The sequence below is a fragment of the Saccharicrinis sp. 156 genome, from assembly GCF_050589685.1.
Classification (GTDB): domain Bacteria; phylum Bacteroidota; class Bacteroidia; order Bacteroidales; family Marinilabiliaceae; genus Saccharicrinis.
This window is the reverse complement of record NZ_JBNGOS010000007.1, coordinates 1-115,343: the sequence shown is the minus strand read 5'-3', so window position 1 is coordinate 115,343 and position 115,343 is coordinate 1. Positions and strand designations below refer to the sequence as shown.

The following is a 115,343-nucleotide window of genomic DNA, read 5'->3' as shown; positions in this document are numbered from 1 at the left end:
TGACGATCGTTGGGTCGGTTTCCTCTATTGAGGACTTAAAGCAAGCCAATGTAGCGGCCTGCGATTTGTTTATTGCCGTTCCTCCATACGAGGAGTTAAGCATATTGTCGGCAATACTGGCAAAAAAACTGGGTGCCAAGGTTACTATTGCCCGCATTAACAACTACGAATATTTATTACCCGAAAACAAGGAATTTTTTAATCAGTTAGGGGTGGACGAACTGATTTATCCGGAGCAATTGGCCGCCAAGGAAATTGCTACCTCTTTAAAAAGAGTGGGTATCCGACAGCAAATTGATTTTTCTGATGGTAAACTGATTTTATATGCGATTAAGATTAGAGCCAATGCACCCATTGTAAATAAAACCTTGGCCGAGGTAGCAGAAATGCACGAGACCAAATTATATAATACGGTCGCCATCAACAGGGACGGGCAAACTATTATTCCTCGCGGTAATGAATCGTTCAGACACAATGACCTAGCTTACATTTTAACAACTCCCGAAGGAACCCTAAAGGTAATGGAGGACGCAGGGAAAGAGCATTTTGATGTCAGGAATGTGATGATTCTCGGTGGTAGCCGAATAGGTAAAAAAGTGGCGCAACGTTTAGAAGACGACTATAACGTGAAACTGATTGAAATTGACCGCGATAAAAGCACCAAGCTGGCAGATACCCTGGAGAATACCTTGGTGATTAGCGGGGATGGCCGAAACCTTGAGTTGTTAAAAGATGAAGGTATTAAAAAGATGGATGCCTTTGTTGCAGTAACCTCAAACTCAGAAGTAAACATTTTGGCATGTCAGTTGGCCAAAAAAATGGGTATCCGAAAAACAGTGGCCGAGGTGGAGAACATGGATTACATCGATTTGGCCGAGAATATTGGTATAGGAACGTTGATCAATAAAAAACTGATTGCCGCAAGTTATATTTATCGCTATACCGTTAGAGCTCGTGTTTCGCACGTAAAATGCCTGATCGCCTCAGAAGCAGAAGTGCTGGAATTGGTAGCCACGCAAGATTCCAAAATTATTAAAGGCCGATTAAGTGATCTGAAGTTGCCGAAAGATGTAAATGTGGGAGGAATCATCCGAAACGGAACTGCCATCATTGCAACAGGTAACACGCAAATTATTCCGAACGATAAGGTGGTGGTTTTTGCCATGCCTTCGGGTATCCGAAAGATTGAAAAGATGTTTCTTTAATCAAACATTTTTTGCATATCTAAAATAGCGGAGTAAATTTGTGCCTTTCATTATTGGTTTCGAAAAGATAAACTATCCTTTGGTATGTTAAATGGTAGAATAGTCCTGCTTATTATGGGGCTTCTTCTGGTAGTAGAAGGTGCATTTATGTTACTTTCTTCAGTGGTTGCCGCAATTTACGGTGAGTACGACTTGCCTTATTTCCTTTGGTCTGCGTTAATATGTATTTCTATCGGTGGGATACTATTTGCCACCAATCATAAGGCAGAGAAAAATATAGGAAAGCGTGAGGGATATATCATAGTTTCTATGGTATGGATTGTTTTCTCGTTTTTCGGTCTGCTTCCATTTTATTTGAGCGGAGCCATTCCTTCCTTTACAGATGCCTTCTTCGAAACCATGTCGGGTTTTACTACCACAGGTTCCTCCATATTAAACGATATTGAAGCTTTGCCTCATGGGATATTGTTTTGGCGAAGCATTATCCAATGGCTGGGAGGAATGGGGATCATCGTGTTTTCATTGGCTATTTTGCCTTTGCTAGGCGTGGGGGGGATGCAGCTATTTGTGGCGGAGGTTCCGGGGCCTGTAGCCGAAAAATTAAGCCCGCGTATTGCAGACACGGCCAAACGTCTTTGGGGAATATACGTGCTGTTTACGGTGGTTGAAACTATCTTGTTGTGGGCTGGCGGGATGACTTATTTCGATGCGATCTGTCATTCGTTTACCACTATGGCCACAGGAGGCTATTCTACCAAACAGGCCAGTGTGGCCTTTTACGATTCCGCTTACATTCAGTATGTGATTATCCTTTTTATGTTTATTGCTGGTGCCAACTTTTCATTGTCATATGCCGGTTTACATGGTAAGATAAAAAAGGTGTTTAAAGATGAGGAATTTCAGTATTATTTAGGTTTTGTACTACTGGTTTCCGTGCTGGTAGCTGCGGTACTGTTTGTTTCGGGTGATGTAACAAATGTAGAAAAAGCTTTTAGGGATGCCTTATTCCAGGTGGTTTCCTTAATTACAACAACGGGTTATGCTACGGCCGATTACCTCGTATGGTTTCCAACCCTAAGTATCATCATGTTTATGTTAATGTTTGTTGGAGGTAGTGCAGGTTCTACCGGGGGTGGGATTAAAGTGGTACGTATTGTTTTGCTATTGAAAAATGCTTATTTCGAATTAAAGAGACTGATCCACCCAAATGCAGTTATTCCTGTCAGATTTAACTCCAAAGCCGTATCTCCTACCATTATTACAAACGTATTAGCCTTTATCGTTATATACATGTTGATAGTAGGTATCAGTATGATAATCATGTCCTTTATGGGATATGATTTGAATACGTCAATAGGTGCAGTTGCAACCTGTATTGGTAATATTGGACCCGGACTTGGAGAGGTAGGGCCGGCAGCCAACTTTGCCCATATCCCGAACCTTGGTAAGTGGTTCTTGAGTTTTTTGATGCTGATAGGGCGATTGGAGATTTTTACGGTGGTGCTCCTTTTTTCCCCGCATTTTTGGAAGAATTAATTATTTTTTGAATAACCGTTCGTCAAAATAAAATTTCTCTGTTTTGATAATTTTAACTTCATTAAAATCAGGGTGAAGAGGATTGATTAAAATGTTAAAGTCGCCCTGTACTGCTGCAGATGGCACTTTGATATAAAGATGTTTGTGGTTATTAACGAAGGTATTTCCAAATTCTTGTGTTGCTCTTAAATCCGGATTATGTATTGGAGGTTCGTCATGAGCATTGCAAGTACAATAAAACAAAGCCTTACCGAAACGAGGCATCACTTGTCCCGATTACTTTCGGGAGCATCGTTCTGGTGAGTTGAAGTTGATGCAACGAAGTGTCTTGATTTAAAGTAATTTCAATGTGTAATAGAATTTCTAATGCATATTGCGGGTTAAATAAGGAAACAGCCTCCAGTCTTTGGGTAGAGACTCAATTTTTATTTTTGCGATATCTGAATAATCCGGTATTTCTATAGTAGTTAAATAGTAGTTTTTGGGCATAATCCCAATAGGTGTATGAACTGCTACTTCAGCCATGCACAGGGCTCTTGAATCCGAAGTGTAAAGCAGTTTTATTCCTTTGAAATTCCATCTTCCGCCAGTTATTTCCGTACCGGTATCTGATAGATCTTGTGAGTACTTCTTATTAGCAAGTCGGTAAACTATCATGCTAAAATTCCATGTTCTATTCTTATTAACTCATCTTTTACCAGGTTTATGCCAAACGAATTATCTAATAAATCAATTGGTCTGATATTTCCTAAAGCTATACTTTTGGAATATAGCCAAGATAGAAAATTCTTTTTTTCTCCAAAAACTTCAAAACCTTTTGAAAACAAAAGCATGGTCAAAAGAAGTTTTTCCGAATGAACTGAATCAAACTTTTTCTTTTCTATATCGCTGCATTGTTCTTTCCGACATGTTTAATATTCTTGACCAATCCGAAGAGCTTAAGGGATAAGACAATGAAAATTCTTCAAAAGTACTATAGTTTACTCCTTCTCTTGTGGTATCAATAAGTTTAAAGACGCCTTTGTTATCAAGTGAATCATATGTTATGTCAGCTACTTTCATGATTTTACTTTTTGTAAAGTACGACAAATTACGAATAATTGCCGACAGTTGACTTGGTTCGAGTAGGTGTGTCTTTTGATGTCATTGATTCAACTTCAATTATTTGCCTCACAAAAAGGCTTGAGTATAGGGTATAGCTTTTTGTGGGGGCCAGAATCGAATTCAAAAGCATCCGATTTTAAAAGTTGTAATAGAGGAGCTTGATTCTCTTCACTGTGGTTTGCGGATTCTACTATCAAAACAGAAAACAATGTGGGGTCAAGTTGATTAGTTCTGGCCAATGAATCAAAATAACTGTAGGCATAATTTCGTTTAATGGTATTTTCAAAAATATTGCACATAAATTAGTGTCATGTCAACTCACAACTCATCACTCACTTCTTTCCCCTCTTCCTAACTTATCCAACATATTATACTTGGCCTGTCTGTTTTTCCATCTTTGGCGAGCGTATTCCTGCATGTTGGTTACCATATCCGTTTCATCAACAATCTCCAGGCCTAACAGGGTTTCAATAATATCTTCCATAGTCACGATGCCATCCAGGCCACCGTATTCGTCAACAATCAATGCGATATGTTCTTTCCTCTCCAGCAGCTTTTCCCATAAAGAAAAAAGTACAATGGAGTTAGGGACAATAAGGATATCCCTTTTGATATCCTTTAACTTCATGTTGTGTTCGTCAACCGCCAGCTTTTCGAATACGGTTTGCCGAAACACATAACCTGTTATGTGTTCGTCATTTTCGGCATATACCGGTATGCGGGAAAACTTAACAAAATCCTTGCGCATTAAAAAATCTCCCAAACTAAGATTCTCGTCCGCCACAGCCACTACCACTCTTGGCGTCATAATTTTAGTTACCTTAATGTCTTTTAATTTTAATACGTTCTGAATGATCTTTTGCTCTTTCTCCGAAAAAACTCCTTCATCTGCTCCTATGCTGGCTAAAACGCCAATTTCCTCCCTGCTGACGGTTTTTTCTTTCCTGTCATTTATAAATAAATTGGAAATGAACGATGACATCAATACCAAAGGGTAAGTAATAAATATCATCACCCTGATGGTGAAAAAGGTAAATTTGGCCAGCTTTCGCCAATATAAGGCACCCATGGTTTTTGGGATAATTTCGGTCACTATGAGTATCAGAATGGTCAATATGGCCGACACAATCCCAAAAGAAGCCTCTCCGAATACCTTTATGGCCTGCGCACCAACACCCGCAGCCCCAACCGTATGTGCCACTGTATTCAAAGAAAGAATAGCTGAAAAAGGTCTGTCAATATTATTTTTAAGTTCGAGGAAAGAACTTGACCATTCGTTACCCTTCTCCCGGTTGGTGATTAAAAAAGATTGCGGTGTTGAAAGTAGTACAGATTCCATGATGGAACATAAAAACGAAACAAACAAAGCAAGAAACAAATAAGTAAAAAGAAGTATCATGTTTTTCTAATAAAGATACAATTTTACCTATACCTTAACAATCGCCCATATTTTATCACCATTAAATATTAAAACCGGATCAAGCAGTATTTTTATTGCCAACTCTTAGTATGTTGTAACCTGTAGTAAATTAGAGGATAAAGGTGCTTTTGTGCAAGACTAGGTGGCTGATAAAAAAAATGAATGGATAAAACACTTGATAAAGTAAGGAATCCTTACTAAATTGGTCTTGATATTTTTTTTGTAACTGTTAAAACAATCGTAATCATGGAAAAATCAATTTTTTATCATGCCGGTTGTCCGGTTTGTGTTAGTGCCGAACAGGAAATCGTTGGGCTTATTGGTGAGTCAAACGTTGACATCGTTCATCTTGGTGAGAACAAATCCAGAATTCCGGAAGCAGAGTCGGCAGGGGTAAGGTCTGTACCTGCATTGTTAACTCCAACAGGGAACGTGCTACATTTAAATTTTGGCGCTTCAATTGAAGATGTAAAAGCTTAATTTTTTTTCCGACAGGTAGTTAGGAGTCCTTATGTGAATCTTAACTACCTATTTATTTTAATCAGATTTTAATAGAATATAAACTGAAAATATATCCAATTGATCGTGATCCATTTTATCTTTTGTTTGATTAAGTGAGGATTGCTAACTTTGTTTGGTTACGCAAATTTATACTACACATGAGTGAGGATTTGAATAAAAAGATAGTAGATGGACTAGAACGTATTTCAGAGGTCTTTAAAACTTTATATTGGAATAAAGCGAAGTTATATGGGGTAAGCCCCATTCAAATTCAGATATTATTATTTGTCGCAACTCACAAAACGGATTTGTGTACCGTAAGCCAGTTAGCTCTTGAGTTTAATTTGAGCAAACCAACTATAAGCGATGCGGTTAGGGTGTTGATCAATAAAGGACTCGTTAAGAAGGCTTATTTTTTATCGGATAGTAGAAGCTACTCCTTAATTATTTCTGAAAAAGGTAAGGAGTTGGTTCTTGAATTAAAAGGTTTCGCAAAACCGTTATTGCCGGTTCTTCAAACAATGAGTGAACATAACGCGAGCGAATTCTATCAAACCATTACGCAAATTATTTACCACTTAAACCAATCTGGAATTATCAGTGTACAAAGAACTTGCTATGCTTGTCGGTTTTATTCCAATCAATCAGGAAAGCATTACTGTAACTTAATGGAAAAACCATTGTTGGGTTATGAGATTAGGCTCGATTGTGATGAGTTTGAAACGAATAGGAGCTGAATACATTGCATACCTAAATAAAAGCCTATTAAATATACTTAAACAGTAGGATAATGTAGGTGTCGACCAATAACTTTTCAGGAATGTCGTTGTTTAGTGTTCAAATTTATTATAATCAATAATACATGATATACTATTTTACCTTACCGGGATTAGGAAATTCGGATGAAAACCATTGGCAAAGTCATTTTGAGAAGATATTACCCAATTGCAAGCGAATAGAACAAGCTAATTGGGATAGTCCCAATCGCGATGCGTGGGTAGCTTCCATCGAGGAGGCTACTATTGGGCTGGATTTGTCCCAGGTTGTTTTTATAACCCACAGTCTGGGTGGCATAACCTTATCTCATTGGGTGCATAAATATCAAAAGAAGATAAAAGCTGCTTTTATTGTAGCTCCTCCAAATGTGGAAAGTGTGCCGCCGGAATATGGGTTGGATTCTTTTTTGCCCGTTCCCAAGTCCAAAATTCCATTCCCAACCATTTTGGTGGCCAGCATCAACGACCAATGGTCAAGCATTGAGGAATCAGAAAAATTGGCTCAGGATTGGGGAAGTGAATTTGTTTCTGTTGGCAAAGCCGGGCATATTAATTCCGACTCTAACATCGGGGAATGGGCCGAAGGTCAAAAGTTACTCGAAAATTTGGTTAATACGGCTTAATTAATGAAGTCGATGTGGACCCTAATCTTCGATGTTTTGTCTGACTTCGGAAAGAAAGGATTTCATCTTGTCCATATCCTTGTGTTCGATAATAGCCAATAGTTCTTTCAGTTTTAACCTGATTTTTTCCACCTGTCCGCTCGTGAACGGATTAAATAGTATTTCGGAAAGCAGATAGTCGTCTTCGCCCAACAAGCCTTTAGCAATATCGAGATGCTTATGGAATGTGGTTCCCGGGGCGTCTTGTTTTTTCATGCAAGCGGCAAAAACAAGGGTAGAGGAGAAAGGAATGGACAGCGAATATGCAATAGTTTCATCATGCTGGATAAAGGTATATTCGTGGATATTCAACCCCAGCGTTCCGAAGAAATCTTTAAAAAACGCTTTCCCCAAATGGTCGCCTTCAGATATGATGATGGCATGATGTTCCCTCAACGATTTTAAATTTCCGAACGTAGGGCCGAACATTGGGTGAGTAGAAACATAGCGCATGCCCGTTTCTTCGTAATATTCCTGAAAACCTGTTTTTACCGAAGAAATATCTGAAATAATGCAACCCTTTGGCAAATACGGTACCACCTCTTTAAAGGCAGCAATGGTGTATTTCAGCGTCACTGCATTTATCAACAGTTCTGGCTCAAATGTTATAATTTCTTCAAGTTTGGTTAAACGTTGTGTGTTGAAAATATACTTTAGTTTTTCGAGGTTGGGGTCGTAAATGGCCACTTCATGGTCGAGGCAAAGTGCATCGGTAAGCCACGTGCCCATTTTTCCGGCACCCAATATACAGATCTTCATAATTAAGTCTACAGATTACAGCTTTCAGTCTGCAGTCTACAGCTGGCAGTTTTTTACATCACTGCATACTGAAGACTGCGGACTCTCGGCTGAATTATTGATTCATTATTTTGTTTTGACGAGTTACGGACTCTTCGTGAATGCTCTCGAAAAGTTTGGTTAGGAACTCATCTGACAGACCAAGTTTGGAACCTCGTTCTTTACGGTTGTTCATAATTTCATCGTAACGTCGGGTTTGTAAAATGGTAATGTTATTCTCTTTTTTATAAGTACCGATTGCTTCGGAAATCTCCATACGCCTTTTAAGTGTATCCAGGACTGCGTTGTCTAACTTATCAATTTCCTGGCGTAGCTCATCCAAAGTAACTCTGGGTTTTTCACCGATTTTAGGCTCTCGAAGTACTATTTTATCCGTAATTTTTTTCAGTTCCACTGGCGTCACCTGTTGTTTGGCATCACTCCATGCTTTTTCCGGGCAACGATGCGATTCTACCAATAGCCCATCAAAACCCAAGTCCATGGCCTCCTGAGAAATCTCGTAAATCAACTCAGCCTTGCCGCTAATATGGGAGGGGTCGCAAATAATAGGTAACTCCGGACAACGACGTTTCAACTCGATAGGTATTTGCCACTGTGGATGATTACGGTATTTGGTTTTATCGTATGTAGAGAATCCGCGGTGAATCGCAGCTAATTTTTTGATACCTGCCTGATTTATTCTCTCCAAAGCACCAATCCAAAGCTCCAAATCAGGATTTACAGGATTCTTTACTAATACCGGAATATCAACACCTTTAAGTGCATCTGCAATTTCTTGCACGGCAAAAGGGTTAGCAGTTGTTCTTGCACCTATCCAAAGAATATCGATTCCGTGTTTGATAGCTTCGAAAACATGGTGTGCATTGGCAACTTCTGTTCCCACGTAAAGTCCTAACTCTTCTTTTACCCTTTTTAGCCAGGGCAAACCGATGGTTCCCACACCTTCAAAAGCACCCGGACGAGTTCTTGGTTTCCAGATTCCAGCTCTAAAAATTTTAAAGCCATTTGTTGATAATTGTGTAGCAGTTTCCATTACCTGCTCTTCGGTTTCGGCACTGCAAGGGCCGGCGATTACCCAAGGACGCTCAAGGTCAAGTCCTGGAAGGCTAATTTTTTCAAGGTCTAATTTTACCATCTTATTGTATTTTTTGTTCTCTCTAAAAAGTGACGACATCAAGTGACAGGTTATACCACTCTGTATCGAAATTATTTTAATAGTAAGTTCTGTTTTATTTTTTCAATTGATTCTTTTAATACATCTTGTGTTGAGCAAAGGGATATACGGATATATCGTTGTCCTTTTTGTCCAAAAATACTTCCCGGAGTAATAAATACATGTGCATCTTTTAAAATCTGGTCAGATAATCTTTCAGCGGATTCAGTTTGCTCAGGTATTCTAGCCCAAATAAACATGCCCGATTGGTTTTTGTCGTATTTGCAATCCAGCATATCCATTATTTTCCATACCAATTCGCGACGCTGATAATACTCCTTATTTACTTCGTCGTACCAACTCTTTTTTAAGCCTAAAGCCTTTGCCGCTGCCAACTGTAGGGGCTTAAACATGCCACTGTCCATGTTGCTTTTTACCCTAAGAATATATTGGATAAATTCCGGATTGGACGCGACCATTCCCACACGCCATCCGGCCATGTTATGGGATTTGCTTAAAGAGTTAAGTTCGATACAAGTATCTTTGGCTCCTTCTATCCTGAAAATACTTAATGGATTATCGTTTAAGATAAAACTGTACGGATTGTCGTTACAAATAAGTATGTTGTGTTTTTTACCGAAGGCAACCAGCTTCTCAAATAACTCAAGGGTTGCGTTAGCGCCTGTAGGCATATTGGGATAATTCACCCACATTAATTTCACCTTCGACAAATCTAATTTTTCCAGTTTCTCAAAGTCAGGTTGCCAATTTAGTTCCTCCTCTAAATCATACGTCACCATTTCGGCTTCCACTAATTTAGAAACGGAAGCATAGGTTGGGTAGCCGGGATTAGGCACCAGCACCTTATCGTCTTTATTTAAAAAAGCCATGGAAATATGCATGATGCCCTCCTTGGAACCCATCAGTGGCAACACTTCTTTGGCAGGATCAAGCGCAACCTCAAAATACTGTCTATACCAAGAAGCAAAGGCATTTCTTAACTCCGGGATACCAATATAGCTCTGGTAGCCATGATTTCCTTTTTCTGACGAAGCCTTATTAAGTTCCTTCAGAACTTCAGGGTGCGGCGGGCGGTCGGGGTTTCCAATACCCAGGTTAATCACCTGTATGCCTTGTTGTCGCATTTCATCTATCTCCCTAAGTTTTTTGGAGAAATAATATTCTTTTACCTCGCTGATGCGATTGGCGGGTTGTATTGCCATGGCTTTAAAATGTTTTTTGTTCCGAAAGAGGTTTGTTGTCGTTACTTACTGCATCAAAAGATCTTTTACCTACGTGGTATTCGCCCAAGCTCTTCAAGTTTTTGGTCAAGGGACGTATAGCATCTAATGATTGCAGATATCGGTTGTAATCTTCAAATACTAAATCGATATAGAATAAATATTCCCATTCGCGACCTACAACCGGTAACGATTGTATTTTTGATAGGTTGATGTTATAAAAGGCCAAAATGGATAGCACTTTAGACAGACTTCCTTCAGAATGCGGGAGAGCAAAGACTAAAGAGGATTTATTTACCTTTTGCGTAATCAACAATTCTTCGACTTCAGTTTTTCCCTTATCAGAGATAATTAAAAAGCGGGTGAAGTTTCTTTTGTTGGTCTCTATATCCCTGGCGATAATATCTAACTTATATTTTTCTGCTGCCAATTCGGGAGCAATAGCTGCCATCCCTTTTAATTGATTATCCTGAATCCACTTACCGCTTAATGCTGTATCATCGCGTGAAATCATTTTAATATGAGGATACTTTTTAAAAAACTCACTACATTGTGCCAGGGCCATGGGGTGAGAGTGAACCTCTGTAATGTCTTCAATACTTTGTCCGGGTAAAGCAAGTAATTGATGTTTAATACGCAATTTGTATTCGCCGATTATCACCAGTCCGGAATCCTTTAATAAAGTATAGTTCTGCAGGATGCTACCCACCAACGTGTTTTCAATAGCAATAATGCCATAGATGGAATTATCCTTCTTTAATGTGGAAAAAAGTTCTTCAAAAGAGTCGCACTCAACCGTTTCAATGTCATTTGTTTCAAAATATGCCTTGGCTGCTATTTCATGGTTTGAACCTCCTCCTCCTTGAATTGCTACTTTCTTCATAATTGTTTTTTTACGATAAGGTTGTTACAGTATTGCAGCATCGTTGTTGCTCTATGGTGTCAACCTTTTTGTTAATAATGCTGTTGTTGCCAGCGCCAGAAAATAAAAAAGTCCCGCCTCATTGAGGCGGGACTTTAAATTTCTTTTGAAAATTTATATACTATTTACCCACCTCTTTTTGATTACAGAATCCAAAAAAGTAAAAATAAAAGCTGTAAAAAAATGCAAAATGGGTCATTTGTCTTTTGTTTATGCTGGCAAATGTAGTATAAAAAATTCGGAACAAAAATATTTGCTCTAAAAAATAACTATTTTTTACGTTTGCATGCTGATATATCGTAAGAGTTACGCCCCTTTTAACGATAGATTATTGTTTTCTGCCAGAATGTATATTTATTCATAAGTGAGCTGATCTTTGTCAATGGCGGTTTCAACATTATCCTTCAATCTCACTTAACTCCAGCCAACGCATTTCCTTTTCATCTAACAGATTTATAACTTCCGAAATTCGTTTTGATTTTTCGGTGAGCATCTCGGCGTCAAGCGTACCGGAATTTAATGCTTCCTCGATATCCGCTTTTTCATTATTCAACGTTTCCATATCCTGTTCCAGCTGCTCCATTTCCATTTTTTCTTTAAAGGATAGTTTCTTAGGTTTTTCCTTGGCTGGAGCAGGTTTGGAAGGTTCTTTTTTAATTTTCTCAACTTTTTTGCTTTCTTTTTCCAGTTCTATTTTGTGGTCGTGGTATATAGAGTAGTTGCCGGGGAAATCTTTGATAACCCCTTGCCCTTCAAATATAAATAGATGATCTACAATCTTATCCATAAAATATCTGTCGTGCGAAACGATGACCACACAGCCTTTAAAGTTTTGCAGATATTCTTCAAGCAGATTGAGTGTAAAGATATCCAAATCGTTGGTGGGCTCATCCAGAATCAGGAAGTTGGGGTTCGTCATCAATACGGTCATCAGGTATAAGCGTTTCTTCTCTCCGCCGCTGAGCTTGTCCACCAACACATGGTGCATCTCGTTACCGAACATAAAATGGCGAAGGAATTGGGCCGGACTCATGGAGTTGCCCGAACCCAAAGTGATGTGTTCCGATATATCCGAAATTACATCCAAAACTCTTTTTGTTGGGTCAATATTCATCCCGGACTGCCGGTAATAACCAACAACAACGGTTTCTCCGGTTTCCAGGTAACCCGAATCTGGTTCCAAAGCACCAGTAATAGTATTTAAAAAGGTTGTTTTTCCGGTTCCGTTTTTGCCAATGATGCCTACCTTTTCTCCTTGGGCAAACTTATAGTTAAAGTCGTCGAGAATTTTAAGATCGTCAAAAGCCTTACTCACATTATGACATTCAATAATTTTTTTGCCTAAACGTGCCGATTGGATATCTAAATTCATGGATTGCTCCTGCATTCCACTATGTGCTTTTTTCTTTAAATCGTGAAAAGCGTCAATGCGATATTTGGCTTTGGTGGCTCGGGCTTGTGGCATACGGTTCATCCACTCTTGCTCTGTTTTTAGCAGGTTTTTTGCTTTCTCTACCTGGGCATTGTGGGATTGGATACGTTCTTCTCTTTTTTCCAGAAAAAATGGATAGTTTCCTTTGTAAGTATAAAGGGTTTGATCGGCGAGCTCAATGATTTCGTTACACACTCTATCCAGGAAATAACGATCGTGGGTTACCATCATCAGTGTGCACTTTGACCGTTCCAAATAGGTTTCCAACCACTCAATCATTTCCAAATCAAGATGGTTGGTGGGTTCATCCAGAATTATAAACTGAGGTTCATTAATAAGCAGGTTGGCCAAGGCAACCCGCTTCTTCTGACCACCGGAAAGCTGGCTGATCTGTTGATCGAAATTTGTAATCTTAAGTTCGGTGAGAATTTGTTTGATGCGAGACTCAAAATCCCAGGCACCTAATTTGTCCAATTCCTCAATCAATTTCCCGAGCTCTTCATGGTTTTCATCAGCCAGCGCTTTTTCGTAGGCTTTAATGGCCAAAACTTGCGGATTGTCTGAGGCAAAGATTTCTTCGATAACTGAATGTCCGTCGTTTAAAACGGGAATCTGCGGTAAATATCCAACGGAAATTCCCTTTCTATATGTTACTTGACCGCTTTCGTTGGGTAACACATGCGCCAAAATATTAAGTAAGGTGGTTTTTCCAGTCCCGTTTCGGGCAATCAATCCTATTTTTTGTCCTTCCGAAACACCAAACGTTAAGTTGTCAAATAATCGTATATCGCCCCAATGATGGGTTAAATTCTCTACAGATAAATAATTCATATGATTGTGCTTATAGCTATTGGCCAATATAATGGCCTTTAGCTTAATATGGATTCATTATTTTTACAAGTGCGAAAATAGCGAATCCAATTGTATTTACTCTATCTCTTCGTATTTATAAAACCGATGACCTTTTAAAGGTCTTGCTACCGGAGTTGTTTATGTTGAAATAGTTTGTGTAGGGTAATTATCATTGGTGGTGTCATAGGTAAAATCTATAAATTACACAATTCTATATCGTTTGTCAAATTAACATGATTTGTTATAAGCAAGTTTGCAGTTTCTTATGTCTCCAAGGTGTAGAATTAAAACGTCATCAAATGATACATTATTAAGGCATTAATTGGATTTGACAAGGATCGGATGTCCTTGTTTCTGACATTGGAGTTCAATTTTTGTATCGAGTATGAAATTAAAATTACGGTTTGTCTTTTTATTAATTGCAACGTTTAACCCTAAATAATCTACGATAAGAAATTATGAATTGTATCTAACCTAATAATTGAGTATACTCGCAGATACCTAATTGTGAGTTACGAAATATGAAAGCAATTATAATTGATGATGAGCAAGATGCCATATCAGGTTTAATAAAACTAATTACAGATTTTGTTGATACTAACGTTATAGTTGTTGGTGCTGCCTACAATTTAGATGAAGGTATTGACTTAATAAAGGAAAAAAAACCTGACCTAGTGTTTCTCGACATTGAAATGCCGAAGAAAAATGGGCTTAAAATATATGATACCTTTTCGAATCCTGATTTCCATATAGTTTTCACGACTGCATACTCGGAATATGCTATTGATGCAATGAAGAAAAATGCAGCGGATTATTTGTTGAAACCTGTGAATTTTATGGAACTGTCAGAGGCAATTGAGAAGGTCAGGAAAAATATTGAAGAAAAACAAACAAGATTGAACCTCGAAAAACACCTAAATGCCGTTAGTCCGGCTTCGTACCATGGAAAAAATATCATGTTCCCAGTAAGTGATGGGTTCGAAATGGAGAATTCTCGTAATATAGAATACTGTTATGCTGAACAAGCATATTCGGTAGCGGTAATGTATTCTGGGAGGAAAATAACCATCAGCAAGCCATTAAAAGACCTTGAGTTGTTGCTGCCGGGAAATCAATTTTACAGGACTCACAAGTCTTACTTGATCAATATTCATTATATCCAGAAGTTTACCAAGGGTAAACAAAGTTATGTTATTTTAAGAAGCGGTGAGAAAATTCCGGTCGCTGTAAGGAATGTTTCTGCCTTCGCAAAGGATATTCAAAAGTTGATTAGCGGATGAGGTGGATATTTTTCTTCATAACAATTTCGTTGTCGATTTCTCTATTGGCACAATATAAGCCTTACCTTCGATTTACGGAAGCAGATGGGTTGGCGGACAACGCTGTTCAAGACCTCGTTATTGATAAGGAAGGATATTTGTGGATAGCGACCAATAATGGGGTATCTAAATATGATGGGGAAAAGTTTGTCAACTTTCAGAAAAGGAATGGGTTATTGGGCAATTATGCTTGGGCGTTGGCAGTTGATGATGATAACAATATGTGGGTAGGTTGTTATAAAGAGGGACTTAACTTGATTAGGAATGATTCTGTGGTTGCATCATATACCATGGAAATGGAAAAATACAATAACTCTATTCGAAAGCTTCATTATTCAACAAAGCATCAAACGCTATTTGTTGGGACAGATGACGGATTGTTCTTTTTTAAGGATTCTGTATTCAGACGAATTGACTCCCCTCGCACGGGCAATAGGAAATGTTCTGTCTTAGCTATTGAAGAAGAACATGCCAGATTGTTCTTTTCGGTTCATAACAGTGGGGGTGGTATGTATGAAGTGGTTAAAGATTCATGTAAGGAGTTTTTATATCACACTATACAGCAACTCAAATATTCAAAAATTGGCATTGAAATAATTGGTGACTCTATTTTTTGTAATGAACATACAAATATATATAAATGGCGCATTAATGATGTTCATTCAGATACAAGTGTTATAAATCCGTCATCAACTTTTTTAACATGGGATATGGCAAAAGACGATAATAACCTTTTGCTGGCGGGATGGGGAGAACATGATTTATATTCAGGAGGTATTAAAAAATACAACCTCAACACAGGAAGATTACAAGAATTGCCTTATGAGATTAAAGGTCATTCTTTTATGTCTATTTTACATGATAAGGTTACCAACATAACTTGGGCAGGAGGAGATGGTCTTTACGCTTTTCCCAGGAGTACCTTTAACTATCAGGAAATATCTCAACAGAGCAACGTAACCGATGTTTCCGAAATTGATGCAACCAAATACCTGATTTCTGATAATTACATTTACAAGGAATATAACAGTGGGTTTAAGGAAGAACATTCGATTGCTAAAATCGAGAAAATAATTTTGGAGAAGATAAATCAAATTAGGAAAACCAAAAATCTTGAAGAGTATTTTAGAATTATCAACCCTTCCTATAAACTAAAGTTTTTAAAGTTTATAGCAACGAATGATAAACACTACCTTATGACCAACAAAGGTTCGTTATCATTTCCCGATTTCAAAGAATATTTTCCTTTTGAATCTGGTAAATTTTCTATATTAAAAGATAAAGCTTATGCTATAGGAGATTATAAATCCATAAGGTGTTTTTTAAATTTTCAGGATTCTATTTGTTTCGCTGATTTAGAGGGTGTAGCAGCAAAAATAGGAGATGTGGTTAAGATAGTAGAAAAAGGAGATACCTTATTATTTCCATCACACTTCCATGGAATGTTTGCTTTGGTCAATAATCAAGGTTTCGAATTGAATAGCACCAATGGATTTGATGATATTATTACAGATATGGATATTTCACCTGATGGAGAAATATGGTCTACCTCTGTGGACGGTAACTTATTTAATGTTGGGTTTGAGGATTCGTTGTTTGTGAAGAGTAGGTTTAATAACCAGAATGGTTTGATGGGGACTAAGTTTAACTGGTTGAAGTTTCACAAAGATTATTTGTATTTAGGGACAAACAAGGGATTGAATATTGTTCCGGTACGACAGTTGAGTAACAATGGTGAGAGATTAATGCCATTCTTCTACAATAAGCACAATGGTTACAGTTATATTCTATCAAAGAAGCCACAGGTTGATTCAAAAGGTAATTTGTATGTGTTTGATGATGAGAGATTGATTTACATTGATGATCCCAAGAACATTTCAATAGAACCCTTAATAATCAGAACTGATATTCTTGTAAACGGAGATGGGGTAGCTTCTTTAAATGGAGCATCCTTGTCACATTCTCGGAACAACATTCGAGTTAGTTTTAAATGTATTAAGTTTCCTAGTACCAGGAATTTAAAGTATCAATATCGAATTAATGGTAATGAATGGCATAGAGGTAATGAAATTAGGTTGGAATCGTTGAAGTCTGGAAAATACGCTATTGACATAAAGGTGAATAATATGGAGGATGGCTCAATTACACAAGAGAGCATTCAGTTTAAGATAAGAAAGGCATTTTGGCAGCGATGGTGGTTTTATGTGTTGGTTATTCTAACTGTTGGTTTCGCTTTATATTATTTCATTAACAAGCGCATAAATTGTATAAAAAGAGATGCGGAGGAACGCCAAAACCTGAACCATCAACTAAATGAAATTCGGATTCGGAGTTTACAAGGGCAATTGAATCCCCATTTTATTTTTAATGCGTTAAACTCTGTTCAATATTTTATTTTGATGGAAAATGTTGAGGAAGCCTTAACTTATCTAGGCAATCTATCTGGGGTTATCAGGCAGAACTTAAGTAATTTAGGTGAGGAGTTCATTAAATTGGATGATGAGGTGAAATTTATTGGGCAATATCTGGAACTGGAGAAACTGCGCTTTAAAGATAGACTTACCTATCAAATCAGGAATAATTTCCAATCCGAAGGGATTAAAATTCCACCCATGCTAATTCAACCCTTTGTTGAAAATGCCATCAAACATGGTCTATTGCAAAAGGATGGAGTTGGCAAAGTTCAAATAGAAATTGATGAAAAGGACGCGAATATGCTCATCATAATTACGGATAACGGAATTGGAAGGGAAAAAGCGAGAGAAAATAATACAGGCCACAATGAGGGCAATGGCAAAGCCACTAATATTACCCAAAAACGATTAGAGCTCTTAAACCAGAAATTTAAAACGAATAATTTCTGTATGGAAATAACAGACCTGAAAGATGCAAGCAACAATCCGACAGGGACAAAGGTTATAATTACCCTGGATAAGGTTCTCAATTGATACGTTAATTCTTTTTTAAGAAACTCCAACACAATTTATTTTAACCCGCCATATGCATTAGAAATTCTATTACACATTAAAATTACTTTAAAACAAGACACTTCGTTACATCACTTCAACTCACCAGAACGATGCTCCCGAAAGTAATCGGGACAAGTTTATGCCTCGTTTCAGTAATGCTTTGTTTTATTGTACTTGCAATGCTCATGACGAACCTCCAGTACATAATCCGGGTTTAATGGGACTGAGTATGCTAACTTACGGGAGCCCGGTTCTAACTTAGGATGTCGCGACCCGTCAGGGTACATAGGTACACGTAAGGTGTGGACTGATGCAGATAATTATTTTATGGGCAAAATTGATGATATTAAAATCTACAACAGACCATTGTCTACAGATGAGATAAGTGAGTTGTATAGGAACTATGGTGTAACAACAGATAACACTAGTATTGGTGAAAATATAGAATTTACTGTTTATCCAAACCCAACTTCCGGGATAATAAACATAGACTTTGATGGATTGTCCCCGAAGATTGTAAAAGTTTATAATTTTATAGGAAACCTATTGTATTCTGAGGAGCATTCCGAATCAAGGACATTAAACTTGAATGATATCGGCGAATCCGGAATTTATTTAATTCAAGTAATTGATACTGTAACGAGTGCTTCACAGATTAATAAGGTTATTCTAAAATAGCCATTGGGAATCAGTTGTTAAAGCCAGTGGATTAATTTTCACTGGCTTGTTTTTTTAGAAGAAATTTTTGTTGTTGCACAAGCTCTTGTCTTGCCAGTCAGACGGCCATTTCAATGATTTTTTTTGATGCTAATTGATGCATTCAAAACTCATGGCTCTTCACTTGCGCATAACGCATCCTGCAAATGGTTTATTGCTCGCTGAGGACCAATTAAATGCATCCGCATACAAAACCATCAGCCAGGGAGTCAAGTGTTTCTTGTTCCTTGGCTTTTTCCAGGTCGGTACCCTTGCATTGATAACAAACGGGCAGGTTGGTTGCTTTGTTCTTGAACTCTACCTTTTCCAATTCTTTTCCGCAGACAAAACATTTCTTGGAGAAATCGCTCTTCATGGTGATATGCTGATAAATTGTTGCAAAAGTAATTAAACGTTTCGATATTCATATACGCTATGTTTGTTCAAAACATATTCTATAAAAATCTTAAAGAAAGATGTGCGATTGGCCATAAGAATTTTAACTTATGGTATTAAATTTGATACTTAATTAAGTAATTTAGTAATTAAATAGTTATGGTAAGGTTATTGAAAATATTATTGGTGATCGTACTGGTGGCTTGGACTACCATGTTATGGGGGCAAGGTGTCGATCGTAAAAAAACGGAAAAGCGATTGCAAAAGCTGGAAGCTTTTGAAGAATTGGTGGTTATGGTGAAAGAGAAGCCTATTGAGTTTGTGGCAGATTGGGCATATCCATTGGGCTATTCAAATGTTGACCTGATCACAAATCCCAATCACCTTCGGTTAAGAAACGATAGTGTTTATATGCATATGCCTTATTTTGGCAGAGCATTCCAGGTGACGCCGGGCGAAAGAGGTGGCTTTTATGCAGAAGAAAATATCCGGGATAAGAAGATGAAGGTCAACGAGCGGAAAAGAAGAATTAGAATTGAATTTATGGTCAATGGGGAAAACGACCGTTATCAATGTTTCATAGAAATAATGGGCAAGGAAAGTGCAACCTTAAGCATTTCGAGCAATAACCGCAGCAGTATTTCGTATAGCGGTGATATTCGGGAATGGAAAGAAAACGAGAATTGATATGGATTGAAATAAATGAAAACGGGTATTACTCTATCACCATCTTTTGAGTCAGCTCGTAGGCCACTTCCTTTCCCCTTAGCATACTAACAAGCTGTAAGGCAAACTTCATAGCGGCTCCAACCCCTTTGGCCGTTATAATATTGTCAGCAACTTCTAATGGTGAACCGGTATGTTTAGCTTCAATAAGTTGATTTTCAAAACCGGGATAGCAAGTTGCATTTTTACCTTTCAACAAGCCCTTCTCGCCTAAAACAAGGGGTGCTGCGCATATAGCACCAATCAATTTTCCCCGGTTGGAAAAATCAACCAATAATTCCTTTAAAGCTTCATGTTCGTTCAGATTTAAAGTTCCGGGCATTCCCCCTGGCAATACCAATAAATCGGCATCCGTAAAATTACTCTCGGTAAAGATCCGATCTGCAATAATTATTATATTATGTGCTCCTGTCACTTCTTTTTTGTCCGAGATGGAAACAGTGGTTACATCAATTTCAGCTCTTCGTAATACATCGATGGGTGTTATGGCCTCAATTTCTTCAAATCCTTCAGCTAGAAAAATATATACTTTCTTCATTTTTGTCTATTTAAAAGGAAATTAATCTAACATCAAAATTAAGCATAGAAGTTGAGAAGTTCAAAACAAAGCCAACGGAATTCAAACAATTCTCATTCCTAAGAGTTTAAACATAGGTATTCCATGGTTTCAATGTTAAGTTTTGCTTGTTCGTTTTAAAATATGATGGTGACATACGGAAAATGTATATATTTGACAGCTAATTAACGCATTAACATAATAACGGCAAGTGAATGGGTTTAGCCAGCATTGCATCATACATCTCATTTAACTATCGTCATGTATTTACATTCCGCTTAGGGAGATACCTTATAATTTTTTCACATAAGTGATATAATATGTTTTTACAACAGGGAGAGAAAACCGCTCTGGTAAAGTCTGGACGAACGGTTACATATAACGAGTTAGGGAAGAAGGTACAATTATATTCTTCCTTATATAGGGCAACGATAACCCATAAGGTAGGTATCTTCTCTGAGAATCGCGAAGGGTGGGTTTATAGTTTTTATTCGGCTTGGAACAATGACGCTATTGTGGTTCCGGTTGATTTTATGAGCACGGTTAATGAAGTGGCCTACATTTTAAATGATTGTAAACCGGAGGTGGTGTTTGTTTCGAAGGGAAAACTGGATGATTTGCAAGCCGCTACCAAGCAGTTGGATTATTCGCCCAAAGTGTTTGTAATTGATGATTATGAAGAATCCAATGCGGACGGTTTTTCCGAATTTCCAATCCTGGAATTTAAAGATGAAAAAACTGCGGTAATCATATATACTTCAGGTACCACAGGAACGCCTAAAGGGGTTATGCTTTCATACGCAAATCTCCTGGCTAATATGCAGGCAGTATCCAAAGATGTTAATATTTATCAGGCGGATGACAGGGTTCTGATGTTGCTGCCGTTGCATCATATTTTTGGACTTGTTGGAAATATGATATTACCCATGCACATGGGAGCGATGGCGGCAATTCCCCCATCCATGGCTTCTGAGGACATTATAAAAACATTACAAGACAATAGAATTACGCTTTTACTTGGGGTTCCTAGATTGTTTTCGGCTATACATAAGGGGATTAAAGATAAAATTAACAAGAGTAAAGTAGCCGGGACTTTGTTTGCATTAGCAGAGAAAATAAATTCGCGAGCGTTTTCTAAATTTGTTTTTGGTGCTGCCCATAAAAAGTTTGGGGGTTGTATTCGCTTTATGATTTGTGGAGGAGCTGCGCTTGATCAAGCCGTAGGGAAGGACTACAAAACATTAGGGTTTAACGTGCTCGAAGGATATGGTATGACAGAAGCATCGCCCATGATTACCTTTACCCGTCCGGGACATATTAAAGTAGGTTCTCCCGGTTTCGTTTTACCCAAATGTGAAGTGCAAATACGTGACGGAGAAATTGTGGCCAAAGGCGAAAACATAATGAAAGGATATTATAACCGACCGGAGGAAACAGCTGAGGTAATGAAAGATGGATGGCTGTATACCGGTGATTTAGGGCACTTTGACAAAGAAGGTTTTTTGCATATCACCGGCCGTAAAAAGGAGATCCTGATTCTATCGAACGGTAAAAACATTAATCCGGTTGAGATTGAAATGAAACTGGAACATTATGCTGCTTATGTTGAGGAATTAGGGGTGTACCAATCGGGCGATCAGTTTAAAGCCATTGTTGTGCCATCCAACGAATTAAAAACACGGTTTTCGGATGCGCATGAATTACACCAGCAGATTAAATGGAAGGTTTTTGATGAGTATAATAAGAGTTGTTCATCCTATAAAAAAGTAACAGATTTTACGGTTTTTGATGGAGAGTTACCCAGAACCCGATTGGGTAAAATCCGACGCTTCAAACTGGCTGATTTAGAAAAGGTAGAAGAAATAGAAGAAATAGCGGAAGTAAAGATAGAAAGCCGGGAGTTCAATATTATATCAGAATACCTGACTCAGGAAAAGGGTAAAAAGGTTCTTCCTCAACACCATCTGGAGATGGATTTAGGTTTAGACTCCTTGGATAAGGTGAGTTTGCAGGTATTCTTGAAATCATCATTTGGAGTAGATGTTGACCCAAGTGAGTTAGTAAGGTTTAAAAGTGTTTTGCATCTGAGCGAATTCATTCAGGAACACCGCAGTAAAATGGAGGTGGAGAAGATTGATTGGACCCATATTCTAAAAGAAAAGGTTCATCTCTCGCTTCCAAAAACGTGGTTTACAGGCAGGACACTGGTTAAGGTGTCCAAAGCATTCTTCAGTTTATATTTCCGTCTGAAAGGAAAGGGATTAAAGAATATTCCGGATGAGCCATGCATTATTGCACCGAATCATCAAAGTTATTTCGATGGTTTGTTCGTGGCCTCCTTTTTACGGAGCAAGGTTATTAAGAATACCTATTTTTATGCCAAGGAAAAACATGTGAGCAAACGTTGGCTCAAGTTTATTGCCAACCGCCATCATGTTATTGTAATGGATTTAAACAAAGATTTGAAAGAATCCATCCAAAAACTGGGTGAGGCCTTAAAGAAAAAAAAGAACCTGATTATTTTCCCTGAGGGAACACGTACCAAGACAGGTAAAATTGGTGACTTTAAGAAGACTTTTGCCATTTTGAGCCGGGAACTGAACGTTCCTATTGTGCCAGTATCCATAAAGGGTGCGTATGATGCCTTACCTAAAGGGAGTAAATTCCCCAGGCCATTTAAAAAGGTGATAGTCGAGTTCTTAGAGCCTGTTATGCCGGGTAAAGAAACTTATGAAACTATTTCCAATGCGGTACACAATAAAATTAGCAAGAAGCTGGCGGTGAATCCTGTTAATCTAGATGAGAGCGTTCGGTGATAGGGGAAGAAAATCGATTGTATTGAAGTGAAAAAAATAGTTATGTCAGAATAAGGGAGGGATTCATATGTGGACCCCTCCTTTGTTTTGAGTTTAAACCCGCAATATGCATTAGAAATCCTGTTACGCAATTAAACTACTTCAAAACAAGGCGTTTCACAGAGTTGCTTCAACTCACCAGAACGATGCTATGCCTCGTTTCAGCAACTCCTTGTTTTATCGTATTTTAAATACTTATTACGTACCTCTAATACATAATCCGGGTTAAATTCAATGCGGTAAGAAAGTGATTCCGTGTTTTCCACATATTTGTGCTACCTTTTCAAAATCAGGCTTCCCGGGTTCAAGATTTGCCAGCTCCTCGAACATTTTTTCTATTCCTGCGGGAAAAGCACTTGTAATCATTTGAGCCATTTCAGTCCCTACTACATTCCACGCATGTGGGATGTTTTTGGGGGCAAAGGCCATGTCTCCGGCATTTAACACACTTATTTCGCCATCGACCATTATTTCAACACTCCCTTTGATAACCCTGAATATTTCGTCTTCATTGGTATGGATATGAGGCGGAATCCCAACTCCAGGTCCAACATTGTCAACCCATTCAACAATCTGGTTGTTCGTGTCGCTCCCTAATAATTTATGTGTTTGAATATCACCAATCACATTGAGAACATCTCCTTCTTCTCCTCTGATAATTTTGGGATTTAACACTTTATCCATCTTGTTTTCAACTGTGGTCATTTGACTGCTTGCTAACATTGGTGCAACAGCCAATCCTAATCCCATTCCGGTTTTCTTTAAAAAAGTCTTTCTGTCCATATTTCAAGTTTTACTTAATTAGCAATTAGATCCTTCAAATATATCGCCTTGCCATTTTCCACGTTTATTTGGGAAATGTCAGTACCTAGGGTGCCTGATACACCCCATATAAATGGCCATTGAATATCTGTACCAGTTAATTGTTTTAGCTAAGATAGAAGGAACGCGGTTAGATGTAAATGTGATAATGGGGGTAAAACCTTAGAATTTGGAAACCTTTACACTTTTCTGTACTCGGAAGGCGAGTAGCCGATATGATTTTTGCAGAAAGAGCTGAAATAATCGGGTGAGGAAAAACCTAGTTCGTAGGCAATTTCTTTGGAGGGCTTGTCGGTAAATTTCAGTGCATGGCGGGTTCGCATGACAAGTTGTTCAATAATCAAACTTTTTGCATTTACCCCCAGTACTTCGCGTATGCATTCGTTTAAATAAGTGGATGATATATTCAGTATTTTGGCATATTCATTCACCTTTTGTATTTCGGTCACATGTTTGCTCAAGAGCCTCTTGAATTTATATACCAAAGTAGCTTTACTGTTGTGGTTGTCAATGGTCGATTTGATGTTGCACTGTCCATCACAATAGATAAAAAAAGTATTTATCAATGCCAGTATGGCATCTTCCTTATGATTCAGATTTGTAGTCAATAATTCATCCAACATTTCCAAAACAGCTTGTACCCTAATTTCGATACCCGGAGCCAATTGAGTTTTGTGTATGGTATCAGAATGCAAAATCCGGGCTTCATTTATTTTCAGTTTGTTCAGGAATGGCTCGTTCAGCACGTTATCTGACAGGTACATCACGTATCCTTTGGAAGAAATGTCGTCCCCTGTTAAAATTTTCCATTGATATTTGGGATTTAGAAAGAATAAGGTGTTTGAGATGTATTCATAGAAAACCCCATCAATCAATAATCCATCTATTGTTCCGGTTATCCAAATGATCGAATAGTAATTATTCTTTGGTTTGGATATTTCGTGTTGAACAATTTTTGATATTTTGATTTCGTTGTTTATCATCCAAGATTAAGTTTATCGATTTATTCATATGTTCCAACATATGTAAGCATTTGAAAACTTGAAAACGGCTCCGTTTGTTACAAGCAATTTTAATATATGTGTAATTAAAAGCTTTTATCCTAACAACTTAACATTTGTTGTAGTAAATTGTTTTGCATGTCGGTAAGTATGTCGCTACTAAGTGTTTTCCATCTTATTATAACTTATTACAATTATTTCCCGCAATAGCGTGAAGAATGCATGTTACGCTTTAATTTTGAAAAGTAGCGAAAGGAGGAATTATTAAGGCTTATTTTATGGGTTGAATACCTAACAGGATTTTTAAACCTGTTAGGTATGGGAATTATCATTATTGCTTAATAATTATTACTTAATAAATGCAGATTGTTTATTACGAAATAAATGTTTGTCCGGAGTTTTTGCTGATCAGTTATTGAGCATCATAACTTTATGACCTTGAAGGTTTTATTTATTTTTTTATCTGCCGTGTATACCCGAATGATGTAAATTCCACGGGCAATATCTTCACCGGAAGAGTAAGTACTATCAAAGGATAGATGATGATGTCCCACAGTATAATCAAGGTATTCCTTGTGGATTAATTTACCCATGATGTTGTAAACCTCAAGATGTAATCTGGAGTGTTGATCCAGATCATAGTCAATAAACAACTCTTTTTTGAATGGATTTGGATAAATTTTCACGAAGTTTGATGTTGATGTGTTGGAACCTGTGAAAGTGGGTATGTTATCACGATTGCTGCAAACCGAACTCCACATATCATATTTGTCCTTAAATTGGAACGATATATCGTGTTCTCCAAGTGTCGAAAATGGACATGAGATAGAGGCATCCAATACAAACGGGTTACTGGTGTTATCCGGAATAGAAAATTCCTGTACCAGGTTTGGGTCGTTGTCGAACACTACCCGGTAAGCCGTTATCACGTTATCCTCATAAGGAGCCTTTTCGGTAGGTAGCTTATAGAACAAATGGCTCATCACGCTGCTGTATTTGCCATGGTCGTCTTTATAGCAACAATTGAACGCATGCATCCCGTTCTCAATATTCGATAAATCGAAGTTGGAAAGGAATATGTGGGATTGAGCCGGTCCTATTGCTTGCGTTTGTTTGTTTACTATTTCATCATCGAACCAATACTCAAAGGTGGTCAGGTGACTTGGGGTAATCGGTTCCGGGGTATCCAGCTTATAAAAAAAGTGGGTATGGATACTGCTCCATAAACTGCTGTCGCTTCTAAAGCGTGCATTAAAACTGTGCATGCCTTTTGCAAGGGTATCCAGGTTTAATACCTCCGATAAGCTAAATGTTGGGGTGGATGATGATATGTTGGCCATTTGTTTTTCGTAATCATCGATCCAATACTCACTATAATTGATGTTTTGCGGAGCCAACGGTTTTTCCGCTTTCATCCGATAGAAGAAATGTGTCATCACGGGGCTCCACCGACCATGATTGTCGATGCTACGGAAACTTAACGAGTGCATCCCATACGATAAGGTATCCAGGTTAAAAACATCCGAAAATACGAGCATATCCGAAGCCGGAACGCTGTTGATGGTGGTGACTGCCCGGTTGTTTAGCCAGTATTGATAACCTGTAATGGTATGATTTTCGGCCTGGGGCAGTGCCGGAAGCTTATAAAAAGCATGAGACAGCACGGAACTCCATCTGCCAGAATCATCCTTACACCGGTAATTAAAAAAGTGCATCCCATCCGTTAGGGATGATCCATCCAGTGTTTCTGTAAAAATAAAAGTAGGTTCGGAGGCAGTGCCGGTTATGGCTTGTTCCATATCATCATCAAGCCAGTAGGTATAACCGGTGATGTTGGTTTGTCCTTTTGCTAAACCATATAACAAAAGTACGATTAAAAGTAGAAGTTGTCTCATAACAGCTTGGTTTAGCGGTCTTGTGCACGTACGTGAACTTCTACATCAAGTGTCCCATTTTCATTAAGAGTTGATTTTATCACTCTGTAAGAGATATGAGGGTTTTCAGGGACATGCTTAAAGGGGTAGGAAGTACCATAGATGCCAATGTCGGTTCCGTCAGAACCTGCACCTTTACCAGGGCTGGTGTCTTTTAGGTGGTAGTCGCGATTAAAAATATTACTTATGCCTGAAACATTGACAAAGGTATCAACTACTCTCTGCTCCATAATATTGTTGCCGTTGTTTATATTTCCCGAGCTTGGAAAATCTTGAGTGTAGCGAAATATATTATGGTTAAAAATAGAACTTGAAATGCCAGATAAACCAGATTGACAGATATAGTTGTTTTCAAAGACGCAACCTGTCATGGATGAAAAGTTGCCTAGAAATATGCTATTGGAGAAGTATGAGTCTTCGAAACGATAAACATTTGAATGAAAAATATTTTTCCGGATAACAACAGAAGGGCAATACCCGCCATTTAAGTTAACATCAAAGACACATTCTTCAATTATTAAACTTTGTGAAGTGTTTTTAACCTCTCCGTTGTATGATAGACTAACAACACTGTTAGAATTTCTCTTAAAAAAATAGCATCTGGATATGATTAAGTTATTTACTGTTTGATTTTCAGCATTTGTTCCAAATGTTAACCAGCCATGTAATCTAATTCCTGATAAGCTTCCTTTATCGGCGCCTGATACAATACGTAAATTACCATCTAAACGGGAAGCCGCTGTTGCTGCCACTGAGTCAGGGTGGTAACCCACCCCATAAATATGTAGGGATTTGTCGATAGTTACCTCGCCGATTTCGAATAACCCTCCCGGAATATAAACCGTGTCATTGTCCACGGCATTATCCAGTGTTTCCTGGAAGGTTTCGTAATAGTTGATATGGCCTTGGGAGTGCAGGGCAATATAGGGCTGTGCGTTTAGAGTAAAAGCTGCAACTAAGGTGATAAGTGTTAAGGGTAAAGTTTTCATCTCATTATAAATGATACTTTTCAATGTATTAGATGGAACTCGCTTATAATTACTATTCCGCAAAAAATACTCTTTAAATGCTCGTTTCATGATATTAAGTTTTAGGGATTTGTATTTACTCGGGGCGCGACTCGGAGTCGCATCCCGAGCGTAATTTATTTTACCTATCCTGGGCACTTACATGCACCTCTACATCCAGGGTGCCGTCTGCCTCAAGTTTTGATTTAATGTCTTTAAAGGAGATGTGCGGGTTCTCGGGTACATATTTAAAAGGAAGGGCAGTACCAAAGATGCCAATGTCGGTGCCATCAGTACCCGCATCTTTGCCTGGGCTTGTGTCTTTTAAGTGGTAATCGTAGCTATAATTTGGACTATTATTCGGTACGTTAACGAAAGTTCCTAATCCTATGTTTACGATATTGTATTCGTTGGCATCATTGCCATGTACCGGAAAAGTATATTTATACCGAAATATATTATTGTTTAGAGTAGAATTGGTTACGCCTCCTAGTGGATTATATCCATCGTAAATGTAGTTGTTCTCAAAAATACAATTTGAAACAGATCTAAAAGTACGATGATCCCAGCTTTGATTCCATAAAAAAATATTGTTAGAGAATAAAGAATTCTCAAAATTATTAACTCTTTCGTGTAATATATTGCGGCGGATAATACTTGAAGGACAATAACCTCCGGCGATTATTCCAACAACCAGACAATCTTCTATAATCGTACCAATTGAATTGTTTCTGATACTACCATTATAGGATAGAAATAAAACAGCGTTGTGAGATCCACTATGGAGATAACATCTTGAAATTAAGTAATTGTTTACAGTTTGATTGCTTTCGTCGGTTCCAAAAAATATTTGTCCAGAGAACCGGATGCCAGATAAACTCCCATTATCTGCTCCTGAAACGATGTATAAATTTCCTTCCAATATTGATTGTGCCGTAGCAGCAACTGAGTCAGGAAACCAACCCACCCCATATATATGCAATGTTTTATCAATGGTTGCATTACCAATATCAAAACCACCACCGGGGATATAAATGGTATCATTATCTAAAGCATTATCCAGTGTTTTCTGGAAGGTTTCGTAATAGTTGATATGGCCTTGTGAATGCAGGGCAATATAAGGCTGTGCGTTTATGGAAGTTGTAACAACTATTGTTACGCTAAAAAGAAGTAGTAAATTTTTCATCGGATAAAGTTTTAGGATAAACAATACACTTAATTTATTGCGGATTGGGGGTGGCTGTCAATAGGACCAAAAGCCAGTAAATGGCAAAATGGTCGTTTGGTGCCGTTGAACGGAAAAAATAGGTGAAATTTTGGGAAAACGAACAATTTACAATGCGTAAAGTGTAAGTATATAGAGGTTTGTGTATTAGTGAATCAATTGCGACTGACAGTAATCTCTAAATTCTTTGAGGCGTATTTTTGATATGGGGAGTTGAATTGAGCTACCGTTTTTGGTAAGTATGCAGTTTTTGTTTTTGGTTTCTACTTCGCGCAAATAAAATAGATTCATTATTGTGTTTCTGTCGGTTTGGAAAAAACAATGTTTGGCAAGTATGTTCTTCAATTGTTTTAAGGATATATATCCCGATAGTATTTCTTTATCTTCTGCATCAAAATATATATTGACCTTGTTGGCATTTGTACTGTCTTTTTTGATGTAAAGTATCTCGTTGATGACAATGTTCTTGTAGCCAGTGACAACCGGGACCATAAACCGGTTGCTGCCATTGTTGGAGAAAGGGCAGGAGGTAAAAAGCTGTTTTATTTCGTTCCTGGTTCTGTCCACATGAAATTGTTTGATAATATGATTTACCCTGGCATGGGTTAACGGTTTAGGGATATATAAAATAGTTTCGTTTGCCAGCTTTTCGCGCCAACTCTTTGTGTCGTTAGATAAAATAATCAATTGAGGAAAATTAAAATTGTTAGTCAGGCAAAGTTGAAACTTATTAATTTCCTCTTTGTTTAAGTTGTCAATGTCGATGAAAAGAAGATCGACTTTGTGGATAGCTAAAATAGCAAATACACATTCCAAGCTCTTTATTTTTTTAATGACAGCAATTTCAGAATGGTTTTGGATGGACTGTTCCAGTTTGAGTGACGACCTGCTGTAGATGATGATGGCATTGATGGGTTTCATTTTGACAGAGTTAGTGATTTGGTTTGAATATCATTTGTACAAAAAACATATGTTTGTGTATGTCAAAATTAAGATACTGCAGTTGTTTTGTCAACAGACATTTTTGGGTTTAGCTTTTGAAAAACTTTTTGGATAATTCCAAAATTGTCATTAGACTTCGCCTAAATGCCAATTCGATGATCAGAATCTAAACATTACTAAAACCCGCCATATGCTTTTCTATAAGGTTTGGGTGTATGTTTTCGGGTATTGGTTATGTGGATCACTTTTCGTTAAATTATGAAGTATAGCCATCCCCACTTGTTTTTGTTGTTCAATCAGATCTATATCGAATATAATTTTCTTGCTAAGCTTGCAATCATCACGAATCCTCTGATAGGCATTCAACAAGCATCCATCGGGATCCATCCATTCCAGGTGTCCGGGTTGTATTTTTCGCTATTGATATCTTTTTCAATGGTATATTCCGGGAGTGCGCCTTTTACCCAGATTAGTATGGTCATAGCCTATATTTAAAATCCTGGCTTCCGGGATCCAATCTTTTAAGATTTTAGAATGATAAAATCAGTCGTCCGTTCAAGTACCGTTTCCGAATCCACAACTTTATCTACAAATTTTTGGTGTTCAGCTTTGTGTTCAGCAAACACTTCAAAGCTATATTTCTGAAAGAAAGCTTCTTCGGTTTCAAAATAAACAACGGTATCTTTTTTCATTTCTTTAATGAGCATGGCCATAAGCACATAATTGGTTTTTTCGCAATCATAGCATTAAAACCATTGATCATATACACAAGTTTCCTGTGGTAATGAGCAATACTATCAATATTCAACTTTAGGTCGTTTGTCCACTTTATTAGTGACCTTTTTATAATTTATAAGATTGTTTATTTAAGGATCCTGTCACTACCACTTCCCTCCAAAAGTTTTCTGGTTAAACTTTATAGATCATAGGCACAAGAAAAGCTGAAGCTAATGAGATTAAAATTTAGTCGAATATTTTTGGGTTTATGTTTATGATGCCTCAAAAAACCAATGTAAAAGTAAATGTAAAATAATGGGAGCATCCTCCTACAGCTGATCAAGTTCACTTTTCACCAAACCTTCCACTTCTGCTGTTAATTCTTTTGAATCTCTTCCTTTGGGATCTATTGCGGGTAAGGCCGTAAAAGTTAGTTTTGTTCCAAAATTTAAAGGGAAATTTCCATATTTGGTCAATTCGCTGTTTCCGTCAATCACAAATGGAACGATCAAGGCCGATGGTGATGTTTTTACAAGCGCTGCAATTCCGGGATGCTGGAATTTTTTTAGCTTTCCGGTTTTACTTCTGGTTCCTTCCGGGAAAATGCTGGCGCTGTATTTTTCTTTCTCGATATGTTTGCCCAGTTTGGCAATTTCCATCATCGATTGTCTTCCGTTCTTTCGGTCGATTAATGCGGAGCCACTGTGTCTCAGGTTGTACGAGATGCTTGGTATTCCACTGCCCAATTCTTTTTTGGAAACAAACTTGGGATGGTGTTTTCTGAACCCCCACACGATAGGCGGAATATCGAAGGTGCTTTGATGATTGGATACGATGATGAGCGGACAATCTTGAGGTAAGTTTTCAAATCCCACAAACTTGATACGGGCACCTACTATTCGCAAGCCATACAACAACAGGAAATTGAGGATGTCCACCGACTTTTTTCTTAGTGGGTAGCCTCCTATAAAATTGCAACCAACCTGAATTACATGGAAGATAAGCAGTAATACACCAAAATAAATCCAATAAATAGTGGACAAGAAATAGGATAGGATTTTCATCATACAAGTATTCTTTAATAGGGCACAAAGGAACAATAAATAGAGTAATTAATTTCTATAATGATGAACAAAATTTTACATTGCAGCTTTTAATAATAATAAAATATACAAAAATATCCCAATTGATCAGGTTCAACAAGATAAGGGTACAGCTGCAATTGACAATGGGTTTGCTGATCGTATTCACAATTGGGGCCTTAGGGATTTTCCATTTTAATACGGTAAAAAGATCCTTGCTGAATGACTACCGCGAGAAACATTTTTATACCGTACTCGAGGCTTCCAAGAGTTCCTTTCAATCTATACTTCAAAAAGCTATCGAAACGTCGGAATTATTAGCTGAGGATCCTACCATTGTATCATGGTTTAAAGGTAAGGAGAAAGATGATGATCTTAAACAGCTGGCACTTCAGCGGCTGGATTATCTTTACAAGAATTATAAATACTCTACCGTATTTGCTGTGAGTAATCTAACAAATAACTATTGGAAGGAAGGGTTTGAATTAATGGATGTTATATCGGAAGAAGATAGTGATGATTGTTGGTTTTTTGAAGGTCTGGAAAATAAAATTAAAACCACATTAAACTTTGATTACAATCGCGAACTCAACAAAACGGTATTGTTTGTAAATGTATTGATGGGCGATTTGGAAGATCCTCTTGGTATAGCCGGGGTAGGAGTGAATCCATCTGTGTTGATTGATGAATTTAATAAGCATAAAATATCAGAAAACACTATTTTATGGCTCGCAGATGAAAAGGGGAAGGTTTTAATTTCGGAACGGGTTGATCAAATAAACAAGCCTTTGCAGGATTATTTGCCTGAACAGGTTGTTCATAATATAATTGAGAATGGTAATGCATCTGTAATTTCCGAGGCCGTGATCAATAATAAAAAAGTGGAAGTTGCTTTTATGCCAATTGCAACTACCCGGTACAAGCTGGTTGTTATGGTACCTGATGAAGAACTGGTTCCGGTTTTAAGGTTGATAGAGCAGCAAACCCTGATGTTTAGTGTGGTGTTTTTATTGATAACATTGGTTGTGGTGAGCATATTATCGCGCACTATAACCTTGCCCTTACTGCGACTGAAAGTTCAGAGTGAATCTCTTGCCGAGGGAAGGCTCGATTATGAGCCGGATCCGGCATTGATTAAGAGAGTGGATGAGATAGGCGTACTGGCCAAGACATTTGATGGTATGCGAAAACAATTGAGCGAGGATATCATCGAGATGAATAAACTCAATGAACGGCTGGTTAATGAGAAAAATCATCTAAAAGAGACGAATCAACAATTGAATAAGGCGCTGGCCAGCGCTTCTGAAAGCGAGCGACTCACACAGTCTTTTCTGGCTAATATCAGTCATGAGATTCGTACTCCCATGAACAGTATTATGGGATTTTCGGAGCTAATTGAGGTTACAGAAGTTGGATCAAACGATTATAAACAATATGCAAGTCTGGTTGTCAAGAGCGGACAACAGCTTTTGTCTATTTTAGATAGCATCATTAATTTATCAAAGATCGAATCGGGTGTTTTAAAACCTAGTTGGGGAAGGATTAATATTTCAGTATTGGTAAAGGAGACCTATGAAATTTACCACGTGTTGGCTAAGAACAGAGGGTTAAAAATGGTTCTGAGTCTTGAACGGAACGAAAAGGATTTGGAGATTCATACAGATGCTATTTTACTTCAACAAGTACTAAATAACCTTATTCAAAATGCAATAAAATACACTAATGCAGGATTTGTTAAAATTGGTTGTTACGAAAAAGAAGACCAATTGATTATATACGTTGAGGATACGGGCATAGGAATGTCATTAAAGGACATGGAGTATATTTTTGAGCCTTTCAGACAAATAGATAATATACACTCCAAAAAAACGGTGGGGGCTGGCCTTGGACTGGCTATTGTGGATAAAATTGCAAAAATATTAGGTGGAACAATTGAGGTTAGTTCCCAGCCTAAAAAAGGTTCGAGGTTTACCGTGAAACTACCAAGAAGTTGAACTAAAAATAAAATTGTATTCCAGCAGACAATACATGGTAGCTTTCATCCAAAAGTTTCGTGTCAATGTCAGCCTCTAGCATAAAAGTCATATTTCTTTTTAAATCAACTTCAAAGTTTATAGGAATCCAGAGTGGAGCCTTATTTTCGCCATCCATAAAAATAATATCCATATCTAAACCAGATGTTAACCGGGCTGATTGGTTTAAGGGAATAGTAAGCAAACCTGTGAGGTCAAGTCCAAGATCGTTGTTAAAGCTGTGAAACCCTGTAGCAACGGATAAATTCCTTTTTAACGCAAATTCCAGATCGGCTCCAAGGTATGTGTTTTCGCTAAATACATTAAACCTTAAGCCTAAATCTACCCCCGATGCCAGGCCATAACCGGCTTGTATAAACAGGAAATATTCTTGAGCTCCTTCATTTACAATAACCGCCGGCATAATTCCGACATTGAATTTCTTTGTGGAAAGTGTTTGTGCAGTGCCAAATATCTGGGCATTTATGGTTATAGCCAAAAATAGAATGGCTGAGGTCAATAATAATTTTTTCATGGTGTGTGTTGATGTTAGTTTGTGTATTATATTCTGAAAATAAATATTTACAGTTAGTCAATGAGGTTGATTTTATTTATTGATCGTATTCATGATAAAATTGGCAATTGATTTATCGGAAGAAAAGAGAACGCCATGCTGGTTCATAAAAGTAGATTCGTTCGAATTTAAATCAAGTGGTTGACCTTTGAAGTCACCTGCTATTAACCCTAGTTCAGTAAAAATACATGTAGTTGCGGCAAAGTCCCAAATACTGCCTCCTCCGACTTCTTTTTTGGGGAGCTTGAAGTAACAAGAGGGACTGTTTTCCATTACCCAAATAGAATTCATCGCTGCTCCACCGTGGTTGATACACTTGAATTCAACACAACCAATGGATTGGCTATATTGTTCTAATTTTGCTTTTATTTCATCAAATTTTTTGTGTTTGGTAAAACTCCTGTCTGTGATAAACGAAAAAATTCCTGAAGAATTGTTTAGAGCTAACTTTTGGTTGTTTTTGAATGCTCCGGTTCCTTTTGTGGCATGATAAAGATTCTTTTTAACGGGATCAAAAACAACACCGATGAGTGGGTCGCCATCTTTTGAAACCAGCGCTATGGAAACGGAATAACCATCCTTGCCTTCGGTAAAAGATAAGGTTCCATCCAAGGGATCGATACACCAGAATTGATCCTTCTCGAAACGGGACTTATCGTCGGTAGCTTCTTCCGTCAACAAGCCTAGGTTGTATTTTTTTATTGTAGGGGTAAGGTGTCTTAGGATAAGCTCCTGGCTTTTTATGTCCACCTCGGTAACCACCTGCGAAGCTAAACTTGTGCCGCCGGAAACTTTATGGAGGCCGGATTCAACAGGTTTCCGGTTTACTTTTACCTCTCTGTGGGCATACGTAGAAATCAACTCGCCGGCTTCTTTTGCCGCAAGGATAGCAGTATTGCAAAGTGTATTTAAGTCTTGCTCAGATAAATTCATTGCGCACTCGGTAATAATTATTAATAGGAGGTCATAGTCGGTTTAAACGGAATACTGATTACTACTTAGGACTAACTTCTCTTACTGTGAACTGTTGTCGTAATGCGACCTCTTTTTTCAGTTCTCATCGCTTGGTGCTTAGGCCTTCCAGCACTTCTCTGGTTATTCGTTCGCTGTAACCATTGATCTTCCAGTGCCCGGGGCTCCACCCTTTCAGGAAACGGTGAAAATCGGTCCAGGCGACAGGGTATAACGCACGCCACTCATTTTCCAGTTCTTCAAAGTCAACCATTTTACCATTGTTTTTCAGCGCAATTAGCAGCTCTTTAAAATAAAAATCCAGCACCCGCTGTTCGTACTTCTCGCAATCCTCCTCATACATGCAGCTACCAATAAAGTAGGCTACGTCTTTCATTCCACAACCGCCACCCACATACTGAAAATCAACTGCTGCTACTTGTTTGCCATCTTCAGAAAAACAAAAGTTAGCCAGTTTGGCATCGCCATGTACGAATGTCAGGTACTTAGCCTCGTTTAATTTTTTATCGATAAGAGCGGCAGCTTCTTTTAGCGTTTTATCTTCCATGATTTTTAACTCATCGGGGCGGGTGTCCAAATGCCAATAGGTTCCAATTTCCCATAGTCCCTCAGGTTTTTCGTTTAAAAAAGTAGCGTGGAAATGAGCCAGCCAGCTTAAGCAAGTTTCTACCTCCTGCCACGAAACGGTTGTTAGCCTTTCACCGAAACCGGAGGCATCCAAATCTTCCATTAGCATAAAAACTTCATGGTTTTTAGATTCTATGGTATAGATTTGAGGAACCTTACAGTTGAAGTTGCACTTGCTGGCAAAGTTTTGGTACCATGCCGTTTCCACTTCATACGATTTTACCTTGCGGAGATGCGAGTAATCCGTATTCCAACCTCGGGGATGTTTTTTCTTGTTGGGCATTTTAACATGCTTCGCAACCACACTTTTCAAGTTACAGTTTTCTAATCCTATTCGTACTATGCTTCCATAGCCGCTCCAAAGGCTTTGTATTTCTTCCAGAACATGTAAGTCGCTAGCTCCAGTGGCCAGAAGTGTTATATCTTTATAATGTTGATTCATGTTTAAGTTTTGAATGCACAAAGATAATATACTAAATAGAATTGTCTTAATGTTGTGGTTACCCACCGGCAGGCGGGGAGCCATGATATTATCAAGTAAAACCATAGTAACGAAAAAAATAGTTGTCAAAACGAAAAAAATAGTTACATTTGTTTTGTCAACATTATTCATGGTACAAAAAATTAAATAATGAGCTTACAAAAAATCACAAAACGCGAGGAAGATGTGATGAAGATTCTTTGGAAAGCGGGAAAGGGCTTTGTTAAGGATTTGCTGGCAGAGCATCCAGAACCAAAACCTCATTATAATACGTTCAGTACTATAATCAGAGGCCTGGAGGATAAAGGATATGTTTCGCATAAACCTTATGGAAATACACATGAATACTATCCTGCGGTTACCAAAGAAGAATACCGTAAAACGTTTGTTAAAAACGTAGTGTCCGATTATTTTGAATCATCTTATAAAAATGTGGTTTCCTTTTTTGTTAAAGAAGAGAAACTTAATGTGGATGATTTAAAAGAACTCATAGATCTTATTGAAAAGAAAAAAGAAGAGTAATGACTGCGTTTTTTGAGTTTCAGCTTAAAGTAGGCGGCGTATTGGCACTGATGGCACTGATATATCTGTTGTTTTTATCCAGAGATACTTTGTTTCAACGAAACCGTGCCTGGTTGCTTGGTAACCTTATTGTACCATGGATGGTGCCGTTGATGGCTATGCCGGTTCAGTTAAAAGAGTTTTTCTTTGGAAAAGAGCAGTTTGTTCAAAATACCCCAATACAAGAATTTGTAATCACTAATTATGTTGTTAACCCAGGCGTTTTGCCAGCTGTCCAAGCCAAAACAATGCATTGGCAAACTGTTCAATGGGTACTATTTGCATTGGTAGCATTAGTGTTATTGATGAAGTTGGCAATAGGCTGTTTTTCTGTTTTAAAACTCAGAAACAATTCCATTAAAAGTAATTATAAAGACGTAAGACTTAGACTACTTAAAAACGTTTCCATTGTTCCCTTTTCTTTTTTCAGAACCATTTATGCACCAAAAGAAATTGAACGCCAAAAAGATTATCAATTGATTTTGGAGCATGAATCTGCACATTGTAAACAGTTACATTCTATAGATATTGTGTTAGCCGAACTGGTGTTGTTATTTCAGTGGTGGAACCCTTTTGCATGGTGGTTACGAAAGTTAATTGCTCAGAACCATGAATATTGTGTTGACAGCAGCATGCTTAAAAAAATGAATGAACCCAGTAAATACCAATACTTGTTGGTGAACTTGTTATCGGCTAATCCCTGTTTGCATTTGGTGAATAGTTTTAACGGTAGTTTTACCAAAAAAAGAATTATCATGATGAATAAAAATAAGTCAAATCATATTCTGAATAGATTAAAATTAATACCGGTATTTGTTTTGCTGTTGGCAGGCGTTTCTGCTTTTACCAATCCGGAAAAAACAGCTGTGGATAGATATAATATTCAGGACAAACCACTTAATGAAGACCCATCAAAAGTGTTTGTTAAGGTTTTTAATGATGCAGACGCTGCAATAGATTCTGTCAAACAAGTAAAAGTAAGAGTTGTTAAAACCTTAGAAGTAGATTCTTGTAAAGATGTTGAAGTAGAAAATAGTACAGACGAAGTTGTTAGTGTATATGGCTTTACTGCTTCGGATAGTATTGTGATACATGGCAATAATAAATTGGGATTACATGGCGATGTGGATTTTAAAGTCGCCAAAGCAGGTCAGCCGCCACTTGTAATTATCAATGGAGAGGAAACTACGGTTGAAGTGTTGAATCATATAGAGGCTGAAAATGTTGAGGAGGTTATTGTTATCAAAGATGATGAAGCGGAGAAGTTATATGGCGATAAGGGTAAGAACGATGTTATCATAGTGAAGAAAAAGGAGTTCAATGGAGATTCAGCCAACGTGGAAGTACAGGTTCGAAAAGCCAAAAACATTCATGCAAATCACCCTGTTGTTAAGCTTGATAAAGGGAAAATGGGCGAATCTCTTTTAGTGATTATTAACGGAGAAGAAAAAACTGTATCAGATTTGAATGGTTATGATCCTTCTTCATTTGAGAGTATTTCGGTTCTTAAAGATGCATCAGCAGTTAAGATATATGGAGAAAAAGCCAAAGATGGGGTAATGATAATTACTTTAAAAGGTGATGATGTAGAACATATCAATAAGTACAAAAAAGAAAAGTACATCATTCGTGCACATGAGAAATTGCCAATGGATAAATCTAAAAAGAATAGCCAGGTTAATGACAAGCTATTATATATGATAGATGGTAAAATAGTATCGCAAAAAGAAGTTAATATACTGGATCCTGAGAAAATAGATAAAGTAGAAGTGCTAAAGGGGGAAAAAGCAAAAGAAGAATACGGAAACAAGGCCAGGCATGGGGTTGTAAAGATTACCACTAAAAAATAATGAAACGCTCGCAAAGTCATGCTGATGTTCTCGCGAAGTTTCGCTGATAAAAACACAAAACCTCGCAGGAAAATAAATCTGCGGAACACCGCCTTTTGCTTTGCGTTCATCTACGAGAAATAATACCTTTGATCGTTCATTAATGCTGGCAAATATGTTAGAAATCGTTTATCAGGACGAGTATTTTGTGGCTATCAATAAACCACACGGATTGTTGGTGCATCGTAGTCGGATAGCTGCAGATGCAGAAGAGTTTGCCTTGCAGTTAGTCCGTGACCAACTCCGTAGAAAAGTTTTCCCCATCCATCGTTTGGACCGAAAAACCTCGGGCATACTGGTATTCGCATTTGCTGGCGAAGTGGCCAGTAAATTGCAAGCTGTTTTTGAAAGCGATGAAACACAAAAGAAATATTTGGCGATAGTTCGGGGTTATTTCCCTGATGAAATATCGGTTGACTACCCACTGACCAACGACCGTGGCAAAACACAAGAAGCCATTACCGTTTTTAAAACATTAAGAAGGTCTGAATTAGATATCCCCTTTGGTAAGTTCATTACTTCGCGTTACTCTCTAATTGAAGCCTATCCTAAAACAGGTAGGATGCATCAAATCCGTAAGCATCTGAACCATTTGCGTCATCCAATTATTGGCGACCGCCCCCATGGTTGTAACAAGCAAAACAAACTGTTCAAAGAGCGTTGGGGTATGACTACCATGATGCTGCATGCAAGTGAACTGAAATTAACGCATCCTATAACCAAAGAACCATTGTTTATTAAGGCGGAAATGTTTGAGACTTTTAAAGAAATGATAAAGGTTTTGGAGTTGGTTTAACCCGCATTGTGCATGTTCTAATGCATATTGCGGATTCAACGGTATGTATGGAGGTAACCCTGTAAAATCCCTGTTAAAACTATACTTTATATTTTTGAATAAATGGGGCTAATGTTCTGATATACATATATATTCGTACGCTAAATTTCTTATTAACACAATTCAATGTGTGTTTAACATTGATTTATGTTGATATATCAAAAGTAAGCCTAATCTAATCTTGATTTACTTGACTTTTTGTATATAAACTAAGAAATTAAGGATAATGAGACTACTTTCTCTTTTGTTGTTTAACAATTAAATCCTTCCGTTATGAAACATACTTTTACCCTGATTGTCATTTTATTCTTTTTTTTGATTTCGGGACAAACTAGAGCAGCGGATTTCGGTGGTACCGTTTCGGCTAATACTACCCTTACCCTGGCCAACAGCCCTTATAATATCATTAGCAATGTAACCGTTAATCCGGGAATAACATTAACTATCGAATCCGGTGTTGAAATACGGATGGGAAGTAATCTCTATTTTCATGTGAGGGGAACCCTGAATGCTACGGGAGTAACTTTTACAGCAAATACAGCGACTCCTTCTCCAGGATATTACGACGGTATTTATGTCAGTTATTCAGGATATGCTGAGTTCGGAGATGTTAACATGGATGGTTGTACCATTGAATACGCTCGCCAGATGCATGTCCGGAAAGGTTCAATGAGTTTGGTTAATTGCACCCTCCAGAATTTTAGTGTCTATGGTTTGGATATTTATTCGGCAGGTACGGTTCATCTCGAAAACACCTCCATATCCGGAACACCTTATCCGATATATTTTAGAAATACCAACGGGGGGAATTTTACGGTTGGCCCCAATGTAACACTAACAGGAAATACCAATGATTTCATTTATCTGAATTTCAGGGATATCGATGAGGAGTTTACGATGTACAACCTTGATATCCCTTATTATTTTGATTCGGAACTCAGGATCACAGAATCCGGACAGCTGAATATTGAGCCCGGAGTTCAACTTCAAGGACACAGCAGTGCCTATATAAGTGTTAATGGAAGGATTAATGCTATTGGTGAAGAAAACAATCCAATTGTATTTACGACTCGTTCGGGATATACTTACTGGCGGGGATTCAATATTAACAATACAGCCATTGATTTAGACTGCATATTTAGGAACTGTATTTTTGATAATGCGGCATATAATAGCCGTTCTTATTGTGCTATGTCAATTTTTGATGCGTCACCAACGGTTGATAGTTGTAATTTTAGAAATAATGCTTACAACCTGGAAGTTCATGGACGAAGCTTTCCTGCTTTCTCCAACAATTCTTTTGGTGTATCTAATCAAACAGGATCAACGGCTTATAACATAGCGGTCGACCTTAATGCGGAACCCACGTTCAACAACGATACCTTATATTTTAATAATACAGAAGCCAGAGCCGTGGGTATTCTGGGTAATAATGTGGTTCATAATGGGCATTTGCGGCAACTCGATTTTGTAGGTATTGAAAACATTACCTACTTATTACTGACCAACGTTACCATTACCGAAACGGGATCTTTAACGATTGATCCGGGTATTGTTATAAAAAACGTAAGCAGCAGTTATAATATTTATGCCAATGGTACTTTAACAGGGGTGGGAACTGCGGAAGAACCTATTGTGTTTACGGCCCAAGCCGACGATGCTTATGGTAATCCAGCTGATACCAATAATAATGGAAGCGGTGCAGCGCTCAGTCCGTCTTCAGCTGGAAGAATCCACCTGAACAGTGAAGCGCTTTCAACAATGGATAACTGGCTGCTTAGATATATTGGATACAGTTCAAACAATTATGGGGTTTATGTTCGAAATAATAACGTTCTAACTAACTCAAAACTAAGCAATAGTTACCGGGCAGTCTATTTTGCGGAAAATGCGCAAATTGTCAACAATCATTTTGAAGATATAAATAGTTATCCCGTTAGCAGATTTGTCAACGAAGGCAGTCCGGTACTCATTAGTAACACGCTGGCCAATGCCAATATGAATGGTATACAGATTGTTGGCTTTGCCACGGACACGGTTACCTTGGAGCCCATGGATTTTGCAGGATATACGAATGTAGCCTATGTAATTGAAAACGAAAAGACTATACCGGCCAATGCGATTTGTAATATGGCTCCCGGAACGGTTATTAAATTTCAGCAGTGGGCTAATTTGGTCGTTAACGGAGGTCTGTCTGCTATGGGTACCCCAGCCGAAAAAATTGTGTTTACTTCTATTCATGATGACTCTGCTGCTGGCGATACCAATTTAAATGGAACCAGCAGTGCTCCCGCGGCGGGAAACTGGTATGGTATTGATTTCCGAAACGCTTCTCTCGATAATATTAACCAATTGGCTTATTGCGAAGTTCGTTATTTATATTATGGTATCACCACTACCGACTGTTTTGTGGACATGGAATCCGTACTGATGAATTTTTCTTCCATTAACGGTATGCGAATTTTTGGCAGTGCCAACCCATCTGTAACAAACTGTCAGTTTTATAATTTAAATAGCAATCCTATTTACATGGATATGTTTGCCGACCCCACTTTCTCGGGTAATACGGTAGCCAATGTACCTAGGATTGGAATTAGTCTTCGGGGTCAAGCGGTAACCGGGACAGTTCCGGTTAGAAGTTTTGCAGGTATTGATACTGCCACGTACATCATCGATGAAAATATGACAGTTAACGATCATCTGATTATTCCGGCAGGATTAACCTTTAAGTCTAATGCAGATAGAAGATGGTATGTTAACGGCCGATTGGACATTCAGGGAACAGCTACCAATCCTGTAGTGTTCACTTCTTATCAGGATGATACTTATGGTAAGCCGAAGGATTTGGAAGGTAATGGACTAGGAACCCAATATGAGAGAGGTTCGCACATATACTATTATGATGGCAGTGATGATAATAGCACAATAAATTATGCCATTTTCAGATATAGTGAAGATATTCCAATTAAGTGTTATAATGCTTCTCCCACAATTCAAAATACCCGTTTCGAGCAGTTTAATCGAAGTGGGATTTTACTGTCTGGTCTGAGTAGCCCTACGGTTAACAACAATGTATTTAACAATATTGCTTATCCGCTGAGCACTTCGTTGGCTTCATTCCCGGCAGTTCATAGCGGAAACGTTATTTCCGGAACAACCGGCAGAGGAATTAGAATCGTAGACGAAACCCAAACGCAGGATGTTACTGTGAGTAAACAGTCCTTTGCCGGAATCAATAATATTCCATACATCATGGGAACCTATACCATTGGCACCGGTTCAATTGTTACCCTTGATCCCGGAGTGGTATTTAAATTTGTCCAATATGGTTCTTTAAGAGTTTATAAGGGATTGATTGCCCAGGGAACAGCAGGTGAAAAGGTGGTGTTTACAGCCAATACCGACGATTTTTACGGAGGGGATACTTATAATGATGGAGATGCTAGTTTGCCGGGCAGAACACATTGGTATGGTATTTACTTCTATAATGAGGCCATAGATGCAGAGTGCATAATGGAGCATTGTGTCATTAAAAATGCAACATACAGTGCGGGGGGAAATAGTTGGGGAGCCATAACGTGCGATAACTCTTCCCCAACTGTTACCGACTGCTTGTTCGACAGTAATTTCTACGCTGTGGTATCGCGTAATACCTCTCAGCCTTCTATTAGTAATTGCGATTTTATAAACTTTGATCCCAATAATGGATTATCCGTGTACAATATTACATCCGCCAATGTGATTGATGTTCCCAATAGTTGGTGGGGTGATCCTACCGGGCCTTATCACGCAACGCTAAATCCAACAGGCTTGGGTAAGGCTGTTTCCGATGGAGTGACCTTCACCCCATGGAATTCTATACTGGGAAGCCCTGTCCTGGGTGACGTAAGTATGAACGGTGAAATTAAACCTTACGATGCTTCGTTGGTTCTGCAGCATACTGTGGGCAATATAACTTTGGATCCAACACCGCTTAGTGTCGCAGATGTATCCGGAGATGCTACCGTTTCCAGCTACGATGCTTCTTTGATATTGCAATATTCAATAGGACTTATTACCGATTTCAACAATATTCCTCCGCCAGCCGCAGGTTTAAAGTCTGCCGGGCCTTCAAGCGGACTGCATATTAGCGGTACAGATGTTGAAGTTTCCTCTTCTGTGTTTGATATAGCACTACAGCTTTCTGCTCCTGAGTCAGTTAAGGCAGTTGATTTAAAGTTGACTTCTAATCCTGCCCATATCAAACTGCGCGCTGTGGAATCAACCGAATTACCAGGCGGAACAATGCTTGCGAATGGTTACGACGATTCGACCGGAGATATTGCCGTTTCTATGGCATCTGCCCACAGCTTGAATTTGAATCAGACTGTATTGACATTGAAGTTTGAGAGAATTGGAAACGATATTTCAAGCTCGTATATTGAGCTTCTAAGAGCTTCAGCCAACGAAATAATCTCCGATACGCCATTCGAAATCGAGGTTATTTCACCTGTTTCAACAGGCGTCGATTTGAATTATGGAATCGACGATATTAATATGTACTATGCCAATAGTCTTCTGTTCATGGATGTTTCATCCGGCATCGCATTGCCTAATTCAACGGTTACCATAACCGATATGGGAGGTTCTGCTGTACACCAATTTGTTATAGAAGATATTGGATCAGGTCAACATAGCTTTAACTTACCGTTAAGTTCCGGTATTTATCTGATTACTATCAGAAACAAGGATTTTACCGTAACGCAAAAAATTTCGGTTAAGTAAATAGTAATCACTGAAGGCGGGTTGCTTTAACAGCTTCCCTTCCTTCTTAAAATTATAGCTATGGACACTAATTACAAAAATATAAGGCTGCTGCTAATGGGGATAATTTTATTCCTGGGCATAAGCTCTAATGCACAGACTTTAAATTTTAGTATCGAAAACTTAAGTATAGAGGAACGGGATACTTTTGTTGTTGCGATACGGGCAGATAGCGATCTAACTGGTGAAGATGTTTTTGCGTATCGGTTTCATATTACCTATCATACTTCTTATTTTGAGTTTTTAGAGGTAGAATCGGTGGGAAGTATGTTGCCGGGCTGGGGATTGCCGGAAGTAAACCTAACTTCTGCAGGGAACCTTCGATTGGCCGGTGCCGGTGCCGATGCGATGGTGGGTACAGGCGATATGATCTATCTAAAATTCCGGTCATTGAGATATGGAGGCGCTTACATTGGTTTTAATGCAAGCCAGAGTTACCTGAACGAGGGATCTCCAACTGCTGCTTACACCAGTGGTTTGATCAATGCGTCGCAACGCTCATTTCCGAATATAACACCGGACAGCGGTCAACTGTTTGTGGGGGATGAAATTGGCATCTCGGCCAGCGGTGGATTGGCACCGTACGTATTCGATACAGAAAACTCTGCAGTTGTCCAAATTATCGATAATAACACCTTGAGAGGGGTCGGACCTGGTGTAACAAGAACTTTTGTTACAGATGCCAACGCTGAAATAAATTATTCTACCGGGGTGTTCGATGTCAGGGCTATCCGCATGAGTTTTCAAAGTGGTATTTCCGTGTTTCCTACACAAACCGTGTTGTTGCCCATCTTAATTGAAGTGGCACCGGGTACACAGGTGTATTCCGGTACTGTGGAAATATCGTATTCAGGAGGCCTCGTGCCTTCCGAAGCGGCATTGCAGCAAGGAGACTATTCGCTTTCATTTGAAAAAAGGATGACGGACCGACTTGCTATTTCCTTTGCTTCGGGAACACCTGTCACCGGAAGCGGTGTGTTGGTCTATGTCCCTATGCTTGGGATTACGCCGGGGAACAAATCTATTACTTATACTAGCACGGTATTTAACGAGAATCTGTTATCATTTAATACCAACAATAATCTATTGGTAAATACATTACCTAATATTGCCATTGCTCCTAATTCCGGATCGTTAATGTGGGGTGAAACTATAAACCTATCGGTGAGTAACGGAACACCTCCATATAATTTCACGGTTTCCGATAATAACGTAGCTTCGGTTGATGCTTCGGGAGTGTTTACCGGATTAAGCGGGGGACAGGTTGCCGTTTCGGTGACGGATAATATAGGTGCTTCAACCACATCGGGTGTTTTTACGGTTAACGATCATACATTAACCATTAATAATACAGATGGAGACCTGGACAGTGATACACGTGTTGCAGTCAGTTCTTCACAATTACCTGCCGGAAGAAATATTTTCAGCTTTGAAGGCACTATCACCTATCAAAGTGCTTATTTGGACTTTGTAGGAGTGGAAGGTGCCGATCCGGGTATGTTAATAGAAACCACAATGGCTGCAAATGCCGTTAATCTTGCAGGTGCCAGCACTTCTCCGATCTCATCAGGTAACCTGTTTTATCTGTTGTTCAGGATAAAGAACGATCTGAATATTTTATCCAATACTCCTGTTAGTTTTAACGGATTCAGTTTCAATGAGGGAAATATAAACTCGGTGTTGGCCAACGGCGTTGTTACCCGTGTTGCACAGGCAACGTATCGACCGGTAGCTGATGCAGGTGCTAACTTTTCGGTTAATGAAAACAGCACTGTGCAATTGGATGGTTCAGGTTCCTACGATAATGATGGAGACCCCTTTACCTATGAATGGGGAGCGCCACAGGGAATAACCTTGGATGATCCAAATATTGTCAACCCATCGTTCCTGGCTCCTGAGGTGAATCAGAATACTAACTACCAATTTAGCCTGGTTACCAATGACGGAACCAGCAATTCAGATACCTCATGGGTTACGGTTACCATATTGCAGGTGAACAAAGCACCTGTTGCCAATGCAGGGCCGGATATGTCCTATCCTGAAGGAACCAACGTAGTGCTTGACGGAACAGGTTCAACTGATGCGGATGGGCAAACATTAATTTACAGCTGGCAATCTCTGGACGGTACAGTGCTATTTAACCCTAGCAGTTCTAATCCAAGCTTTATCGCACCGGAAGTTCAAAGCAATACTACTTATCAGTTTGAATTAACGGTGAACGATGGAATTGTTGATTCAGAGGCCGATACTGTTCATATTCTGGTGCAGCATGTCAACAAAATACCAATTGCTCATGCAGGTGTAAATCAATCGGTGAACGAAGGTGATCCTGTTCAGTTAGACGGTTCCCTTTCTGCCGATCCTGATAATGAGGACATCACATATTTATGGACAGCACCAGCGCAAGTAACCTTGTCGTCCAACACAGTGGCACAACCTACTTTTACAGCACCAAGTGTGAGACTTGATTCTGCATTGGCGTTCTCCCTGGTGGTTAACGACGGGCAGAGTAATTCGATTCCGGATGAAGTTATCATTTCTGTTTTAAATACGGATGTATTAAGTGATGAGGCCGATATCCTTGATGTTACACTAACGGATATGTTATCGGCAGATATCGATGCAGTAGCAGCGACAGTTTCCTTGAATATGCCATATGGATATGATATCAGAAGTCTGTCGCCTGGTTTCGAATTATCAACCTGGGCTACCGTTAATCCGCCGAACGGTTCTAACAGGGATTTTTCGGTTCCTCAAATTTATGTGGTGACAGCAGAAAACGGAACAACATCCAAAACCTGGACCGTTGGTGTTACTGTGCCGGAAACAACATTATCAAGAAGTATTGCAGCCGGCTGGAACATGCTTTCATTGTCGCTTACGCCGAATAATGTGGCAATTAATGATGTGATGTCGAGCCTGACATTCGAGAACCTGGATTATTTGAAGTCGCCTGTGGCATCCACCACTTATTATGCGGGGTTCGGTTGGTTTGGCGATTTGAATGAATTCCCGGCTTATCTGACAGTACGTCTTAAAAAGGCCACTGCAGGAACCTGGCAGGTTGCAGGAAGTGAGATCAATCCTACACTGGAATCCATTCCGGTGGTTTCGGGTTGGAACAGTTTGCCATACCTATTGAATGCAGACGCAGCCATCAATGATGCAATCTTATCATCGTCCATTCCATCTGGCGATATCCTGATAAAAGGTGAAGCAGGAGCGGCAATTTACTTCCCGGGCACTGGCTGGGTTGGCGATTTAAATACGATGGAAGTGCTGCATGGATATAAAATCAATATGCAGTATCCCGGAGTGCTCAGGTACGATGCCTCGGCGGTTGGAGGTGCAGTCCCTCCATCGGCTCAAATGAAAAAAGCCGTTGCCAGCAACGATTTTGGAAACGACTTTAGGTATTCTGCTAATCTGGTTGGAGAATTTGTAGATATGGACAAAAAACCGATTACCAACGTGAATGATCAATTGAGGGCGTATAATAATGGTGTTCTCTGCGGGGTAGCCACGGCAACCTATGTTTCGGATTTGGGAAGACACATTTTTGTGCTTACCTATTATGCCAATAATAATGGAGAAACCATTGAATTTAAATCGGTTCGTGAAGGGCATGAAGCAGACATGTTTATTTCAAGGGATTTTGTTAAAGACGATATAATTGGAAGCGCTTCGAATCCTGAACAACTGGTATTGCCAATAACAACAGGCACGAAAGGTCATGGACAAGGAGGATCGATAAGGATTTCCCCTAATCCTGCGAGCGGTTATCTTAATATCAATAGTGAAGAAGAAATTCTACTTGTTTCTGTTTATAACTCTATTGGCAATAAAGTAATGAATCAAGAAGGTTTGGGTAGGGACATCCTGCTTAATATCGAGCTATTGCCAACAGGTATCTATTACATCGAAATTACCGTTACCAACGGAGTTTATCTGCATAAATTCATTAAAAACAGTAAGTAATGGGAAATAATAGTTATACAATTCCGAAAAAGGCAAGTTCAAGTCTATCTGCTAATATTCGTTATGTTGGCAAGTGGCTTCTGCTTTCCTTCAGTTTATTAATGAGCATTCAAGTCGATGCTACCATTAAATTGCCTCCAATACCGTCTGTCGATGAATTTAATCGGATCTATGAATATGATTCGGAGTATGCGATTCGGGTGGATCTGAACGGATCGTTCCTGGAATCCGGAACCATTATCGCATATATGGGAAACCAGATACGGGGCGCTCAAACACAACCGGAGACCTTTCCGCCAACCGGCAATAAGGTTTATAAATTACGTATCTACAGTAATGAATCTTCGGGGGAGACCATCACGTTTAAATATTATGATTTATTCGGAGATAAGATATACGATATAACGGAAACTGTGAATTTTGTTCCGGATGAGGTTCCCGATTTAAGTAACCCGGATATTTTTAATGCGTTTTGTCCGGCTCCGGTGGTGGCCGATTTGTTATTGCCTGTGGATAACGCACCCAATACCGACAATAGGGTTACCTTTTCGTGGCAGGGTTCTTCCGCGAATACACATTATGGATTGTTGTTGTGGGAAGATGGCCAGCCCGAACCTACTGCACCATATTATTCCGGAATAAAAGGTACCAGTACCACAGTTTATAATTTATTGAATGGAACCACCTACAACTGGCGCATCATCTCCTATAATGGTTGTGATGATGACCTCAGTTCTGCCTATTCCTTTACGGTGAGGGAATTGCCCGACCTGATAGTTTCAGGTATCACCACTCCGCCAAGTGTGGAATCAGCTACCAATTTTACGGTTCAATACACCGTGCAAAACCTGAATGCAGGGCCAACTATTGAAAGCAGCTGGTACGACAGGGTTTATGTTTCGGATAACGAAACTTACGAGCCTACCGATTTGTATTTGGGCAGGGTTTTAAACAATACTACTGTTGCGGGAAATGGTTCCTATTCCAATTCCTTGGAAGTACTGTTACCGGCAGAATATGAGGGTTCGTATTATATTTTTGTGTTAACCGATTTTAATAATAACGTTAAGGAAACTGACAATACCAACAATGCTACCGGGCAAACGCAAGCCTTAAACGTTACCCTTAGAGCTTTACCGGATATTTCTTTGGCAAACATTACTGCGGACAAAACTTCTGTACAACCAGGTGACAGCATTGAGGTTTCCTGGACGGTAGAAAACAATACGGGGGTGCCCGCCATTGGTGGTTGGTCAGAAAAAGTATCTCTGAACAACCTAAGTGGATTGAAGATACAATTAGCAGGAACCAATGCATATGAAGCAGACCTGAACGCTGGAGCAAGCGTTCTGCGTAATGCCAAGTTTAAGATTCCTAATTCGCTGCCATTCGCTGGTGATGTTTATTTAGAGGTGAAACTGTTCCCGGATGCGGCTTTAATCGAAAAACCGGGAGGAGCGAGTAATAATACCCTGGTTTCCACCTCACCTGTAAATATTGGAAGCCAGTTGTTTTTATCGATTCCTACAAGCTCGTTGGTTGAAAATTCTACTTCTTCACTAAGGTGCATTGTTTCGCGAAGCAGTAATCCGGCCACACCATTGGATGTAAGTTTATCAACCGATGTGGCAGGTCAAATTACCATTCCTTCAACTGTAACTATCAAACCAAGTAGCTATTCTGCTATTTTTTATCTATCTGTTGTAGATAATGAAATATTGGATGGGACGCGCAATGTTCAGATTACAGCTAACGCTCCTGCGCATAACGACACAACTGTCAACTTTTCAGTTTACGATAATGAGGTAGTTTCTTTAAGTGTTGCGTTTGATAAACCAAGTGGAGTGGAAGGCGACGTGTTGACACTAACAGTTACCCGAAATTTGGTTACGGATCAAGATGTAACAGTTAACCTGTTTGCCAGTAAAAGTAATCAATTAGAGTTTGTTAATAAGTTGGTAATTCCAGCTAATCAGGCTTCTGCCAATGTTCAGGTTACCCTGAAAGATGACCAGGTTGCAGAATTAAACGCTGATGTTTCTGTCAGTGCAAGTTCTCCGGGAATGAATCAGGGCAGTGGGGTCGTAACCGTGATTGACGATGATGTACCTGGAATAGAACTGGAAATTCTTTCGGATTCAATTTCTGAATCAGGTGGGCCTTATGCTGCGTGGGCTATTGTCCGAAAAACCGATACGGAAGACAAGAGTGTCAGGGTAAGATTAAGCACTAATATTCCTAACGCATTATTCTTTCCGGATAATATATATTTGCCTTTGGGAACAGGGGAGAAGAAGTTTAACCTGGGAGCCATTGATAATGGCTTAGCGGATGGAACCAGAAATGTTGTACTCACCGGTGCTGTCTACTTGTCATCATGTAATTGTAATACCACAGCTGATAATGGAGGTGTGGTTACTGACACGATTGCTATTATCGACAATGACGGTCCTTCGTTGTCGGTTACTTTTAATCCTTTATCGATGGCGGAGGGAAGAGCTGATGCCGGAAAAGTTAAAGTAACCAGAAATACGGCAACTGATTCACCGCTAACAGTTATGCTTTCGCACAATGATGCAACCGAAGTACAATTGCCGGCCACCATTATTATTCCACAAGGCTCTGTATCGGCGGTTGCTACTATTGCCACAGTTAATGATAATGTGGAAGATGGAAACCAACAGGTTACCATAAAAGCAGAAGCTGCTGGCTTTTCTCCTGGCATCGGCTGGGTTTTTGTTACGGATCAAAACAAACCTGATTTAGAACCCAAGCGTCTTGTTGTAACAAATACCGAAATTGTCACCGGACAGCAGATAGAGGTAAAATGTGATGTGTTAAACAATGGCTTTGCTCAATCCCCTCAAGGTGTGAAGGTTGGAGTGTACCTCTCTGATGACCGACTGGTGGATGATAACGATGAAGAACTGGGACTGTTTGATATTGACATGCCAATTTTACCGGGTGATTCAATCCAATTTTGGGAACTGGTTACCGCACCGGAAACAACGGGTACATACAACATCATCGTTAAAGTAAATCCTAAATCAAATAATACAGAGTTGGTTTATATCAATAACGAGTCAAATCCTGTTGAAATTGAATTGGTACCGAGCTATAATGGAACAGCCAGTGTTGCTGAGGAACAGTTTGTGACGGCTCAACCTGTCACGATTACTGGCTCGGCAACTACAGTTGGTGGTAATCCAAAGCCAAATTCTGCTCTGGATGTTTATCTGATTGCCAATGGAATCAGGGAAGTGATCGAAGTAACTACCGACGCGTCGGGTAATTTTACCACTGTTTTTGAACCATTGGCAGGAACATCGGGTCACTATATTGTTGGTGCTTGTTATCCAGGACATGGGCTTTCTGATGTGCAGGATGAATTCGATATTTTGGGTATGAAGCGCCTTGGTGTCAGGTACCTAATATGGGATATCCTATTGAATGTTGATAACCCGGGTACGCTCACCATGCAAAACCTCAGCAATGTAGATCTGACAAATGTGATTTTTACCCCTCAGGATGTACCAGAAGGTTTTGAATTGGAAATTGATACCATTGATGTGTTGCCCGGTTCAAATTCCGCCCAATTTAACTATAACATAGTGGGAAGCGTGCTGACCGAAGGTAATGATTATATTAAGATTCCGGTTAAGGTAAGTAGCGACGAAGGCGTAGAGCACAACTTTATACTCTACTATTATTGTCAGGCACAAGCCGGACATATCAAGGCTTTGCCTGCCAGTATTAACACTACCATGACCAAAGGAGTATCCCGTTTGTACGAAATTTTGATTTACAACGATGGTGCGGGTGAAACAGGAGAAGTAGCCATTGACATTCCTGAATTTGAATGGATGACATTGATCACACCTGATACTCTACCTACCATTCTGTCGGGTGATACTGCTTCGGTTACGCTGCAATTGTCGCCAGGCAATGATATTCCGCTGAATACGCCTATTTCGGGAAGAATTGCGGTTAATATTGATAATGGAAACAATTTGAGCATTCCGTACAGGATTGAAGCTGTATCCGAAGAAACAGGAATCCTGGTGGTAGATGTAATCGACGAATATACCTACTATACGGATGAGGCTCCGCATGTGGAGAATGCGCGGGTTGTTGTCCGTCATCCGTTTACCGGAAAAATAATTGCGGAAGGATTTACCGATACGGATGGCTTGTTTACAGTGAACGATATCCCTGAAGGATCCTATCGCTTGTATGTCGAAGCCGATAAACATGAAGGTTATCAGAATATTATTTTGATTGATCCGGGGAGAACCAATAAACAAAGCGTCTTCTTAAGCTTCCAGGCGATAACATATACCTGGGAAGTAATACCTACCGAGATTGAGGATGAATACCAGATAGATCTGATCATGGAATTCGAAACCAATGTGCCAGTGCCTGTGGTGACTATCGAGATGCCTAAGGTAATGCCGGCTTTAATTGGTGACGAAACATACACCTTCCCGGTTACCTTAACAAACAAAGGATTGATTACGGCCAATGATGTTGAATTGACTTTGCCTACCGATCCCGAATATGAATTTATTACCAACTATACCACTATGGATCTTTTGGCCCAACAGGCCATTCAGGTGCCTGTTATCATGAAGCGAAAAGATGCTTCTCTTAAATCTGGTGCTGCTGCTCAGGCTGGAGGAAACTGTACCGACTATGTGGTAGTTGTGTATGAGTGGATTTGTGGTGACAATGGACGTTGGCAACAAGGTAACGCTTTGTTTAGTTATACAGGAAGAGTATGTTCTGGAGATGGCGGTCCTGGCGGCGGCTGGGGCTGGGGTCCCGGCGGCGGAGGTTATGGTCCTTCTCGCGGTGGTGGAGGCGGTGACTATACATCGTCTGATTATACACCTGCAATTTCATCTCCAACAACCAGTTGCGATGAATGTATTGAAGCATTGGCAGTTAATGCGATAGGTTGTTTAGGACCATATGGAAATGCATTTGCTTGTGGATATTCATTTGCCGATGGTATCTCGTTGAAGGATGTCGTGATGTGTGGTTTAGGATTTACACCTATCGGCTGTCCTTTGGCTATACTGGATGCCTTAATCACTTGTTACGGCTCGTTTGGTGGAGGACCTCCTGGTGGTTTCGGTAGTATTGCTTATCCGTTGAAGAGTGTACAGGCGGGTACAATACCACCAATCATTAAACAGGCAGCAAACGACTTGCAGTATATTCAGTTCCAGATTGATGCCACGTTCAGTTATCTGGACATGTATTTCGGAACTTTGGATTGGAAGAGCAAGGAAAGCATTCGTGACTTTGCTGACGCCGTTGAGCCTTATCTGAACAGCGAAATTGTGATACCTGTAGGTGCGGTTCAGACGATTAAGGATGTTATGGATGGAGCAGATATCACACCTGAAGAAATTGATGTTTTTGTAGCCAGATGGAATACTACGGTTGCAGCTTGGAATGCAGGGGTGACTTCTCCTAATGGCGAATATCCCGACATTGTTGATCAAGCGGTATTAAATCAGGCTTATGCCGATGTGCAAACCGTGATTGATTATGCCGATGGCAGAGGTTTTGCTACCATCGATGATATGTATGACGAAAGCATGGTGACCATCGAAGAACAGATTGATGAGAAACGGGGTAGTGTATGCGCTTCGGTAACCATCAAGATCTCTCAACGATTGACGATGACCCGTGAGGCATTTGAGGGTACGTTGACTATTTTCAACGGAAATGAGACTACCGATATGCAAGAGGTTTCGCTCGATTTGGAAATTAAAGACGAAAACGGAAGGTTGAGCAATGACCTGTTTGAGATTGAAACAAAAGCCTTGGATATCCTGACCGGTATTGATGGAACAGGTGTGCTTGGGGCTGGTCAAAAAGGTAGTGCTACCATCTTGTTTATACCAGAAAGGGGTGCAGCTCCAACAGTGCCGAAGAGTTATTCTTTCGGAGGAAGCTTCTCGTACTTGGATCCATTTACAGGCACAACGGTTACCAAACCTTTGTTCCCGGTTACCTTGGATGTACATCCATCTCCGGATCTTACCTTGCATTACTTTATGCAGCGAGATATACTGGGCGATGATGCGTTGACTGAGGGTATTGTTGAGCCTATTGTTCCTGCCGAACTGGCATTGATGATCGAAAATAATGGTTTCGGTGAGGCAAGAAACGTGAATGTGGAATCCTCACAACCAGAGATTATTGATAATGAAAAAGGTTTGGCCATTCATTTTGAGTTGATTGGTTCAAACCTTCAGGGACAACCGGCTCAGCTTGGTTTGATTGATATACCGTTTGGTAATATTGGTCCTATGTCTACGAAGATCGGACAATGGTGGTTCACATCGGACTTGTTAGGTCACTTTATCAATTACGAAGCCCATCTGACCCATTTAGACAGCCGTGGAAATCCTGAGCTTAGTTTGGTAAGTGGTGCCGAATTGCATGAGTTGATCAAGAGCATTAGCGTATATGGAGCTCAGGATGATGGAATCAACGACTTCCTGGTGAACGAGGTGCAGGATTCACATGAAGTGCCCGATGCCATTTATATCTCGCAAGGACAAGTTGTGCTAGATGTGGAAGAAGCCCGAAACGCAGTAAGCACGGGTCTGCCAACAACCGGTACATCGAGACTGTATGTTTCACCTGAGCATATTGGATGGAATTATTTGAAGATCAATGATCCGGGCAATGGTGCTTTCACCATTGAAAGTATTGTACGGGTAAGCGATGGTCAGGAAATTCCGTTGAATAATATGTGGCTGACCCATGTTACCTTGCCGGATGGTAAAGAGCCGGTCTACGAAAATAAACTTCATTTTGTAGATAATATTCCATCTATGGAAACTGAGGAATATATTATTACGTGGAAGGTGAAGGTAGGCGGTGTGCCCAGAATTGTGTCCATTACCGGCTTGCCAACATCCATGGTAACCGAGCAGGTTCCTTCAGCCATTGTTACGTTCAGCAAACCGATGGATGGTTCAACGTTTAATTACGAAGACTTGACGTTGAGGCTTCAAGGAGGTAATGATATTATGGATGCGTCTGTAAGTGTTACACAGCTCGACCCTTATCGTTTTGAGATTGATCTTACTTCATTAACAACTGGCGATGGATATTATGTGTTGACCGTTCAGGTCAACGAGATTTATGATCAAAACGGTGTTAGCGGAGATGCCGGTAAAAATGCTTCGTGGACACAGTTCCTGGGAGCTCCTGCTATCGTGCAATTTATAGGATTGCCGGAAACCTTATCTGGTCCTCCATTCAATAAACTCGATATTGAGTTTAATCTTCCGGTGGATATTGCAACGGTAATTCCAGATCGCTTCAGTTTAACCAATAATGGTGTTGTGGTTGAGGGTAACCTGGCGGTGGCTCATGTTAGTGGAGATACTTTGTTCACCTTGTCCGGGTTGGCCGATTATATGACGGAAGATGGAGATATTAAGTTGATGGTTGATTTAACGGGTATTGTGAGTTTGGCAGGAACTGCCGGGTTGATTGAGCAAACAGTTCAATGGGAGGTAGATACAACGTTGCCTGCCATAGTTGAAGTGAGACCGGATCCTTCTAAAGGATTTGATTGGCAACATTATAGCAACTTTGAGGTATTGTTTAGCGAAGGTGTCACCAATTTCAGTCTCGAACAGGTTGAACTTTGGAAAGATGGCCTGCAGCAACCATTATCGCAATTGCATTTGGATGAACTGAATCCAAGTAAATATCTGATATCTGAATTTAGGTTGTTGACCTATTATGAAGGTGATTACACTTTGATTATTCATGTTGAAGAGGTCACTGATAGTGCAGGGTTGACGGGTGTTGAAGCTTATGAGTTCGAATGGACTGTGAATCGTGATCTTCCGGCTCCGGTAGAGAATTTGCGTATTGTACCCGATTTGGGAATCTCTGATTCTGATGGCGTTACCTCAACCAAAGAACTTTCCGCTGTGATGAATGTTCCTGAGGATGGAAATGATGTTGAGATTTATTTGAACGATAATGGCTTGCGCACCCAGTTAGCTGTTGTGCTTAATGCAACAACGGGTGAGCTCACTATTCCGTTTACCGTTCCTACCGGAGGGCATATGGAGATTGAGGCCCATAGCGTTAATGACACGGGAGATCCGAGTATCGTATCTATTCCGGTATTTGTGGATGAGGCTCCTTTAACAGCTGTTGTGGTAGGCGTACCAACTAAAGCCGCAGAAGCACATCCCGATCCTATAAACATTGTGTTCTCCAGAAATATCCTGGAAAATTCTATCAGTACGGATGTAATTGATATTTTATATAACAACGTACCGTTGAGTTTACCCGGAATCGCTATCGGTCAAGTTTCTGATTCTATCTTTAGCGTGAGTGGTTTGAACCTGCTTCCGATTGAATCCGGAAATTATATGATAGCCGTGGATATAAGAGGTTTACATAAGCAAACCAGTGGAATAGGAGGTGCCAAAGTAGTTGAGGCTACATGGCGATTGGAAACTACCAACCGGGAGCCAATGGCCGATGCAGGCGTTGATTTGTTAATCACTGCTGCAGGTGCGTATCAACTGGATGGTTCAGGTTCAATGGATCCTGATAACGATCCGTTGACATACCGCTGGTATGCACCGGATGGAATCCAGTTGAACGATTCCTCATTGGTAAGCCCTGAATTTACTGTGCCAGGAGCCTTGAGTAATGATACCTATACTTTCATACTTTCAGTTAACGATGGTAAAGTAGTAAGAACAGATAAGGTGGATGTGGTTGTAAGTATTCCGACAAATGCCAAGGCGCAATTACATGAATTCTCAATTCAAGTGTTCCCGAATCCATCCAAGGGTACTGTTTATCTTTCTGGTGATCTTGGAAATGCTAAACGAATTCAGGTGTTTGATATGAGTGGGCGTTCGGTTTATTTAAGTGGACCTGTTGAAGGAATTCCTGTAGAACTTGACTTGAGTCATTTATCACAGGGTATGTATAGTGTTCTTGTGTTTATTGATGATATTGTTCTCACTAAGAAAGTGGTGATAGCGCCGTAAAGTAATTTTTCAATAAAGGTTGAACCCACGGGTTTCCCGTCTGTCACCGGACAAGGCACCCGTGGTTAATCATGTTAAACCCCGAATGGGGTTTATATAAATGGTTACGGATGTAATAAATTATAATTTGGACTAAGACTAAATATTATAACTGATTCTTAATTCATCTAAATTTAACCAAGGAGTGGTAAAATTTGAATTACCCTAGGAGAAAACCCAAAGGAAATTACAATAAGAACCGCACCCCCCAAGGGGTTGAATTTTTATTAGGATGAGATTCGTAATTTTAACCATGAGATGGAGGGAATATCAATTAAAACCCTCCATCTTTTATTTACCCATCATTTTCGGATTAATATATACCATATTTCGTTTTCTAAATCCATATATTTAAACTTGATAAAACTGAGTTTAAACCTATATGTTTATGAACATCTATAGTAAAAGAAGGACCTCCCGAAAACGATATAATATTTTAGCCCTGATTTTTGGAACTGTGGTTATCAATTACCTTGACCGCACCAATATCTCCGTGGCCGCATCAGCCATGAGCGAGTCTCTTGGTTTTGATTCTGTTCAGATGGGCTTTATTTTTTCAGCTTTTGCATGGACTTATGTGGCATTGCAGATTCCTGGTGGAATAATAGTAGATAAAATTAAACCAAGGGTGCTTTATAGTTTCATGTTGTTTCTTTGGTCAGTGGCTACTTTGATTCATGGTTTTGTAAATTCGTTTATTGCGCTAATTGGTTTACGTGCTAGCATTGGCGTGTTTGAGGCTCCTTCTTACCCTTGCAATAATTCCATTGTTACCAGGTGGTTTCCCGAAAACGAAAGAGCATCCGCCATAGCCATTTACACTTCGGGACAGTTTATTGGATTGGCTTTTCTATTCCCTGTATTAACGGCCATTCAAAATATTATGGGATGGAGAGGTTTGTTTATTGTTTCGGGAATCATAGGAATTGCCTGGGCTGTAATTTGGTATTTGTTTTACCGCGATCCACAAAATCATACATCTTTAAGCAAAGCTGAATTTAATTTGATTAAAGAAGGTGGGGGACTAATAGATAAAGCGGAAGAGAAAAAAGAAGAGTCAAAGTTTAGTTGGTCCGATTTAGCGGAAGCTTTTAAATATCGCAAACTTTGGGGCGTTTATATCGGTCAGTTTTGTCTTGGGGCAGTAACCATCTTTTTTCTTACCTGGTTTCCAACCTATTTGGTTGAGTATCGTGGACTTGATTTCTTAAAATCTGGCTTTCTGGCTTCATTTCCATTTTTAGCCGCATTTGCAGGTGTTTTACTGTCGGGTTTTGTGTCGGATTTCTTGGTGAAGAAAGGCTATTCAAACGAGATTTCCCGCAAGGTTCCGGTATTGACAGGCATGTTGCTGGCAGTAGCTATTATTGGAGCCAATTTTACGGATAATACCACTTTTATCATCACGTTTTTAACCATTGCATTTTTTGGTAACGGGCTGGCATCTATTGGTTGGGTTTTTATTTCGTTAATGGCACCCAAACATCTGATCGGATTGGTTGGCGGAGTCTTTAATCTGATCGGAGGCTTGTCTGGAGTAATTATCCCGATAGTAATTGGAATATTAGTGAAAGATGGAGATTTTAGTCCAGCATTATACATGATTGGAGCTTTGACCTTTATAGGTTTCTTTTCATATTTATTTATTGTAGGAAAAGTTAAGAGGATAGAAATTAATAATTAAGCTCAATTTACCAGTTTGACAATGAAATTACCACTTGATACAAGTCCAGTTAATTATATTTTATGCAAATCAAGAGTTGAACCCTTTCAGGGTTCCTGTATTTATGGCTTAAATGTCCACGGTATACACCCGTGGTTATTCATATTTAATCCCTCCGGGATTTATTTACATGACAATTATACTTGTTATAAGCTTCAAATTTATCCCAAAAGGGTAAAGCTACAATAACCTTGGGTGCAGTCCAGGGGGTATAATCATTGCAAATCACAACCCTGAAGGGGTTGAACTATAATTTCAAACCTTGATTCGCATATCATAATATAGTCCAATAGTCTCTTATCTCAAAATCTAAAGAATATGAAAATAACCGATGTAATATGCTATCCGACCAATATTGGTTCCGGAAGCCAATTGATAATAAAAGTAGAAACAGATAGTGGTATTTATGGTTGGGGTGCATCAGGTCTGTCGGGCAGGGAACTGGCCGTTGTTGGTGCCATAAAACATTTTAAGCAGTTGGTAGTGGGAAAAAATCCTATGAATATTGGCGTCATTTGGCAGGATTTATATCGGGGGCAGTACTTTGAAGGGGGAAGGGTATTGACAGCCGCCATCTCGGCGATTGATATTGCCTTGTACGATATCAAAGGAAAAGCACTTAATGTTCCGGTTTACGAATTATTGGGAGGTAAACAACGTGATTATGTGGACTGCTTTGCCTCATTACGCTTCAGGACTTTGGAAGATATGATGGAGAAAGCCAGGATTCTGGTAAAGGAAGGGTGGAATATGTTGCGTTTGGCTCCGGCAGAGTTTGAAGCGAGCAGTTCTAATCATTTCGAACCTAGAGAATCCATCACTTTATTGGCGGATTGGGTTACTAGGCTGAGAAAAGAAGTAGGGCCGGAAATTACCCTTGGAATAGATTATCATCACCGACTCACTGCAGCGGAAACTTACTCCTTTATGCAACGCATGCCTAGGGGAACCATCGACTTTATCGAAGAACCCATCAGGGATGAATCACCGGAAGCTTACGAAAGTTTACGTAAGATGATAGATGTGCCATTTGCTTTGGGTGAAGAGTTTGCCAGCAAATGGCAGTTCTTGCCATACATTGAACGAAACATAACCCAATTCGCCCGTATTGATGTTTGCAATGTAGGAGGCATTACGGAAGCTATGAAAGTGTCGGCAATGGCTGAAGCGCATTATATCGATTTGATGCCGCATAACCCTATTGGCCCAATCTGCACTGCCGCAACCATACACATAGCTGCTGCCAGCCCAAATTTTAGCTGGCTAGAAGAGGTTAATACCCCAGCTGAAAATATGGGAACCAACGACAGAAACTTTTATCCTGTTCAACCCAAATTAGAGGGAGCACGTTATACCTTACCTACAGAACCAGGTTTGGGAGTAGAGTTTAATGAGGAACTTGCGGCCAAACAGGAGTTCAAACCCATTGAAATACCAAGGCTGGTTAGGAGGGATGGTTCATATACGAATTGGTAAATATAAGCAAGGACACATAAAAAGTTCATACAACCCCTTCTTTTGAGCATATTAATTAAGCAAGCCAGTACTTTATATTGTATTTTTGCGGTATGAAGGAAATAAAAGTAAATCGCAAGATTGAACTCAACAAACAGTTCAAGATAAGTCGAATGAAGGAAGTCATCAAACCAACAGTTCCTCATAAACATGATGGCTATTTTGAGATTATCTACTTGACGGATGGGGCAGGTGTACACCAAATTGATGAGGATAATTACCCGGTGGAACCTCCTCTTCTATTCTGTATGTCTCCGGGTCATGTGCATTGTTGGGAGTTTTCGAAAATACCAAAAGGTTTTGTGTGTATTTTCAAAGATGCGTTTTTAAGTGATTTTCCTGAGATCAAGCTAAAGTTTACCCAGTTTGCCACCAAATACAGCCTGATCAATAAAAAACAAAGTTTTCAAAGAGAGTTTGAGATGTTGATGGAGGAATATCTAGAAGAAAATCCGAATCTGAATATCCTAAAATCATATTTGAATATAATTCTATGGAAGATTGCGGATTTGCCAGCTGGCGAATACAAAAAAACTGCTATAGCTAATGAAACTGTAACTCGTTATAGAAATCTGATTGAAGAATTCTATGTATCGGAGAAAAAATTGGCCTTTTATGCCGATAGGCTTCAGATCACCAAACGGGTTTTAAATAATGTGGTAAAAAAGGAAACAGGACGTCCCGCCTCTTCGTTGATCAACGAGCATATTATTGAGGAAAGCAAGCGCTTGTTAAAACATACCAATAATTCGGTTTCAGAGATTGCTTATCACCTCAATTATTCTGACCCTTCCCACTTTGTAAAATTCTTCAAAAGCAAAACGAATCTGACTCCAGGGGAGTTTCGGGCCAAAATAAAAAATTAACTTCTATATTGATTTCTCCTGACGTGAATGGTTCTTGCTCTTCCCCAGTTGTGAACCCTGGGAACGTGTTCGGAGACTGACGGTAAGCACCGCACCGGAAATATGGGGAGGGGGATTAATAAGTATATTATGGACAGTCCTTTGCTCATAGCTCTTTTTTAACCCGGATTATGCATTAGAACTTCGTCGTGAACATTGATAGTGCAATAAAACAAGGCTTTACTGAAACGAGGCATAGCATCGTTATGGTGAGTTGAAGTGAAGCAGCGGAGTGTCTTGTTTTGAAACAATTTCAATGTGTAATAGATTTTCTAATGCATATTGCGGGTTTAATAGTAGTTTCTTATCGATTATATTTGAACAAATCTACCATAACCGGGTTAAATCTTACCAAACTAGTTGGTACTGGTAGTATATATTTGCAAACAACAACGAATCAAAAATAATATATGTCGCACAGATTAATAACAATTATAGCAATGATGTTCATTTTAATAGGAACATCGTTAGCCCAAAATAACGGGACTATACGAGGTATGGTGACCGATAAGGATTCAGGAGAGAAGTTTCCTTTTGCCTCTGTTAGTTTAAAAAAGAATGGTGAAATATTACCTAATGGAACCGTTACGGATAATGAGGGAGCATTTAAACTAAACGGATTGCAACATGGTACATATGATGTTGTTGTTTCATTTATTGGTTTTGAAACGGAAACGGTTTCTGGTATTACTATTAACAAACAAAGTCCTAAGGTAAACCTGGGGATATTATCTATTACCTCGGCAAATGTAGCCATTGAAGAGGTGGAAGTTAACGGAATGGCCAACACGGTTTCTACTAAAATTGATCGTAAAACCTATAGGGCCGAAGATTTTAGTACTGCCCGGGGAGGAACCGCTGTGGATGTGTTGAATAAACTTCCGTCAGTTTCTGTTTCTCCTGATGGAGATGTTTCGGTACGTGGGACAACAGATTTTATGGTGTACCTAAATGGGAAACCAACACAAATGGAACCTTCTATGTTATTGGCCCAGATTTCAGGTGAAAATATCCAGAATATAGATGTTATCACAGTTCCAACTGCAAAATACGATGCACAAGGAAAAGGTGGTATCATTAATATTACTACCAAAACAAATGGAATTGAGGGGTTTTCCGTTTCTGCCAATGGAAAGTTTGGTGCCTCACCCTGGGGAAACAAAACAGATAAATATGATGGTTACGATATGAAGGACGACCGTTATGGCGGGGGTATTAACCTGATGTATGGTAAGGATAATCTTACTTTATACGGAGGTTTTAATTACAATAAGAAAAATGTGAATGGTGCAAGAATTGGTGAGGCCAGGGTTTGGGATTACGATGAGCAAATGTACAAACATATGGATGCTGCAGGAGAGCGTCCGGAGTGGTACGAGTACTATTCTGCCAATGCGGGAATGGATTATAAGATTTCAGAGGCAACTCAATTATCAGCTTCCTATTTCTATGGAAATCGTACCGAAGGGCGATCAGCATTTTATGTGTACAACAATTATTATGGTGACAAAGGAACCCGACCGGATACAGAAGAATATATTTACAACCCTAACACAGATAATCGTTACGGTGAATTCCATACGGGAAACATAGATTTGAAAACCAAGCTGGGGAATGGGGCAGTATTAACGACTTCCTTTTTATATGAGCATTCCAGCTTGAGCCGTAATCTGGACAACCTGAATTATGAGTTTGATGAAGTTGCCGATAGGGTAAGGACAGTAACGGATCATTATAACCAATCGGATAACACACCATTGGATGCCTATCGTTTAAGTATTGATTATTCAAAGGAATTGGATAATGGCCATACGTTTGGTTTTGGTTTACAGCCGCAGTTTTTCCAGATGGATGGCAGCTTTTCATATGATACTGCAAATGTAATCAATGGTGTTGAAATGGGAATGTACGATTATGCTGCCCTGGAAAATTCAATCGACTTGAAACGAGGTGTTTATGCGGCTTATATAGAGTATGCGGGAAGCTTCGACAAACTTAAATATATGCTTGGACTCCGCTTGGAGTATACCGATCAGGAAATGAAAATAGCAAAGAGTGATTACTTTAATATTTTCGGGGATCCTGCCAGATCCACTTTTGAGGTGAATCAATTGGACTGGTTTCCGACAGTACACGCAAGCTACCCAATTGGAGAATCTAGCAAGTTAAGTTTGGCGGGAAGTCGAAGAATCAGCCGTCCTCCTATTAAAAATATGGCTCCGTTCTTATATCGCCGGCATTTCGAGGTGTATGTGGCAGGAGATCCCAACCTCGAACCGGAGTATATCAATAACTTAGAACTTGGATTTGAAAGAAATTTTGGTAAACAAAAAGTGAATCTGACCGGGTTTTATCGAGGTGTTGAAAACGCAGTGTTTAGAGTAAATACAACCGATAATATCGTGGAAAATCCTAACTACGTTGAAGAAGTGGTGTTAATTAGGAGTTATACCAATTCTGGTGATTCAAGATCTTTAGGATTAGAACTGAACGCCAATTTGCAGGCAGGTAATTTTGCCAAATTTTTTATTGGGGGATCGTTGTACGACTACCGGGTTCAAGGAAATATTTTTGGATATCAAGCTGATAACTCAAGTACCAACTGGAGCCTAAAAGGAAATGCCAACTTTGCATTGACCAAGGAACTTAAGTTTACGGCCGATTTTGATGTGAAATCTTCTACCGTGACGGCGCAAGGGCAAAACGATATGTTTTACTTGGCCAACACGGCCTTGGATTACAATCCAAAGAAATTGGAGAACTGGAGCTTCTCGTTGAGAGTATTGGATATTCTGGATTCTAATATTCAAGGATTGGATACCAGGGCATTTGATAAAGAAGGATTGGAAATTTTCTATCAGGAAACTGAGTATAATAGAACAGGACCAATCGCTGAGATCAGTGTTTCTTATGCTTTTCGAAACGGAAAGTCTAAGAACAAGACAAAAAATACAGTGGGAGACCGGGAGTTCTAAAATAATATTGAGAACCCTGGAATAACATTGTTTCTTCCCTTTGGTCCTGCGGTCAGGGGAAGTGCTGCATTGTTACGAAGGAATGGGGTAAATATAATAAGAAAGATATATTCTAAAGCATCCTTAGATTTAGGGTGCTTTTTTTTTCATGAAAATCAGCTAAAGATTAATAGCTACAAGCTAAGTGCTATCTCGCAATATTCTCACCCATCTTTACTTCCGTTTCCATATGATTTTTTGTATTCTCAATTAAATCGGGATCGATGGTTACTTTGTCCTTTTCAAAAATCAAAACTACAGTAGATCCACCATAGGCAAAATACCCCTTCTCATCTCCTTTATTGACATGTGAATATGGTTGGTAGGTTTGAATGATGCTACCCACCAAAGCAGCCCCAATTTCAGCCATCAGCACATCGCCATAGTTATCAGACTTTATAATATTGTATACACGCCTGTTTTGGCTTAAAATTTTAATATTCTTTTTCAGTGCCATCGGTGATACCGAAAAATAACGACCTTTTAAGGATTTTGATTTGGAAGCCGTACCACTTACTGGGAAATGAAATCTGTGGTAATCAGTTGGCGCTAATCGGACGATCACCATTGAACCACCCTCATATTTATCAGCTAAGTGTTTATCCCTTAAAAAATCGTGGAGTTTAAACTCCGAACCTTTGATGAAAAAAGATGGAACATGGTCTATGTCTTGAAATGCCAGGGCTTTACCATCGGCAGGCGAAACCAGCTTGTCACCAATGGTTCTTTTACCGTTTTTTAGTTTGCGGTAGAAAAAATCGTTAAAGCATTTAAAACCGTTCTCGCTGTGGTAGTCCGAAAGATCTATTTCATATTTCTCAATGAACTTGTTTACCTGGTTAACAGATAATGGACTGCTCATAAAATGACCAACTATGGTAGATGCCAATTTTCGTTTCAATAGAATATGCAAAGTAAGCTTTCCTCCCGGTGTGTAATACAACCAATTAAGTGCTCCTTTACCTACAACTTTTTCTTGTTTGACAGTATTAGTATTTCGTTCAACGTAATTTATAGCATTCATGTGTTTATAGCATCCATGTGTTTCGTATCAATCGGCATGCAAAATAACGCTAATTTTTCTGTTTTGTTACACGAAGAGGTTAAATACTTTAAGTTCCTTTATTAAATTAAAGATTATACGGTGGTACTGGATTAGGTTTAATAAGATGAAAGAGGATGGAATCGCTTTAAGCGATGTTATCCGTTTTTCTCTTGTTGAGGAACGACTTTCTTTGTTATTTTTATGAATAGCATCCTACCTCCTTCGTCGGCAAAGGATGCCATCCTAATAATCTATTGCATTACCCCATTTTCAACAATCACATCATAAAAATACCCCGAGCCAAAATCTTTATTCAGCATAACCGTTCCTTCGAAGGAGACAACCTGGTTAACCATGGGGGTTTGTTTGCTGGTGATGGTTAAATCAAAGTTGTTATTATGACTGGTGCCGTCCTGGATGTGGATCCAGTTTCGTCCCATAATGTTTTTATTCACCTTTACCACCTTTCCTTTAATCTCAATTTGCTTGTTGGCAAATTGCTGGGGATTCCGGAAAATTTGTGCGATGCTTAGCTCACCGGCCGATTTTAGAAGAGAAATATCCAGGTTTTGTGCAGGGCTTACTTTACCGGCATGTCCATGGGGAGCCTTCATCATAGGAGCAGGGTTTGCCTGTACCGAAGGATTAACTTGAGATAACGGTGTTTTACTGACGTGGTTGATAAAATCTACGCTTTCGAAATCCCTATTCAGCTCCTTGCTATGAAAGTCCGTCATCGTATGAACCTTATCGTAATAATATCGATCACCAGCCATGGCTTGGATTTTGCTTACGGCCACCCAACGAAGTGTGTTGTCTTCCTCCACATGCAAGTAGGTGTATTTAGAGGTTTGTATTACATCCTGAACCACAAAAACTTTATCGTCTCCGGTAATCGTTGTAACGGTGTTGGTGTCTTTATTTCTTCCGCAAGAAGCGATAAGCAAGACGAGTAATAATGTTTGAAATATCTTCATAATTTTTTTTTTGCTCTGGCCATGCCAGTTAAAACTTTTTCCTTAAATTTAAATATAATCTGTTTGAATTATTTTCCTCTTGGAACGTGGCTTCAAAATTAACAGACATGTATAGCTTTTTGTTGAAATGATATGATAAATCAACTTCACCAATACTTTGCTTAAGTTGTGTTGATGTATTCACGTAGTCGAATTTAACCCATCGATAGTTCAGGACACTATAGAGTTTTCCATTTAAAAGATTTTTCGACAACCGTCCCCCAAAGACTTGCCCATCCAAATAACCGGTTTGCATCATATTTCCGTTAAGAGTAAAGGAGGCATTTATAAAGGGCACGCTGGAATATGTGACATTGGCCGATAAAGTATTGTTGGCCCTGGGGTCTTCGTCTCTAGATCGGGTACCCGCACTGAAACCCAGGTTCATATATTTGATGGGCTTGTAGTTCAGCCTGAAACGATAACCTTGCCGGCTCGATTGTTGTATGATTTCATCGGCATAGTTTTGGAACGTTTTGTAGTAGATTACATTTTTACGGTTATCATACGAGCCAAAGAGTGATATTTTGCCCGAGAAGCGGTAACGTAAAGAGACATATAACCCAATAAGGTTCAATTCAGTTTTATCGGTGCCATCTTCCAGTTTATATAAGTCTAACTCCATCGATGAAAATAATGTCACATCCTTAATGATGGAGTTGCTGTGCTGAAGATAGACAAACCTACGATCGATATTTCCAGCATTACGTTGCTCAAAAATTGCGAACGAAGATTGCGCAAAACCATTGGTCACTTTTGACTGGTGTCCAATGTACGCTCCGTATTCAAGTAGGTCGGGATTAAAACCATAATCCTCGTAATCAGGTCTGCTACCCACAACAACACCAGTATATAAACTGTTCCATTGTTTTTGAAACTGGAAGCCATCCACTGCACCTACATTGGCAATTTTAGGGTTTATTTTACGACCAGTCCATAAAGAAGTAGCTTCGTTAAAATCATACTTTAAAGCTAAGCTGTAAATTTTTAAGGCATCGCTCAAATTATCTTTGACTCTGTCCCATTCTCCCGATTTATGCGTAAACGAGAGGTAGGTTTCAAAGGATACTTTTGAATCGGAGATATTTTTTGCATCCATCGAGAGCCTGTATCTATAACGGTGTGAGTTGTACTGGTCGGCTTCGGCAAAAGTGGAATAGGAGGAGAGGGATAATCGTCCCGAAAAATCACTCCGCCGGCTTCGTCTATTAGATTTATCTCCAACTTTGCTTAATGCTTGTTCGTTAATATCTTTTTCTATTATATCCTTTTCATGAATAGGAAAAACTGTTTTTTCTTTAATTGTAGCAAGCAATATATCGCCTACTTTAAAAGTGTTATCTCCAATCGGAACGCAAAGGCACGACATGGAGGATAGATGCATCACCAACAAAGCAGGAACCCTGACTTCATTTTTCATTGTATATAAAGTATCCCCTTTTTCTATCTTCTGGGTGCTTCCAAACTTCACATATACGTTTTGTCCCGTGATATAAGAAACCTCACCACTCAACAGTTCAACTTTGTTCTGAGAATTCAGATTGTCCATTACCGATGTCATGAGCAGGAACAAGCTTAAGAATAGGATATGTTTATTTTGCCTGGTCATTAATTCGTATTTTTTCCTGTTGGATGACAGTTGAAGCAATTGACACTATCGTATATATAACCAGCTACTTCATTGTGCTTGGTATTCATCTCAGTCTGATTGTGTTCATGGCAAACAGTACAAGAGAACATGGCATAACTTGATGGTTCTGTATGACATTCGGTACAGTTGTTCCACTTTTCGCGATGTGCTCCGGAATAGATGGGAAAATATTGGTTGTCGTGGTCAAAGGTGCTTGGTGTCCACGCGCTTTCGGAGTGACATGTTTCACAATCTGTTGAAAACTGAGCTGTAACATGATTGGGATCATTAGTGGAATTATAGTCTGCGGAGTGACAGCCAAAGCAAGAATTGGGTGTATTGTTGTAATCGCCTTGATGACATAAATAACAATCAGCTGATACCACAGCATGAGCTCCATTTAAAGCATGGTACTCATTATGGTTTGGAAAAGATGCGGGATCCCAGCCTGGTCCTGTTTCGTGGCAATCGTCACAATTGTTGGATAATCCAATAGATGCATGGTTGGGATTTAGGGTAGCATAGTATTCGGTTAAATGGCAGCTTGAACAAAGTGTTGATGTGCTTGCAAACCCGGAAGTATGACAAGCGTTACAGTCTGCCGAGGTATGCGATCCTGTTAACGGAAAAGCCGTTGCATTATGGTCAAAGCCCGATTCGGCGTCACCTGTTGGGTGGCAGGCAAAGCATGAGGTGCTTGCATAGGTGTATCCACTAATTCCCTGATGCTCATTATCAGTTTCGGAACGGTTATGTTCATGGCAATCGATACAGCTGAACAAGGCGTAGTTTTCGGGCTGGGTATGGCAGTCTGTACAATGGTTCCATTCCCCCTTATGTTCACCCGAATAAATAGGGAAAAATGGGTCATGATCCCTGAATTCGGCTGGTTTCCAGTCTGGATCAGTGGTGTGGCATTGGGTACAGTCGTAATCAAAATCAAGGCTTTGATGTGATGGATTGGTAGTCAAAGTATAATCGCTTAGGTGGCAGCTAAAACAATCGGTCGAAAGTGGTTCGGTTAGGTTGTTGGTATGACAGGCTGCACAATCGTTTAATGCATGTCCTTTGGTCAACGGGAAAAAAGCGTGGTTGATACCTGATGCCGACCATTCAAAGGCATCAATCCGGTGGCAGTCGATACAATTGGTCGAAAAGCCTGTTTGCACATGGTTGGGATTTGTAGTAGCTTGATAATCTTTTTGATGGCAATCGATACATTCCGAACCCAGCGGTTCGAATTGCAAATGGGAAGCAGCGGTGTGGCAATCGGCACAATCGACCACCTTATGGGCGCCCAACAAAGGGAAACGGCTTTGTTCATGCAATTCTAAGGTGTTTTGAACCAACCAGGAATTTGTCTCGTGACAGCGGTTACAGTCCAGGCCAACGGTACCTGCATGAAGGTCGGTATGGCAGCTCACACAGCTGCTTTGTGCTTCAGAAAAAGCAAGACTTGTGTGGCAATCGGTACATCTGGCAAAGCGATGTTGGCCAGTGAGCACAAAGCCTGTCGAGTCGTGGTTAAAACTGGTTGACACAAAACTCCAGTCCTCGGTACTGTGGCACGTTCTGCAATCCGTTCCCTTCTCGAAACCGTGTGGGTTTTTCTGTGCAAAGCCTGCTACAGCGATACATACAAACAGTATGTTTAATGACACTTTGAACATGATATATCGTCGAATTTGTAAACAATGTAGTTCTCAACCAATCCATCCGTTAAGGTGTGGCATCTATAACATTCTAAAGTGGCGTGTTTGCCATCTAAAACGAATCGTGTATTATTATGGTCAAATTTCTCAGGCTTCCAACTAGTAAAAACGTGGCAACGTTCACATTTATTTTCCCCATTCTCAATAAATTGTTTAAAATGTATGTCGGTATGGCAAGTTACACATGAAGGATCCATGCCGGAGAATTGTTGATTCAGTCCATTTTCATCTTCCGAAAAATGACAATTGCGACAGGATACTTCCTGATGTCTGCCTTGAAGTTGATAATTTGTTTGGTTATGGTCGAATTGAATTTCGCTCCATTTAATTACCGTATGACAGCATTGGCAATTGTTTTCGGGCAGATATTTTTCGGGTAATACATCTTGATGAAAATTATCGTGGCATCGGATGCATTTGTTTTCGGCAAAAGTAAAATTCCACCCTGTTTCTGTTTTATGACAGGCAATACAAGGCGTTGCCAGATGAGCTCCTTCCAACGGAAAGTCGGTAAAGTTATGCTTTTCGATGGTATAGGTGGATGGAGCAAAGCCTTCAACGGTATGGCATTCGGCACAATCGGGCGAAGCACCTTTTTTTGCAAATTGTCTCTCGTGATAATCGCTATGGCAATCGTTACACCTGCCGTGTTTAAGTGTTGCGGTTAAGCTTTGGGTGTGACAATCCCTGCAATCGATATATTGATGTCTGCCTTTTAAGGGGAAATTTGTCATGTCATGATTAAAGCTATCCAAACCTTTCACTTGATGGAACGAAAACTCACTGTGGCACTTACGACAATCATTTCCAAACTTGCCGTTATGGATATCGGTATGGCAGTCGGTACAGTTAGCATAGTTTATTCCGGAGAACTTCTGAAATTCCTGATCGTTTTGAGTAATGATAGGATGACATTGTTCGCAATCGACGGTTTGGTGTTTGCCGATTAAGGGATAATGGGTTTGTGCATGGTCGAATCCGGGGGCAGGCCGGAAAGAATCCTGGTTGTGACAATCAAGGCAGGAGTTAGATAAGGTGCTCTGATGAAAATCGGCATGGCAAGAAAGACATTCTGTTCCTAACCCCAGATAGGATATACCGCTCTTTTTTTTGGAAATTTTATGTGTTATTAAGTCTTGCTTATGACATTCGGTACAATTGATAACGTTATGCTTTCCTTCCAGTTTGTAACCGCTTAAGTCATGGTTGAATTTATCTTTGTCAAAACGGGTAATTTCAAAATTGCGACCAAAGTGTTCGCCATGGCATTTGGCACATTTTTTACTTTCCACTTTCGAAGAAGCATGATAACCTTTTCCCTGATCGATGAGGGATTGGATTTCGGTATGGCATTCCAAACATTTGGATGTGGTTTCCTTTTGGTTAAGAACATGGCATTTGGTGCAGTTCGCAAGTCCTTCGAGATGTGCATGGACTTTAGATAGTTCGCCGGGTGACAGCTGGGCATAGGAATTGAGCGCTTGTAAAAGCAAACCGAGTAAAAGTAAGTATTTCCTTGCTATTTTAACCATGCTTACACTATAGAACGGACTTACAGCCCTCTTTTTTGTTTTATGGATTGCCCAGGGTTGAAACCCTGGACTGTTAAAACCTGACCTTACAGGCCAGTACTTTACAACACTTTAATGTGCTGAAACAAATATAAGAGACGAATTAGGGTTGTCTCAAAAGTTAATATTTTGATATAACTTACAAATTATAAGCGCCTTGTAAATGGCTCTTCCCATTTGCTCCTGAGAGTAAGGGGAAGTACCGCACCATAGGTGTGGGGATGGGGATTTTTTTAGCCTTTGAGCTTTAAATCCGCAGGTTCTACGGTTAATTACAACGCTTTTAAGACAACCCTAATTTAATCACTATACAGAATGGCTTTAGCCATGGCTTAATAAACTCAATAATTGGACTTTTACAGACTACTGCCATGTTTTAAGCCAATTAAGGTTTCATCCTATGCACCAACTTAATAAGGAGGTGTTAAAGGATGTGTTTAACACCCTTACTTCTTCTTCGTCAGTATTGCTTCCCCAAACTTTTTGGTGATATTGATACCTGCATTTTTAAGGAATTGGATTGGAAGCTCACCTCCGGCAAAAATGTACACCAAATCGTTCTTTAATTCCTTGATCTCACCACTTTCAATTTTTATTTTAACCAGCTTTTCTTCTATAGAAACCAGGTTTGAATTCAATATCAGATTTAATTGTTTTTGGGTCACCGCATCTTGAATCTTTTGATTGTTTTTGGGCTTTAACCTTGAAAATTTATCTTTTCTATAGGAAAGGGTTACGCGGTTTTGCTCCATCAACAGCAATGAAGATTCTATAGCGGAATCTCCTCCACCCACTACAACCACGTTTTTATCTTTTATCATTTCTGATTCGATTAAACGGTAGGCAACTTTTTGAGAAACTTCCCCGGGAATTCCCAGTTTTCGAGGTGACCCTCTGCGGCCAATCGTTAACAACACTTTTTTAGTGGTATACGATTCGCCATTTTTAACGATAACTTCGAACCCATTATTATGAGGTTTAATCTCTTCAACTTTTTTATTTTCGTGGATTATGATGTTGTTTTTGTCAAGTACCTCATTCCAAAGCGTTAATAGCTTGTCTTTGCTGGTTTCAAAGAGTTTAACTTTGCCATGTAACGGCAGATCCATGGGCGAAGTCATCACAATTTTTGCACGGGGAAAGGTATAAACCGTACCTCCCAAAGAATCCTGTTCCAGGGTCAGGTATTTTAATCCTAATTTTTGGGCCTGTAAGGAGGCAGAAATACCCGCCGGGCCAGCGCCTACAATAACCAGGTCATACTCCAAAGAGCCGTTTCCTTTGATATTCTTAGCCAGATTTTCAACTGCTTGCTTACCTTGCTCCACTGCATTCTTGATAAGTCCCATACCGCCCATTTCACCAGCTATATATATACCTTTCACATTGGTTTCGAAACTTTGGTCAACATGGGGTAAATCCACCCCTCTTTTTTCTGTTCCTATGTGTAGTGAAATAGCTTCTGTAGGGCAGGCGTGGAAACAAGCCCCATGTCCGATGCATTGGCTGGCATTGATAGCTGTGGCTTTCCCGTTTCGGATGCCCAGGATATCCTTTTCGGGACAGGCTTTTATACAGGCGCCGCTCTGAATACATGAGTTAACATCCACAACGGGATGCAGAGAAACAGGTTCGTGCAGTCCTTCCTGCTTGGCAACTTCTATTTTGGCTTCTACGGTTTTGGTTCTGCGGCGAAGCTTTAGCAGGTATGCACCAAATACAACTGCCACGAAAATCGCCACAACTCCATATACCAATATTTCTTCCAAAAAAACGCCCATGTCAAAAAATCCAAGTGTATCCAAATAAAGCAACCACCGCTACATGTATAACCATTATCACCAACATTATCAATGCAAAAGGAAGATGTATCACATGCCAGTGTTCCAGGAATTTATGCATGGTTTCGAGCCATGCTATTCTGCGTGTGAGTACAATTTCGGCACTGATAATTTTGATCATCCTTTTGCAAACTTTTTTACTGAGGTTATGCTGCAGTAGTTCTTGCTTGATATTTCGTCTTAATATTTTTTCAAATCGTAGTCGTTGTCTCATCTTCGAAAAGAATGATCCTTGATATAAATCTTCTTCCGAAACAAATGCGTTACTCAGAAAAGAAATTAAATCATCTTCTAAAGCGAATTTTTCTTTTAGGTCCGAGAAAAAAGAAGTTTTTTTGTGGCTAAGCTCACTCAAATTCAGTTCCCGGCCTTCGATGGTGCGAGGAATTTGAAGATAGATAAAACGCCCAACAACCCCGCTGGCGACAACAGCCACCATGCTCCAAAAACTAATGGCTACCAGGCCGCCAAACTTGAATGCTGTATGGTATAGAACCAGGAAGGGACCTAATGTGCAAAGGAAAATATGGAACTCAAGCCAATGTTTTAGCAGGCCAAGCCGGGATAGACTTCTGAACCTTTTTCGGGCCATATAGCCAAAAACACCCACAAGCATCATAAACGAACCTGTTATGCCCAATCCATGACCCACAAACCCGCTGGGTTTTAATATTTCGTTTTGATCGTGGAAGAAACGTTCTTCAAGGTTGGTTTGATAGTAGTTTGCCCCGTAAATACCAACAGCCAGCGTAACAGCGAGAGCAATTACTGTTAATGTAAGAAGATATATTCGGTGAGCTATTGGAGACATGATTATTGATGTAACGGTATCATCTAAATTTACACATTTATTCCTGTAAACAGGAACGAACAATTAAGGTATTTAAGTATTTGTAATAATTCTAAGTTGTTTGTTACGCGTATAATTTAGATCAAGGACTAGAATTGTCGATTCTACGAAGGCTGACCTTTATACACAAAAAAGGCTGTCCTCGCATGAAAACAGCCTTAGTTTTTTGTGAAATAGCGTTTTGTTGCCCCTACAAATTGATGGTGTTTAAATGTAGGCCTTCGCTTTGAATCGATCTGGCAAATTTAACAGCAGGCTTGCCAAAAACCATCATATAACCGATTTTGTGATCCTCAGGAATTCCTAAAGCGGTTTTAAGTTCAGGAGCAATATGTTCAAATACAGCTTTTAAAAAGCCATTCCAAAGCGTCCCAATCCCCATTGTATTTGCCATCAGCTCAAAATAACTCAATGAGATAATACAATCGGCCACGCCATTCGGATTAGCTTCGGCAGCGGATGCTATGATTAAATTTGGTGCATTTCGGAATAAAACATCAATTCCTTTTTCTTCCCATAAAGTCTGGAAATTACCATACATGGCTAATGCAGGAGACAGATTTTCCTTTTCCTTTCTGATGGCATCATAAACCAACTGTCTTACTTTTGACAACTGCTCTGTAGTCTCTGTTACTGAAATCAAAACTTGATTCTTGTTATGTCCTGTTGGAGCATATGCAGCTGTTTCAACCAGCTTATCCAAGAGATCTTTGCTTATTTCCTCTTTTTTAAATTTACGGATGGAGCGTCTGGTTTTAATCAAGTTGCCCATTTCAATTGAAGAAGGTACCTCTCCATCAACAGGTACGCTCTCATCCGGTTTTTTGCCAAAAATAGATAATGCGCCTGTTGGACAAACAGCCAAGCAGTGCTGACATTTAATACAGTTTTTCTCCTTCCCTTCTTTGATTTCAGGAATCCCTTTTTTACCGTTGATAATTAATGTTGGGCATTCTTTTGAACATATACCACATTGGGTACATAAAGCTTTGTCTATCTTAAAATCTAACATTATCCTAATTGTATTTCTGTTGCTTCGTAAAAACTCAGCTCCGATTCTTTTTCCAACCATTCTTTTGAAACTTTACCAAATCGGGCAATATGATCGGTTGCCAAATGAGCCTCTAACTTTTCCTTTGTTTCCCATCTTTCAAACAGGAAGTATGCTGATGAACCATCGCCTTTGGGGTGGATTTCATATGAAATACATCCATCTTCTTTTCGAGTAGTTTCTGCCAACTGATTAAACGCGACAAGGAAATTCTCTTGGTGCACCTTTGTTGGATAAAAATTGACTGTTACTATTATCATGATTGAATAATTTTACATGGATTATTTAATGGATGGCAAAGGTGAGAAAAATATCAAAAGTATCACACAAAATAAACTGACAAGATTTACTCGAGTAACAAATGAAACAGGTAAATGGTCTCTAGTAATTTAAGAATAATACTTTTCATCGCTCGCTCTTTTCTACCTAAAGTGGGCCGTTCGATTGGACTCCTTTAGGAGACTTAGAAGTGTGTGTTGGACTATTTATTTAGGCGCAATTTCCCTCATTTAAAACCTGTAAATCTTGGTAATCCTGTCTGAGTTACCGCACAAAATGGGTAAAAACCTTTTGCTCTTGTTCGGGTGCTTCTACTTTATCTCTACCGTATTCAATTAATTGTAGAAGGTAAGCCATGTTTTTACCAAGAACTCTCATGATTTGCACACCTTCTTCATCCTGATGGACATCTCCTGGGAGGGTACCGTGAATAACATTCCAATAGTTGGAAGTGGGTAGCATCATCTCAGAATAGTTCAAATAATTATTCATTTCGTTAAAAGCAGGAAGACCTCCCGAGCGTCGCACTGCAGCAATGGATGCGCCTACTTTATGTCGGAATAAATTGCCGTTTGAGCCTGAAACATAAAAGGCTCTGTCCAGGAACGCTTTGATATTGGCACTTAAAGATGCATAATGCACAGGTGAACCTAACAGTATTCCATCGGCTTCTTTCATTTTTTTAATCCACAGATTTACATCATCGTTTTTGATAATACATTTCTCATCCTGGTTATCACGACACTTGTTACAAGCCAAACATCCTTTGATACCTTTGTTTCCCAAATGGATAATTTCTGTTTCAATACCTTTTTCCTCCAATTGTTTGCAAACCATTTTCAAGGCATGCCAGGTATTCCCTTCTTTTTTGGGGCTTCCGTTAAATGCTACTACTTTCATCCCATAAGTTTTCAAATGTGTAAACGCCATTGGGTACTTCCCAAAACTTCCCATCCACATATCGGCGGTTTTTATTTAAGGACTTGATTTTCACCATTTCTTCGTCGCTTAAAGTAATATTTGTAGCCTCTAAGTTTTGTTTTAAACGGTTGGGGTTAACCGATTTAGGAATGACAGAGATGTTGCGATGGATTGCGTTGGCTAGAATTACCTGGGCAACGGAACAACCTTTGTTCTCTGCCATTTCTTTAATGATGGTATCTTCCAATAATACAGGTTCATCAGCTGCTTTTAATCCCTGAGGTCTGTCCGAAGAACCCAAAGGAGAGTATGCCGTCACATGAATATTATTCTGTTGGCAGAAGTACACCAAATTATCCTGCTGCAAATAGGGGTGAAGCTCAACTTGGTTTAATTCGGGCTTAATAACAGAATTGCCGATGAGCGATTTTAACTTTTTTGCGCTAAAATTACTTACCCCAATGTGTTTGGTCAATCCAGCGTTTACGGCATCTTCCATGCCCGCCCAGGTGTTCTCAATTGGTTGTTCTTGCAGCGAGAGGTAATGCTCCGCTTTTGTTGCATTGGGCACTTCGTGTTTAAAGGCGATAGGCCAATGGATCAAGTATAAATCTAAAAAATCCAGTCTTAAGTCTTTCAGTGTGTTTTCCAAAGCCGGAATAACATTTTTGCGCCCATGGTTGTTGTTCCAAAGTTTAGATGTGACCCATAATTCTTCACGGCTTACCATTTCATTGGCCATACAATCCTGAATGGCCTTGCCTACTTCTTTTTCGTTGCCATACACAGCGGCACAGTCAATATGGCGGTAACCAATCCGAATGGCTTCTACAACAGCACTGTATACTTCTCCTGGTGCAGACTTCCATGTTCCCAGGCCAAGGATGGGCATGGTATCGCTGTTGCTAAATGTTAGTGTTTTCATTTTGTGTTAATTATAAGGTTTGTTTGTTTACTCTGGCTTAAACTTTTTATCTTCGCGTTAAATTTAATGGATTAAGATGGAAAAAGATAATTGCAGTAACGATATCATCAATTATAACGGAAAAGAGTTTACCTGTTCTTTAGCTTTTACGCTGCAATTGATTGGAGATAAATACAAGTCATTAATCCTTTTTCATTTAAAAGATGGAGAAATGCGTTCGGGCGAACTTCAGAAAACCATCAGTGGTATTTCAAACCGCATGTTTACTTTTTCCATCAGGGCATTGGAAAAAGATGGGTTGGTAAAACGCAAAGTATATCCCGAAGTGCCTCCAAAGGTGGTTTATGAATTAACGGATGCCGCAGAAACAATTATCCCCATTATCCTTGAACTGGATAAATGGGGACAAAATTTTGCAAAAGAAAATCACTTATATGCGCCTGGCGAGTAGTGTAACTCGTACGAGTGCGAATAAATTTCAAACACTACACCAAAAGGATCTTCCACATAACACATTCGGTATGGCTTATCGCCGGGATAATATTCACGGATAGGCATACGCTGTTTTCCACCATTTTCCACCACCTTATTCACCAAACCTTCCACATCAGGGTCCTGAACGGAGAAATGGAACAAGCCGGTTTTAAAAGGTTCGAAGGTGGGTTGCGTGTCTTTGCTTTGTTTAAACTCGAACAACTCGACACCAATCCTGTCGCCGGTTGAAAGGTGTGCGATGCGGAACTTTCCCCACCCCTCGCCAAACACATCGATACACATCTGGCCGATGGCCGTTTCGTTTTCCTCAACCACGTCGGTTGGAGGCATTATCACATAAAACCCCATTACCTCAGTGTAGAATTTTACTGCCTGGTCTAAATCAGGTACTGTAATCCCGATATGCGAAAATGCTTTCGGATAAGTCTTGTTTTCTTTTTCCATCACTTTTTCTTTGGCTTGTGCACCGCTTAGTAACAAGCTAATGCCCAGCATTAATAATATTGTCTTGTTTTTCATTGTTGTTTATTATTGAATGCAATTTTAGGCTATCCCAAAGTATAAAACAATATCGCACATGGCTTGCACATAGTTACATAGGTGTGTTAAAAGCTGGTTGTTAGCATGGTGTGGCAATATTAAAAGTTGTTAAAGGTTAAGCCTATAAACCTGTAAGTCGCAAAAATAACTTTCCTGCATTAACATTGTCTATGGCCACTTGAGGCAAGTTTCGGTTGCCATCCATGTATTAAACCCGCAATATGCATTAGAAATTCTATTACACATTGAAATTACTTTAAAACAAGACACTTCGTTGCATCACTTCAACTCACCAGAACGATGTTATGCCTCGTTTCAGTAATGCCTTGTTTTATTGTACTTGCAATGCTCATGACGAACCTCCAATACATAATCCGGGTTTAAAGTTGAATTTCATAAGAGAGATTTTCCATTGCCCGTTTTCCTAAATCAAATCAAAATTGTAACTTCCCACAAAAGTCCATACATTTCCACCTTGGGCTTCTAAAAAATGGGTGGCTGTTCCGTAGCAAAAAACGTGGGATGTTTTCCCGTTCACGGTAGTAATAAAATTACCTACTTGATGATGCGTATGTTTAAAACCGGACAAGGCAGTTTTCCAGCTTCCGGTTATTTCTTTTGGGGAAAGTACCGTTGCGGGATTGCCATTCAGGGAGGAATAATCGAGTTCCACTTTCGAAGCAAAAATAGATTCCACTTCTTTCCATTTTCTGTCATCAGTTGCAACAAATAACCTTGTCACTTTTTCGTTGATAGTTTCCATTTTCTGCGCTTTTAGAATTATGGATAGAACCATTAAAATTCCAATTAATAAAGTTCTTATTTTTCATACTTTAGATGGTAACATCTTTTTTTGTTACCGCATTAATTGCAATATAACGCGATAACGGTATCGTGTAAATAGTTTTTTTAGTTCTGTGTCTCAGTTTTGTTATACGCTTTCCAAACTAAAATTAGGCATCCTTTCCATCATACTCACTTCGATGCTCAGGAATCCGTATTCTTCAACGACAGTGCCTTCGATAATATAACAACCTGGCCCACGGAAAGGATATATTTGCGCAACAGGAGGGAAGTGGACTGTATCCAGCCAATGCCCGTCCAGGTCTATCCAGGTACCGAAAAACATGGTTTTGCCGTTGGAGGTGCGGGTAGGTTTACGGTGAATAAGATATCCAACAATACGAACCAGTTTGCCAATAAGTTGTGGCAGATGGCAGGCTTTTAGGGAGGAGGGGAGCTCGTCTTGTACCAATTCAAAGGGCGAGCGAATAGACAAGCCCAGTAACTCCATCTCGTCAAAAGCATCCTCCAGGCGGTGTTTCCAGAGTGTGGGAAGCTGAAATTCTTTTACCTCGGCTTGGAAAAGGGTGCGTTCGGGTTTGGTCTTTTTGTTGTGCCCCAAAAGAAAGTGGGCGTCCCAAAGCAGCTCCTTTTTGCCGGTACCGGTAAAACGGAAAGCGCCAATGCGGATAAGGATAGATAATTGCTCCAAGCTGATGGGAACTCGTTTAACGAAATCACGAAGGTGAAGAAAGTTGCCGTGTAAGCCTCTTTCGTTTAAGAAGCTTCTGACGACTTCTTTTTCCAGATCCCTCAGTAAGTAAAAGCCCAGGAAAATGGTGTTTCCACGGATGGTATTTTCCCAATGACTGCGATTGATACAAGGTACTTCAATTATAGCCCCATGCATCACGGCATCGTGAAGGTAAAGTTGTGGAGAATAAAAACCGCCACCATTGTTGAGCGTGGCCACCATATACTCCAAAGGGTAATAAGCTTTGAGATATAGCGCCTGGAAGCTTTCTACCGCGTAACTGGCCGAGTGACCCTTGGCAAAGGCGTAGTTGGCAAAGCTTTCTATCTGCCGCCAAATGTTCTGAACCACATCATCGGGATAACCTTTTTGTTGGCAGTTGGCAAAAAACTTGTTCCGCACCTTCCCAAACTCGTTTCTTTGTTTGAATTTCCACGACATGCCCCTTCGCAGCACATCGGCTTCATCAAGGGCCAGTCCGGCAAAGTAATGGGCTACCTTAATCACATCCTCCTGGTATACCATTACGCCATAGGTTTCTTCCAGAATTTCGTACAATGCAGGCAAGGCTTTTTGAGCTTCTTCTCGTTTTTTCTTGTTCTGAAAACGGATAATATATTCACGCATCATCCCGCTTTTGGCCACCCCTGGCCTGATGATGGAGCTGGCTGCCACCAAACGCTTGTAGTCTTCGGCTTTGAGCTTGGTGAGCAGCATACGCATGGCTGGCGATTCAATATAAAAACATCCGATGGCTTGACCTTTTTTCAGCATTTGTTTTACTTTGGGGTCTTCCATAAACACCTTGGTGTTGTTGATGTCGATGTCGATTCCATGGTTTTCCTTGATGATGCCCAGCGTATCTTTTATCTTGCCCAACCCTCGTTGGCTTAGAATATCAAATTTATGCAGGCCAAGATCTTCGGCAATATACATGTCGAACTGAGTGGAAGGAAAGCCTTTGGGCAACAGCTCAGTGGCCGAATAATTACTGATGGGTTCTTCGGAAATGAGGATGCCGCTGGAGTGAATGCTGGGATGGCTGGGGAAATCGGCGATGTATGCACTGTAACGAATCACCCATTTGCCATATTCGTCAGCCAGGTCAGGATCGGGGTTTCTTTGCAGGCGGGTAATCTCCTCCTCGGGCAAACCGAATACTTTGCCTATCTCCCTAAAAGCCGATTTATGGTTAAAGGTGATAAAAGTGCCCAGTAAAACGGTGCGGTCCCATCCGTATTTGTCAAACAAATAACGGGTTACATCGTCACGGTCGGTCCACGAAAAATCAATGTCAAAGTCGGGAGGCGAGGTGCGATGTGTGTTGATAAAGCGCTCGAAGTATAAGTCAAGCTCTACGGGGTCAACATTGGTGATGCGTAATAGGTAAGCCACCAAACTGTTGGCGCCGCTTCCCCGTCCCACATGGTAATAGCCTCTGCTAAGTGCATACTGAACCAGATCCCAATTGATAAGGAAGTAAGCACAAAAATCTAGTTCCCTGATCACGCTTAATTCTTTGTCTAAACGGGTTAACACTTTATCGCTGACCGTGTCATACCTATATTGCAGACCTTTGTGGGCTTCAGCTTTTAATCGTTGAAAATCTTCTTCCTCGGAGCTGGTGAATAGCTTTTTGTTTTTGTTGGTTTTAAACGTGAACTCCATGCTGCAAGCATCCAGCAAATATTGGGTATTGGCGATTATTTGTGGATAGTTCTCGTAAATAGAACGCAGCTCGGCATGGCTTTTATATTGGTTGTCGAAACTGGCCTGTTCGTTTTTGTCTAGCTTGCTCAGCAAGGTGTTCTTATCAATGGCACGTAACAAACGGTGGATATTGTAATCCCGTTTATTGCGAAAGGTGGCCGTTTGCAGTACGACTAATTTGTTCAGGTGTTTTTTCCAGGGACTAAAAGGTAAATTCCTTAGGTCTTGAGGGCTAATCCCTATGTACTCGTAATCTTCCAGTTTTCGGAGTTGGGACTGAAAAGGATATACCACAAAAACATGCAGAAAGTGATCCGGCGCATCGGGTTCAAATTTCTGTTTGTGATGTAGGTGAGGGGTGATAAATTCGTTGAGCTCTCTAAAACCATCGGCATTTTTGGCGATAGCCACGTATTGCTGCTGTGCTCCGTTTCGGATATCTACCCCAACAACCGGACGAATATTGTGTTCCGGTGCTAAACGGACAAAATCGAGGCTGACAGCCGTATTGTTGATATCGGTGAGTGCCACCACGGAATGCCCCCCTTGGGAGACTTCCTCTAGCAGTTCTTCTACCGACAGTGCCCCGTATTTAAAACTATAATATGAATGACAATTTAAAAGCATCCTTAATCTTAAGAAATATCACTAAAGCAATGGGTTCGTAAAAAACATTAAGACCAATAGCCAACGGCCAAAAACTAATAGCCAATAGCTTTTTACTAATGACCGTTGACTAAAGTATTCTGACTGAAGACTGTTGGCGAAACTGCCTACTGTCTCCTGTGTGCAGGGATAACCGGGGCCTGACCGTTAAACGGATTTGTGCCTCCGATGCTTTTGGACCCCATGCCTATGGCACGCTTTACAGCATTTTGTCCGTAGCGGTTTCGCATGCGGTCCATAGCCTGGTACAGCTTGATTATTTTTTCAGAATCCTCAAACAGCCTGATCTGATAACTGCCTCCAATTAAGCTGCTCAACCGTACGCCTATCAACCTAATCAACACACGACGGTCATACATTTTTTCAAATAGGTCGAGTACGGTGTTAATAATGGTATGATCCAGTGAAGTATAAGTAACCCTTCTTTGTTTGGTGTAGGTTTGAAAGTCGGAATACCTTATCTTAAGCGTAATGCAGGCCGTTAATTTATTTCCGTTCCGTAACTGGTAAGCCAGGTTTTCGGCCATAGCTACTAAAATACTGCGCAGTTTAACCACGTCAGTGGTATCCTTTTCAAAGGTTCGTTCGGTGGATATAGACTTACGTTCGTGCCAGGCAATAACAGGTGTGTTATCGATGCCGTGTGCCTTTTTCCAAATAATGGTACCGTTTTTCCCCAATACACGTTCCATCAGTTCCATGGGCATTTCCTGAACTGTCTTCACTTTTTCTATCCCCAGGCTTCGCAGCTTATGATAGGTTTTGTCGCCCACCATAGGTATTTTTTTTATGGATAGCGGAGCCAGAAAAGACTTTTCGTTTCCCTCAGGGATCTGAATGTGGTTGTTGGGTTTGGCCTCTCCCGTTCCCACCTTAGAAACGGTTTTGCTGGTGGATAGTCCAAATGAAATGGGCAGGTGGGTTTCTTTCAAAATCCTCTTCCGAAGTTCCTGCGACCAGAGATAGCTGGTTTGTATAAACCTGTCCATTCCGGTGATGTCCACATAAAACTCGTCGATGGATGATTTTTCAAAAAGAGGTGACTGTTCCCTGATAATGTCGGTTACCATATCCGAAAACTTGCCGTAAATACCACTGTTGCCTCTGATCACCACTGCATCGGGACATAACATGCGAGCCATTTTCATGGGCATGGCCGAATGAATACCATAAGTGCGGGCCTCATAACTACAAGCAGCCACCACGCCCCTGTCCGAAGTGCCACCGATAAGCACTGGTCGATTGTTTAATTTGCTGTCCAACAATCTTTCGCACGACACAAAGAATGTGTCCAAATCCAGATGTAAAATAGTTCTTCTCACGATTGTCGATTATTTCGTCATTATTATGACTATAAATTAGTCAAAAAATTTTATATTTGAAAGAAGAAAAGATATTAAGTGAGGTTGTTTTTGTGTTTGGGCTAAAGCCCGACTCGTATGGTGTCAATGTTCCCCAAGCTAGAGCATGGGGCTAGTTATTTAATGTTATAAACTGATTGTTATGCATTTTCCGGAAAATATTAAATTTTTACGCAAGCGACGCAAACTGTCGCAGGCCGATTTGGCCGCTCAATTGGAGCTGACCCGAACCACCTTGGCCGGCTACGAAAAAAATATTCAACCACCTTTTAAGGTGTTGATCCGATTCGCCGATTTTTTTAACCTGTCCATTGATGCTTTGGTTAGGTATGATTTGCAGGCCTTGTCGGAATTTCAGCTTTCCCAGATAGAGGATGGCTTTGATATTGACGTAACAGGTAAGAAATTAAGACTGCTCACTATTTCGGTAGATAACGAGGGTAAGGAAAATATTGAGATGGTTCCGGTTAAGGCGCAGGCAGGATATACCAACAGCTATGGAGATCTGGATTTCATCGGTTCGTTGGATAAATTTTCACTCCCATTTCTGCCCAAAGATAAAACCTACCGGACGTTCCAAATCCAAGGTGATTCCATGTTGCCTGTACCGGAAGGCTCATGGGTAACCTGTTCGTATATTCAGGACTGGACAAATATCAAAGATGGAACGCCTTGCATTATCGTTACCCAGGACGATGGCATTGTTTTTAAATTGGTATACAAAAAACTTGAAGGGAAACAGAGCTTACAACTGGTATCTACTAACCGGAATTATAAACCTTACGAACTTTCTATTAAAAAGGTAGTGGAAATATGGAAGTTTGAGACCTACAACAGGTTTGAGATAGAGGGCTCCCAGTTTTCAGTCAACAATAACCAGTAATGATTATATTTGGCTTTACTTAAACTGTATAAGTTTTGAAAGCAATATTTCTTTTAATATTATTGATATTTTCTTCTTGTCTTATTGAGTTGTTAGGACAAGAGGTGGTGCTTATCCGCCATGCCAAAGTGGATATGGATGCGAAAGGATGGATGAGAGCAAGGAAAGCTGCCGAGTATCGCAAAAGCTACGATGTGTCACCCATTCATGACTTTGTTTCAGATGAAGTCCTGGACCAATTACCTGTGCTAAATTCAGATACTATTTATACCAGTGCTTTATATCGCTCTAAGGAATCCGCAAATTGTTTGTTTGGCGATTCTGCTTTTTTTGTTGCCATGCCTATGCTAAACGAGTATGAATTACATGTGGTTAGATGGCCCCTGATTCTGCCCTATAAAGGATGGACTCGTATTTCAAGGGTTATGTGGTTGCTTGGTAAAAAGAAAGAAGGGGTAGAATCGCATAAAGAGGCCAAAGAAAGAACGAAAGAAGCGGTAGACTTTATTGAGGAAAAGAGCTTGCATAACCAACAGGTTGTTTTAGTCACACACGGTTTTTTAAACCGTAATATTGGCAGGGAACTGGAGAAAAGGGGATGGACCAGAACCTTAAATAATGGTAAGACTAACCTGGGGGCTACTGTTCTCAGGAAGAATTAAAATTCCAATTCTCCTTTTCCTTGCCTGATAATCTCAAACTCGCCTTGTGTGCAGTCCACCACTGTTGAAGGAACATTATTCCCGTAACCGCCATCAATAACGATGTCTACCTGGTTTTGAAATTTTTCGTAGATTAATTCAGGGTCGGTAGTATATTCTATTATCTCATCTTCATCGAGTACAGACGTGCTCAGTATAGGGTGCCCCAATTCCTTAACCAACTCTCTAATAATACTATTGGCAGGAATTCTGATTCCTACGGTTTTTTTATTGTTTTTAAAAAGTTTGGGAACATTTGAATTCGCATCAACAATAAAGGTGAAAGGGCCAGGTAAATTTCTTTTCATCAATTTAAAGGTGGCATTGTCCAAACTTTTAGTGTATTTGGATATCTGGCTTAAATCGTGACAGATAAATGAAAGGTGTTCTTTTTTTAGGTTGATGTTCTTGATTCGGGCAACTCGCTCAACAGCTTTGGCATTGTTGATATCGCAACCAATACCGTAAATGGTGTCGGTAGGGTAAATAACTACCGCACCTCTGCGCAATTCAGCAACAACTTCCCTGATGTCTTTGGGATTTGGGTTTTCTTTGTAGATTTTTAGAAACATAGATTTTTTCTTTGGATCAAAAATAGAATTTTTTGGGGAATAAGTGAATGTAAGATCAATTTGCCAGGATTTTATTGACTACCCATTGCGAGTTCCGTAACTTTATGGTAATGATTGATTTCATCGTTAATCGTTATCGGTTTTCGACAATTTATACACAGGTACTATGGGACATTTTAATTCATTACTTCGCAAAACACATTTTATTTGCTGGCATGGCCTAATAAAATGTACATTACTGATATTGATCTTTATGGTCGTTACTGCTTTGTCACTTGCTCAACAGGGTTGGTATTGGCAGAACCCCTTGCCGCAGGGAAATAATTTGTACGATGTTTATTTTCACGATAGAACAAATGGATGGGCATTAGGAGCCGATGGCACTATTTTATATACCAACGATCAAGGGTATTCTTGGGAAGAATATAAAATTGAGAGTCAGAGTGTGTTGTATGGAATGTTTTTTACTTCCGTCAGTAACGGATGGATTGTGGGTCAGCATGGAACAATCCTTTACTGGGATGGAACCACTTGGGAAGAACAAGAAAGTAATTATGATGGTTTGCTGTATGATGTATATTTCATTAATTCCAATACAGGATGGGCTGTGGGACAGGATGAAACGGTGTTACATACCGCAGACGGAGGTTTAAACTGGACAAGACTTACGTTTACAGGTACCCAACATTATTTTTCAGTTTATTTTATTGATGAAAACGAAGGGTATCTTTGCGGTGCAGCGGGTAATAATGGTGTAATAAAACATACCACCAATGGTGGAGACACCTGGTCGTTGGAAATTATTCCTGCTAATAGGATGAACTCCATTTGGTTCGGAGATGACGATAATGGTTGGGCTGTTGGCGACAATGGAGCTGTTTTCCATAAATCGTCTTCAGCAGGAGGTTGGGCATTACAAAGTTCGGGAACCACTAATAACCTTACATCGGTAGACGGGATCAATATACATCAGGTTTGGATATGTGGTGAGGACGGTGAGATAAGGCACACCAATAATGGGGGCGATACTTGGTTTTCTCAAAACAGTTCTGTAGATAACGATCTGCGTGCGGTTCACTATCACGATGGAGAAGTGGGGTGGGCCGTTGGCGACGAAGGTGTTGTTACGCACTCGAACAATGGAGGCGGCACTTGGAATAGGCTTGGTGAAGGCCCTACAGGTTATTTAAGGGAAATTAGCTTTAACCACCCATCCTTTGGTTTGGTAGTGGGCGATGATGGTTTAATTTATTATTCCATTGATGATGGCGAAACATGGAACGAAGATGCTAGTGGGATCTCTAGCCATTTGAATGCGGTGGACATTGCTTGGCATGCGATAAGTTACGACAGGGCCACGGCAGTTGGGGATAACGGAAATATACTAAGGGTGCTATGGGAACCAGACATGACCGACGAGCCCTGGGTTAAAATGCCATATGATTATGGTGATGAGTTTTTTGCTATTGATAATTATGGTTTCAGCGGTTGGGCAGCAGGTATCTTCGGAACCGTTATACATACTTCTAATGGGGGAAGCGTGTGGGAAAGACAACATCAGGATATGGGGTATCACTTATATGATATACAATTCCAGCCAAGAAACCATGTTTGGGCGGTCGGTATGGGTGGAAACATTATTTATTCTCCGGATAGGGGAGATACTTGGGAAGAACAGGTAAGCAATACTTTTACCAATCTTCATTCTGTTAGTTTTGCCGATTATCGCAGAGGTTGGGCTGTTGGGCTAAACGGTACTATTATTCATACCAATGATGGTGGGTCAACGTGGGAACAACAAACCAGTGGGACCTACGAAGCGCTATTCTCTGTGTTTTTTATAGATGAGAATAACGGTTGGATTGCTGGGGATGCCGGTACCATATTGCACACTAACGATGGCGGTTTAACATGGGGTAAACAAATAAGTGGTACCAACAATACGTTGTTTTCGGTTTTCTTTTCCGATTTGGCAACAGGCTGGGTCTGCGGAGAAAAGGGTACCATTCTTCATACGGTTGATGGAGGTGGGGCAACGTTATTTGAAGTATATGAACGGATCGATGTAAACGAAGAAATTCTTGATTTGTTGACTACCGAAGATGGATTAACCGTTGGTAGTAGTACCAAGGTCGCAAGCACCGATAAACTGGTTGGGGTGCAGCTTACGCTCGACGATGTGGGTCATACTTCGGTTGGCGATCTGACCATCATGTTCAGTCATGCAGGTGTTATGGATACCGTGATGTATCATTCAGGTGAAGACGGAGATAATATTCTGAACATGACCTTTTCGGATGCTTTGGAAATGCCTGCGGATAGTGCCGTTGCTCCGTTTACGGGAGGTTTTAAACCATATAAACCATTATCCGCGTTTAACGACCTTGATCCTACCGGAGCGTGGATACTAAGAATCCGGGATGATGTGAGTGGCAATACGGGAGTGTTAAACGCATGGTCTTTAAAATTATTTTTAGAAGACGAAAGTGGGACAACTACAATTAAAAATATAAAAAATAATAGAACAGCAGGGTTAAAATGCTACCCTAACCCAGTTCGTAATACTGCGATAATTAAATATTATTTGTCAAAGGCAGAGGATGTCGAATTGTCTGTTTTCGACCTGTCGGGCAGGAAAATAAGGATATTACAATCTTCGAGGAAACCTCAAGGTGTTAATACATATCGTTTAAATACCTCATCCTTGGCTAGCGGTATTTATTTTATTCAACTAAAAGCTGGCAACATCAATGAAGTAAATAGAATACTGGTGGAATAACGTTAAAAAAGGGAAGGCCTTATAACCTTCCCTTTTCTGTCTTTAATACACAAATATAAAAACGTTTACATTATTCAAATTGATACGGATTCCCGTTTTTATCAAAATAGGTAACCTCTCCAAATCTTTCGAGAGTTCCATATTTTTGTGCGTGATCCGCGTGTTCCCCGATTTTAGCAAATTTTTGAATAAACGACGAAACAAAAAAAAGCCACCCGAACTAATTCGGATGGCTTTGGATGAGCGAAAGACGGGGATCAAACCCGCGACCCTCAGCTTGGAAGGCTGATGCTCTATCAGCTGAGCTACTTTCGCTTGTTTTATTTTTTTTGGTTATCTCTAACCTAAGAGCCGATGGAGGGACTCGAACCCACGACCTGCTGATTACAAATCAGCTGCTCTAGCCAGCTGAGCTACATCGGCAAAATTTCGATTAAAACCAGACGTTTTCTGATTTATGTGGGGAGAGCAGGATTCGAACCTGCGAAGTCGTAAGACAACGGAGTTACAGTCCGTCCCAGTTGGCCGCTTTGGTATCTCCCCAAATATTAATTTCAATACATTACAATTTTCTACGTTTAGAAAACCAAAGAGCCGATGGAGGGACTCGAACCCACGACCTGCTGATTACAAATCAGCTGCTCTAGCCAGCTGAGCTACATCGGCGGGTGGGTAAGCTACCTGCATCGCACCGCTACAACCATCTACCCTTGCTGCTGTCAAGCCCTGGGGGAATTCAATAGGAGCTGGTCGTACAGGACTTACCCGTGCTTTAGCGGATGCAAAAGTAGAAAAAATCATATACCCGACAAGTGAAAAATCAAAAAAAATGAACTTTTTTTTTAGGCGTAATTTTAAGAGCTTTGTTATCAACAGGTTGTTTTTTTATTTTTTTTTCAAATAAAATAGTGATATTCGATTTCCAAATGAATATACGGTGTTTTTTTGTGCCGTTTATTATGAACAATATTATTAAAGCTTATCTTTGACAGAAATCTATTCTTAACTCAAAATTATTTAATTATGGAACAAGCAGCCTCAAAATCATCGACAGTTTATACTTATGGACTTTATTTAGGCATAGCATCAATCGTATTTAGCTTAATTACGTTTTATAGTGGAATGTTGGGGGATAAGTATTTTAGTTATTTGGGATTTGTAATAACAATTGCTTTTGTTTTTCTAGGTTTAAAGTATTATAAAGAAAAAGAGAATGGTGGATTCATGAAATACGGCCAAGGTGTTGGCCTTGGAGTATTAATTTCTTTGGTTGGAGGTGTTTTGTCAAGCGCATTCACATTTGTTTATTTTAGTTTTATAGATCCGGCAAAACACCAAGAGTTATTGGCTGTCATTCAAGAACAGCAATTGCAGGCAGGTGTTCCAGAAGCGCAATTAGAACAAATAGAAGGTGTGATGAGTATGATGTTAAGTCCAATGTCGTTGGCTTTAATGGGTGTAGTTGGAGCGGTATTTGGCGGCTTGATCATCTCGTTAATTATTTCAGCTATTCTTAAAAAAGACCCGGAACCAGCATTTTAATCAGCTTGGTAATTAATTATATTTGGAATGAATTTATCAATTGTAGTACCGCTTTTTAACGAAGAAGAATCGTTGTCTGAATTATATAACTGGGTAAGGCGAGTGCTGGCTCCCCTAGGCATTTCATTTGAAATTATTTTTATAGATGATGGAAGTAACGATACATCGTGGCAAGTAATTGAAGGTTTAGCTGCTGATCACGTGGAAGTGAAGGGAATTAAATTTCGCAGGAATTATGGAAAGTCGGCTGCACTTTATAGTGGTTTCGAAGCTGTGGAAGGAGAAGTGGTAATTACCATGGATGCCGATTTGCAAGATAACCCGGATGAACTGCCAGAGCTTTATCGAATGATAAAAGAGGATGGTTACGATTTGGTTAGTGGTTGGAAAAAGAAAAGGTTCGATCCATTGGGTAAAACTATTCCCAGTAAATTGTTTAACAGGACGGCAAGATACATTTCAGGTATAAAATTGCACGATTTTAATTGTGGCCTAAAGGCTTATCGAAAGGAAGTGGTCAAAAGTATCGAGGTTTATGGCGAGATGCACCGTTATATTCCAATACTGGCCAAGCGTAACGGTTTTGGTAAGATTGGCGAAAAAATAGTGGTTCATCGCGAAAGGCAGTATGGTGTCTCAAAGTTTGGGATGGAGCGATTTCTGAAAGGTTTTCTCGACTTGTTGTCGGTTACGTTTATTTCAAAGTTTGGAAAGCGACCGATGCATCTATTCGGAGGATTAGGAACATTAATGTTTCTGGTAGGATTCAGTTCCGCGTTTTACCTGGGAGCCCATAAACTTTATAGTGTGTATCACAACATCAAAGAGGCTTTAGTAATATCGAGTCCGTATTTTTATATTTCCTTAACGAGCATGATTATTGGAACCCAATTGTTTTTAGCTGGTTTTTTGGCCGAGCTTGTTTCAAGAAATAATCCCGAGCGAAATAAATATCAGATTGAAAAAAGTGTAAAATAAATTATGATGTCATTTTATAGTTCGATAGTTAAAGCATACGACGAAATATTTCCATTAAATAAAGTGCAGGCCAATTTAATTGAGGAATTGTTCCAAGGTTTAGGAGGGAAGAGAGTGTTGGATTGCGGTTGTGGTACAGGTAGTTTAGCGATAGAACTTGGCCGTAGGAGCGCAAATGTTGATGCATTCGACTTAGACGAAAGTATGGTTGCAAAAGCTGAAACAAAACGCCCTCAGGCACTTAATGTGAATTTTGCCAAAGACGATTTGCTCAGGTTTTCAGATAATTATAAAAAAGACAGTTATGATGTGGCTTATTGTTTAGGCAATACCTTGGCTCATTTGCCCAGCCTTGAGGAAGTAGGGCAATATATTAACGCAGCCGCTTCTGTGCTGAAACCCGGAGCGTTTGTATTGGTGCAGGTTGTGAATTTCGATAGGGTGATTAGCAATAAGATTTCGCAATTGCCAACCATTGAGAGCGAAAATTATGTCTTTGAACGAAACTATATTCCGGAAGAACACGGAGTCATCCAGTTTTCCACCGTGCTGAAAGTTAAGCGGAGTGTAGAATCTTACACGCAATCTTTATCACTAATCCCAATTTTAAAGGAGGATTTGGTCAAGATGCTTTCTGAACAATTTGAAGAAGTGCAGTTTTTTGGTTCGTTTAAAAAAGAAAAGTGGTTGGAAGATTCTTTCCATACGGTTGTGCTAGCGAAAAAACGCACCGGACAAAGCGTGTAAACCGCGAGATTAGTTAAGAATAAAAATGCCCGGTGCTTAAATTTTTTCTTCTATAAAATTAAGCATTTTATTTAATTCCTGAGGATGGAACCACATAATTTCTTTATCTCGTTTAAACCAAGTGAGTTGTTTTTTTGCATACCTACGTGTGTTCCGCTTTATTAATTCTATGGCTTTCTGTAAATCATATTCACCATCGAAATGTGCAAATAGCTCTTTGTAGCCGACAGTATTTAAAGAGTTTAGGTTTTTTAGTGGGTAGAGTTGCCTGGCTTCTTCTATTAACCCTTCTTCCTTCATCAGGTCGACCCTTCGATTGATTCGGTCGTATAAATCTTTCCGGTCCATTTCAAGCCCAATTTTTACCATGTTAAAAGGGCGATGCTTGATTGAGTTGGTTCGGAGCGAGCTGTATGGTTTTCCGGTCATCAGGCATATTTCAACTGCATGAATCACTCTTTTGTGGTTCATCAAATCAACCTGGTCGTAAAATACAGGATCCAACTGCTTAAGCTGTCTGCGGATGGAATCTATGCCTTCGGTATCGTATTGTTGCTTTAAATTATCTCTTAATTCCTGATCAATAGTGGGTAGTTCGTCTATGCCTTTGCACACAGCATCCACATACATCATTGAACCGCCAGTTAAAACCAATTGGTTGTGATTTTTAAAGAGCACTTCGCTCATTTTAAGGGCATCCTGTTCAAATTCCCAGGCACTGTAATAATCGTGAATAGAGTGGCTTCCTATGTTGTGGTGTTTGGCTGCAGCAAGTTCCTCAAGGGTAGGTGTTGCAGTACCAATTTTCAGTTCTTTAAATATTTGTCTCGAATCGGCCGATATGATCTCGGTATTAAAATGATTGGCAATTCGTATGCTGGTTTTGGTTTTGCCAATTCCCGTTGGGCCAACAACTACGATAAGCGTTTTTTGCATTAATGGTTTCAAGTAAAAGCATTTTTTTTGTTAGGGTAATTACAGGTCTTCCAGGTTATCGGTATACGATATCATGGAATCGTCATCGTGGTCATCGTCCTCCAAACCCAGAAAGGCATCATCGCTGTAGTCAAGATCTATATTTATTGAAGGCTCGCCCATGCTTTCTCCGAGTAATTCGCTCATGTCTAGCTGTTCGGGAGCTTCTCCAACCGACCTAATACATTTAGGAGATGGGCAGGATGAGCCGACGATTTCATATGTTTCAATAAACAGACTACGTTCGTTAAAGAAATCAAAAACATACAATAATCGTTGTTTCTTTTCAAATATAAATCTATTGAGTTTGGTGTCTGCCATGATTAACGATTCGTTGGCTTCGTCCACGGCCATGTCCATAAGTGTTATTTCTTCATTTTTCTGCCACTCATCGTCCGTCATAAAGAATGATGCCATTTGACCCTCATCAAATTTTAAAATTTTTTGAATGAAGTTATGAAGTTCAAGAAAAGTTGCACCACCACTAATTTCTATCTCTCTAAGAAAATCCTCGTCTTCTCCTGAAATTATTCTTAATCTTATCGTCATCGTTTATTTTTTAAGGACGGCAAATATATTAAAATCTTATTTTGCCAAGCGTTAAAATTACTCTCTTTTTACTGTGAGAAAAAACATTTTAACCAGCGCAATGTTTATTGTCTAACCAGTTGAAAATATACTTATGTGTTGTTTTAACGTTAAAGTTTTTAAAAGGTTGTGCATGGACTATGTTCTATGAACGAATTAAGCACGGTTTAATTATTTGCGTTAAGGTTAAAAAAACAAAGTGGAATGTGTTCAATATATTTTAAATGTGTTATTGTAAATTGTAGTTTGTTTATGAGAATTTTAGTTTGGGGAGTTTTAACAATGCTTGTTTTACTGTTTTCGGGTTGTGCTCGCAATAAAACAGAGAAAAAAACAAAGGAAAAAGAATGGGCATCACCTGCCACATCGATGAGCAACAGAAACGACAGGTTTGAAGCGGGAAAACTAGTTTATGATAGGAATTGCAAGATCTGTCATCAGGCCAACAGGATGGGGATTGAAAAAATTTATCCTCCGTTAAAAAATACCAAAAGAGTTACGGGCGATAAGGAGTATTTGATTGATGTTGTGTTAAACGGGATGAGTGAGGAGATTGTTGTTGAAGGCGTAAAATACAAAGGGGTAATGGCCTCTTACCGAAACCTCACGGATCAGCAAATTGCAGATGTCATTAATTATATTCGAAGCGACAGCAAAGCCGCAAGTGCCATGGTTTCAGCAGGTGAGGTAAAGCAAATGAGGTAGTCTATAGAATTTTAATTTGTGCCGCTTCTTTTTTTATCGTTTTTTTACCCTCCTAAATTTATTTGAACCATGACAAAACAACAAGGTTATACCACTCGGTCCATCCATGCTTCTTTCCCTAAAAATGATGTTTACAACTCGTTACATATGCCTATTTACGATGGCGTAGCGTATGAGTTTGATACATCACAAGATATCGAAAATGTATTTTCCGGCAAGGAAACGGCTCACCTTTATAGCAGAACATCAAATCCTACAGTGGAGTATTTCGAACAAAAACTTGGAAATGTTACAGGGGCTAAAAATGTTGTGGCACTTGCGTCGGGGATGGCGGCCATTTCAAATACCTTGCTGGCAGTGGTAGAACCAGGTGGAAATGTGGTTACTTCCAATCATCTTTTTGGACATACCTATGCTTTTTTCAAAGATACCTTGAAAACCTGGGGCATTGAGGTGAAGTTTGTGGACATGAGTAAACCGGAAGAGGTGGAGAAGGCCATGGACGAGAAAACACGTGTTTTGTTTTTTGAAACTATTACCAATCCTCAATTGGAGGTGGCCGATATTTCGGTTTTATCTGCTATTGCGCATTCCCGGAATGTTGCGGTTATAGCCGATTCAACAATAACTCCTCCTTATGTTTTAAAGTCCGTGGATTTTGGTGTCGATGTGGAGGTTATGTCTACTACTAAGTTTATTTCGGGAGGGGCTGCCGCTGTCGGTGGAGCGGTTGTTGATAATGGTACTTTTGATTGGCGCCGGATCCCTGCCTTAAACACCTGGTCGGAAAAATTCTCAGGGAACGGACTTGTGGCTCGTATCCGAAAAGAAATCTTTCGGCACCTTGGAGGGTGCATGACGGCTCATACAGCCCACTTTCTGAATTTGGGAATGGACACTTTGGCTCTAAGAGTGGATAGGTGCGTTGAAAACTGCTTGGAATTGGGGGAGTTCTTTGAAAACAACGGTAAAGTGAAGTCAGTAAATTATCCGGGACTTCGGTCGCACCCAAATTACGGATTGAGTTTAAAGCAATTTTCAGCTAAACCGGGTGCTGTTCTGACCATTGACTTGGAATCCAAAGAGCAATGTTACAGATTTATGGATGCTTTACAAGTGGTGCGTAGGGCAACTAATTTAAACGATAATAAAACGCTGATCATTCATCCATGGTCTACCATATATACCGAGTTTTCTGATGCGGAAAAAAAAGAAATGCATATTCGGGATACCATGTTAAGAATATCGGTAGGAATTGAAGATGTTCAGGATTTGCTGTATGATTTTAAGCAAGCATTAACTTTGTTGTAATGGAACAATTAAGACAATAAAATATGGTGTAGCACGATACATAGAGAGTGGTTGTGTTAAAATTTAAAGGTTAATACGAAAGTATACATGATTTCTAAAAAAATTCTAGCTCCGGTGATGCTTTTTGTTGTTTTCAACATATCATTTGCTCAAAACAACAGAATGTCGAATGATGAGGCTGGCGGTATTTTGCATAAAATGGCCGTTATAGCTGATTGGGGCATGGAAACATTAACCTTCGAGAAAGAAAAATATACTTTTTTCGCATTCCCTTTAATGAGTTATGAAGATAGAACCCAACTCGAGTTTGGCATTATGCCTGTTTGGAGATTTTATTTGGGAGGAAATGAAAAAAGTAATGCCTATTATCGCCCATCAAACATTGCTCCTTCCGTAATGTATTCGACCAGTGGGATGTATGAGTTTAAATTTGCATCCAACTTTTTTACCAAAAATAATTGGCATATCCGAAATAGGTGGTTATATCAATGGATGCCTGATAAGTTCTATAGTATCGGCAATTTTGCCAACAAAGATGTGTATTCCGATATTGAGTTAAAGAAGTTGGAATTCACGGGTAAAGTAATGAAAGGGATTACCGAAAAGGTGTTTCTGGGAATTAATTATGATGTTGGTGTCTTGGATGTTAAGGATGTGGGAATTGGTTTGTTAAATAATGGTGTAGAGGGTTATGAAGGCGGGAATATTATTGGTTTTGGGCCCATTGTAAGCCACGATACCCGAAACAATATCGTTTATCCCAATAAAGGGAGTTATATCTCATTTGACTATACTTATTATCCCAAATCAATTGGTGACTTTAGTTTTTCCAGCTTAACTTTTGATGCTCGAAAGTTTTTTGATTTGGGTAAAAAGGAGAGGGTGTTGGCAACACAAATCTATTTGAAGTCGGCCGATGGGGATGTGCCATTTTTTCGTTTGCCTGTTTTAGGAGGGAAAAGGTTTTTTCGGGGAGTTTCACATCCCTATAAATATATGGATAAAAACATGTTGTACCTGCAAGCCGCATACCGATCGCATTTGGTATGGCGATTTGGGTATGAGGTTTTTACCGGTGCTGGTAATATTTTCAACAAATGGAACTCAACTCTGTTTGAGGACGTTCATGTGATGGCCGGTTTGGGATTGAGAATCAGGGTTATTGAAAAAGAAAAATTAAATTTCAGATTCGATTACGGGCTTGCAACGAATGGAGATTCCGGTTTCTTTTTTACTTTGGGTGAGGCGTTTTAGTTTGTAATATTGATCAATACCAGAATCATTACTTTGTAATTTTTATTCCCAATAAATCATATTAATATAGTAGCTATAATTTAGTAAATATTTATTTGTTTCTGTTATTTTGCGTGAACTTATAGTATACTTGTATGGTTAAATACATACAGGTTAAGTATGTGTTAATAAAATAGAGGTAAAAGATGAAATTTTCAAAGAAAACGGAATATGGATTGAGATTTCTGCTGGCATTGGCAGAACTAAGTGAGGGAAGGTTTATGGGGATTTATCAGATTTCGTTGCGGCACAGTATTCCAATGAAATTTTTAGAAGCCATTGCTGTTGCGTTGAAAAAAGCCGGATTGTTGGAGGTGAAAAAAGGTGCAGGAGGTGGATATCGGTTGAAATATAAACCGGATGAAATATCGTTGCTCATGGTTTTTGATTGTTTGGAAGATTCCTACAAAAAGGAATTGGACATTACAGGGGATATCTCCAGTAATCAAAAGGCTGTCGCAATAATATTAAATGAGACCATTGCAGGCGTGCGCGGTGTGTTATCCGAAAAAACAATATATGATATTCAAAAGCAGTATAAAGATTTAAACGAGAGTTTGATGTACTATATTTAACTTTGTCGTATAACGGCGGGAGAATTATTGGAATGAAGCCCCAGTATCTTCGAATTAAAAATGTTCTTACAATAAAAACTGGATCGTGATTGAAGAATGAACTTATTAAAGTTTAACAGGGTAATGCTGGCATTGTGGTTCATGAGCCATATTAAAATTTAATTATAATCGGAAAATAAATAAAACGAATTATTATGAGCGGTATAGCAGAAAATGTAATTGAGCTAATTGGAAATACTCCATTGGTGCAGGTTAACCGAATGAACGAAGGAGGAGCGCAGGTTGTGGCTAAACTGGAGTTTTATAATCCTGCAAGTTCTGTGAAAGATAGAATTGCATACGCTATGATAGCGGACGCAGAAAGAAACGGCAAGTTAGATAAAGATACTGTTATTGTTGAGCCAACCAGTGGAAATACCGGTGTTGGATTGGCCTTTGTGGCAGCGGTAAAGGGGTATCGTTTAATTTTGACTATGCCAGAAAGTATGAGTATTGAAAGAAGAAAGTTACTCAAAAAATTCGGTGCTGAACTTGTTCTCACTCCTGCTGCTCAGGGCATGAAAGGTGCAATCTCAAGAGCGCAGGAAATTGCCAGTGAACACAAGAAAGCATTCATTCCGCAGCAATTTGATAATCCGGCTAATCCTTCGATACACAGATGTACTACAGCCCAGGAGATTTGGAAAGATACGGATGGTAAAATCGATGTGTTTGTTGCCGGGGTTGGAACAGGAGGTACTATCACAGGTGTGGGAGAGGAACTGAAAATGAAAAATCCGGAATTAAAGGTTGTTGCGGTCGAGCCAATGGATTCTCCTGTTATTTCAGGCGGACAGCCGGGCCCTCATAAAATACAGGGTATTGGAGCCGGGTTTATTCCCAAAAACTTAAATGTTGAAGTGGTAGATGAGGTGATTAAGGTTTCAAACGAGGATGCGGTTCAATCTAGCCATAAGGCTGCTTTGGAAGAAGGGTTGTTGTGTGGTTATTCTTCAGGAGCCGCTCTTTGGGCTGCGCTGGAATTATCAAAACGTGAGGAGTTGAAGGGAAAGCGGATTGTGGTAGTATTGCCTGATACCGGAGAAAGGTATTTAAGCAGCTACGAAATTTAACTGTTCCAAATAGAAATACCTATTATTGGTTATCTGACAAAAGGAATTGATTATCAGTGCGTGTCGCTGGTAATCAATTTTTATATAAAGACAGTTCTTAGCCTGGTATAAACAGAGTTTGAACTGGGGAGGAACGACAAAACATATGCTGAAACCATGTTAAATATTCATTCTGCGGTATGACTTTTCTTCCGATATCCATAAATGTAAGTAAGCAACAGATCTTGATTGTTGGTGGAGGCAAAGTGGCTTTGCATAAAATTACTTTGTTAAAACGATTCACCTCAAATTTCAAGGTAATCGCCCCTCGTATTTTAGAAGAAGTAAAAGAGATAGAGGGTGTTGAAATAGAGGAAAGAAATTACGTAGAGACTGATTTAAAGTCACATCTTTTGGTTTATGCAACCACAAACAACCATGAATTGAATCACCAAATAAGTGACCAGGGTAAAAAATATGGTTGCCTGGTAAATGTGGCAGACAGTGCGGAATATAGTGATTTTGTATCACCGGCTATTTTTAAGCACGGGGAATTGACAATTGCAGTTGGGTCCAATGGTAAAGATGTAAAAGCTTCCATAGCATTGAGGAATAAAATAAAAAGGTTTTTACGTGGTTAATTTTAAGATATCGAAAAAAATATATGGAAGAAATTAAGATAGCTATTGAGGGAAAGTACAGTAAAATTATTTTTTTTGATGAGGTTCAACAAATATTAAAGGACTCCGAAATAGGATACCAGCTGCTTACTGTAGGTACTAACCGTAAATCAAATATTGCTATGGAGGAGGTAGAATTTCCTCCTGTATCCAAGTTGTTGGAAGATTCAGTTTTAGGTGAAAAGGCCGATTTGTATATTTTGCCAGCAAAGGAACTTCCATATCCATTGCTTTCGGGTCTTGATGTTTTTGCCCTGCTTCCTTCTAAAGGCATTGGCGTGGGCCAATCTTCGCCTCTCAGTGAATTGGTAGCGCTGGTTGGAAGCATAGAAAACGAAAAACTGAAGAAGTGTTTTGAATTGAAGGATGTGCGAAAAAGCTGGGGAAGGGTTGTGCTAGCCGGTTTTGGGCCAGGGGATGAAGGGTTAATTACAAAAAAAACTGAATTTAATCTAAGTCACTCCGACATTATATTCTACGACGACTTAATTAACGAAGCATATTTAAACAATACGTTTAGTGCTGAAAAGGTGTATGTAGGTAAGCGCAAGGGGCAGCACAAATTTGATCAGGAGAAGATTAATGAACTCATGTATCAGGAGGCCATTAAAGGAAAATGGGTAGTACGGCTGAAAGGTGGTGACCCTATGATTTTTGGACGTGGCGCCGAAGAGTATCATTATGTGAGTAGTAGATGGGTAAAAGCGGAGATATTACCAGGCATCTCCAGTGCCTTTGCGGCAGCGGCAAATGCTGTAATTCCTTTTACCGAAAGATCCTTGGCCTCTTCCGTTGCGTTTTTATCGGCGCATGATATGCATAAGGTAAAAATTCCCCAAGCGGATACCTTGGTGTTTTTTATGGGAGCTTCCAATCAACAGGGATTAGCAAAACTGATTATCGCGGAAGGATGGCCGGAGAGTACACCTGTTGCGGTGGTACATAATGCTTCCAATCCTGGCCAAAAAATCTATAAGGGTAACTTGTATGAATTAAAGGTAAAAGGATCGGGATTGCCTTCTCCCTCTATAATCTTTGTGGGTAAAACAGCTGGCGAATTTGCCGGTTTGCAAAATAAATGGTTGTATACTGGAGCGTCATTAGACGAAATAAAATATCGTACCGATTTGGTTCATACACCTTTGATTTCTATTGAACCTGCTATGCCAGATCAAGAAACAAAATTAGCTTTTGATAATTTGACTTCTTACGACAGGATTGTCTTTTCCGGCAGATATGCGGTTTACTATTTCTTTGAAAAGCTCTTTGAGTCTGAAAAAGATGTTCGGGATTTGTCCGGTATTCAGATTGACTCTATTGGGAGGACTACTTCGAAAGCGCTGAAAGAAAAAGGATTGATTGTGGGTGCTTTATCGGATAAAGAATCTGTTGATGGTATGTTGCAGGTGTACGGAAAGCAAAGGGTGAGCGGCGAAAATATATTGGTGCCCTGTTCAAATCAATCAACAGGAACCCTGCAAAAAGGATTGCGCAGGTTAGGTAACCGTGTGAGCGAAATACAATTGTATCAAGTGGTTAAAAATAAATCAATTGTAAAGCAAAACCTGGACGGATTCGAAGGAGTCGTTTTTACATCTCCTGCAACCGTGGAAGCTTTTTTCGAGGTATATGATCAAATCCCTTCACATTTAAAGGTTAAATGTAGGGGAAAATTAACCGAAAAACTGTTTGTCAAATTAAACAGGGGCAACGAAATTATAAAGTGACCTGCGAGTTGGTTGCGTGTAAATACGGGTAAAAAAGAATTGCCTCGTTATTAACCCAGAATTTTCAGAGACAATTCTTTATGTTTTAATATGATTATATTTTTTTAACCCGAACAGCATTCATCCCCTTTAGCCCCTTTTCAAGCTCGAAATTCACTTTGTTACCTTCGACGATTTCGTCAATTAATCCGTTTACATGGACAAAGAATTTTTCCTGGGTGTCAAGGTCCTTGATAAATCCGTATCCTTTGTCATGATTAAAGAACTCAACCCTACCTGTTCGGATGGGTTCTTCAATATCTTCTTTTTTGGGAACAGATATTTCTATATTTTCGGCTTTAATCTTTGTTTTCTTGGTCAAATCCGGCGGAGTATCCGTAATCATCCCGTTTTCATCTACGTAAGCAATCATGTTGTTTAAGCTGCCGTCAGAAGAATTAGCTTTTCGTTCTTCTTTGCGTAAAGCTTTGTCTTTACGCTTTTTCATCCTTTTTTGTTCTTTGTCTTTTTTGCCAAATGTTTCTTGAGATCTCCCCATTAAATATATTTTTATGAATAATAACTATTAAGTAATGAAGAAATAAATATAAAGAGTAAAGTGAACTGTCAAACGCCTTATAAGGTGGTGATGAAAGAACCTAATATTACTTGAAACGATCATGAATTTATACCTTCTAAAATACAAACCTGTATAGCTATTCCCAATTTATTGGGAGTGATAATTCATTGAAGGTTTCATCTATCAACTGATATTAATATATTCAGGTGAAAGGATATTTCTTGCCTATTACTTGGTACAAAGTTAAAATAAAATGTGGGACTTACCACCTATAAAACATTTCGGACTATAAAAAATCTATTTTTCAATTTACATAGTTTGATAATCTATTTAGCTATTTTTTTTTCCGAATATATCCCGATTCAGTTTGCCGGATACCAATCCTTCCTCATCGATGCTGACGGTGTTAAAGCCAAATTCCGATATTTTATGCTGAAATTTTTTTGAGAATATTGACTTGAGTGTGGGGATCTGTTCATTCGGGACTTCTATGCTGGCATTTCCTTTTTTGTATCTTACCCTTACATCATTAAACCCATTGGCGTTTAACAGGTTTTCGGCATTTTCTATCATGCTTAACCTTTCTGTTGTAATTTTTTCACCATAGGGGAATCGACTGCTTAAGCAGGGACTTGCAGGCTTATCCCATATTTCAAGGTTAAAATATTTGCTCATCATTCGGATATTTTCCTTGTTGATATTACATTCTAAAAGTGGGCTAAATACATGAAAGTCATCCGCAGCCTGCATACCTGGACGATAATCTCCTGTATCGTCATAATTGTTTCCGTTTGCTATTTCATAACCGGGGAAGGAATTATTGGCAAGTTCTTGGATGGATTTATACAGATTGGTTTTGCAATAATAACAACGGTTCACAGGATTCGAACTGTAATTGATGTCATTAATTTCGTTGGCATCAATTTCAATTAATTGGATATCGTAACTCTTGGCAAAATATCTGGCATCCGATAAGTCTTTTTCTTTCAGACTTGCCGAGTTGCTAATAACTGCTACAGCATTTTCTTTGCCCAATTGCTGTCGGGCTAAAAAGGATACCAGGCAAGAATCTACCCCGCCGGAAAGAGCAATCAAAAGTTTAGGGTGATGTTGGAACCAGGTGTTCATTCTAGCTATGTTTGATTGTATGTTTTCCATATTCCTGTAACACAAAATGGCAGGAAAAGTTGAATATAAAAAAACGCAGCCCGTTAAGAGCTGCGTTATTTTTGTTTTAATTAAAAGGATTTATTAATTCTGCTTTTTAATCAAATTCAATGCACTGCCATTTTTAAACCACTCAATTTGCTGTAGGTTGTATGTATGGTGAGCCAATATTTCTTCTTTACTTCTATCGGCATGAATAATCTCGACAGTTAAAGGTTTGCCGGGAGCAAAATCTTTCAGGTCTTTAAAATTAAATGTGTCATCCTCTTGTATCTTATCATAATCCGCCTCGTTGGCGAAAGTAATTCCCAACATACCTTGTTTTTTAAGGTTTGTTTCGTGGATACGGGCAAAACTTTTAACCAACACCACTTTTACACCTAAATGTCTGGGTTCCATAGCCGCGTGCTCACGCGACGAACCTTCGCCATAGTTATGGTCGCCCACAACAACGGTTGGTATGCCAGCTTCTTTATAAGCACGTTGGGTTGCAGGAACTTCGCCATATTCGCCAGTCAGTTGCGACTTTACTTTGTTGGTTTCACCGTTGAATTTGTTTACAGCGCCAATCAACATGTTGTTAGAGATATTATCCAGATGACCTCTGTATTTCAGCCAAGGACCCGCCATTGAAATATGGTCTGTGGTACATTTACCTTCAGCCTTAATCAATAATTTGGCTCCCGTAATATTTTCACCATCCCATTCTGCAAAAGGCGTGAGCAACTGAAGTCTGTCACTGTCTGGAGAAACGATCACTTCAACACTAGAACCATCGGCAGCTGGTGCTTGGTAACCAGGGTCTTCAACATCAAAACCTCTTGGGGGTAGTTCGTCTCCCGTTGGAGGAGTTAATGCAACCTGCTCTCCTTTATCATTGGTTAATTTATCTTTTAACGGGTTGAATCTTAGATCTCCTGCTATAGCCAAAGCGGTCACTAATTCAGGTGAACCTACAAAAGCATAGGTGTTTGGATTGCCATCGGCACGTTTGGCAAAATTACGGTTGAAAGAATGTACAATAGTATTTTTCTCTTGTTTTTCTGCTCCCATTCGAGCCCACATACCAATACAGGGTCCGCAAGCGTTGGCAAAAACAACGCCATTAATCTTCTTAAATGTATCTACCATGCCATCTCTGTCAATGGTATATCGTACTTGTTCCGATCCGGGTGTAATGGAAAATTCTGCTTTAGCCTTTAATCCTTTTTTTACCGCGTCTTCAGCTACCGATGCGGCTTTGGAAATATCTTCGTACGATGAGTTGGTGCAAGAGCCGATTAAACCTACTTCAATTTTTGTTGGCCAACCGTTTTTCACAGCCTCTTCTTTCATTTGACTGATCGGCGTAGCTTTGTCAGGTGTAAAAGGTCCGTTCAGATGCGGCTCCAGTTCATTTAAATTAATTTCAATAACCTGATCGAAATATTTTTCCGGTTCAGCATATACCTCATTGTCTGCTGTTAGCAAGTCTTTTACTTCGTTTGCGGCATCTGCCACATCATGACGGTTGGTAGCTCTTAGGTATCGCTCCATCGAGAAGTCGTATCCAAAAGTTGAGGTTGTTGCCCCGATTTCAGCACCCATGTTGCAGATGGTTCCTTTTCCCGTGCAGGATAGAGACTCGGCGCCTTCGCCAAAATACTCCACAATACAACCAGTTCCACCTTTAACGGTCAGGATTCCTGCAACTTTTAAAATAATATCCTTGGGAGCCGTCCAGCCACTTAATTTGCCGGTAAGCTTGACGCCTATTAATTTAGGGAATTTTAGTTCCCAGGGCATACCTGCCATAACGTCTACGGCGTCTGCTCCTCCAACGCCAATGGCAATCATCCCTAATCCACCTGCGTTAACGGTGTGCGAATCGGTACCAATCATCATTCCACCCGGGAAAGCATAATTCTCTAAAACAACCTGATGGATTATACCTGCACCAGGTTTCCAAAATCCAATTCCATAACGGTTTGTTACAGAGCTTAGAAAGTCATAAACCTCTTTGTTGGTGGTTTTGGCAGTGGCTAAATCTTTAGAAGCGTCAACCTTGGCCTGTATCAAGTGGTCGGCATGAACCGTAGAAGGAACAGCCGCTTTATTTTTTCCCGCTTGCATAAACTGCAATAAAGCCATTTGTGCAGTAGCGTCCTGCATGGCTACACGATCAGGGTTGAAATTTACATATGATTCACCCCTTGTAAAGGCCTCGGTCGCATCTTCGGACAGGTGAGCATAAAGAATTTTTTCGGTAAGCGTTAGGGGTTTGTCCAAAATAGTACGAGCTTTATCAACTTTAGCTCCCATCTGGGCATACACTTTCTTAATCATTTCAATGTCGAACGCCATAATTATTTAAAAGTTTTAGTGTTTCTAAAATGTTGAGCAGGTTTTTTTGAAGGTTGACTCTTCCTTAAGGAAGAACTAATCTAACTGTACAAGTGAAACCTATTCTAGTTCAACAAAATTAGTAAAAAATAGAAATAATCTGCTTTTTGTCATGTCTATTTTGTAACAACCATAGGGAGGGAATGTTTAAGGGAAGGAAAGAGGTGGTTGACTGGAGAAAAGTTGCAAAGCCCAAAGGCCTTGCAAGTATAATCATCAACAAAACATTGAAATTAATAATTGGATGACATTGTTATTTTACTTCCGTAATAAAATCTTCTTTGTTTTTTCTGACTTTAACCAAAGGCTCCAACCAATCGCTTTCAGGCTCTCTGTAGCCTAATGGCAGAAGAAGTACACTTCTTAAGTTTTTCTCTTTCAAATTTAGTATCTCATCAACTGCATGGGGATCAAATCCTTCCATAGGGGTCGCGTCCACCTCTTCGAAGGCGGCAGCAGTAATCATATTGGCAAAACCAATATAGGCTTGTTTGGCTGTGTGCACAAAGTTCTCTTCCGCGGGGCGTTGCGGATAAGTGCCAAGTAGCATCTGCCTGTAGTTTTCCCAGCCTTCGTTTTTAAAACCTCTAATTTCATTAGTTAAATCAAACATGTTGTTAATGCGCTCTTCGGTATAATTATCCCATGCCGCAAAAACCAAAAGGTGCGAACAATCTGTAATTTGTTCCTGATCCCATGCTACGGGTTTAATTTTCTCTTTGATTTCCTGATTCGTGATCACCAATATTTCGTAAGGTTGAAGTCCACTTGAGGTTGGGGCCAACCTAGCTGCTTCCAGAATTTTATCAACTTTTTCCTGGGGAACCTGGGTTCCGTTCATCTTTTTAGTGGCATAACGCCATTTTAAACGGTCTATTAAATCCATATCTTATCCTGTTTTTTAATTTTAATATGTTTATTCGAACAACAAATGTGTTCTATAGTTCAGGATTAATATGCTGTTTTAGCATGAACTGGCATTTTTTAGGCTTGAATCATTGTTTGGGGCCACTGGAATGTATCTTAAAATGGTTTCTGCATTAAGCTATTTTTTAGCTATCTTTATAATTAATTGTATTGTAAGATGATATCGAAACTTTTCATAGAAAATATAAAGGTGGCTGTGGGGGCTATCCAATCCAATAAGCTACGTACCATCCTAACCATCGTGATTATAACCATTGGCATCACGGCGCTTATTGGCATTATCACTGCGGTTCAATCCATAGAAACCGCTATTTCGAGTAATTTTACCGGGATGGGAGCCAATTCTTTTACGATTGAAAACCGAGGGCAGAATATTCAGATTGGAAAGCAAAGGCACAAGACAAAGCGACATAGTTTTATTTCGTACAAAGAAGCCATGGAGTTTAAAGAAAAGTTTGTTTTTCCGGCAATGGTTACCATATCCTACCAAGCCTCAGGAAATGCTACGGTAAAACACGAGTCGGAAAAAACAAATCCGAACGTGAGTGTTTATGGTGTAGATGAAAATTTTATTTCAACGGCAGGTCACAAGCTTAAAATAGGACGGGATTTTTTAATGGGCGATATCAAGGATGGTCGACATGTGGCTATGTTGGGGGCTGCATTGTATAAAAAATTGTTTCCGACAAAAGAATCGGCAATAGATAAAGTAATTTCTTTGGCATCCGGAAAGTACAAGGTAATTGGTGTTCTGGAAGAAAAAGGAGCGGGATTCGGAGGACAGGGAGATAACATATTGTTGCTTCCGGTGAGCAATGTACGTCAGTATTTTAGCAGACCTAAGATGTCCTATAAAATTGAAGTTAAAGCTAATAATCCCACTCAAGTGGAGGCCGCAGTGAGTGAGGCCACAGGTGCTTTTAGGTTGGTCAGGAGACTAAAAGCTTCCGATGAAAACAATTTCAATATTGTGAAGAGTGATAATTTATCCCGAATGCTGATCGACAACCTTTCCAACGTTACTTTAATTGCCAATATGATAGGATTCATCACCTTATTTGGAGCAGCCATAGGATTGATGAATATTATGTTGGTAGCCGTGGCAGAACGGACACGTGAAATAGGAATTCGCAAGGCAATTGGAGCAACCCGTAAAGCCATAAGGGATCAGTTCCTGTTGGAATCGATCCTGATTGGAATAATCGGTGGTATTTGTGGAATTTTACTGGGCATCGGGGTAGGGAATATTTTGTCTGTGATTTTTAAATCGGGCTTTGTAGTTCCTTGGGAATGGATTTCAATAAGTATATTGCTTTGCCTGGGAGTTGGATTAGCTTCGGGACTCATGCCTGCCGTAAAAGCATCCAAGCTCGATCCCATAGACTCATTGCGATACGAATAATTATCTAACCAAATCATATGATAAAATCTACTTTAAAAAGTTTCGTCGACTTTCTTTCGCGAAAGACCTTGATAGCCATATTAATAGTTGTGGCGATAGGTGTGATAATAAATCTGATTCAACCGGATGTAGAGCCGGATAAAACTGCTGTTTCGATAATGGTTTGTAACAGTTCGGATGTTGATTCCATTATGAAGATCGAAGACAATTTAGTAATGCCGATGTTATATCGGAAAGTACCCAATTTAAAGGATGTTCATTACAAAGAGCGGATGCAAAAGTTTATTGACATGATGCTTCCTTCGGTTTTGATGGCCAAAGAAAAAATTAACCAGGAGCGTTATAAAGTACTTGAAACTGATGCGGCAGTTCGCTCGGGATTAGGGACGGCTGAAGATTCCTTGTATTTGAACAAGGTGAAGAAAAATTTTAAAACCGATAAGATACCCGAAGTTCTCAGGCGCTTGCATCCGCATCCGGTGTCTATAGTGTTGGCACAGGCGGCCATTGAAAGTGGCTGGGGTACATCTCGTTTTTGCAGGGAAGCAAACAATATTTATGGAATATGGTCGTATAGTTCAAAAGAAAAGCGCATTAAAGCAGGTGAGTCGAGAAGTGGTACGGATATCTATTTGCGCAAGTACGATTCGCTATTTGAATCGATTTACGACTATTACCAAACCATCGCCAAAGCCAACGCATATAAACAGTTTCGGGAGGCTCGTTTGCAATCGGAAAATCCGTACCGATTGATCTGGTACCTGAGCAATTATTCCGAGAAACGATACGAATATGTGCGTGCGTTGCGGAATGTGATAGAATTTAACGACTTACATAATTACGATGACTACAAACTGGCAGAAATTGATAAGGAGGATGAGATTTGGAAAAACTTGCTGGAGTAACTTGGTGTTTTTACTGCTCCTATCTTTAATAGGTGCACCTTCATGTCAAGGCAAACCTTTTAATAATGGCCAATCCAGGGCAGGTATAAAATTGCCTGATGATTTTTCTGCGGTTGGATTGGTATACCATCGCTTTGGCGACGATAGATATCCCTCAACAAATACCCCGCTGGATAAGTTTGAGGAGCAATTGTTATATCTTACCCAAAATGGGTTTAAAACCTATACCGTTTCTGGTTTAATCAAAGGTGCCAACGATTCGGCAAAGAAAATATTTATAACCGTTGACGATGGCTTAAAATCTTTCTATACCAATGGATGGCCACTATTAAAAAAGTACAATTGCAAAGCAACACTTTTTGTGAACACCGAAAGTGTGGGTTGGGGCGATTACTTAAATTGGGAACAGTTAAAGAAGCTGGCAGAAGCCGGCATTGAAATCGGGTCGCATTCACACAAGCACACTTATTTCCTAAATATACCCGATTCGATGCGGGAACAAGTATTTCTTAAAGATCTAGATATTTCGGAGCAACTTTTTAAAGATAGCTTAGGTTTTGTGCCTAAAACTTATGCATACCCGTATGGGGAATATGACGAGCAAATGGCTAATCTGTTAAAGAAAAGAGGATATGAAATGTCCTTTGCTCAAAACTCGGGTGTGTGGAACTATAGAACCCATCCTTTTGCCATTCCTCGTTTTCCGATTGCGGGTAATTATGTGGAGATGGAACAATTCAGGCTTAAGGTAAATATGAAACCTATTCTTATTGGCAATGTCTCGGATTTCCCTTTTGAACTAAGTGCAGGTGAAAAAATGTATCTTCGGCTTTCTGTCGATTCAGTACATAACTTACATCGCGTCAATTGCTTTTATAATAATAAATCCAACTCTGATATCTATCAGTTTAAGGACGATACCATCCGTGTTTCTGTAAAAATGCCCAACAATTTCAGGCGAGTATTGCTCACATTTACCTCAACAGATGCTACAAATCAATGGTATTGGTGGAGTAAGCTATTTGTAAATTCAGGTGTTGAGGAATAGCAATATTCTCCCAAATGAATAAAACACAATTTAAGGCTTTTATTGATTTCGGTCGGATAAATGTTAGTTTTAGGTTTTTGTTTTTAACGATACTATACAAAATTTTATGAAAGCTAAATTAATCTTACCCATAATCATGTTAGTCGTGGTATCTATGTTTGCGGGTAACTGGATATATGGTAAAATGTCTGCAAAAAAACTGGATGCTTACCTAAAACAATTCCCGGATAATTCTCAAATGCAGTATGCTGAAGTTAAAGTAAATCCACTCTGGTCAAAAATAACTTTTAACGATTTTTCGTTTACCGACCCTAATACTAAAATAACTATAAAAAGTGAAGTGCTGTATGTTACCATGAAACATTCCGAAGCGTTGGAAATTTCAAAAACACGCAGGATCGATAAGTTGACAAAGCTTGGTTTAGATTGTAGACAATTAAAGATTTTTGAAGATGATAAGCTTATTTTGGTAAGCGAAAATACCTTGTTCGATTTTAAGGGCGATATGAGCCAGAGGATATTCGAAAAGATGGATAAACAATTTCCCGGGAATCAACAATATATCAGTCTGAATATTAAAGATGGGGAATTCAAAGGTTTTCCACTGGGAAAAGGACATAACGGGAATATACTGGCCGGATTGAACGAAATAAAATCAGCCGAATTTAAAATGTTATTTAAACCGGATGAAAAGGAGATTGAAATTGAGAAAGTTGAAATAAAGGTTGCTCATTTAATACTAAAGGGTAAAGCGGATATCAATTATCTAGGGCAAGGTTTAAATGATTTTTCCGCTTTAAAAATTGACATGGACTACGCTGTTAACCTTACGGACGAAATGACTTGGGGCGATAGTCGAACAACTGGAGCCTATACCTTGCAATCATTTAGTTCTGCTTTTGAGGGGGATTTTGAGTTTGATGATAAAGGTGAACTAATCATCCCGTCTTTGGAAGCAAAATTAAGCTTTAACCTTAAAGGGGTGACGGTAGAATACGACGAAGACGTTAAGAACAATATTGATATGTCGCTTTCTGTACTGGGGGTAAGTTCAAGCGAATTATCAGTGAATGAGTTTTCCTTCGATGCGTCGCTTAATTCAGGTAAGTGTATAGTTGAAAACACAAAGCTGGTTTTACCCTTATTTGAAGCCAGCTTGCGGGCTAGTTTAAATCTGAAATCTGGCGTTCTGGAAGATTCTGATATCGATGAAATGGAGATGCGCATCACAAATATCAACCCTAATTTAAATGAGGCTGTAAATAACTTAGCGGGAACTTTTGGACTTAAAATTCCTCGCGATGGAGAAGATATTGTTTTGGAAGTGAAAGGTTCGGTTGAAAATCCAAAGGTGAAAGGGATTCATTATTAATCTCTTTCTGTTTCTGGAAAGAGATGCACAAAAAAAAGCTCGCCATTTTTGGCGAGCCTTTTTTTATATTGTGAACTGTAAATTACTTTACAGAATCCATGTACTGAATTAATTCACACACCTTAGCTGAATAACCCATCTCGTTGTCATACCAAGAAACAACTTTTACGAAGTTGTCAGATAAAGAAATACCAGCTTTAGCATCGAAGATAGAAGTACGAGTATCACCAACGAAGTCGTTAGAAACAACCATATCCTCAGTATAACCAAGAACACCAGCTAATTCACCTTCCGAAGCTTCTTTCATAGCAGCGCAAATAGCCTCGTAAGAAGCACCTTTTTCTAAACGTGCAGTTAAGTCAACAACAGATACGTCTGGAGTTGGAACACGGAAAGCCATACCAGTTAATTTACCGTTAAGCTCAGGAATTACTTTACCTACAGCTTTAGCAGCACCAGTAGAAGAAGGGATGATGTTTTGACCAGCTCCACGTCCACCTCTCCAGTCTTTCATAGAAGGACCGTCAACAGTTTTCTGGGTAGCGGTAGTTGCGTGAACAGTTGTCATTAAACCTTCAACAATACCAAACTTGTCGTTTAATACTTTTGCTACAGGAGCAAGACAGTTTGTAGTACAAGAAGCGTTAGAAACAAAGTTCATGTCGTTAGTGTACTTAGTGTTGTTTACGCCCATAACGAACATTGGAGTATCGTCTTTTGAAGGAGCAGACATAACTACTTTTTTGGCACCGGCGTCGATGTGACCTTGAGCAGACTCTTTAGTTAAGAATAAACCAGTAGACTCAACTACATACTCAGCAGCTACAGCACCCCAGTTAATGTCAGCAGGGTTTCTCTCAGCTGAAACACGGATCTCAGAACCGTTTACGATAAGCTTACCATCTTTTACTTCAACAGTACCGTCAAAGATACCATGAGTAGAATCATACTTTAACATGTAAGCCATGTAGTCAACGTCAATAAGGTCGTTGATAGCTACAACTTCAATAGTTCCTTTGGCAACAGCCTGACGAAATACGAAACGACCGATACGGCCAAATCCGTTAATACCAATTTTAATTTTTGACATTTTATAGGTTTTTTAGAAATAATATTTACAACTCCATTAAAAATGAGTGACAAAAGTATAAAATCATTAACAATTGGTCAAACAAACACATAAGGTTTTTGTAAATAGAATATTAAAAAATGTGAAACTGGTCGAAAAGCTGTTTTACAGCATACGTGCTGGTTGTTTCAGACGTTTTTTGCTATGTGAAGGTTGCAAAATAAAACTGTTTGTAGAAGCAAATAGGTAAGAAACAAAAAAGGAGCAACCCTATTTTAAGATTGCTCCTTTTTGGCTAAATCAAATAGCTTATGCATTTTCTGTACTCATTTCTACATTTACTTTGCTGTAAGCAGGACAGTCCTCAGTGCTTTTGCAAGAGCTGAATCCTAATGCTACAAATAATCCAACGGCTGCTACTAATAAAAAGGCTTTTTTCATGACTATAATATTACAATATAATTAATGATAGTTTTTTTATCTCAGTTTTTATAGAATTAGTAACGGAATACTTTATTTTTAGTTACAAAAATCTTCCTTTTTCTGATAAACGTTAAAAAATATCTGACTAATATATACTAACTAAATTATTTCCTCATATCCTCAAACCTTATAAATTTATATTCTGTGACGGTTGAGTTTTAATGGTTAATTTATCGTTTTTTTCTCAATTTTTTCAGTGCCGAAAATGCTCGGTCAACATCTTCATCATTTACCAAAACCGTAAACTCGTAGGAGGTGGATATAACTTCAGCAATATTTATGCCCTCCCATGCAATGGCTTTCAAAATATAATAATAAAATCCCGGAACCTGCGTGTTGCTTTCATGCAGTTTTAAAGTAATGGCCGACAAGTTTTCTTTTTTCAGATGTAACATTTCGTTTCTGAAATACTCATCCACCAAATTGGCGTGTAAACTACTGATCACCAAGTTCGATTCGTGAACACCTCTAACCAGAGTGTAAAACGTATCCTGATGATGCGAGATAGATTCAAAAACCTTAGTGTGGCATTTTATTAGTGTGTTGGAATTGGTATAAGTATAATCTGTTAAATCCGAACGAACAATTATATCACCGAGCATCCGAATCATTTTATCGATGCCACGGTTTAGGTTCATGTCTAATTGCGGACTAAGCCTGTTTAGTGCCATTACAATTGCACCATGTTTGGCTTCCTTCATTAAAAACCTCTCAATATCAGGCTTAATCTTTCTGGCTAAAGCCGACACGTTAATTAACCCTTCTGCTAAAGCTTCGGATATAAATGGCTGTGCTTTAATAACAGATTCAACCGCTTGCGGTATAGTGATCATGCTTTAAAAATTTAATCAAAAATACAAAATGTTAAAAATATAACAAAGTGTTATAAAATAGTTTTATTTGCGATTGAAATTTTACCTTTCCCATATTGCCAATTATATTTGTTGTGTATTAAAGTCGTTAATTACCTTTGTTGAAAGAAAAGGCAGTGGCAACAACGTAATGATTGCCCGGTTTTTTTAATTTTAAGCAAAAATTTAACGCATAATATAATTTAATTAGTATCATGGCATTTACATTAAGAGGTTCAATAGTTGCAATTGTTACGCCGTTTCTGGATTCTGGAGAGATTGATTGGGATTCGTTTGACAACGTGATTGATTTTCATTTGAATAACAGGACGGATGGAATTGTGGTTTGCGGAACAACAGGTGAAACACCTACGTTGACAAATGAAGAGGATGAAGCATTAATTGCAAGAGCGATTAAGAGAATCGGAGGGAAAATCCCTGTAATTGCCGGAACTGGAAGTAATTGTACACAAACTGCGGTTGAAAAAACCCAAAAGGCGAAAGAATTAGGTGCTGATGCTGCTTTAGTGGTAGTGCCTTACTACAATAAACCTACTCAAAAAGGGATATACCATCATTTTAAAACAGTAGCAGAATCGGTGGATATTCCAATTGTATTGTATAATGTACCGTCCAGGACAGGAGCCGGATTAACACCGGATACAGTGCTTAAATTGGCCAGGGATTTTGATAATATTGTTGCCGTGAAAGAAGCAGCCGGAATATTATCCCATTTTACGGATATAATCGCTGGAGCTCCCGAAGGATTTATAGTTTACAGTGGAGATGACTTTTTAGCAAGTTCAGCTAATTTGTTAGGTGCGGATGGTTGTATTTCGGTCATAGCCAATATTATCCCGGAGGATTTTCATCAATTAATGAAGGTTTCGCTAGAAGGCGATACCTTAACTGCTCGTACGTTATTTTATAAATATAGAAGGTTAATAGACTTGTGTTTTATTGAATCAAACCCAATTCCTGTAAAAGCAGCCTTGGCTGAAATGGGACTGATCAAAGAAGTGTTCAGACAACCGCTATGCAGCTTGGAGGACGAAAATAAAAGACTTCTTATAGATGAAATGAAAAAGTTAAAATTAATATAAGGGTTAATTTGATGCCAATGGATAATTGTTGGTAACAAACTAGTTATATTTTGTTGGTGATGATGAAAAAGGCTATCTCGATTTATTCGAGATAGCCTTTTATCTGTTTTAATATTCTGGATTATCTTTTAATGATTTTTTTGACGGATTTTTCACCGTTTTTCTTAAATATTATAAAGTATAACCCTTTATTGAATGAAGAAAGTTCGAGTGTGTAATTGTCTCCGTAAAATGCATCGTTAAATAATACAACTCCCGAAGCATCAATTAAACTAAGATCAACTAATTCTACATTGTTATTGTTGACACTGATATTAACATATGATGTTGCCGGGTTAGGACTAACGGAAATTTGTTGTGACAATTTAAGATTTGCTCCTATAGAAGTAGGATCAGGGATTGACAATACTGCATCAATAACATGTACTACTCCATTATCAGTTAGAATGTCCGCAATTATCACTTTAGCATCATTAATGTGAATTTCTCCTTTCATTTTGGTCACTTTAATATTTGCTCCCTGCAGCGTCTCGATCATCTGACCGTCGCTAAGGTCTGTGGACATGGCTTTGCCGGCCACAACGTGGTAAAGAAGGATCTGTGCCAGGTCGCCTGTTGGGTCTTCCAGCAAGGCTTCCACGGTTCCTTCCGGCAGCGCGGCGAACGCATCGTCGGTAGGTGCAAACACGGTAAACGGCCCCTCGCCGGCCAGGTCATCGGCCAGTTCTGCGGCAATGACGGCCGCTTCCAGGGTGTTATGGTCCTCGCTGTTCACGATAATGTCAACCACGGTTGTTGTAGGCGGAAGCAATACGGCATCGATCACGTGCACCACACCGTTGTCGGCCATTACATCGGCCACGGTTACCATGGCATCGTTGATGTATACCTTGCCGTCCATGATCTTCACTTTCACTTTTTTGCCCTGCAGCGTCTCGATCATCTGAC

Annotated in this window: 89 protein-coding genes, 4 tRNA genes and 1 pseudogene (1 of these 94 running past the window's edge); 41 read left to right on the top strand and 53 right to left on the bottom strand. The window is 39.5% G+C overall.

The window, feature by feature from the left end; translation table 11 throughout:
• Positions 1 to 1,205, top strand: the 3' portion of a protein-coding gene (trkA, locus tag ACRD64_RS05775; RefSeq protein ID WP_430932278.1) for a Trk system potassium transporter TrkA. 136 nt of this gene lie to the left of the window's left edge; only the last 1,205 of its 1,341 coding nucleotides appear in the window; its start codon lies off the left edge, out of view; the stop codon is at positions 1,203 to 1,205.
• An 84-nt stretch (positions 1,206 to 1,289) separates the two neighbouring features.
• Complete coding sequence (locus ACRD64_RS05770) at positions 1,290 to 2,741, top strand: TrkH family potassium uptake protein (protein ID WP_430932277.1); 1,452 nt, start codon at positions 1,290 to 1,292, stop codon at positions 2,739 to 2,741.
• On the opposite strand, the gene ACRD64_RS05765 is transcribed toward ACRD64_RS05770, so the two are convergent.
• From ACRD64_RS05765 to ACRD64_RS05745, 5 genes are all read right to left on the bottom strand, one after another.
• Entirely contained in the window at positions 2,742 to 3,005 is a 264-nt protein-coding gene (locus tag ACRD64_RS05765; protein ID WP_430932276.1) for an RES family NAD+ phosphorylase, read from the bottom strand.
• Positions 3,006 to 3,104: 99 nt separating this feature from the next.
• Positions 3,105 to 3,398 (bottom strand): RES family NAD+ phosphorylase, encoded by a 294-nt coding sequence (locus ACRD64_RS05760; RefSeq protein ID WP_430932275.1) that lies wholly within the window; start codon positions 3,396 to 3,398, stop codon positions 3,105 to 3,107.
• Complete coding sequence (locus tag ACRD64_RS05755) at positions 3,395 to 3,574, bottom strand: antitoxin Xre/MbcA/ParS toxin-binding domain-containing protein (protein ID WP_430932274.1); 180 nt, start codon at positions 3,572 to 3,574, stop codon at positions 3,395 to 3,397. The genes ACRD64_RS05760 and ACRD64_RS05755 overlap by 4 nt, the downstream gene beginning before the upstream one ends.
• Positions 3,575 to 3,605: 31 nt before the next feature.
• Positions 3,606 to 3,803 (bottom strand): antitoxin Xre-like helix-turn-helix domain-containing protein, encoded by a 198-nt coding sequence (locus ACRD64_RS05750; RefSeq protein ID WP_430932273.1) that lies wholly within the window; start codon positions 3,801 to 3,803, stop codon positions 3,606 to 3,608.
• A 370-nt stretch (positions 3,804 to 4,173) separates the two neighbouring features.
• The gene (locus ACRD64_RS05745; RefSeq protein WP_430932272.1) at positions 4,174 to 5,244 is read right to left on the bottom strand and encodes a CNNM domain-containing protein; all 1,071 of its coding nucleotides are present in this window, start codon (positions 5,242 to 5,244) and stop codon (positions 4,174 to 4,176) included.
• A 267-nt stretch (positions 5,245 to 5,511) separates the two neighbouring features.
• Here ACRD64_RS05745 and ACRD64_RS05740 point away from each other — a divergent pair, with 267 nt between their 5' ends.
• The 3 genes from ACRD64_RS05740 (at position 5,512) to ACRD64_RS05730 (ending at position 7,165) form a co-directional block, all read left to right on the top strand.
• The gene (locus ACRD64_RS05740) at positions 5,512 to 5,745 is read left to right on the top strand and encodes a hypothetical protein (RefSeq protein WP_430932271.1); all 234 of its coding nucleotides are present in this window, start codon (positions 5,512 to 5,514) and stop codon (positions 5,743 to 5,745) included.
• A 179-nt stretch (positions 5,746 to 5,924) separates the two neighbouring features.
• The gene (locus ACRD64_RS05735; RefSeq protein WP_430932270.1) at positions 5,925 to 6,503 is read left to right on the top strand and encodes a MarR family winged helix-turn-helix transcriptional regulator; all 579 of its coding nucleotides are present in this window, start codon (positions 5,925 to 5,927) and stop codon (positions 6,501 to 6,503) included.
• 125 nt (positions 6,504 to 6,628) lie between these two features.
• On the top strand, positions 6,629 to 7,165 hold the full coding sequence (locus tag ACRD64_RS05730) for an RBBP9/YdeN family alpha/beta hydrolase (RefSeq protein ID WP_430932269.1): 537 nt from the start codon (positions 6,629 to 6,631) through the stop codon (positions 7,163 to 7,165).
• A 21-nt stretch (positions 7,166 to 7,186) separates the two neighbouring features.
• Here the strand turns inward: ACRD64_RS05730 and ACRD64_RS05725 are convergent, their stop codons facing one another.
• The 5 genes from ACRD64_RS05725 to ACRD64_RS05705 form a co-directional block, all read right to left on the bottom strand.
• Complete coding sequence (locus tag ACRD64_RS05725) at positions 7,187 to 7,963, bottom strand: prephenate dehydrogenase/arogenate dehydrogenase family protein (RefSeq protein ID WP_430932268.1); 777 nt, start codon at positions 7,961 to 7,963, stop codon at positions 7,187 to 7,189.
• A 94-nt stretch (positions 7,964 to 8,057) separates the two neighbouring features.
• Positions 8,058 to 9,137 carry a chorismate mutase gene (locus tag ACRD64_RS05720; RefSeq protein WP_430932267.1) on the bottom strand — a complete coding sequence of 360 codons (1,080 nt, stop codon included), beginning with the start codon at positions 9,135 to 9,137 and terminating at the stop codon, positions 8,058 to 8,060.
• A 71-nt stretch (positions 9,138 to 9,208) separates the two neighbouring features.
• Positions 9,209 to 10,378 carry a pyridoxal phosphate-dependent aminotransferase gene (locus ACRD64_RS05715; RefSeq protein ID WP_430932266.1) on the bottom strand — a complete coding sequence of 390 codons (1,170 nt, stop codon included), beginning with the start codon at positions 10,376 to 10,378 and terminating at the stop codon, positions 9,209 to 9,211.
• A 4-nt stretch (positions 10,379 to 10,382) separates the two neighbouring features.
• Positions 10,383 to 11,279 (bottom strand): prephenate dehydratase, encoded by an 897-nt coding sequence (locus ACRD64_RS05710; RefSeq protein WP_430932265.1) that lies wholly within the window; start codon positions 11,277 to 11,279, stop codon positions 10,383 to 10,385.
• Positions 11,280 to 11,715: 436 nt separating this feature from the next.
• Positions 11,716 to 13,581: an ABC-F family ATP-binding cassette domain-containing protein gene (locus ACRD64_RS05705; protein ID WP_430932264.1), complete on the bottom strand. Its 1,866-nt coding sequence runs from the start codon at positions 13,579 to 13,581 to the stop codon at positions 11,716 to 11,718.
• A 542-nt stretch (positions 13,582 to 14,123) separates the two neighbouring features.
• Between ACRD64_RS05705 and ACRD64_RS05700 the strand changes: the two genes are divergently transcribed.
• The 4 genes and pseudogenes from ACRD64_RS05700 (at position 14,124) to ACRD64_RS05685 (ending at position 18,568) form a co-directional block, all read left to right on the top strand.
• Positions 14,124 to 14,882 (top strand): LytR/AlgR family response regulator transcription factor, encoded by a 759-nt coding sequence (locus ACRD64_RS05700; RefSeq protein ID WP_430932263.1) that lies wholly within the window; start codon positions 14,124 to 14,126, stop codon positions 14,880 to 14,882.
• The gene (locus tag ACRD64_RS05695) at positions 14,879 to 17,869 is read left to right on the top strand and encodes a sensor histidine kinase (protein WP_430932262.1); all 2,991 of its coding nucleotides are present in this window, start codon (positions 14,879 to 14,881) and stop codon (positions 17,867 to 17,869) included. The genes ACRD64_RS05700 and ACRD64_RS05695 overlap by 4 nt, the downstream gene beginning before the upstream one ends.
• Before the next feature lie 249 nt (positions 17,870 to 18,118).
• Positions 18,119 to 18,265 (top strand): annotated as a pseudogene (locus ACRD64_RS05690) (hypothetical protein); the annotation flags it as partial.
• Positions 18,257 to 18,568, top strand: a complete 312-nt coding sequence (locus ACRD64_RS05685; RefSeq protein ID WP_430932351.1) for a T9SS type A sorting domain-containing protein — start codon at positions 18,257 to 18,259, stop codon at positions 18,566 to 18,568. The pseudogene ACRD64_RS05690 and the gene ACRD64_RS05685, both read left to right, overlap by 9 nt.
• Before the next feature lie 211 nt (positions 18,569 to 18,779).
• Here the strand turns inward: ACRD64_RS05685 and ACRD64_RS05680 are convergent, their stop codons facing one another.
• Entirely contained in the window at positions 18,780 to 18,962 is a 183-nt protein-coding gene (locus tag ACRD64_RS05680) for a hypothetical protein (protein WP_430932261.1), read from the bottom strand.
• 179 nt (positions 18,963 to 19,141) lie between these two features.
• On the opposite strand from ACRD64_RS05680, the gene ACRD64_RS05675 reads away from it, so the two are divergent.
• Entirely contained in the window at positions 19,142 to 19,669 is a 528-nt protein-coding gene (locus ACRD64_RS05675; RefSeq protein WP_430932260.1) for a DUF4251 domain-containing protein, read from the top strand.
• 28 nt (positions 19,670 to 19,697) lie between these two features.
• Here the strand turns inward: ACRD64_RS05675 and ACRD64_RS05670 are convergent, their stop codons facing one another.
• Positions 19,698 to 20,246, bottom strand: coding sequence for a DJ-1 family glyoxalase III (locus ACRD64_RS05670; protein WP_430932259.1), 549 nt, complete (start codon positions 20,244 to 20,246; stop codon positions 19,698 to 19,700).
• A 338-nt stretch (positions 20,247 to 20,584) separates the two neighbouring features.
• On the opposite strand from ACRD64_RS05670, the gene ACRD64_RS05665 reads away from it, so the two are divergent.
• Positions 20,585 to 23,080, top strand: a complete 2,496-nt coding sequence (locus tag ACRD64_RS05665; protein ID WP_430932258.1) for an AMP-binding protein — start codon at positions 20,585 to 20,587, stop codon at positions 23,078 to 23,080.
• Between the two features lie 270 nt (positions 23,081 to 23,350).
• Here ACRD64_RS05665 and ACRD64_RS05660 read toward each other — a convergent pair whose 3' ends face one another.
• The 8 genes from ACRD64_RS05660 to ACRD64_RS05625 all read right to left on the bottom strand — a co-directional run bounded on the left by ACRD64_RS05660 (position 23,351) and on the right by ACRD64_RS05625 (position 31,834).
• Positions 23,351 to 23,902: a cupin domain-containing protein gene (locus tag ACRD64_RS05660; RefSeq protein WP_430932257.1), complete on the bottom strand. Its 552-nt coding sequence runs from the start codon at positions 23,900 to 23,902 to the stop codon at positions 23,351 to 23,353.
• A 218-nt stretch (positions 23,903 to 24,120) separates the two neighbouring features.
• Entirely contained in the window at positions 24,121 to 24,924 is an 804-nt protein-coding gene (locus tag ACRD64_RS05655) for a helix-turn-helix domain-containing protein (RefSeq protein ID WP_430932256.1), read from the bottom strand.
• A gap of 440 nt (positions 24,925 to 25,364) precedes the next feature.
• On the bottom strand, positions 25,365 to 26,837 hold the full coding sequence (locus tag ACRD64_RS05650; protein WP_430932255.1) for a T9SS type A sorting domain-containing protein: 1,473 nt from the start codon (positions 26,835 to 26,837) through the stop codon (positions 25,365 to 25,367).
• A gap of 11 nt (positions 26,838 to 26,848) precedes the next feature.
• Positions 26,849 to 27,955, bottom strand: coding sequence for a hypothetical protein (locus ACRD64_RS05645; RefSeq protein WP_430932254.1), 1,107 nt, complete (start codon positions 27,953 to 27,955; stop codon positions 26,849 to 26,851).
• Positions 27,956 to 28,025: 70 nt separating this feature from the next.
• Entirely contained in the window at positions 28,026 to 29,069 is a 1,044-nt protein-coding gene (locus tag ACRD64_RS05640; RefSeq protein WP_430932253.1) for a hypothetical protein, read from the bottom strand.
• Positions 29,070 to 29,255: 186 nt separating this feature from the next.
• On the bottom strand, positions 29,256 to 30,029 hold the full coding sequence (locus ACRD64_RS05635) for a LytR/AlgR family response regulator transcription factor (RefSeq protein ID WP_430932252.1): 774 nt from the start codon (positions 30,027 to 30,029) through the stop codon (positions 29,256 to 29,258).
• Positions 30,030 to 30,571: 542 nt separating this feature from the next.
• Positions 30,572 to 30,742: a hypothetical protein gene (locus ACRD64_RS05630; RefSeq protein WP_430932251.1), complete on the bottom strand. Its 171-nt coding sequence runs from the start codon at positions 30,740 to 30,742 to the stop codon at positions 30,572 to 30,574.
• Between the two features lie 354 nt (positions 30,743 to 31,096).
• Complete coding sequence (locus ACRD64_RS05625) at positions 31,097 to 31,834, bottom strand: lysophospholipid acyltransferase family protein (protein WP_430932250.1); 738 nt, start codon at positions 31,832 to 31,834, stop codon at positions 31,097 to 31,099.
• Between the two features lie 119 nt (positions 31,835 to 31,953).
• Between ACRD64_RS05625 and ACRD64_RS05620 the strand changes: the two genes are divergently transcribed.
• Positions 31,954 to 33,843, top strand: a complete 1,890-nt coding sequence (locus ACRD64_RS05620) for a sensor histidine kinase (protein WP_430932249.1) — start codon at positions 31,954 to 31,956, stop codon at positions 33,841 to 33,843.
• Position 33,844: 1 nt separating this feature from the next.
• Here the strand turns inward: ACRD64_RS05620 and ACRD64_RS05615 are convergent, their stop codons facing one another.
• The 3 genes from ACRD64_RS05615 to ACRD64_RS05605 form a co-directional block, all read right to left on the bottom strand.
• Positions 33,845 to 34,396: a hypothetical protein gene (locus tag ACRD64_RS05615; RefSeq protein ID WP_430932248.1), complete on the bottom strand. Its 552-nt coding sequence runs from the start codon at positions 34,394 to 34,396 to the stop codon at positions 33,845 to 33,847.
• Between the two features lie 72 nt (positions 34,397 to 34,468).
• Positions 34,469 to 35,368: a 3'(2'),5'-bisphosphate nucleotidase CysQ family protein gene (locus tag ACRD64_RS05610; protein WP_430932247.1), complete on the bottom strand. Its 900-nt coding sequence runs from the start codon at positions 35,366 to 35,368 to the stop codon at positions 34,469 to 34,471.
• Positions 35,369 to 35,492: 124 nt separating this feature from the next.
• A complete protein-coding gene (locus tag ACRD64_RS05605; RefSeq protein WP_430932246.1) occupies positions 35,493 to 36,476 on the bottom strand; it encodes an oxidoreductase family protein in 984 nt (327 codons plus the stop codon).
• Between the two features lie 189 nt (positions 36,477 to 36,665).
• Between ACRD64_RS05605 and ACRD64_RS05600 the strand changes: the two genes are divergently transcribed.
• The 10 genes from ACRD64_RS05600 (at position 36,666) to ACRD64_RS05555 (ending at position 64,791) form a co-directional block, all read left to right on the top strand.
• Entirely contained in the window at positions 36,666 to 37,037 is a 372-nt protein-coding gene (locus ACRD64_RS05600) for a BlaI/MecI/CopY family transcriptional regulator (RefSeq protein WP_430932245.1), read from the top strand.
• The gene (locus tag ACRD64_RS05595) at positions 37,037 to 38,926 is read left to right on the top strand and encodes a hypothetical protein (protein ID WP_430932244.1); all 1,890 of its coding nucleotides are present in this window, start codon (positions 37,037 to 37,039) and stop codon (positions 38,924 to 38,926) included. The genes ACRD64_RS05600 and ACRD64_RS05595 overlap by 1 nt, the downstream gene beginning before the upstream one ends.
• Before the next feature lie 154 nt (positions 38,927 to 39,080).
• Entirely contained in the window at positions 39,081 to 39,761 is a 681-nt protein-coding gene (locus ACRD64_RS05590) for a pseudouridine synthase (protein ID WP_430932243.1), read from the top strand.
• Between the two features lie 312 nt (positions 39,762 to 40,073).
• Positions 40,074 to 44,564 carry a T9SS type A sorting domain-containing protein gene (locus ACRD64_RS05585; protein WP_430932242.1) on the top strand — a complete coding sequence of 1,497 codons (4,491 nt, stop codon included), beginning with the start codon at positions 40,074 to 40,076 and terminating at the stop codon, positions 44,562 to 44,564.
• A gap of 60 nt (positions 44,565 to 44,624) precedes the next feature.
• A complete protein-coding gene (locus ACRD64_RS05580; RefSeq protein ID WP_430932241.1) occupies positions 44,625 to 48,581 on the top strand; it encodes a PKD domain-containing protein in 3,957 nt (1,318 codons plus the stop codon).
• The gene (locus ACRD64_RS05575; protein WP_430932240.1) at positions 48,581 to 57,634 is read left to right on the top strand and encodes a CARDB domain-containing protein; all 9,054 of its coding nucleotides are present in this window, start codon (positions 48,581 to 48,583) and stop codon (positions 57,632 to 57,634) included. Before ACRD64_RS05580 ends, ACRD64_RS05575 begins: the two co-directional genes overlap by 1 nt.
• A 427-nt stretch (positions 57,635 to 58,061) precedes the next feature.
• Complete coding sequence (locus ACRD64_RS05570) at positions 58,062 to 59,357, top strand: MFS transporter (protein ID WP_430932239.1); 1,296 nt, start codon at positions 58,062 to 58,064, stop codon at positions 59,355 to 59,357.
• 357 nt (positions 59,358 to 59,714) lie between these two features.
• A complete protein-coding gene (locus ACRD64_RS05565) occupies positions 59,715 to 60,872 on the top strand; it encodes a mandelate racemase/muconate lactonizing enzyme family protein (RefSeq protein ID WP_430932238.1) in 1,158 nt (385 codons plus the stop codon).
• A gap of 92 nt (positions 60,873 to 60,964) precedes the next feature.
• Complete coding sequence (locus ACRD64_RS05560) at positions 60,965 to 61,777, top strand: AraC family transcriptional regulator (RefSeq protein WP_430932237.1); 813 nt, start codon at positions 60,965 to 60,967, stop codon at positions 61,775 to 61,777.
• 479 nt (positions 61,778 to 62,256) lie between these two features.
• Positions 62,257 to 64,791, top strand: coding sequence for a TonB-dependent receptor domain-containing protein (locus ACRD64_RS05555; protein WP_430932236.1), 2,535 nt, complete (start codon positions 62,257 to 62,259; stop codon positions 64,789 to 64,791).
• Positions 64,792 to 64,978: 187 nt separating this feature from the next.
• Here the strand turns inward: ACRD64_RS05555 and ACRD64_RS05550 are convergent, their stop codons facing one another.
• The 11 genes from ACRD64_RS05550 to ACRD64_RS05500 form a co-directional block, all read right to left on the bottom strand.
• On the bottom strand, positions 64,979 to 65,854 hold the full coding sequence (locus tag ACRD64_RS05550) for a phosphatidylserine decarboxylase (RefSeq protein ID WP_430932235.1): 876 nt from the start codon (positions 65,852 to 65,854) through the stop codon (positions 64,979 to 64,981).
• Positions 65,855 to 66,126: 272 nt separating this feature from the next.
• On the bottom strand, positions 66,127 to 66,852 hold the full coding sequence (locus ACRD64_RS05545) for a hypothetical protein (protein ID WP_430932234.1): 726 nt from the start codon (positions 66,850 to 66,852) through the stop codon (positions 66,127 to 66,129).
• 28 nt (positions 66,853 to 66,880) lie between these two features.
• A complete protein-coding gene (locus ACRD64_RS05540) occupies positions 66,881 to 68,500 on the bottom strand; it encodes a hypothetical protein (protein WP_430932233.1) in 1,620 nt (539 codons plus the stop codon).
• Positions 68,500 to 70,191: a hypothetical protein gene (locus ACRD64_RS05535; protein WP_430932232.1), complete on the bottom strand. Its 1,692-nt coding sequence runs from the start codon at positions 70,189 to 70,191 to the stop codon at positions 68,500 to 68,502. The genes ACRD64_RS05540 and ACRD64_RS05535 overlap by 1 nt, the downstream gene beginning before the upstream one ends.
• Entirely contained in the window at positions 70,173 to 71,765 is a 1,593-nt protein-coding gene (locus ACRD64_RS05530; protein ID WP_430932231.1) for a hypothetical protein, read from the bottom strand. The genes ACRD64_RS05535 and ACRD64_RS05530 overlap by 19 nt, the downstream gene beginning before the upstream one ends.
• 485 nt (positions 71,766 to 72,250) lie before the next feature.
• The gene (locus ACRD64_RS05525) at positions 72,251 to 73,585 is read right to left on the bottom strand and encodes an NAD(P)-binding domain-containing protein (protein ID WP_430932230.1); all 1,335 of its coding nucleotides are present in this window, start codon (positions 73,583 to 73,585) and stop codon (positions 72,251 to 72,253) included.
• A gap of 1 nt (position 73,586) precedes the next feature.
• Positions 73,587 to 74,456: a hypothetical protein gene (locus tag ACRD64_RS05520; protein ID WP_430932229.1), complete on the bottom strand. Its 870-nt coding sequence runs from the start codon at positions 74,454 to 74,456 to the stop codon at positions 73,587 to 73,589.
• A 229-nt stretch (positions 74,457 to 74,685) separates the two neighbouring features.
• On the bottom strand, positions 74,686 to 75,507 hold the full coding sequence (locus ACRD64_RS05515) for a nitroreductase family protein (protein WP_430932228.1): 822 nt from the start codon (positions 75,505 to 75,507) through the stop codon (positions 74,686 to 74,688).
• Positions 75,507 to 75,806, bottom strand: coding sequence for a putative quinol monooxygenase (locus ACRD64_RS05510; RefSeq protein ID WP_430932227.1), 300 nt, complete (start codon positions 75,804 to 75,806; stop codon positions 75,507 to 75,509). Before ACRD64_RS05510 ends, ACRD64_RS05515 begins: the two co-directional genes overlap by 1 nt.
• A 283-nt stretch (positions 75,807 to 76,089) precedes the next feature.
• Positions 76,090 to 76,725 carry a flavodoxin family protein gene (locus tag ACRD64_RS05505; RefSeq protein WP_430932226.1) on the bottom strand — a complete coding sequence of 212 codons (636 nt, stop codon included), beginning with the start codon at positions 76,723 to 76,725 and terminating at the stop codon, positions 76,090 to 76,092.
• Positions 76,706 to 77,671 carry an aldo/keto reductase gene (locus ACRD64_RS05500; protein ID WP_430932225.1) on the bottom strand — a complete coding sequence of 322 codons (966 nt, stop codon included), beginning with the start codon at positions 77,669 to 77,671 and terminating at the stop codon, positions 76,706 to 76,708. The genes ACRD64_RS05505 and ACRD64_RS05500 overlap by 20 nt, the downstream gene beginning before the upstream one ends.
• A 76-nt stretch (positions 77,672 to 77,747) precedes the next feature.
• On the opposite strand from ACRD64_RS05500, the gene ACRD64_RS05495 reads away from it, so the two are divergent.
• Positions 77,748 to 78,122 carry a winged helix-turn-helix transcriptional regulator gene (locus ACRD64_RS05495; protein ID WP_430932224.1) on the top strand — a complete coding sequence of 125 codons (375 nt, stop codon included), beginning with the start codon at positions 77,748 to 77,750 and terminating at the stop codon, positions 78,120 to 78,122.
• Here ACRD64_RS05495 and ACRD64_RS05490 read toward each other — a convergent pair.
• The 4 genes from ACRD64_RS05490 to dinB all read right to left on the bottom strand — a co-directional run bounded on the left by ACRD64_RS05490 (position 78,098) and on the right by dinB (position 83,941).
• On the bottom strand, positions 78,098 to 78,685 hold the full coding sequence (locus ACRD64_RS05490; RefSeq protein WP_430932223.1) for a lactoylglutathione lyase family protein: 588 nt from the start codon (positions 78,683 to 78,685) through the stop codon (positions 78,098 to 78,100). The two genes, ACRD64_RS05495 and ACRD64_RS05490, sit on opposite strands and share 25 nt — an antisense overlap.
• A gap of 445 nt (positions 78,686 to 79,130) precedes the next feature.
• Complete coding sequence (locus ACRD64_RS05485; protein WP_430932222.1) at positions 79,131 to 79,469, bottom strand: nuclear transport factor 2 family protein; 339 nt, start codon at positions 79,467 to 79,469, stop codon at positions 79,131 to 79,133.
• Between the two features lie 168 nt (positions 79,470 to 79,637).
• On the bottom strand, positions 79,638 to 82,580 hold the full coding sequence (locus tag ACRD64_RS05480; protein WP_430932221.1) for a DNA polymerase III subunit alpha: 2,943 nt from the start codon (positions 82,578 to 82,580) through the stop codon (positions 79,638 to 79,640).
• A 146-nt stretch (positions 82,581 to 82,726) separates the two neighbouring features.
• Positions 82,727 to 83,941: a DNA polymerase IV gene (dinB, locus tag ACRD64_RS05475; RefSeq protein WP_430932220.1), complete on the bottom strand. Its 1,215-nt coding sequence runs from the start codon at positions 83,939 to 83,941 to the stop codon at positions 82,727 to 82,729.
• Between the two features lie 181 nt (positions 83,942 to 84,122).
• On the opposite strand from dinB, the gene ACRD64_RS05470 reads away from it, so the two are divergent.
• Positions 84,123 to 84,863: an XRE family transcriptional regulator gene (locus ACRD64_RS05470; protein ID WP_430932219.1), complete on the top strand. Its 741-nt coding sequence runs from the start codon at positions 84,123 to 84,125 to the stop codon at positions 84,861 to 84,863.
• A 35-nt stretch (positions 84,864 to 84,898) separates the two neighbouring features.
• Positions 84,899 to 85,525 carry a histidine phosphatase family protein gene (locus tag ACRD64_RS05465; RefSeq protein ID WP_430932218.1) on the top strand — a complete coding sequence of 209 codons (627 nt, stop codon included), beginning with the start codon at positions 84,899 to 84,901 and terminating at the stop codon, positions 85,523 to 85,525.
• Here ACRD64_RS05465 and ACRD64_RS05460 read toward each other — a convergent pair.
• On the bottom strand, positions 85,522 to 86,136 hold the full coding sequence (locus ACRD64_RS05460; protein ID WP_430932217.1) for an L-threonylcarbamoyladenylate synthase: 615 nt from the start codon (positions 86,134 to 86,136) through the stop codon (positions 85,522 to 85,524). The genes ACRD64_RS05465 and ACRD64_RS05460 overlap by 4 nt on opposite strands.
• A 253-nt stretch (positions 86,137 to 86,389) precedes the next feature.
• Between ACRD64_RS05460 and ACRD64_RS05455 the strand changes: the two genes are divergently transcribed.
• Positions 86,390 to 88,915 carry a YCF48-related protein gene (locus ACRD64_RS05455; RefSeq protein WP_430932216.1) on the top strand — a complete coding sequence of 842 codons (2,526 nt, stop codon included), beginning with the start codon at positions 86,390 to 86,392 and terminating at the stop codon, positions 88,913 to 88,915.
• A gap of 242 nt (positions 88,916 to 89,157) precedes the next feature.
• Here the strand turns inward: ACRD64_RS05455 and ACRD64_RS05450 are convergent.
• The 4 genes from ACRD64_RS05450 to ACRD64_RS05435 form a co-directional block, all read right to left on the bottom strand.
• A tRNA-Gly gene (locus tag ACRD64_RS05450) sits at positions 89,158 to 89,230 on the bottom strand.
• Positions 89,231 to 89,264: 34 nt separating this feature from the next.
• A tRNA-Thr gene (locus ACRD64_RS05445) sits at positions 89,265 to 89,338 on the bottom strand.
• 37 nt (positions 89,339 to 89,375) lie between these two features.
• Positions 89,376 to 89,458: transfer RNA gene (locus ACRD64_RS05440), tRNA-Tyr, on the bottom strand.
• Positions 89,459 to 89,507: 49 nt separating this feature from the next.
• Positions 89,508 to 89,581 (bottom strand) — tRNA-Thr (locus ACRD64_RS05435).
• A gap of 357 nt (positions 89,582 to 89,938) precedes the next feature.
• On the opposite strand from ACRD64_RS05435, the gene ACRD64_RS05430 reads away from it, so the two are divergent.
• From ACRD64_RS05430 to ACRD64_RS05420, 3 genes are read left to right on the top strand one after another with little or no spacing between them, the layout of a single operon-like run.
• Positions 89,939 to 90,457: a DUF4199 domain-containing protein gene (locus ACRD64_RS05430; protein WP_430932215.1), complete on the top strand. Its 519-nt coding sequence runs from the start codon at positions 89,939 to 89,941 to the stop codon at positions 90,455 to 90,457.
• Between the two features lie 27 nt (positions 90,458 to 90,484).
• Positions 90,485 to 91,435 (top strand): glycosyltransferase family 2 protein, encoded by a 951-nt coding sequence (locus ACRD64_RS05425; RefSeq protein ID WP_430932214.1) that lies wholly within the window; start codon positions 90,485 to 90,487, stop codon positions 91,433 to 91,435.
• A 3-nt stretch (positions 91,436 to 91,438) separates the two neighbouring features.
• Entirely contained in the window at positions 91,439 to 92,182 is a 744-nt protein-coding gene (locus ACRD64_RS05420; protein ID WP_430932213.1) for a class I SAM-dependent methyltransferase, read from the top strand.
• 36 nt (positions 92,183 to 92,218) lie between these two features.
• On the opposite strand, the gene miaA is transcribed toward ACRD64_RS05420, so the two are convergent.
• Together miaA and ACRD64_RS05410 are read right to left on the bottom strand one after the other, a co-directional pair.
• Positions 92,219 to 93,130, bottom strand: coding sequence for a tRNA (adenosine(37)-N6)-dimethylallyltransferase MiaA (gene miaA / locus ACRD64_RS05415; RefSeq protein ID WP_430932212.1), 912 nt, complete (start codon positions 93,128 to 93,130; stop codon positions 92,219 to 92,221).
• 27 nt (positions 93,131 to 93,157) lie between these two features.
• Positions 93,158 to 93,706, bottom strand: coding sequence for an IS1096 element passenger TnpR family protein (locus ACRD64_RS05410; protein ID WP_430932211.1), 549 nt, complete (start codon positions 93,704 to 93,706; stop codon positions 93,158 to 93,160).
• Between the two features lie 291 nt (positions 93,707 to 93,997).
• On the opposite strand from ACRD64_RS05410, the gene ACRD64_RS05405 reads away from it, so the two are divergent.
• The 7 genes from ACRD64_RS05405 to cobA all read left to right on the top strand — a co-directional run bounded on the left by ACRD64_RS05405 (position 93,998) and on the right by cobA (position 101,127).
• Positions 93,998 to 94,450 (top strand): c-type cytochrome, encoded by a 453-nt coding sequence (locus ACRD64_RS05405; protein ID WP_430932210.1) that lies wholly within the window; start codon positions 93,998 to 94,000, stop codon positions 94,448 to 94,450.
• A 69-nt stretch (positions 94,451 to 94,519) separates the two neighbouring features.
• Complete coding sequence (locus ACRD64_RS05400; RefSeq protein WP_430932209.1) at positions 94,520 to 95,761, top strand: aminotransferase class I/II-fold pyridoxal phosphate-dependent enzyme; 1,242 nt, start codon at positions 94,520 to 94,522, stop codon at positions 95,759 to 95,761.
• Between the two features lie 87 nt (positions 95,762 to 95,848).
• On the top strand, positions 95,849 to 97,015 hold the full coding sequence (locus ACRD64_RS05395) for a hypothetical protein (RefSeq protein ID WP_430932208.1): 1,167 nt from the start codon (positions 95,849 to 95,851) through the stop codon (positions 97,013 to 97,015).
• 185 nt (positions 97,016 to 97,200) lie between these two features.
• On the top strand, positions 97,201 to 97,629 hold the full coding sequence (locus tag ACRD64_RS05390) for an Rrf2 family transcriptional regulator (protein WP_430932207.1): 429 nt from the start codon (positions 97,201 to 97,203) through the stop codon (positions 97,627 to 97,629).
• Positions 97,630 to 97,823: 194 nt separating this feature from the next.
• Positions 97,824 to 98,741 carry a cysteine synthase A gene (gene cysK / locus ACRD64_RS05385; RefSeq protein ID WP_430932206.1) on the top strand — a complete coding sequence of 306 codons (918 nt, stop codon included), beginning with the start codon at positions 97,824 to 97,826 and terminating at the stop codon, positions 98,739 to 98,741.
• A gap of 179 nt (positions 98,742 to 98,920) precedes the next feature.
• Positions 98,921 to 99,361 (top strand): precorrin-2 dehydrogenase/sirohydrochlorin ferrochelatase family protein, encoded by a 441-nt coding sequence (locus ACRD64_RS05380; RefSeq protein ID WP_430932205.1) that lies wholly within the window; start codon positions 98,921 to 98,923, stop codon positions 99,359 to 99,361.
• Positions 99,362 to 99,384: 23 nt separating this feature from the next.
• Positions 99,385 to 101,127, top strand: coding sequence for a uroporphyrinogen-III C-methyltransferase (gene cobA / locus ACRD64_RS05375; protein WP_430932204.1), 1,743 nt, complete (start codon positions 99,385 to 99,387; stop codon positions 101,125 to 101,127).
• Between the two features lie 94 nt (positions 101,128 to 101,221).
• Here cobA and ACRD64_RS05370 read toward each other — a convergent pair whose 3' ends face one another.
• The 4 genes from ACRD64_RS05370 to ACRD64_RS05355 all read right to left on the bottom strand — a co-directional run bounded on the left by ACRD64_RS05370 (position 101,222) and on the right by ACRD64_RS05355 (position 106,121).
• The gene (locus tag ACRD64_RS05370; RefSeq protein WP_430932203.1) at positions 101,222 to 101,665 is read right to left on the bottom strand and encodes a cold-shock protein; all 444 of its coding nucleotides are present in this window, start codon (positions 101,663 to 101,665) and stop codon (positions 101,222 to 101,224) included.
• 351 nt (positions 101,666 to 102,016) lie between these two features.
• A complete protein-coding gene (gene larE, locus ACRD64_RS05365; RefSeq protein WP_430932202.1) occupies positions 102,017 to 102,814 on the bottom strand; it encodes an ATP-dependent sacrificial sulfur transferase LarE in 798 nt (265 codons plus the stop codon).
• Positions 102,815 to 102,937: 123 nt separating this feature from the next.
• Positions 102,938 to 105,196: an aconitate hydratase gene (locus ACRD64_RS05360; RefSeq protein WP_430932201.1), complete on the bottom strand. Its 2,259-nt coding sequence runs from the start codon at positions 105,194 to 105,196 to the stop codon at positions 102,938 to 102,940.
• Positions 105,197 to 105,488: 292 nt separating this feature from the next.
• Complete coding sequence (locus tag ACRD64_RS05355) at positions 105,489 to 106,121, bottom strand: NAD(P)H-dependent oxidoreductase (protein ID WP_430932200.1); 633 nt, start codon at positions 106,119 to 106,121, stop codon at positions 105,489 to 105,491.
• Positions 106,122 to 106,319: 198 nt separating this feature from the next.
• Between ACRD64_RS05355 and ACRD64_RS05350 the strand changes: the two genes are divergently transcribed.
• The 4 genes from ACRD64_RS05350 (at position 106,320) to ACRD64_RS05335 (ending at position 110,889) form a co-directional block, all read left to right on the top strand.
• Positions 106,320 to 107,564, top strand: coding sequence for an ABC transporter permease (locus ACRD64_RS05350; protein ID WP_430932199.1), 1,245 nt, complete (start codon positions 106,320 to 106,322; stop codon positions 107,562 to 107,564).
• 17 nt (positions 107,565 to 107,581) lie between these two features.
• The gene (locus tag ACRD64_RS05345; protein WP_430932197.1) at positions 107,582 to 108,469 is read left to right on the top strand and encodes a glucosaminidase domain-containing protein; all 888 of its coding nucleotides are present in this window, start codon (positions 107,582 to 107,584) and stop codon (positions 108,467 to 108,469) included.
• Positions 108,441 to 109,517, top strand: a complete 1,077-nt coding sequence (locus ACRD64_RS05340; protein ID WP_430932196.1) for a polysaccharide deacetylase family protein — start codon at positions 108,441 to 108,443, stop codon at positions 109,515 to 109,517. Before ACRD64_RS05345 ends, ACRD64_RS05340 begins: the two co-directional genes overlap by 29 nt.
• Positions 109,518 to 109,623: 106 nt before the next feature.
• Positions 109,624 to 110,889, top strand: coding sequence for a hypothetical protein (locus ACRD64_RS05335; protein WP_430932195.1), 1,266 nt, complete (start codon positions 109,624 to 109,626; stop codon positions 110,887 to 110,889).
• 82 nt (positions 110,890 to 110,971) lie between these two features.
• Here ACRD64_RS05335 and gap read toward each other — a convergent pair whose 3' ends face one another.
• The 3 genes from gap to ACRD64_RS05320 all read right to left on the bottom strand — a co-directional run bounded on the left by gap (position 110,972) and on the right by ACRD64_RS05320 (position 113,274).
• Positions 110,972 to 111,979 (bottom strand): type I glyceraldehyde-3-phosphate dehydrogenase, encoded by a 1,008-nt coding sequence (gene gap, locus ACRD64_RS05330; RefSeq protein WP_430932194.1) that lies wholly within the window; start codon positions 111,977 to 111,979, stop codon positions 110,972 to 110,974.
• A gap of 288 nt (positions 111,980 to 112,267) precedes the next feature.
• Positions 112,268 to 112,399, bottom strand: coding sequence for a hypothetical protein (locus ACRD64_RS05325; RefSeq protein ID WP_430932193.1), 132 nt, complete (start codon positions 112,397 to 112,399; stop codon positions 112,268 to 112,270).
• 212 nt (positions 112,400 to 112,611) lie between these two features.
• Positions 112,612 to 113,274: a hypothetical protein gene (locus ACRD64_RS05320; protein ID WP_430932192.1), complete on the bottom strand. Its 663-nt coding sequence runs from the start codon at positions 113,272 to 113,274 to the stop codon at positions 112,612 to 112,614.
• A 233-nt stretch (positions 113,275 to 113,507) separates the two neighbouring features.
• On the opposite strand from ACRD64_RS05320, the gene dapA reads away from it, so the two are divergent.
• Positions 113,508 to 114,395, top strand: a complete 888-nt coding sequence (gene dapA / locus ACRD64_RS05315; RefSeq protein WP_430932191.1) for a 4-hydroxy-tetrahydrodipicolinate synthase — start codon at positions 113,508 to 113,510, stop codon at positions 114,393 to 114,395.
• Between the two features lie 121 nt (positions 114,396 to 114,516).
• On the opposite strand, the gene ACRD64_RS05310 is transcribed toward dapA, so the two are convergent.
• A partial coding sequence (locus ACRD64_RS05310; RefSeq protein WP_430932190.1) for a fasciclin domain-containing protein occupies positions 114,517 to 115,343 on the bottom strand: 827 nt, incomplete at its 5' end.

Excerpts from the sequence above, each read along its gene's own strand:
- ACRD64_RS05355 (WP_430932200.1), bottom strand. The coding sequence starts at position 106,121 with ATGGATTTAATAGACCGTTTAAAATGGCGTTATGCCACTAAAAAGATG.
- ACRD64_RS05755 (WP_430932274.1), bottom strand. The coding sequence starts at position 3,574 with ATGCTTTTGTTTTCAAAAGGTTTTGAAGTTTTTGGAGAAAAAAAGAAT.
- ACRD64_RS05600 (WP_430932245.1), top strand. The coding sequence starts at position 36,666 with ATGAGCTTACAAAAAATCACAAAACGCGAGGAAGATGTGATGAAGATT.
- ACRD64_RS05680 (WP_430932261.1), bottom strand. The coding sequence starts at position 18,962 with ATGAAGAGCGATTTCTCCAAGAAATGTTTTGTCTGCGGAAAAGAATTG.
- ACRD64_RS05710 (WP_430932265.1), bottom strand. The coding sequence starts at position 11,279 with ATGAAGAAAGTAGCAATTCAAGGAGGAGGAGGTTCAAACCATGAAATA.
- ACRD64_RS05725 (WP_430932268.1), bottom strand. The coding sequence starts at position 7,963 with ATGAAGATCTGTATATTGGGTGCCGGAAAAATGGGCACGTGGCTTACC.
- ACRD64_RS05630 (WP_430932251.1), bottom strand. The coding sequence starts at position 30,742 with ATGAAAAAAGATACCGTTGTTTATTTTGAAACCGAAGAAGCTTTCTTT.
- ACRD64_RS05560 (WP_430932237.1), top strand. The coding sequence starts at position 60,965 with ATGAAGGAAATAAAAGTAAATCGCAAGATTGAACTCAACAAACAGTTC.
- ACRD64_RS05635 (WP_430932252.1), bottom strand. The coding sequence starts at position 30,029 with ATGAAACCCATCAATGCCATCATCATCTACAGCAGGTCGTCACTCAAA.
- ACRD64_RS05565 (WP_430932238.1), top strand. The coding sequence starts at position 59,715 with ATGAAAATAACCGATGTAATATGCTATCCGACCAATATTGGTTCCGGA.
- ACRD64_RS05770 (WP_430932277.1), top strand. The coding sequence starts at position 1,290 with ATGTTAAATGGTAGAATAGTCCTGCTTATTATGGGGCTTCTTCTGGTA.
- dapA (WP_430932191.1), top strand. The coding sequence starts at position 113,508 with ATGGCATTTACATTAAGAGGTTCAATAGTTGCAATTGTTACGCCGTTT.
- ACRD64_RS05400 (WP_430932209.1), top strand. The coding sequence starts at position 94,520 with ATGACAAAACAACAAGGTTATACCACTCGGTCCATCCATGCTTCTTTC.
- ACRD64_RS05720 (WP_430932267.1), bottom strand. The coding sequence starts at position 9,137 with ATGGTAAAATTAGACCTTGAAAAAATTAGCCTTCCAGGACTTGACCTT.
- ACRD64_RS05420 (WP_430932213.1), top strand. The coding sequence starts at position 91,439 with ATGATGTCATTTTATAGTTCGATAGTTAAAGCATACGACGAAATATTT.
- ACRD64_RS05460 (WP_430932217.1), bottom strand. The coding sequence starts at position 86,136 with ATGTTTCTAAAAATCTACAAAGAAAACCCAAATCCCAAAGACATCAGG.
- ACRD64_RS05700 (WP_430932263.1), top strand. The coding sequence starts at position 14,124 with ATGAAAGCAATTATAATTGATGATGAGCAAGATGCCATATCAGGTTTA.
- ACRD64_RS05585 (WP_430932242.1), top strand. The coding sequence starts at position 40,074 with ATGAAACATACTTTTACCCTGATTGTCATTTTATTCTTTTTTTTGATT.
- ACRD64_RS05555 (WP_430932236.1), top strand. The coding sequence starts at position 62,257 with ATGATGTTCATTTTAATAGGAACATCGTTAGCCCAAAATAACGGGACT.
- ACRD64_RS05490 (WP_430932223.1), bottom strand. The coding sequence starts at position 78,685 with ATGAAAAACAAGACAATATTATTAATGCTGGGCATTAGCTTGTTACTA.
- ACRD64_RS05505 (WP_430932226.1), bottom strand. The coding sequence starts at position 76,725 with ATGAAAGTAGTAGCATTTAACGGAAGCCCCAAAAAAGAAGGGAATACC.
- ACRD64_RS05675 (WP_430932260.1), top strand. The coding sequence starts at position 19,142 with ATGGTAAGGTTATTGAAAATATTATTGGTGATCGTACTGGTGGCTTGG.
- ACRD64_RS05615 (WP_430932248.1), bottom strand. The coding sequence starts at position 34,396 with ATGAAAAAATTATTATTGACCTCAGCCATTCTATTTTTGGCTATAACC.
- ACRD64_RS05730 (WP_430932269.1), top strand. The coding sequence starts at position 6,629 with ATGATATACTATTTTACCTTACCGGGATTAGGAAATTCGGATGAAAAC.
- ACRD64_RS05390 (WP_430932207.1), top strand. The coding sequence starts at position 97,201 with ATGAAATTTTCAAAGAAAACGGAATATGGATTGAGATTTCTGCTGGCA.
- ACRD64_RS05705 (WP_430932264.1), bottom strand. The coding sequence starts at position 13,581 with ATGAATTATTTATCTGTAGAGAATTTAACCCATCATTGGGGCGATATA.
- ACRD64_RS05550 (WP_430932235.1), bottom strand. The coding sequence starts at position 65,854 with ATGAATGCTATAAATTACGTTGAACGAAATACTAATACTGTCAAACAA.
- cobA (WP_430932204.1), top strand. The coding sequence starts at position 99,385 with ATGGAAGAAATTAAGATAGCTATTGAGGGAAAGTACAGTAAAATTATT.
- ACRD64_RS05665 (WP_430932258.1), top strand. The coding sequence starts at position 20,585 with ATGTTTTTACAACAGGGAGAGAAAACCGCTCTGGTAAAGTCTGGACGA.
- ACRD64_RS05320 (WP_430932192.1), bottom strand. The coding sequence starts at position 113,274 with ATGATCACTATACCGCAAGCGGTTGAATCTGTTATTAAAGCACAGCCA.
- ACRD64_RS05715 (WP_430932266.1), bottom strand. The coding sequence starts at position 10,378 with ATGGCAATACAACCCGCCAATCGCATCAGCGAGGTAAAAGAATATTAT.
- ACRD64_RS05695 (WP_430932262.1), top strand. The coding sequence starts at position 14,879 with ATGAGGTGGATATTTTTCTTCATAACAATTTCGTTGTCGATTTCTCTA.
- ACRD64_RS05745 (WP_430932272.1), bottom strand. The coding sequence starts at position 5,244 with ATGATACTTCTTTTTACTTATTTGTTTCTTGCTTTGTTTGTTTCGTTT.
- ACRD64_RS05750 (WP_430932273.1), bottom strand. The coding sequence starts at position 3,803 with ATGAAAGTAGCTGACATAACATATGATTCACTTGATAACAAAGGCGTC.
- ACRD64_RS05455 (WP_430932216.1), top strand. The coding sequence starts at position 86,390 with ATGGTCGTTACTGCTTTGTCACTTGCTCAACAGGGTTGGTATTGGCAG.
- ACRD64_RS05660 (WP_430932257.1), bottom strand. The coding sequence starts at position 23,902 with ATGGACAGAAAGACTTTTTTAAAGAAAACCGGAATGGGATTAGGATTG.
- ACRD64_RS05530 (WP_430932231.1), bottom strand. The coding sequence starts at position 71,765 with ATGGTTAAAATAGCAAGGAAATACTTACTTTTACTCGGTTTGCTTTTA.
- gap (WP_430932194.1), bottom strand. The coding sequence starts at position 111,979 with ATGTCAAAAATTAAAATTGGTATTAACGGATTTGGCCGTATCGGTCGT.
- ACRD64_RS05540 (WP_430932233.1), bottom strand. The coding sequence starts at position 68,500 with ATGACCAGGCAAAATAAACATATCCTATTCTTAAGCTTGTTCCTGCTC.
- ACRD64_RS05425 (WP_430932214.1), top strand. The coding sequence starts at position 90,485 with ATGAATTTATCAATTGTAGTACCGCTTTTTAACGAAGAAGAATCGTTG.
- ACRD64_RS05570 (WP_430932239.1), top strand. The coding sequence starts at position 58,062 with ATGAACATCTATAGTAAAAGAAGGACCTCCCGAAAACGATATAATATT.
- ACRD64_RS05470 (WP_430932219.1), top strand. The coding sequence starts at position 84,123 with ATGCATTTTCCGGAAAATATTAAATTTTTACGCAAGCGACGCAAACTG.
- ACRD64_RS05335 (WP_430932195.1), top strand. The coding sequence starts at position 109,624 with ATGAAAGCTAAATTAATCTTACCCATAATCATGTTAGTCGTGGTATCT.
- ACRD64_RS05590 (WP_430932243.1), top strand. The coding sequence starts at position 39,081 with ATGTTAGAAATCGTTTATCAGGACGAGTATTTTGTGGCTATCAATAAA.
- ACRD64_RS05510 (WP_430932227.1), bottom strand. The coding sequence starts at position 75,806 with ATGATAATAGTAACAGTCAATTTTTATCCAACAAAGGTGCACCAAGAG.
- ACRD64_RS05650 (WP_430932255.1), bottom strand. The coding sequence starts at position 26,837 with ATGAGACAACTTCTACTTTTAATCGTACTTTTGTTATATGGTTTAGCA.
- ACRD64_RS05525 (WP_430932230.1), bottom strand. The coding sequence starts at position 73,585 with ATGGGCGTTTTTTTGGAAGAAATATTGGTATATGGAGTTGTGGCGATT.
- ACRD64_RS05645 (WP_430932254.1), bottom strand. The coding sequence starts at position 27,955 with ATGAAACGAGCATTTAAAGAGTATTTTTTGCGGAATAGTAATTATAAG.
- ACRD64_RS05625 (WP_430932250.1), bottom strand. The coding sequence starts at position 31,834 with ATGATGAAAATCCTATCCTATTTCTTGTCCACTATTTATTGGATTTAT.
- ACRD64_RS05595 (WP_430932244.1), top strand. The coding sequence starts at position 37,037 with ATGACTGCGTTTTTTGAGTTTCAGCTTAAAGTAGGCGGCGTATTGGCA.
- ACRD64_RS05765 (WP_430932276.1), bottom strand. The coding sequence starts at position 3,005 with ATGCCTCGTTTCGGTAAGGCTTTGTTTTATTGTACTTGCAATGCTCAT.
- ACRD64_RS05740 (WP_430932271.1), top strand. The coding sequence starts at position 5,512 with ATGGAAAAATCAATTTTTTATCATGCCGGTTGTCCGGTTTGTGTTAGT.
- ACRD64_RS05760 (WP_430932275.1), bottom strand. The coding sequence starts at position 3,398 with ATGATAGTTTACCGACTTGCTAATAAGAAGTACTCACAAGATCTATCA.
- ACRD64_RS05640 (WP_430932253.1), bottom strand. The coding sequence starts at position 29,069 with ATGAAAAATTTACTACTTCTTTTTAGCGTAACAATAGTTGTTACAACT.
- ACRD64_RS05325 (WP_430932193.1), bottom strand. The coding sequence starts at position 112,399 with ATGAAAAAAGCCTTTTTATTAGTAGCAGCCGTTGGATTATTTGTAGCA.
- ACRD64_RS05370 (WP_430932203.1), bottom strand. The coding sequence starts at position 101,665 with ATGGGGAGATCTCAAGAAACATTTGGCAAAAAAGACAAAGAACAAAAA.
- ACRD64_RS05545 (WP_430932234.1), bottom strand. The coding sequence starts at position 66,852 with ATGAAGATATTTCAAACATTATTACTCGTCTTGCTTATCGCTTCTTGC.
- larE (WP_430932202.1), bottom strand. The coding sequence starts at position 102,814 with ATGAACACCTGGTTCCAACATCACCCTAAACTTTTGATTGCTCTTTCC.
- ACRD64_RS05670 (WP_430932259.1), bottom strand. The coding sequence starts at position 20,246 with ATGAAGAAAGTATATATTTTTCTAGCTGAAGGATTTGAAGAAATTGAG.
- ACRD64_RS05380 (WP_430932205.1), top strand. The coding sequence starts at position 98,921 with ATGACTTTTCTTCCGATATCCATAAATGTAAGTAAGCAACAGATCTTG.
- ACRD64_RS05580 (WP_430932241.1), top strand. The coding sequence starts at position 44,625 with ATGGACACTAATTACAAAAATATAAGGCTGCTGCTAATGGGGATAATT.
- ACRD64_RS05520 (WP_430932229.1), bottom strand. The coding sequence starts at position 74,456 with ATGTCTCCAATAGCTCACCGAATATATCTTCTTACATTAACAGTAATT.
- ACRD64_RS05480 (WP_430932221.1), bottom strand. The coding sequence starts at position 82,580 with ATGCTTTTAAATTGTCATTCATATTATAGTTTTAAATACGGGGCACTG.
- ACRD64_RS05535 (WP_430932232.1), bottom strand. The coding sequence starts at position 70,191 with ATGTTCAAAGTGTCATTAAACATACTGTTTGTATGTATCGCTGTAGCA.
- ACRD64_RS05495 (WP_430932224.1), top strand. The coding sequence starts at position 77,748 with ATGGAAAAAGATAATTGCAGTAACGATATCATCAATTATAACGGAAAA.
- ACRD64_RS05575 (WP_430932240.1), top strand. The coding sequence starts at position 48,581 with ATGGGAAATAATAGTTATACAATTCCGAAAAAGGCAAGTTCAAGTCTA.
- ACRD64_RS05340 (WP_430932196.1), top strand. The coding sequence starts at position 108,441 with ATGAGATTTGGAAAAACTTGCTGGAGTAACTTGGTGTTTTTACTGCTC.
- ACRD64_RS05395 (WP_430932208.1), top strand. The coding sequence starts at position 95,849 with ATGATTTCTAAAAAAATTCTAGCTCCGGTGATGCTTTTTGTTGTTTTC.
- ACRD64_RS05500 (WP_430932225.1), bottom strand. The coding sequence starts at position 77,671 with ATGAAAACACTAACATTTAGCAACAGCGATACCATGCCCATCCTTGGC.
- ACRD64_RS05410 (WP_430932211.1), bottom strand. The coding sequence starts at position 93,706 with ATGACGATAAGATTAAGAATAATTTCAGGAGAAGACGAGGATTTTCTT.
- cysK (WP_430932206.1), top strand. The coding sequence starts at position 97,824 with ATGAGCGGTATAGCAGAAAATGTAATTGAGCTAATTGGAAATACTCCA.
- ACRD64_RS05655 (WP_430932256.1), bottom strand. The coding sequence starts at position 24,924 with ATGATAAACAACGAAATCAAAATATCAAAAATTGTTCAACACGAAATA.
- ACRD64_RS05610 (WP_430932247.1), bottom strand. The coding sequence starts at position 35,368 with ATGAATTTATCTGAGCAAGACTTAAATACACTTTGCAATACTGCTATC.
- ACRD64_RS05345 (WP_430932197.1), top strand. The coding sequence starts at position 107,582 with ATGATAAAATCTACTTTAAAAAGTTTCGTCGACTTTCTTTCGCGAAAG.
- ACRD64_RS05485 (WP_430932222.1), bottom strand. The coding sequence starts at position 79,469 with ATGGAAACTATCAACGAAAAAGTGACAAGGTTATTTGTTGCAACTGAT.
- ACRD64_RS05735 (WP_430932270.1), top strand. The coding sequence starts at position 5,925 with ATGAGTGAGGATTTGAATAAAAAGATAGTAGATGGACTAGAACGTATT.
- ACRD64_RS05405 (WP_430932210.1), top strand. The coding sequence starts at position 93,998 with ATGAGAATTTTAGTTTGGGGAGTTTTAACAATGCTTGTTTTACTGTTT.
- ACRD64_RS05515 (WP_430932228.1), bottom strand. The coding sequence starts at position 75,507 with ATGTTAGATTTTAAGATAGACAAAGCTTTATGTACCCAATGTGGTATA.
- ACRD64_RS05350 (WP_430932199.1), top strand. The coding sequence starts at position 106,320 with ATGATATCGAAACTTTTCATAGAAAATATAAAGGTGGCTGTGGGGGCT.
- ACRD64_RS05360 (WP_430932201.1), bottom strand. The coding sequence starts at position 105,196 with ATGGCGTTCGACATTGAAATGATTAAGAAAGTGTATGCCCAGATGGGA.
- ACRD64_RS05605 (WP_430932246.1), bottom strand. The coding sequence starts at position 36,476 with ATGAATCAACATTATAAAGATATAACACTTCTGGCCACTGGAGCTAGC.
- ACRD64_RS05430 (WP_430932215.1), top strand. The coding sequence starts at position 89,939 with ATGGAACAAGCAGCCTCAAAATCATCGACAGTTTATACTTATGGACTT.